At 49.9% G+C, this 115,343-nt stretch carries 95 protein-coding genes and 1 riboswitch (1 of these 96 only partly in view); of the genes, 15 read left to right on the top strand and 80 right to left on the bottom strand.

The window, feature by feature from the left end; all coding sequences use genetic code 11:
• Window positions 1-22: 22 nt before the first annotated feature.
• The 3 genes from NYE26_RS28035 to gmd form a co-directional block, all read right to left on the bottom strand.
• Complete coding sequence (locus NYE26_RS28035) at window positions 23-232, bottom strand: hypothetical protein (protein WP_036721132.1); 210 nt, start codon at window positions 230-232, stop codon at window positions 23-25.
• Window positions 233-270: 38 nt separating this feature from the next.
• The gene (locus NYE26_RS28040) at window positions 271-429 is read right to left on the bottom strand and encodes a hypothetical protein (RefSeq protein WP_155991150.1); all 159 of its coding nucleotides are present in this window, start codon (window positions 427-429) and stop codon (window positions 271-273) included.
• Window positions 430-575: 146 nt separating this feature from the next.
• Complete coding sequence (gene gmd / locus NYE26_RS28045) at window positions 576-1,565, bottom strand: GDP-mannose 4,6-dehydratase (RefSeq protein ID WP_036721134.1); 990 nt, start codon at window positions 1,563-1,565, stop codon at window positions 576-578.
• Window positions 1,566-1,717: 152 nt separating this feature from the next.
• Here gmd and NYE26_RS28050 point away from each other — a divergent pair, with 152 nt between their 5' ends.
• Complete coding sequence (locus NYE26_RS28050) at window positions 1,718-1,957, top strand: DUF3977 family protein (RefSeq protein WP_339251707.1); 240 nt, start codon at window positions 1,718-1,720, stop codon at window positions 1,955-1,957.
• A 446-nt stretch (window positions 1,958-2,403) separates the two neighbouring features.
• On the opposite strand, the gene uvrA is transcribed toward NYE26_RS28050, so the two are convergent.
• Together uvrA and uvrB are read right to left on the bottom strand one after the other, a co-directional pair.
• Window positions 2,404-5,280, bottom strand: coding sequence for an excinuclease ABC subunit UvrA (gene uvrA / locus NYE26_RS28055; RefSeq protein ID WP_339251709.1), 2,877 nt, complete (start codon window positions 5,278-5,280; stop codon window positions 2,404-2,406).
• Window positions 5,281-5,816: 536 nt separating this feature from the next.
• Window positions 5,817-7,808, bottom strand: coding sequence for an excinuclease ABC subunit UvrB (gene uvrB / locus NYE26_RS28060; protein WP_036721141.1), 1,992 nt, complete (start codon window positions 7,806-7,808; stop codon window positions 5,817-5,819).
• Between the two features lie 181 nt (window positions 7,809-7,989).
• On the opposite strand from uvrB, the gene NYE26_RS28065 reads away from it, so the two are divergent.
• Window positions 7,990-8,781, top strand: coding sequence for a flagellar motor protein (locus NYE26_RS28065; protein WP_339251712.1), 792 nt, complete (start codon window positions 7,990-7,992; stop codon window positions 8,779-8,781).
• Window positions 8,778-9,674 (top strand): flagellar motor protein MotB, encoded by an 897-nt coding sequence (locus NYE26_RS28070; RefSeq protein WP_339251714.1) that lies wholly within the window; start codon window positions 8,778-8,780, stop codon window positions 9,672-9,674. The genes NYE26_RS28065 and NYE26_RS28070 overlap by 4 nt, the downstream gene beginning before the upstream one ends.
• A 100-nt stretch (window positions 9,675-9,774) precedes the next feature.
• Here the strand turns inward: NYE26_RS28070 and gcvH are convergent, their stop codons facing one another.
• Window positions 9,775-10,167: a glycine cleavage system protein GcvH gene (gene gcvH, locus NYE26_RS28075; RefSeq protein WP_339251716.1), complete on the bottom strand. Its 393-nt coding sequence runs from the start codon at window positions 10,165-10,167 to the stop codon at window positions 9,775-9,777.
• Window positions 10,168-10,351: 184 nt separating this feature from the next.
• Window positions 10,352-10,449: riboswitch (glycine riboswitch) on the top strand.
• A 185-nt stretch (window positions 10,450-10,634) separates the two neighbouring features.
• On the opposite strand from gcvH, the gene gcvT reads away from it, so the two are divergent.
• The 3 genes from gcvT to gcvPB are packed head-to-tail and all read left to right on the top strand — an operon-like array spanning window position 10,635 to window position 14,565.
• Window positions 10,635-11,759 carry a glycine cleavage system aminomethyltransferase GcvT gene (gene gcvT / locus NYE26_RS28080; protein ID WP_339251718.1) on the top strand — a complete coding sequence of 375 codons (1,125 nt, stop codon included), beginning with the start codon at window positions 10,635-10,637 and terminating at the stop codon, window positions 11,757-11,759.
• Window positions 11,756-13,108, top strand: a complete 1,353-nt coding sequence (gcvPA, locus tag NYE26_RS28085) for an aminomethyl-transferring glycine dehydrogenase subunit GcvPA (RefSeq protein WP_339251720.1) — start codon at window positions 11,756-11,758, stop codon at window positions 13,106-13,108. Before gcvT ends, gcvPA begins: the two co-directional genes overlap by 4 nt.
• Window positions 13,105-14,565: an aminomethyl-transferring glycine dehydrogenase subunit GcvPB gene (gcvPB, locus tag NYE26_RS28090; RefSeq protein ID WP_339251722.1), complete on the top strand. Its 1,461-nt coding sequence runs from the start codon at window positions 13,105-13,107 to the stop codon at window positions 14,563-14,565. Before gcvPA ends, gcvPB begins: the two co-directional genes overlap by 4 nt.
• Before the next feature lie 142 nt (window positions 14,566-14,707).
• On the opposite strand, the gene NYE26_RS28095 is transcribed toward gcvPB, so the two are convergent.
• Complete coding sequence (locus NYE26_RS28095) at window positions 14,708-15,481, bottom strand: LuxR C-terminal-related transcriptional regulator (RefSeq protein WP_339251724.1); 774 nt, start codon at window positions 15,479-15,481, stop codon at window positions 14,708-14,710.
• 210 nt (window positions 15,482-15,691) lie between these two features.
• On the opposite strand from NYE26_RS28095, the gene NYE26_RS28100 reads away from it, so the two are divergent.
• The 4 genes from NYE26_RS28100 (at window position 15,692) to NYE26_RS28115 (ending at window position 18,871) form a co-directional block, all read left to right on the top strand.
• Window positions 15,692-16,042, top strand: coding sequence for a hypothetical protein (locus NYE26_RS28100; RefSeq protein ID WP_339251725.1), 351 nt, complete (start codon window positions 15,692-15,694; stop codon window positions 16,040-16,042).
• Between the two features lie 175 nt (window positions 16,043-16,217).
• Window positions 16,218-17,267 (top strand): ATP-binding cassette domain-containing protein, encoded by a 1,050-nt coding sequence (locus NYE26_RS28105; protein WP_327196421.1) that lies wholly within the window; start codon window positions 16,218-16,220, stop codon window positions 17,265-17,267.
• Window positions 17,242-18,054, top strand: a complete 813-nt coding sequence (locus NYE26_RS28110; RefSeq protein WP_339251727.1) for an ABC-2 family transporter protein — start codon at window positions 17,242-17,244, stop codon at window positions 18,052-18,054. Before NYE26_RS28105 ends, NYE26_RS28110 begins: the two co-directional genes overlap by 26 nt.
• A gap of 19 nt (window positions 18,055-18,073) precedes the next feature.
• Window positions 18,074-18,871, top strand: a complete 798-nt coding sequence (locus NYE26_RS28115) for an ABC-2 family transporter protein (RefSeq protein ID WP_209868346.1) — start codon at window positions 18,074-18,076, stop codon at window positions 18,869-18,871.
• Between the two features lie 478 nt (window positions 18,872-19,349).
• Here the strand turns inward: NYE26_RS28115 and NYE26_RS28120 are convergent, their stop codons facing one another.
• The 6 genes from NYE26_RS28120 to NYE26_RS28145 form a co-directional block, all read right to left on the bottom strand.
• Complete coding sequence (locus NYE26_RS28120; protein ID WP_339251730.1) at window positions 19,350-20,204, bottom strand: hypothetical protein; 855 nt, start codon at window positions 20,202-20,204, stop codon at window positions 19,350-19,352.
• Between the two features lie 93 nt (window positions 20,205-20,297).
• Complete coding sequence (locus NYE26_RS28125; RefSeq protein WP_339251732.1) at window positions 20,298-21,428, bottom strand: cation:proton antiporter; 1,131 nt, start codon at window positions 21,426-21,428, stop codon at window positions 20,298-20,300.
• A gap of 152 nt (window positions 21,429-21,580) precedes the next feature.
• Entirely contained in the window at window positions 21,581-21,904 is a 324-nt protein-coding gene (locus NYE26_RS28130; protein ID WP_339251734.1) for an L-rhamnose mutarotase, read from the bottom strand.
• Window positions 21,905-22,012: 108 nt separating this feature from the next.
• Window positions 22,013-23,173 (bottom strand): ABC transporter permease, encoded by a 1,161-nt coding sequence (locus NYE26_RS28135; RefSeq protein ID WP_339251736.1) that lies wholly within the window; start codon window positions 23,171-23,173, stop codon window positions 22,013-22,015.
• Entirely contained in the window at window positions 23,166-24,332 is a 1,167-nt protein-coding gene (locus tag NYE26_RS28140; RefSeq protein WP_339251738.1) for an ABC transporter permease, read from the bottom strand. The genes NYE26_RS28135 and NYE26_RS28140 overlap by 8 nt, the downstream gene beginning before the upstream one ends.
• Before the next feature lie 15 nt (window positions 24,333-24,347).
• Window positions 24,348-25,283, bottom strand: a complete 936-nt coding sequence (locus tag NYE26_RS28145; protein WP_339251740.1) for an ABC transporter ATP-binding protein — start codon at window positions 25,281-25,283, stop codon at window positions 24,348-24,350.
• A gap of 194 nt (window positions 25,284-25,477) precedes the next feature.
• Between NYE26_RS28145 and NYE26_RS28150 the strand changes: the two genes are divergently transcribed.
• Both NYE26_RS28150 and NYE26_RS28155 read left to right on the top strand, forming a co-directional pair.
• A complete protein-coding gene (locus NYE26_RS28150) occupies window positions 25,478-26,641 on the top strand; it encodes a sensor histidine kinase (RefSeq protein ID WP_339251742.1) in 1,164 nt (387 codons plus the stop codon).
• A 560-nt stretch (window positions 26,642-27,201) separates the two neighbouring features.
• A complete protein-coding gene (locus tag NYE26_RS28155; protein ID WP_339251744.1) occupies window positions 27,202-27,864 on the top strand; it encodes a response regulator transcription factor in 663 nt (220 codons plus the stop codon).
• Between the two features lie 768 nt (window positions 27,865-28,632).
• Here the strand turns inward: NYE26_RS28155 and NYE26_RS28160 are convergent.
• From NYE26_RS28160 to ftsE, 5 genes are all read right to left on the bottom strand, one after another.
• A complete protein-coding gene (locus tag NYE26_RS28160; RefSeq protein WP_339251746.1) occupies window positions 28,633-29,979 on the bottom strand; it encodes a PDZ domain-containing protein in 1,347 nt (448 codons plus the stop codon).
• A 315-nt stretch (window positions 29,980-30,294) separates the two neighbouring features.
• Window positions 30,295-31,761 carry a S41 family peptidase gene (locus tag NYE26_RS28165; RefSeq protein ID WP_036721180.1) on the bottom strand — a complete coding sequence of 489 codons (1,467 nt, stop codon included), beginning with the start codon at window positions 31,759-31,761 and terminating at the stop codon, window positions 30,295-30,297.
• Window positions 31,762-31,904: 143 nt separating this feature from the next.
• The gene (locus NYE26_RS28170; protein ID WP_339251749.1) at window positions 31,905-33,221 is read right to left on the bottom strand and encodes a peptidoglycan DD-metalloendopeptidase family protein; all 1,317 of its coding nucleotides are present in this window, start codon (window positions 33,219-33,221) and stop codon (window positions 31,905-31,907) included.
• 43 nt (window positions 33,222-33,264) lie between these two features.
• Window positions 33,265-34,179 carry a permease-like cell division protein FtsX gene (ftsX, locus tag NYE26_RS28175; protein ID WP_036721183.1) on the bottom strand — a complete coding sequence of 305 codons (915 nt, stop codon included), beginning with the start codon at window positions 34,177-34,179 and terminating at the stop codon, window positions 33,265-33,267.
• Window positions 34,169-34,855: a cell division ATP-binding protein FtsE gene (ftsE, locus tag NYE26_RS28180; RefSeq protein WP_036721184.1), complete on the bottom strand. Its 687-nt coding sequence runs from the start codon at window positions 34,853-34,855 to the stop codon at window positions 34,169-34,171. Before ftsE ends, ftsX begins: the two co-directional genes overlap by 11 nt.
• Window positions 34,856-35,045: 190 nt before the next feature.
• Here ftsE and NYE26_RS28185 point away from each other — a divergent pair, with 190 nt between their 5' ends.
• Window positions 35,046-36,473: a VanW family protein gene (locus tag NYE26_RS28185; RefSeq protein ID WP_339251751.1), complete on the top strand. Its 1,428-nt coding sequence runs from the start codon at window positions 35,046-35,048 to the stop codon at window positions 36,471-36,473.
• Window positions 36,474-36,596: 123 nt separating this feature from the next.
• Here NYE26_RS28185 and NYE26_RS28190 read toward each other — a convergent pair whose 3' ends face one another.
• The 8 genes from NYE26_RS28190 to NYE26_RS28225 all read right to left on the bottom strand — a co-directional run bounded on the left by NYE26_RS28190 (window position 36,597) and on the right by NYE26_RS28225 (window position 45,025).
• Window positions 36,597-37,202 (bottom strand): DL-endopeptidase inhibitor IseA family protein, encoded by a 606-nt coding sequence (locus NYE26_RS28190; protein ID WP_339251753.1) that lies wholly within the window; start codon window positions 37,200-37,202, stop codon window positions 36,597-36,599.
• Between the two features lie 198 nt (window positions 37,203-37,400).
• Window positions 37,401-37,985, bottom strand: a complete 585-nt coding sequence (gspM, locus tag NYE26_RS28195; protein WP_339251755.1) for a type II secretion system protein GspM — start codon at window positions 37,983-37,985, stop codon at window positions 37,401-37,403.
• Window positions 37,969-39,600 (bottom strand): pilus assembly protein PilM, encoded by a 1,632-nt coding sequence (gene pilM / locus NYE26_RS28200; protein ID WP_339251757.1) that lies wholly within the window; start codon window positions 39,598-39,600, stop codon window positions 37,969-37,971. Before pilM ends, gspM begins: the two co-directional genes overlap by 17 nt.
• 15 nt (window positions 39,601-39,615) lie before the next feature.
• Complete coding sequence (locus tag NYE26_RS28205; RefSeq protein ID WP_339251759.1) at window positions 39,616-40,365, bottom strand: prepilin peptidase; 750 nt, start codon at window positions 40,363-40,365, stop codon at window positions 39,616-39,618.
• Between the two features lie 80 nt (window positions 40,366-40,445).
• Window positions 40,446-40,913 (bottom strand): type II secretion system protein, encoded by a 468-nt coding sequence (locus tag NYE26_RS28210; protein WP_339251761.1) that lies wholly within the window; start codon window positions 40,911-40,913, stop codon window positions 40,446-40,448.
• 148 nt (window positions 40,914-41,061) lie between these two features.
• Window positions 41,062-42,267 (bottom strand): type II secretion system F family protein, encoded by a 1,206-nt coding sequence (locus NYE26_RS28215; protein WP_339251763.1) that lies wholly within the window; start codon window positions 42,265-42,267, stop codon window positions 41,062-41,064.
• Window positions 42,267-43,316 (bottom strand): type IV pilus twitching motility protein PilT, encoded by a 1,050-nt coding sequence (locus NYE26_RS28220; protein ID WP_339251765.1) that lies wholly within the window; start codon window positions 43,314-43,316, stop codon window positions 42,267-42,269. The genes NYE26_RS28215 and NYE26_RS28220 overlap by 1 nt, the downstream gene beginning before the upstream one ends.
• A 44-nt stretch (window positions 43,317-43,360) precedes the next feature.
• Window positions 43,361-45,025 carry an ATPase, T2SS/T4P/T4SS family gene (locus tag NYE26_RS28225; protein WP_339251767.1) on the bottom strand — a complete coding sequence of 555 codons (1,665 nt, stop codon included), beginning with the start codon at window positions 45,023-45,025 and terminating at the stop codon, window positions 43,361-43,363.
• A gap of 360 nt (window positions 45,026-45,385) precedes the next feature.
• Here NYE26_RS28225 and NYE26_RS28230 point away from each other — a divergent pair, with 360 nt between their 5' ends.
• On the top strand, window positions 45,386-50,146 hold the full coding sequence (locus tag NYE26_RS28230; RefSeq protein ID WP_339251769.1) for a DUF5057 domain-containing protein: 4,761 nt from the start codon (window positions 45,386-45,388) through the stop codon (window positions 50,144-50,146).
• A gap of 86 nt (window positions 50,147-50,232) precedes the next feature.
• Here NYE26_RS28230 and NYE26_RS28235 read toward each other — a convergent pair whose 3' ends face one another.
• Genes NYE26_RS28235 through NYE26_RS28245 form a run of 3 tightly spaced genes read right to left on the bottom strand, consistent with a single transcriptional unit; the run spans window position 50,233 to window position 53,153 of the window.
• Complete coding sequence (locus NYE26_RS28235) at window positions 50,233-52,029, bottom strand: hypothetical protein (protein WP_339251771.1); 1,797 nt, start codon at window positions 52,027-52,029, stop codon at window positions 50,233-50,235.
• Between the two features lie 13 nt (window positions 52,030-52,042).
• Entirely contained in the window at window positions 52,043-52,591 is a 549-nt protein-coding gene (locus tag NYE26_RS28240; RefSeq protein WP_339251773.1) for a prepilin-type N-terminal cleavage/methylation domain-containing protein, read from the bottom strand.
• Window positions 52,575-53,153: a prepilin-type N-terminal cleavage/methylation domain-containing protein gene (locus NYE26_RS28245; RefSeq protein WP_339251775.1), complete on the bottom strand. Its 579-nt coding sequence runs from the start codon at window positions 53,151-53,153 to the stop codon at window positions 52,575-52,577. The genes NYE26_RS28240 and NYE26_RS28245 overlap by 17 nt, the downstream gene beginning before the upstream one ends.
• Before the next feature lie 218 nt (window positions 53,154-53,371).
• Between NYE26_RS28245 and NYE26_RS28250 the strand changes: the two genes are divergently transcribed.
• Entirely contained in the window at window positions 53,372-54,157 is a 786-nt protein-coding gene (locus NYE26_RS28250; protein ID WP_339251777.1) for an alpha/beta hydrolase family protein, read from the top strand.
• Between the two features lie 107 nt (window positions 54,158-54,264).
• Here the strand turns inward: NYE26_RS28250 and NYE26_RS28255 are convergent, their stop codons facing one another.
• The 51 genes from NYE26_RS28255 to NYE26_RS28505 all read right to left on the bottom strand — a co-directional run.
• Window positions 54,265-56,160: an AraC family transcriptional regulator gene (locus NYE26_RS28255; RefSeq protein ID WP_339251779.1), complete on the bottom strand. Its 1,896-nt coding sequence runs from the start codon at window positions 56,158-56,160 to the stop codon at window positions 54,265-54,267.
• 224 nt (window positions 56,161-56,384) lie between these two features.
• The gene (gene argH / locus NYE26_RS28260; RefSeq protein WP_339251781.1) at window positions 56,385-57,797 is read right to left on the bottom strand and encodes an argininosuccinate lyase; all 1,413 of its coding nucleotides are present in this window, start codon (window positions 57,795-57,797) and stop codon (window positions 56,385-56,387) included.
• A gap of 90 nt (window positions 57,798-57,887) precedes the next feature.
• Window positions 57,888-59,123, bottom strand: a complete 1,236-nt coding sequence (locus tag NYE26_RS28265) for an argininosuccinate synthase (RefSeq protein ID WP_209868392.1) — start codon at window positions 59,121-59,123, stop codon at window positions 57,888-57,890.
• A gap of 674 nt (window positions 59,124-59,797) precedes the next feature.
• A complete protein-coding gene (argF, locus tag NYE26_RS28270; protein WP_339251784.1) occupies window positions 59,798-60,766 on the bottom strand; it encodes an ornithine carbamoyltransferase in 969 nt (322 codons plus the stop codon).
• Entirely contained in the window at window positions 60,766-62,049 is a 1,284-nt protein-coding gene (locus NYE26_RS28275) for an aspartate aminotransferase family protein (RefSeq protein ID WP_339251786.1), read from the bottom strand. The genes argF and NYE26_RS28275 overlap by 1 nt, the downstream gene beginning before the upstream one ends.
• A gap of 69 nt (window positions 62,050-62,118) precedes the next feature.
• Window positions 62,119-62,946, bottom strand: coding sequence for an acetylglutamate kinase (gene argB, locus NYE26_RS28280; RefSeq protein ID WP_339251788.1), 828 nt, complete (start codon window positions 62,944-62,946; stop codon window positions 62,119-62,121).
• Between the two features lie 71 nt (window positions 62,947-63,017).
• A complete protein-coding gene (gene argJ, locus NYE26_RS28285) occupies window positions 63,018-64,250 on the bottom strand; it encodes a bifunctional ornithine acetyltransferase/N-acetylglutamate synthase (protein WP_339251790.1) in 1,233 nt (410 codons plus the stop codon).
• Window positions 64,251-64,272: 22 nt separating this feature from the next.
• Window positions 64,273-65,322 (bottom strand): N-acetyl-gamma-glutamyl-phosphate reductase, encoded by a 1,050-nt coding sequence (argC, locus tag NYE26_RS28290; RefSeq protein WP_339257643.1) that lies wholly within the window; start codon window positions 65,320-65,322, stop codon window positions 64,273-64,275.
• Between the two features lie 202 nt (window positions 65,323-65,524).
• A complete protein-coding gene (locus NYE26_RS28295) occupies window positions 65,525-66,409 on the bottom strand; it encodes a YitT family protein (protein ID WP_339251791.1) in 885 nt (294 codons plus the stop codon).
• Window positions 66,410-66,481: 72 nt separating this feature from the next.
• Window positions 66,482-67,616, bottom strand: a protein-coding gene (gene prfB, locus NYE26_RS28300; RefSeq protein ID WP_155991162.1) for a peptide chain release factor 2 whose coding sequence is annotated in 2 segments (ribosomal slippage) — window positions 66,482-67,522 and window positions 67,524-67,616 — 1,134 coding nt in all. Because the reading frame shifts where the segments join, the coding sequence is not laid out codon by codon here.
• Window positions 67,617-68,115: 499 nt separating this feature from the next.
• Complete coding sequence (gene secA, locus NYE26_RS28305) at window positions 68,116-70,620, bottom strand: preprotein translocase subunit SecA (RefSeq protein ID WP_036721232.1); 2,505 nt, start codon at window positions 70,618-70,620, stop codon at window positions 68,116-68,118.
• Between the two features lie 308 nt (window positions 70,621-70,928).
• Window positions 70,929-71,486, bottom strand: coding sequence for a ribosome-associated translation inhibitor RaiA (raiA, locus tag NYE26_RS28310; protein ID WP_036721235.1), 558 nt, complete (start codon window positions 71,484-71,486; stop codon window positions 70,929-70,931).
• A 228-nt stretch (window positions 71,487-71,714) separates the two neighbouring features.
• Window positions 71,715-73,160, bottom strand: coding sequence for an S-layer homology domain-containing protein (locus NYE26_RS28315; RefSeq protein WP_339251794.1), 1,446 nt, complete (start codon window positions 73,158-73,160; stop codon window positions 71,715-71,717).
• Window positions 73,161-73,648: 488 nt separating this feature from the next.
• Complete coding sequence (locus tag NYE26_RS28320) at window positions 73,649-73,846, bottom strand: cold shock domain-containing protein (RefSeq protein WP_036721237.1); 198 nt, start codon at window positions 73,844-73,846, stop codon at window positions 73,649-73,651.
• A gap of 241 nt (window positions 73,847-74,087) precedes the next feature.
• Window positions 74,088-74,426 (bottom strand): hypothetical protein, encoded by a 339-nt coding sequence (locus NYE26_RS28325; RefSeq protein ID WP_339251796.1) that lies wholly within the window; start codon window positions 74,424-74,426, stop codon window positions 74,088-74,090.
• A complete protein-coding gene (fliS, locus tag NYE26_RS28330; protein WP_339251798.1) occupies window positions 74,419-74,805 on the bottom strand; it encodes a flagellar export chaperone FliS in 387 nt (128 codons plus the stop codon). The genes NYE26_RS28325 and fliS overlap by 8 nt, the downstream gene beginning before the upstream one ends.
• A gap of 22 nt (window positions 74,806-74,827) precedes the next feature.
• Window positions 74,828-76,345 carry a flagellar filament capping protein FliD gene (gene fliD, locus NYE26_RS28335; RefSeq protein ID WP_339251800.1) on the bottom strand — a complete coding sequence of 506 codons (1,518 nt, stop codon included), beginning with the start codon at window positions 76,343-76,345 and terminating at the stop codon, window positions 74,828-74,830.
• A gap of 13 nt (window positions 76,346-76,358) precedes the next feature.
• The gene (locus tag NYE26_RS28340; RefSeq protein WP_339251802.1) at window positions 76,359-76,745 is read right to left on the bottom strand and encodes a flagellar protein FlaG; all 387 of its coding nucleotides are present in this window, start codon (window positions 76,743-76,745) and stop codon (window positions 76,359-76,361) included.
• Between the two features lie 156 nt (window positions 76,746-76,901).
• Window positions 76,902-77,468, bottom strand: a complete 567-nt coding sequence (locus NYE26_RS28345; RefSeq protein WP_339251804.1) for a hypothetical protein — start codon at window positions 77,466-77,468, stop codon at window positions 76,902-76,904.
• Window positions 77,469-77,572: 104 nt separating this feature from the next.
• Window positions 77,573-78,403 carry an NAD(P)-dependent oxidoreductase gene (locus NYE26_RS28350; RefSeq protein WP_339251806.1) on the bottom strand — a complete coding sequence of 277 codons (831 nt, stop codon included), beginning with the start codon at window positions 78,401-78,403 and terminating at the stop codon, window positions 77,573-77,575.
• Complete coding sequence (locus tag NYE26_RS28355) at window positions 78,403-78,891, bottom strand: acyltransferase (protein WP_339251808.1); 489 nt, start codon at window positions 78,889-78,891, stop codon at window positions 78,403-78,405. The genes NYE26_RS28350 and NYE26_RS28355 overlap by 1 nt, the downstream gene beginning before the upstream one ends.
• A gap of 12 nt (window positions 78,892-78,903) precedes the next feature.
• Entirely contained in the window at window positions 78,904-79,434 is a 531-nt protein-coding gene (rfbC, locus tag NYE26_RS28360; RefSeq protein ID WP_339251810.1) for a dTDP-4-dehydrorhamnose 3,5-epimerase, read from the bottom strand.
• Window positions 79,431-80,660: a class I SAM-dependent methyltransferase gene (locus NYE26_RS28365; protein WP_339251812.1), complete on the bottom strand. Its 1,230-nt coding sequence runs from the start codon at window positions 80,658-80,660 to the stop codon at window positions 79,431-79,433. The genes rfbC and NYE26_RS28365 overlap by 4 nt, the downstream gene beginning before the upstream one ends.
• 16 nt (window positions 80,661-80,676) lie before the next feature.
• The gene (gene rfbG / locus NYE26_RS28370) at window positions 80,677-81,744 is read right to left on the bottom strand and encodes a CDP-glucose 4,6-dehydratase (RefSeq protein ID WP_339251814.1); all 1,068 of its coding nucleotides are present in this window, start codon (window positions 81,742-81,744) and stop codon (window positions 80,677-80,679) included.
• Window positions 81,745-81,747: 3 nt separating this feature from the next.
• Window positions 81,748-82,515 (bottom strand): glucose-1-phosphate cytidylyltransferase, encoded by a 768-nt coding sequence (rfbF, locus tag NYE26_RS28375; protein WP_339251816.1) that lies wholly within the window; start codon window positions 82,513-82,515, stop codon window positions 81,748-81,750.
• A gap of 3 nt (window positions 82,516-82,518) precedes the next feature.
• The gene (locus NYE26_RS28380) at window positions 82,519-84,132 is read right to left on the bottom strand and encodes a glycosyltransferase (protein WP_339251818.1); all 1,614 of its coding nucleotides are present in this window, start codon (window positions 84,130-84,132) and stop codon (window positions 82,519-82,521) included.
• A 28-nt stretch (window positions 84,133-84,160) separates the two neighbouring features.
• Window positions 84,161-86,047: a glycosyltransferase gene (locus NYE26_RS28385; protein ID WP_339251820.1), complete on the bottom strand. Its 1,887-nt coding sequence runs from the start codon at window positions 86,045-86,047 to the stop codon at window positions 84,161-84,163.
• Between the two features lie 96 nt (window positions 86,048-86,143).
• Window positions 86,144-87,220, bottom strand: coding sequence for a glycosyltransferase family 2 protein (locus NYE26_RS28390; RefSeq protein WP_339251822.1), 1,077 nt, complete (start codon window positions 87,218-87,220; stop codon window positions 86,144-86,146).
• Window positions 87,221-87,313: 93 nt separating this feature from the next.
• Window positions 87,314-88,126, bottom strand: coding sequence for a flagellin (locus tag NYE26_RS28395; RefSeq protein ID WP_339251824.1), 813 nt, complete (start codon window positions 88,124-88,126; stop codon window positions 87,314-87,316).
• A gap of 70 nt (window positions 88,127-88,196) precedes the next feature.
• Window positions 88,197-89,006, bottom strand: coding sequence for a flagellin (locus tag NYE26_RS28400; protein ID WP_339251826.1), 810 nt, complete (start codon window positions 89,004-89,006; stop codon window positions 88,197-88,199).
• A gap of 230 nt (window positions 89,007-89,236) precedes the next feature.
• Entirely contained in the window at window positions 89,237-89,473 is a 237-nt protein-coding gene (csrA, locus tag NYE26_RS28405; RefSeq protein WP_339251828.1) for a carbon storage regulator CsrA, read from the bottom strand.
• A gap of 1 nt (window position 89,474) precedes the next feature.
• Complete coding sequence (gene fliW / locus NYE26_RS28410; RefSeq protein ID WP_339251830.1) at window positions 89,475-89,921, bottom strand: flagellar assembly protein FliW; 447 nt, start codon at window positions 89,919-89,921, stop codon at window positions 89,475-89,477.
• Between the two features lie 69 nt (window positions 89,922-89,990).
• Window positions 89,991-90,557, bottom strand: coding sequence for a DUF6470 family protein (locus NYE26_RS28415; RefSeq protein ID WP_339251832.1), 567 nt, complete (start codon window positions 90,555-90,557; stop codon window positions 89,991-89,993).
• Between the two features lie 15 nt (window positions 90,558-90,572).
• Window positions 90,573-91,490, bottom strand: a complete 918-nt coding sequence (gene flgL, locus NYE26_RS28420; protein WP_339251834.1) for a flagellar hook-associated protein FlgL — start codon at window positions 91,488-91,490, stop codon at window positions 90,573-90,575.
• A 12-nt stretch (window positions 91,491-91,502) separates the two neighbouring features.
• Window positions 91,503-93,098: a flagellar hook-associated protein FlgK gene (flgK, locus tag NYE26_RS28425; RefSeq protein WP_339251835.1), complete on the bottom strand. Its 1,596-nt coding sequence runs from the start codon at window positions 93,096-93,098 to the stop codon at window positions 91,503-91,505.
• A 57-nt stretch (window positions 93,099-93,155) separates the two neighbouring features.
• Window positions 93,156-93,656: a flagellar protein FlgN gene (locus tag NYE26_RS28430; protein ID WP_339251837.1), complete on the bottom strand. Its 501-nt coding sequence runs from the start codon at window positions 93,654-93,656 to the stop codon at window positions 93,156-93,158.
• A 12-nt stretch (window positions 93,657-93,668) separates the two neighbouring features.
• Window positions 93,669-93,956: a flagellar biosynthesis anti-sigma factor FlgM gene (gene flgM, locus NYE26_RS28435; RefSeq protein ID WP_339251839.1), complete on the bottom strand. Its 288-nt coding sequence runs from the start codon at window positions 93,954-93,956 to the stop codon at window positions 93,669-93,671.
• Window positions 93,957-94,061: 105 nt separating this feature from the next.
• Window positions 94,062-94,469, bottom strand: coding sequence for a TIGR03826 family flagellar region protein (locus NYE26_RS28440; protein WP_036694666.1), 408 nt, complete (start codon window positions 94,467-94,469; stop codon window positions 94,062-94,064).
• A gap of 141 nt (window positions 94,470-94,610) precedes the next feature.
• Complete coding sequence (locus NYE26_RS28445) at window positions 94,611-95,492, bottom strand: ComF family protein (RefSeq protein WP_339251841.1); 882 nt, start codon at window positions 95,490-95,492, stop codon at window positions 94,611-94,613.
• A gap of 114 nt (window positions 95,493-95,606) precedes the next feature.
• On the bottom strand, window positions 95,607-97,862 hold the full coding sequence (locus NYE26_RS28450; RefSeq protein ID WP_339251843.1) for a helicase-related protein: 2,256 nt from the start codon (window positions 97,860-97,862) through the stop codon (window positions 95,607-95,609).
• Window positions 97,863-97,955: 93 nt separating this feature from the next.
• The gene (locus NYE26_RS28455; RefSeq protein WP_339251845.1) at window positions 97,956-98,399 is read right to left on the bottom strand and encodes a hypothetical protein; all 444 of its coding nucleotides are present in this window, start codon (window positions 98,397-98,399) and stop codon (window positions 97,956-97,958) included.
• 251 nt (window positions 98,400-98,650) lie between these two features.
• On the bottom strand, window positions 98,651-99,373 hold the full coding sequence (locus NYE26_RS28460) for a response regulator transcription factor (protein ID WP_036699238.1): 723 nt from the start codon (window positions 99,371-99,373) through the stop codon (window positions 98,651-98,653).
• 4 nt (window positions 99,374-99,377) lie between these two features.
• Entirely contained in the window at window positions 99,378-100,535 is a 1,158-nt protein-coding gene (locus tag NYE26_RS28465) for a sensor histidine kinase (RefSeq protein ID WP_036721752.1), read from the bottom strand.
• A 57-nt stretch (window positions 100,536-100,592) separates the two neighbouring features.
• Window positions 100,593-103,307, bottom strand: a complete 2,715-nt coding sequence (locus NYE26_RS28470; RefSeq protein WP_339257645.1) for a stalk domain-containing protein — start codon at window positions 103,305-103,307, stop codon at window positions 100,593-100,595.
• A gap of 256 nt (window positions 103,308-103,563) precedes the next feature.
• Window positions 103,564-107,601: an Ig-like domain-containing protein gene (locus NYE26_RS28475; protein ID WP_339251847.1), complete on the bottom strand. Its 4,038-nt coding sequence runs from the start codon at window positions 107,599-107,601 to the stop codon at window positions 103,564-103,566.
• A 189-nt stretch (window positions 107,602-107,790) separates the two neighbouring features.
• Window positions 107,791-108,993, bottom strand: coding sequence for a methionine adenosyltransferase (gene metK, locus NYE26_RS28480; protein WP_076084485.1), 1,203 nt, complete (start codon window positions 108,991-108,993; stop codon window positions 107,791-107,793).
• 203 nt (window positions 108,994-109,196) lie between these two features.
• A complete protein-coding gene (locus NYE26_RS28485) occupies window positions 109,197-109,469 on the bottom strand; it encodes an alpha/beta-type small acid-soluble spore protein (RefSeq protein ID WP_209868427.1) in 273 nt (90 codons plus the stop codon).
• A 188-nt stretch (window positions 109,470-109,657) separates the two neighbouring features.
• On the bottom strand, window positions 109,658-110,218 hold the full coding sequence (locus NYE26_RS28490) for a hypothetical protein (RefSeq protein ID WP_339251851.1): 561 nt from the start codon (window positions 110,216-110,218) through the stop codon (window positions 109,658-109,660).
• Between the two features lie 86 nt (window positions 110,219-110,304).
• Window positions 110,305-113,127, bottom strand: a complete 2,823-nt coding sequence (locus NYE26_RS28495; protein WP_339251853.1) for a hypothetical protein — start codon at window positions 113,125-113,127, stop codon at window positions 110,305-110,307.
• Window positions 113,128-113,716: 589 nt separating this feature from the next.
• Entirely contained in the window at window positions 113,717-114,058 is a 342-nt protein-coding gene (locus NYE26_RS28500; RefSeq protein ID WP_036721689.1) for a hypothetical protein, read from the bottom strand.
• Between the two features lie 171 nt (window positions 114,059-114,229).
• Window positions 114,230-115,343: the 3' portion of an S-layer homology domain-containing protein gene (locus tag NYE26_RS28505; protein WP_339251855.1), read on the bottom strand. It continues 2,546 nt past the right edge of the window; only the last 1,114 of its 3,660 coding nucleotides appear in the window; its start codon lies beyond the right edge, outside the window; the stop codon is at window positions 114,230-114,232.

The following is a 115,343-nucleotide window of genomic DNA, read 5'->3' on the forward strand; positions in this document are numbered from 1 at the left end:
CTGAGGTTATGTGTGTCTTACTCTAGCTGAACCAGTTCATAATCATTGCATAATCGGATACCACAAAAACCAGCAGGCTTACCACTGCAAAACCGATGGCAAATTTGTTCTTCTGCGGAGCTCTAAGCAGCCGGACCACACCGATAAGTATCAGGATCGTGAATACAATCATAAACGCATCGAAGGTATGAAATTTAGACGGTTCTTGCGCGGCAGCTTCTGCAAGCAGCATGGCAATCCCTCCCTGAGAGTGTTGTCAAGCAAGTTTCTCTAATCCATATCACCTTCTATGTTATCGTTACCATTTCCGTCACGCAATAGAAATATTTTAAAAACGGTGTATTTGTCACAAAAAATATTCCTCATGGCTAAATCACGCCTCGGATTGGCGATATTCATCATTGACCGCTGTTGTTTTTCAATTTTCAAGGAGCCAATCCACCTCAATCCAGCCTACAGCTGCTGCTATCCATTCAACGTAAAAGCTTCTCATTGAATCTTACGGCGGACATGCTGTAGATATGCCTGTTTGGACTTGGTGGACTGAGTGGACTGGCTGGACCTCAATACTACGATTACAATACTTTATCACCTTTAATTAAATCTTCATTGATAAGCGCTAAATCGCTATCCACCATCATCTTGATCAATTGCTCAAATGTAACCTCCCGTTCCCAGCCTAGCTTTTCTTTAGCCTTGGAGCAATCACCAAGCAGTAGATCCACTTCAGCAGGTCTAACAAACCTCTGATCAACCACAACATAATCTTTCCAATCCAGTCCTACATGGGTAAATGCGATATCTACAAGTTCTTCAATCGTATGCGTCTCCGCAGTAGAGATTACGAAATCATCCGCTTTATCCTGCTGAAGCATCAGCCACATCGCTTTAACATAATCCCCTGCAAAGCCCCAATCTCTTTTTGCATCCAGATTTCCCATCCGAAGTTCCGTTTGCAGACCCAGTTTTATTCTCGCCACAGCATCAGATACTTTGCGGGTTACAAATTCAATGCCACGACGTGGCGATTCATGGTTGAATAAGATCCCAGAGCAAGCAAACATGTTATAGCTTTCTCTATAATTAACTGTAATCCAGTGACCATAAACTTTAGCTACACCATATGGACTTCGTGGATAAAATGGGGTCGTTTCTTTCTGTGGTGTTGCTAATACTTTACCGAACATTTCACTGCTTGAGGCTTGATAAAATCTCGCTGCCGGTTTAGTCAAACGCACCGCCTCGAGCAAATTGGTAACACCCATTCCAGTAGCTTGAGCAGTTGCAACAGGTTGAACCCAGGAAGTTGCTACGAAAGACTGCGCGGCCAGGTTATAGACTTCATCCGGATCTGAGATGCTCACCGCTCTCATCAGTGACCCCAGATCCAGCAAATCTCCTTCAATAAATTCGATTTCATTCTTTAGATGTCCGATGTTATCCATAATTGGTATACTTGTTCTGCGGCGCAAACCAAATACTTTATATCCTTTTGACAACAGAAGCTCTGCCAAATAAGATCCATCTTGTCCTGTAATCCCTGTAATTAATGCACGCTTTGTCATTTAAATCCCCTCATTTTCATAGGTAGTAAGGCTTACTGATACCTATTAACAAAGCCTGCAGAATATGTCTAAGCGCTTTCTTGTCCAGTACAATTATAAAAGTGAAAGCAGCCCAATTGTTAATCATATCTGGAAAGAACGGTGACCCCTTCTTGAAATACATCGAATTTGGAATCGGAAACACATGGCTGGTGCGAACAGAGATTGAACAGCCGGATGGGACAGAGGTCGAAGTACAGGGGATCGTCCGGCCAGTTATCTTCCGTTCCTTCTACATCCGCGTCTGGATCGGAAGAACCGTCTGGATTGTAGACTCACGGGAAGGGTTCAAACGGGGATCTAAAGCTACCCGCCGTTTTAAGATTATCCTGGGCATCCGCAGTGAGTTGTAGCGGGGAGCAGACACTATAAATTACTGATCGGGCAGCATTGCTGTTGCGTGTGTTTTTGCTTACCGCCGTAGTGTGAGGGCGAGGGATATTTAGTGGAATTAGTACATCTAGTTTGGCGCAACCGTTGCATTTATATCAAATAGTTGGAAAAACAACACTTGTTGAACCCGATTTTTGGTGAATATACAGAGTTCTATGGAGAGAAGTGTACTTTTTCCAACTACGTTAGTCCAACACTCCGCTTCGGCAGTATTAAGTGCCATATTTCCAACTACGTCCGCTCTATAGCTTAGAGACTCAATAGAGGGCATTCTGACTCCCCAAAACTTATCAGCACTTGTGAAACCTGCCGCAATATTAAAATACCCCGTGCCCCCTTTGTAAGAAGGGGGCATGGGGTATTCGGGTTAATGAGGTTATTAGGTTTTATACCGCTCTTCCTACAGTTACACCGTCTCCGAAGGCTGCAACTCCATAGCCTGCGTACGTTCCGTATCACGGATCAGGACAGGCTTCAGGTAGCGGCCCGTATAGGATTCCTCCACACTGATCAGCTTCTCGGGCGTCCCGGTCGCAAGGACCGTGCCGCCGCCGCTGCCGCCTTCCGGTCCCATATCAATGATGTAGTCGGCTGTCTTGATGACATCGAGATTATGCTCGATGACCAGAACCGATTCGCCGGAATCGACCAGGCGGTGCAGTACCTCAAGCAGACGCCCGATGTCGTCCACATGCAGACCGGTTGTCGGCTCATCCAGGATATACAGCGTCTTACCGGTGCTGCGGCGGTACAGCTCGGAAGCCAGCTTCACACGCTGGGCCTCACCGCCGGACAGGGTGGTTCCCGGTTGGCCGATGTTGATATAGCCCAGGCCTACATCCAGCAAGGTCTGCATTTTGCGGTGAATTTTCGGAATATTCTTGAAGAACTCCGTTGCATCCTCCACCGTCATCTCCAGCACATCCGAGATATTCTTGCCTTTATATTTCACTTCCAGCGTCTCGCGGTTATACCGTTTGCCTTTGCAGACCTCACAAGGAACGTATACATCCGGCAGGAAGTGCATCTCAATCTTGATAATGCCGTCTCCACGGCACGCCTCACAGCGGCCGCCCTTCACATTGAAGCTGAAGCGCCCCTTCTGGAAGCCACGCACCTTGGCCTCGTTCGTCTTGGAGAACAGATCACGGATATCATCGAACACACCTGTATACGTAGCCGGATTAGAGCGCGGTGTACGCCCGATCGGGGACTGGTCAATTTCGATGACCTTGTCCAGATTCTCCAGGCCGCGGATTTCTTTGTGCAAGCCGGGACGGACCTTGACCGCCTTGTTCAACTGGCGGGCCAGACTTTTGTAGAGAATCTCATTAATGAGCGAAGACTTGCCGGAGCCGGATACGCCGGTTACCGCTGTGAAGACACCGAGCGGAATTTTTACATTCACATTCTTCAGGTTATTCTCCTTCGCTCCACGGATCTCGATCCAGCGTTCATTATCGGTTGGCCGCCGCTTGGAAGTCACCGGGATGAACTTACGTCCGCTCAAGTATTCACCGGTCAGGGAACCCGGGTCCTTCATAATCTCCTCCGGGGTCCCCTGAGCAATGACCTGTCCGCCGTGTTTCCCGGCACCCGGTCCAATGTCGATAATATAGTCAGCCGCCATCATGGTATCCTCATCATGCTCAACGACGATGAGCGTATTACCGAGGTCGCGCATATGGGCAAGCGTGGCAATCAGACGGTCATTGTCCCGCTGATGCAGGCCGATACTTGGCTCATCCAGAATATAGAGGACACCCATCAGACTGGAGCCGATCTGGGTAGCCAGCCTGATGCGCTGGGCTTCCCCGCCGGATAATGAGCCTGCTGCCCGGCTAAGGGTCAGATAGTTCAGCCCCACATTCACCAGGAAGCCGAGCCGGCTGCTGATTTCCTTGAGGATCAGATTGGCAATCGCTGTTTCTTTCTCACTAAGCTTGAGATCTGCGAAGAAGTCCAGGCAATCTCCAATCGAAAGATCCGTCACATCCGCAACATTCTGCTCATTGATGGTCACCGCCAGAATCTCTTTCTTGAGCCGCTTGCCCTTGCAAGAATGGCAGGGTTTGGCGCTCATGAAGCCTTCTATAAATTCACGGATTCCTTCGGAGGCCGTATCCCGGTAACGGCGCTCCAGATTAGGAATAATTCCTTCAAAAGCAACCAAGGCGTCTTTACGCTGGCCGAAGTCGTTCTCATACCGGAAGCGGATCTTCTCGCTGCCCGTTCCGTGCAGCAGCTTGTTCATATGCTCCGGGGAGAGGCTGCCAACCGGTACATTCTGTGGAATCTTGAAATGCTCGCACACCGATTTCAGGAACTGCGGATAGTAGTTCGAGGTACTGCCTGTCCAGGCCAGGAAAGCTCCTTCTTCAATGGACTTCTCCATATCCGGGATCAGCAGATCGGGATCGACTACCATATTCATCCCCAGCCCGTCACACTCAGGGCAGGCTCCGAAGGGGCTGTTGAAGGAGAACATGCGCGGCGCCAGCTCTTCTATGCTGAATCCGCAGACCGGACAAGCAAAGCTTGCACTGAACAGCAGCTCTTCCTGGCCCATCACATCAACGAGAATCTGACCACCCGACAGCTTCAGGGCAGTTTCAAGCGAATCGGTAAGCCGGGTTTCAATATCATCCTTAATTACAATCCGGTCAACAACAACCTCAATCGTATGCTTTTTATTCTTCTCCAGTACAATATCTTCCGTCACTTCGCGCAGCTCACCATCCACACGTACACGGACGAAGCCTTGCTTCGAGATATCTGTGAACAGGCCCTTATGCTCACCCTTACGGCCGGAAATGACCGGGGCCAGAATCTGCAGACGGGTCTTCTCCGGGTATTGCATGATCCGGTCCACCATCTGTTCAACGGTCTGCGAAGTGATCTCTATGCCATGATCCGGACAATGCGGATGGCCGATCCGGGCAAAGAGCAGCCGCAGATAGTCATAGATCTCGGTAACCGTCCCTACCGTGGAACGCGGGTTACGGCTAGTCGTCTTCTGGTCAATTGATATGGCCGGGGAGAGTCCGTCGATGGAATCTACATCCGGCTTCTCCATCTGGCCCAGGAACTGGCGTGCATAGGCAGACAACGACTCGACATACCGGCGTTGACCCTCGGCGTAGATGGTATCGAAGGCCAGGGAGGATTTGCCCGAACCACTCAGTCCCGTCAGCACGACGAAGCGGTCACGCGGAATCGTTACATCGATGTTCTTGAGGTTATGGGCCCTCGCGCCCTTGATTACTATACTTTCATGTGCCAACGGTACCTCTCCTTTAAGGGGAATTTAAAATGGAAAAACATTTTGGGAAAATATTTTCGATCCCTCCCAAACCCTCCCTTCCAAGGGAGGGCCCCAAGGGTTGCACCCTCTGGACACCCGCAAACTTGGCGGAAGGAATTAGGCGGGTGGATGGACGACTACTGGGGCATTAGGCCCGCTAACCCCTACGGGGCCGCTATACTTACAGAGCAGGGTACGGCTCGCTTCCGCTTGCCGCAGACGCTGTCCCTTCGGGATACGCGCTAAGGGCTTAACTGCACACTCTCCTTACGGGATACGTGCTTAGGGCTTGAGTGCACGCTGTCCCTGCGGGATACGCGCTAAGACCCTGAGTGCACGCTGTCCCTTCGGGATTCGCGCTAAGAGCTTAACTGCGGGCTGTTCCTACGGAATGCGCAAAAGACTTCAACAGCGGGCTGTCCCTTTCGGGATACGCAAAGGGCTTTAACCATACTATCTTCAAAAGGAACGGCCTAAATAGCGCCGTTCCTTGAATCATTAACTTCTCGGCCGGGTTACTCTGCCCGCAGCTCAAGCAAGGCATCGCGCAGCTCGGCGGCGCGCTCGAATTGCAGGTTCTTGGCGGCGTCCTTCATCTCGGCCTCCAGACGCTGCATCAGGCTCTGCTTGTCTTTCTTGTTCAGCTTGCCGCCGACACCGGTGAGATAATCGGCCTTGGACTCGGCCACCTTGGTCGCCTCGATGATATCGCGCACCTTCTTGTTGATGGTCGTCGGGGTAATCCCGTGCTTCTCATTATGGGCGATCTGAATCTCACGGCGGCGCTGGGTCTCGCTCATCGCCTTCTCCATGGAGTCCGTAATGCGGTCCCCGTACATAATGACCCGGCCCTCCGAGTTACGGGCGGCACGGCCGATCGTCTGGATCAGCGAACGCTCGGAACGGAGGAAGCCTTCCTTGTCAGCATCCAAAATCGCGACTAGCGACACCTCCGGCAGGTCAAGGCCCTCTCTGAGCAGGTTAATACCGACCAACACATGGAAGGTGCCCAGACGGAGATCACGCAGAATCGCCATACGCTCCAGTGTCTTGATATCGGAGTGCATATAACGTACCTTGATGCCAATCTCCTTGAAGTAGTCCGTCAGGTCCTCAGACATCTTCTTCGTAAGGGTGGTAACGAGAACACGCTCATCGCGTTCTACCCGGTCACGGATTTCATTGATCAGATCATCGATCTGCCCTTCGGTAGGGCGCACTTCAATGATTGGATCAAGCAGACCGGTAGGACGGATGATCTGCTGGACCATCGTATCGCAATGCTCCATCTCATAAGGCCCCGGTGTTGCGGACACGTATACAATCTGGCTCACCTTGTCTTCGAATTCCTCGAATTGCAGCGGACGGTTATCCAGCGCAGACGGCAGGCGGAACCCGTGTTCTACAAGGACTGTCTTACGCGCACGGTCACCGTTATACATCGCCCGGATCTGCGGCAGCGTCACATGAGACTCGTCAATCACAATCAGCATGTCATCCGGGAAATAGTCCATCAGTGTATAAGGAGTCGCTCCCGGCTCCCGGAAGGTAAGCGGACCGGAATAGTTCTCGATCCCCGAACAGAAGCCAACTTCCTTCATCATCTCGATATCATAACGGGTCCGCTGCTCCAGCCGCTGGGCCTCCAGCAGCTTGCCTGCTTCACGGAGCACAGCCAGCCGCTCCTCCAGTTCACGCTCAATATTAACCAGCGCTACACGCATGGTCTCTTCCTGGGTAACGAAGTGAGACGCCGGAAAAATCGCGATATGATCGCGTTCGCCGATCAGCTCGCCTGTCAGAACATCAATCTCCGTAATCCGTTCGATCTCGTCTCCGAACAGCTCTACCCGGATCGCATGCTCGCCCTGGGATGCCGGGAAGATCTCAACGACATCCCCGCGCACACGGAACGTACCGCGCACGAAATTAATATCATTACGCTGATACTGGATATCTACAAGCCGGCTCAGAATCTGATTGCGCGGCTTCTCCATCCCTACACGCAGCGAGAGCAGCAGGCTTCCGTATTCCTGCGGCGAACCGAGACCATAAATACAGGACACACTCGCCACAATAATAACGTCACGGCGTTCGAACAGCGAGCTTGTTGCCGAGTGGCGGAGCTTGTCGATTTCTTCATTTATGCTGGAGTCTTTCTCAATGTAGGTATCGGAGGAAGGGATGTACGCCTCTGGCTGGTAGTAATCGTAGTAACTGACGAAGTAATCCACGGAATTGCTCGGAAAAAATTCTTTGAACTCACTCGCCAGCTGCGCAGCAAGCGTCTTGTTGTGCGCAATAACCAGCGTGGGGCGGTTCAACTTAGAAATCACTTGTGCGATGGTAAAGGTCTTGCCTGTACCTGTCGCTCCCAGCAGCGTCTGGTGCTTCTTGCCCTGCCGGATGCCGTCCAATAACTCCTCTATGGCATGAGGCTGATCGCCCTGGGGTGTATACTCGGACTCCAGTGCAAAAGTCTTCGTACTGACGACAATATCACTCATTTGCCCGTCTCCCCTCTATCGTCTAGAATATATGAATATATTATAATTTTAACCCTAATCATCCTTCATCCATACCAAGCTGAAAAATATGGAAGATAGGAATGCACGTTCCCGTTTATTATACAGCGTTGCCCAGACTGTTGCAAACCATAATATATAGAAATTTAAGGAGCCTGAATTTATGGATTTCATTACAATACTCGGCCTGCTGGCCGGAATTGCCGCCATGATCGGCGGTTTTCTGTGGGAAGGCGGCAGCCTGTCCGGCCTGCTGCAGCCCAATGCTGCCCTGATCGTATTCGGCGGCACCCTTGCGGCTGTACTCATCAGCTTCCCGGCATCCAAGCTCCGCAGCATTCCGGCGGCGCTCCGCCTGGCTTTTGGCCGACAACGGGATACCAGCCGGGAACAAGCCGAAGAGCTGATTGCTATGGCTGCACTAACGCGGCGCGGCGGTGTTCTCGCCCTGGAGAAACGGGCAGAGGAACATCCCGATCCCTTCACCCGTGAAGGCCTGTTTCTGATTGTCGACGGCAATGACCCGGATCAGGTCCGGCAGATTCTGGAGCTTGGTATGGATGCTAAGGAACTGAAATATGAAGGCTATGCCAAAATATTCGAAGCCGCCGGCGGCTATGCACCGACCATGGGCATTATCGGTACCGTTATGGGGCTGATCCGGGTACTCAGCAACTTAACGGACCCTTCGAATCTGGGCGCGTCCATTGCCGTAGCTTTTACAGCAACGCTCTATGGCGTAGCCAGCGCCAATCTAATCTTTTTACCCATTGCCTCCAAAATCAAATCCCGCAGCCAAAGTGAGCTGGGCACCATGGAGATGCTGCTCGTCGGCATTCTGTCCCTGCAGAACGGGGATCACCCGCATCTGGTCCGTCAAAAGCTGGCCCCCTTCCTGGCAGACGCCCCTAAACGCAGCGCCAGCACCAGCACCAATCCGGGAGAACCGCTATGAGACAAAGAAACCGCCGGCAGCGCCGCGCCGCCGCAGGGAAAGAGAGCCGGGACCGCTGGATGATTACCTATGCGGATCTGATCACGCTTCTGCTTATTTTCTTCGTGATTCTGTATGCTATGAGCAGTCTCGATTCGCAGAAATATGCCATTGTCAGCGGCTCCTTATCGGATACCTTCAAGAGCGGAAGTACAGTACTGGAAGGCGGAAGCGGCGTTCTGGAGGGCAAACAGGGAATCACTGGGACTGACGTTTCGAAGGGTCATAATGAAGACGGCAGCACCGCTGACACGCCTTCGGCCACAGACTCTGGGGATACGAACGGACTCAATGGACACGGGGCAGATACACCTGCAGCCGGACAAGAAGGAGATGGAGCTGGACACCAGCCGTCTGCGCGCGAGCTTGCTTTTCGTGAACAGGAGGCGAAGCTGGCTGCGCTTATGGGCGTTATCACCCAATACGTGGAGGAGAATAACCTGGGTGAGCAGATTTTTGTTGCCGATAAGCCGCAGGGCATTGCCATCACGCTCAGTGACCGCTTCCTGTTCGATGCGGGTAAGGCTGAGCTGAAATCGCCTGCACTCCCTGCACTGCGCCAGCTCTCCGGCCTGTTCCGCGGCATCGGCGCCACCATCAGCATCGAAGGCCACACCGACAATGTTCCCGTGACGCCAGGCTCAGTGTACAAAGACAACTGGGAGCTATCGGGCGCCCGGGCGCTGTCCGTCCTGCGCTTTTTTCTGGACAACGAGGGGCTGAGCCCCGATACCTTCCAGTACGCGGGTTATGCCGATACCCGGCCTGCATATGATAATGCGACCACCGAAGGCAGACAGAAGAACCGCCGGGTCGAACTCATTGTTCTGCGCCAGCTGCAGGAGACGGAATAATATACAGACGCAAAAAGACAGACCTCTCACATTAGTAACATCTAATGTAATAAAGAGAGGTCTGCCGTATTAATATCCGCTTCCGCAAAAAAGCTAACTTTTATTCCCCAACCAGTTGCTTGTACGCTGCCGCATCCAGCAGGCCGGTTACTGCCTCTGCGAACTCTGCGTCCAGCTCCAGCTCAAAAATCCAACCGTCTCCGTAAGGCTGATCGTTGATCAGCTCCGGGCTGGCCTCCAGCGCATCGTTGATCTTGGTCACCTTACCGGATACGGGTGAATATAGCTCCGATACCGTCTTCACGGACTCAATACTGCCCACGCTGTCACCAGCGGAGATTGCCGCGCCGACTTCCGGGAATTCTACAAACACGATATCGCCGAGCAGATGCTGCGCATGATCCGTAATCCCTACACGTACTACGCGTCCCTCGCCCTGCTGCGCCCACTCATGCTCTTCGCTGTATAGCAGGTTGTCAAGCACTTCACTCATGTCCAAGCCGCCTCTTTTCCGTAATTGGAGTTCTAAATTTAGTTATAGCCTAAGTTATCGGCTTGCCTAATGTCAATATAACTGACAGTAAAATTAAATTTGTCAACTTTTTGACGTTTTTTGATTGACAGGGCGGAGGGTTACCCGGTTTAATGGAGTCAGTAGAAAAACATATGGTTTGCGAATGATGGCATAGGGAGAGACTGTCTCACAGGAAGACAGCGCCGAAGGAGTAAGCCCGGGATGGGTGAATCTCTCAGGCAAAAGGACCTTTGCCGGACGCATCTCTGGAGAGCATCCGGATGCCTGCGCCGCAGGCTTCACGGATCACCAACGGGGAAACCTGCGCTGCAATGCAGGGTAACTCTCAGGTACCAAGGACAGAGCGAAAGTCCATTTATGCATACGTGCATAATGGCTTTCGCCTGTCCTTTTTCGTATGTAATCAAAGCCAAGGGAGTGACGAGATGGAGTCTTTGAGAAGAACGCCTTTTTATGATCTCTATGCCGCGTATGCGGAGTCCAGGTGTATTGATTTTGGCGGCTGGGAGCTGCCGGTTCAGTTCACAGGGATCGTGAAGGAGCATGAAGCCGTCCGCAATCAGGCCGGACTGTTCGATGTCTCCCACATGGGAGAATTCATGGTTACCGGAGAGGGCGCAGAAGCCTTCCTCCAGAGAATGACCACGAATGATGTCAGCCGCCTGGAAGACGGCGCGGCGCAGTATACCCTGATGCTCTATCCAAGCGGCGGTGTGGTGGACGATCTGCTCGTATACCGGCTGGGCGAGGAGCGTTACATGCTTGTCGTGAATGCGTCGAATATCGACAAGGACTTCCAGTGGCTGCAGGAGCATCTCACCGCCGAGTTCAGCGGGGTTACCCTGAAGAATATTTCGGATGAGACCCTGCTGCTCGCTTTGCAGGGACCGCTGGCCGAGACCATCCTTGCCAAAGTGACGGACGCTCCTCTAACGGAACTCAAGCCTTTTCACTTCATCGAACACACCGAGGTCTGCGGCGTCAGCGTCCTGCTCTCCCGCTCCGGATATACCGGTGAGGATGGCTTCGAGCTGTACGCTCCTGCTGATACGGCGGCTACCCTCTGGAAGGGCCTGCTGGAAGCAGGCGCTCCGCATGGCCTGACTCCTGCCGGACTCGGCGCACGCGACACGCTGCGCTTCGAGGCCAAACTGCCGCTGTACGGCCAGGAGCTGTCGGCGGATATCACTCCACTCGAAGCCGGTGTCCAGTTCTTCGTGAAGCTGGATGCAGGCGACTTCATCGGCCGTGACGCCCTGCTGAAGCAGAAGGAAGCCGGTCTGCCCCGTCGTCTTGTGGGCCTGGAGATGATCGACCGTGGCATTCCCCGCTCCCACTATCCCGTATACGCGGATGGAGTAAAGATCGGTGAAGTAACGACCGGCACCCAGTCCCCGACCCTGAAGCGGAATCTCGGACTCGCCCTGCTGGATACTGCCTATACGGAGATCGGTACAGAGGTGTACGTAGAGATCCGCGGCAAGCAGCTCAAGGCTGCCGTCATCAAAGCCCCATTCTACAAAAGAAGCCAAGGAGTGAAGCCGCAATGAAGCACCGCTATCTGCCTATGACCGGGCAAGACCGCGCAGAAATGATGGAGACCGTAGGCATCCAGTCCATCGATGAGCTGTTCGCCGATATTCCGCAGTCTGTCCGTTACCAGGGAACCCTGCCGATGTCCGGTGCGCTGGATGAGTACGCACTGCTTCGCCACATGAAGGGGCTAGCTAACAAGAATGCTGATTTCGATACCCATGCCAGCTTCCTTGGCGCCGGATTATACGATCACCACGTTCCGGTCGTCATCAACCATGTGATTTCCCGTTCGGAATTCTATACCGCCTATACCCCTTATCAGCCGGAGATCAGTCAGGGTGAGCTACAGGCGATCTTCGAATTCCAGTCCTATATCTGTGAACTGACCGGGATGAAGGTCGCCAATGCAAGTATGTATGACGGTGCAACGGCCCTGTCCGAAGCGGCTGTGCTGGCCGCAGGTGCCACCAAACGCAAGAAGCTGATTGTCTCCCGTACGGTTCACCCGGAAGCGCGTCAGGTACTGCGTACCTCCGCCAATGCCTGGGGCCTGCAAATTGTGGAGATTGATTACGCAGACGGGGTAACGGATCTTGCCAAGCTGGCCGAAGCCATTGACAGTGATACGGCTGCCGTTCTGGTTCAGTCGCCCAACTTTTTCGGCGGCATTGAGGATCTGCGCCAGATTGAGCCGCTGATCCATGCGGCCAAGGGACTGCTCGTGGTCAGCGCGAACCCCATTGCACTTGGCGTATTGGAGTCCCCCGGACGGCTTGGTGCAGACATTGTAGTCGGCGACGCGCAGCCGCTGGGGATCGCCGCGTCATTGGGCGGCCCGACCTGCGGATTCTTCGCGGTGGCTGAGCCGCTCATGCGCCGGATGCCGGGCCGGATCGTCGGCCAGACCGTTGACCGGAATGGCAAGCGCGGCTTCGTGCTGACGCTCCAAGCCCGCGAACAGCATATCCGCCGGGAGAAGGCGACCTCAAATATCTGCTCCAATCAGGCGCTCTTGGCGCTGTGCGCTTCCGTCTACCTGTCCGTGATGGGCAAGGAGGGCATGCGCGAGGTGGGTGAGCTGAACATCCGCAAGAGTCACTATGCCGCTGGGCGGCTGGCTGAAATCACCGGCGCTGAGCGCGTCTTCACTGCCCCGTTCTTCAATGAATTCGTCTTGAAGCTCCCGGAGGGCAGCAGTGTGAGTGCAGTGAACTCCAAGCTGCTGAAGGAAGGCTATCTGGGCGGTTATGACTTAGGCCGGGATTATCCCGAGCTGTCCGGACATATGCTGGTTGCCGTAACGGAGAAACGAAGCAAGACCGAAATTGACGAATTCGCAAGCGCACTGGAGGGCTGTGTATGAAACCGGAACAAAGTCTGATTTTTGAATTAAGCCGTCCCGGCCGCTCGGCCTACTCCCTGCCCCTATGTGATGTGCCGCAGGACGAAGGTATTGACTCCCTCCTTCCCGAAGGGCTGCTGCGCAGTGAGCCGGTCGTACTGCCGGAGGTATCGGAAGTCGATGTCATCCGCCACTATACCGCCCTGTCCCGCCGCAACTTCGGAGTCGATAACGGCTTCTATCCGCTCGGCTCCTGCACGATGAAATACAACCCGAAGATCAACGAGGATGTCGCCCGCTTCCCGGGACTCTCCAAGATCCATCCGTACCAGCCGGAAGAGAGCATCCAGGGTGCGCTTGAACTGATGTACACGCTGCAAAAGGATCTCGCCGCCCTGACCGGCATGGATGCCGTATCCCTGCAGCCCGCTGCCGGTGCCCACGGCGAGTGGACCGGCCTGATGATGATCCGCGCCTACCATGAGAGCCGCGGAGAGGTCCGCTCCAAGGTCATCGTGCCCGATTCCTCGCACGGCACCAATCCGGCAAGTGCCGCCGCAGCGGGACTCGACACCGTGACCATTCCCTCCAACGACAAGGGAATGGTCGATCTCGAAGCGCTGAGGGCAGCTGTCGGCAGCGACACCGCTGCACTGATGCTCACGAACCCGAGTACCCTCGGACTCTTCGAGACGCAGATCGTCGAGATCGCCGCAATTGTCCATGAAGCGGGCGGCCTGCTCTATTATGACGGAGCGAACTCCAACGCGATTATGGGCATCACCCGCCCGGGCGATATGGGCTTCGATGTGGTGCATCTCAACCTGCACAAGACAATGAGTACCCCGCACGGCGGCGGAGGTCCGGGAGCCGGGCCAGTTGGCGTGAAGGCGAAGCTGATCCCGTTCCTGCCGCAGCCTACGGTGGCACAGAACGAAGACGGCAGCTTCACGCTGGACTGCGGCGGGCCGGAATCGATCGGCCGCGTCAAAGCCTTTTACGGCAACTTCGGGATTCTCGTCCGTGCTTATGCGTATATCCGCACCTACGGCCCCGACGGCCTGCGTGAGGTGTCCGAGAACGCTGTGCTGAACGCCAACTATATGATGCACCGGCTGGCTCCTTACTTCGAGATTCCCTTCCCGGGCGTCTGCAAGCATGAATTCGTCATGTCCGGTAAGAACCTTAAGCAATACGGTGTACGTACCCTCGATGTAGCCAAACGGCTGCTCGACTTCGGCTATCATCCGCCAACCGTCTACTTCCCGCTGACGGTAGAGGAATGTATGATGATTGAGCCGACCGAGACCGAGAGCAAGGAGACGCTCGATGGCTTCATTGAGACGATGATCCGAATCGTCAAGGAAGCGGAAGAAACACCGGAGATTGTCATTAACGCGCCACACACGACTGAGATCAGCCGCCTGGATGAAACGCAGGCCGCGCGTAAGCCGGTACTCAACTGCTCCTGCGGTTAACCTTCTGCCTTTCAGCCAGAAATAGAAGGATAATGGATAGCGTAAAACATATAAATTCTATATTTTCAAATAGCCGGGTCAGGGATACATTCGTATCGCTGCCCGGCTATTTGATGTATGTATCTGATGCAGCTTCCTCCGGCTACGGCGTAAGTCGCCTCACGAACTGGAAGCGGTCATTCACCCGCATTTTACTATAGATACTCTTCAGCATATTGCGCACGGTGCCTTCACTGATCCCGAGGTCGCTTCCGATATGCAGCGCACTCTTCTCCATCAGCCACAGCCTCGCTACCTCCTGCTCCCGCGCGGTCAGCTTATACTCCAGCAATGTGGATTCAAGCCGGTACTGCTGCATCTCCGGGTTCTTCTCCATCCACTTCTCCATAATATTCTCAGCAATCTGCTGCACGAATGGAATGGCGAATTCAATCGGCTCTCCTCTATTAAAAGAAATATCAACATACCCGTAAACGCTATCATCATCCTGCAGCGGAGCGCATACACAGTTCCAGTCGCGGAAGGTCTGATCCGTATGCTCCGTTCCTCGCACCACCCCGATGCAGTTCATCTCCATCGCCAGCGATACGGCATTCATTCCCGCCTGCTGCCTGCTTAAGCTGACCCCCGGACGCAGCTCCGCCTGCTCCATCTCGGCTTGCGTCTCCGAAGAAGAATAGACCAGCTCCAGAATGGTCCCCGCCTTGTCCGTCAGGAACACCACATATGGAATCGAGAGCAGCTGGCTTAATTTGTTCATTTCACTGCGGATCGAAGAAATCATAGCTCTATGGTAGATATGCTCCCTGGATTCTTCGGAAGTACCCGCTACGGACATTCCGCTCTGGACATCAACTTGGGGTGCACCCAGAGGCCGGAAGGCTTCAAGTTCGCTTGCTTCTAAATCCCCAGGCATACTCCATGCTCTTGATTGATTAAAGACTCTCACAAACGATCCCTCCATTTTTACCAATTACTATATAATCAATTTTAAAAGAAAGCATTATAACATACAATTACGGAATAATGAACATTCAGTATTGGATCTGTAAATCCCCGCGTTAGCGCTGTAAAATGTAGAAATCTGTTCACTCTTATATTTCTACATCATTCCAGGAGGTTCGACATGCTTCGCATCGGCTATCTATCGGCTGCCCTTAATCTGGCTACCGCCATGGTGTCATTCCTGCGCTTCGGAAGTAATTATGCCCTGCTCATCATGGCCAGCTATTCCCTCTTAACCCTTGCGGGATATCGGCTGCTGCAGAACAAAAGAACATTATATCTGATCCCTCTGCTTACCTTCAGCTGCTCATTCCTCTTATACAACGTGACCTATGTATTGTTGAAGCAGATTAACCTCGTAGACCTGTATGCTGTAGACTGGAGACTTGAGGTTCAGCTGGCGCTTCCCCTGCTGGTAGGGTTCGCCGTCCAGACTATCCTTAAGCGTAGCGGCAAATCCCGGCTGGTGTAGGCTATACGGGGCTGCCGCTTTTTTTTGCAAAATCGACCTAATCTGATAGTTTTCGACATCGGCTCAGTGATATATTTACTCTTACGTCATTCAGAACGCTGAGGATTCAGAATTTTTCTCGCAGCCATCTGCGGTAACGCTTTCAAAGCAATGAACAGGAGGGTTAAGCTTGAGTATGATTGAAGCCAAAGGGCTGAGTAAGTCCTTTATGCAGGCGGTGAAGGAGCCGGGCCTTAAGGGAGCGGTCAAGCATCTGTTCCTGCCCCGGCATATTGAGAAGGTGGCGGTCAAGCCGCTGGATCTGAGGATTGAAGCGGGGGAGACAGTGGCCTACGTGGGACCGAATGGTGCCGGTAAATCGACCACCATCAAGATGCTGACCGGCATTCTGATGCCTTCCTCCGGGAGTATCTCCGTGAACGGGATCAATCCGTACCGCAAAAGAATGGAAAACGCCGCCCAGATCGGCGCAGTCTTCGGGCAGCGCACCCAGCTGTGGTGGGATATTCCGATTGCCGAGTCCTTTTCGCTGCTGAAGGATATCTATCAGATTCCGAATGTCCTCTACAGGAAGAACATGGACTTGTTCACCGAGATGCTCGGGATGAGCGAATTCATCCACCTGTCCGCGCGGAAGCTCTCGCTGGGTCAGCGTATGCGTGCCGATCTGGCCGCAGCCCTGCTGCATAATCCGCCGATTCTGTATCTCGATGAGCCGACGATTGGCCTTGACGTATCCGTGAAGGAGAAGATCCGCGGGTTCATTAAGCAGATCAACCAGGAGCACCAGACTACTGTGATGCTGACGACCCATGATTTGGGCGACATCGAGGACCTGTGCAAGCGGCTGGTCATTATCGATCACGGCGCGATTATTTATGACGGTACGCTGAGCGAGGTCAAGGCCCGTTTTGCCAAAAACCGCGTCATCTTCTTCCAGGTACGCTCCCCCATGCCGGAATTGTACGCGCTGCTGGAGCATAGCCCCGGGCTGAAGCTGGAACAGCAGAGCAGCCAGGAGTTCTCGGTCACTTTTGACCGGTATGAATATACCGCCAGTGAAGTGGTTAGCCGGGTGATGAAGCATGGGGAGGTACTCGATTTCCGCATGGAGGACACCCATATTGAGCAGGTCATTAAGGCTGTCTATGACGGACATCTGGACCTGAACGAGCACCGGGGAGCAAGGGGGCAGGCGCATGATGATGACATCAGCCCGGCTTAACAAATACAGAAGCATTGCCAATCGCTCTCTGCAAAATGTGATGGCCTACCGGAACTCCTATATCATTAATTTACTCGCAAACTCAATTAATCTCGTAGCGATCTTCTTCCTCTGGCAGGGAATCTATGGCGGGCGCGAGGCGGTGGGCGGCTACTCCTGGGATCAGATGAAGACCTATCTGCTGGTGACCTTCCTGGCCAATTCCGTCTTGTCCTGGTATTCCGAGACCGCTATCTCCGGCAAAATCCTGGACGGCAGCGTCGCCATGGACCTGCTGAAGCCGATTGATTTTCAGACGGCCCGATTCGCTGAGACTTTGGGTGCGAGTCTGCTGGAGGGGGCGATGAGTACGGTTCTGCTGATCGTGTTCGCCACCTTCCTTACCGGAGTGACCTTTCCCCACTCGCCGATCGTCTATCTGCTGTTTGCGGTCAGTCTGCTCTGCGCGGTTGTGGTCAAATTCGGCGTGGTCTATCTGGCGGCTCTGTTATGCTTCTGGTCGACGGGTTCACTGGGGATTGTCTGGACGCGGATTGCGCTCACTAACCTGCTGTCGGGCGCGCTGGTGCCATTGGCCTTCTTCCCTAATTGGCTGGAAAAGCTGGCACTGCTGCTGCCCTTCCAGGCCATCATTCATACTCCGACGATGATCTTCCTGCAACAGGCAGATACGTGGGAAAGCCTGCGGCTGATCGGGATTCAGCTCTTTTGGGGGGCAGGGCTCTGGATAGCGGGCAAAGCCATGTGGAACTGGGCAGTCCGCCAGGTGACCATTCATGGGGGCTAAGGCGGAAGGAGGACGCAGAATGAAAATATCGCAAATGCTCTATCTCTATAGAAGGCTGTATGTGCAGCAGCTTAAGGCGATTCTGGAGTATAACAAAGACTTTTATATCCTGATGTGTTCGGCAGCCTTGACGCAGGTACTCGGGTTCGTCTTTCTGTGGGTGATCTATGACCGGATTCCGGATATTCAGGGCTGGCAGTTCTGGGAGGTTACCTTCATGTACGCTATGATCTTCCTGACGGAGGGGGCGGGTTCGCTGTTCTTCGAGGGCAGCTGGCGGCTGGGCAGGCTGGTCAACACAGGGGAGCTGGACCGTTATCTGCTGCGGCCGGTGCCGGTGGTTCTTCAGGTGTTCTGCACGGGGATTGGGATTAACGGACTCGGCAATCTGCTCATCGGCGGGGTGATCATCTGGCAGTCGCTTGTGCACAGCCCTATCCACTGGACAGCGGGCAAGGCCGCTATTCTTATCCTGTTATTCGTCACAGCGGTCATTATCCGGGTATCCATTAACCTCATGGGTAACTCGGCGGCCTTCTGGATTCGCAATGCCGGGAATGCGTTCCCGCTAATGGTGCATAATCTGTCCGATCTGGCCAAATATCCGATTACCCTGTTTCCGCAGGCGATCCGCATCTTCATTTCTACGGTGCTGCCCTATGCGTTCATCAGCTTCTACCCGGCAACCTATATTTTCGGCAAAAGCGGCTGGTCCGGCTGGTGGCTCCTCGCCCCTGTCGCGGCTATCGGAAGCGCGGCAGCGGCTTACGGAGTCTTCCGGTACGGGTTGTCCCGGTATGAGAGTACGGGGAACTGAGGGATGTGGCGAGTGTGGCAATGTGGCGGTATGGCAGTCCGCCGCTCACTTGCGGCGGGAGTGGGGGGAGCTGATGGTTGGCGGGGATAGGGTGAATGAGGTGCAGAAGTGCACCTTATTTGCTGGATTGGCACGCATTTGGGGATTTAAGGGGCACTAGTGCACCACATTTACTCAATTGGCCGGTATCCCGTGAATTCGGGGGCACTAATGCACTTCACTTGCCTGTTTTGGCGTATGTTCGCTGAAATCAGGTGTACTAGTGCACTTCAATACTCTTCTTCAACTAAACTTGGCAACATTCCACTCATCCGCCCACTTCTGCCGCATCTGAGGGATTTATCCCTCTCATCCGTCCCATCCAACGTACTTCCGTCAGCCGCCCTAATCACTCCCCTTTGATTTTCAGTATCTTACTATATTAAAAAACCTCCCTTCTACCCGGAAGCAAAATTCCAGATAGAAGGGAGGTTTTACTCTAACGCGCGATAAACAGCCGCTTCTCCAGATCTAAATCGTATACCCGTGGCTTCAGCTCCGGGTCACCGCCAGCACCCTCAGGCGAGTGCACCACTAACTGTTCGTTCTGGTTGGCCGGGAACGGCGGCAGCTCGGAGTAGACCAGCGTATCGTGTACGATTTCCCCCTGCTTGAAGGATAAGGGAAATACTTCTCCGCTTATCTTATTGACCGCAAAGGCGTAAGCAACCAGTCCATGCCCGGACTTGTATTGGGGAGCAAGCAGATACACTTCTGCATTCTTGAAGCTGACTTGACCGAACTCCAGAACCTGGTCTGTTGGGCGTACGAATAAGAAGGCGGGCAGCTTAAGCAATAACTGATCCTGCTTCTCCGCCCGGTATACGATGGAGTAATCGGCCTGATACGTCTGCTCCCCTTCAAGACCGTAATTGCTGGAAACATTGAGATGCCCCCGCTCCTCCGGGCTGCTTGAGATCATCAGTAGCTCGCCTTGTCCCGCTGAGGTTCTTGCCCGAACTGTCCCTTCGGCATTCACAGAATCGATAATGACCGATCCGGCCAGACCATCCGGCGGGAACTGGCTGGTGAGGCCAGCTGTAGTTATCGGAGTCGCTGAGGATGCAGTTTCTGCGTCTGCTGGTGAAGCACTTGGTGCAGATGAAACAGTCTGTGCAGGGGCAGTAGGAGTTGCCGATGGCGACGCAGAAGCAGATGCTAAGGCAGACGGAGCCGATTCTGCCCCCGGCGTACCGGTGACGGATGTATTTTGGCTGCTGCACCCCAGCAGCAGGCTAAGCGACAGGACCGTGCCTGCTGCCAGTGTTGTAGCTGTAGACCGGATAGGACTCATTCCCCTCTAATCGTTTTTTTTGAGTACAACCCATTATATAAGATTATCACGGTCCACAAATTTAGAGATTGTCTTATTTTCTTTAAAAAATAGTCATCGGAACATGCCCTTGAGCAGCGGCGGCGTGACAAGTGTGGTTACAATTACAGCAATAATCACTCCAGTGAAATACTCCGGCTGCAGCAGCCCGCTCGACAGGCCCGTGGCGGCTATAATCAGGGCGACTTCGCCTCTAGAGATCATGCCTGCCCCAATCACCAGCGAGGAACGTAGGCTGAACCCGGTCAGCCGTGCGCCGATTCCGCCGCCCAGCCATTTCGCCAATATTGCGAACAAGGATAACACCACCACAAATAGAATGTGGCTGCCCAGCCCCTCGAAGCTGACACTAAGCCCGATGCTGACAAAAAAGACCGGCACGAACAGCGAATACGCAATCGGCTCCACCTTGGACGTCACCACATGCTTGAACGAGGTCTGCGCGATAGCAATTCCGGCGGCAAAAGCGCCGATAATCCCGGCCATCCCCATCATCTCGGCGAAATACGCGTACCCGAAGAGAATCACCAGCGCAGCCGTGATGACAGGCTCCGTCACCCGCAGCGGGGCAAGCCAGCGCATCACCCGGGGGACGGCCAGCCAGCCGGCGAGGATGGCAACGGCGAAGAACAGCAGTTTTTTGCCGATCAACAGGGGAATGGAGATGTCACTGCCTGTGCCAAAAAAGCTCATCAGCACCGCCAGCAGAATCACAACAAGGATGTCATCGATCACCGCCGCCCCCAGAATGGTCGAGCCCTCCGGCGAATTCAACCGGTCCATCTCCTTCAGTACCTGAACGGAAATACTGACTGAGGTCGCACTTAGAATCACCCCTAGAAACAGCGCATTGTGGTCCGCGAAGCCAAACCATGCCCCGATGCCATATCCGCCGATAAAAGGCAGCAGAATTCCGCCCACCGCGACTGCCAGAGCCGCCTTCCAGTTCTCTCGCAGCTGCTTCAGGTCTGTCTCCAGTCCCGCGATGAACATCAGCAGCAGCACGCCAATCTCGGACATGTAATGAATGAATCCGCCCGGCTGCACCCAGCCGAGCACGGCTGGTCCGAGAAGGATGCCGACCAGCAGCTTTCCCAGCACCGCAGGCTGCCCGAGCCGCACAGACAAGTCCCCGGCCAGCTTGGTGAATAATAGAATCAGCAGTAAGTACAATATGAATTCCACTTGCTATTCCCACTCCTTTTCTCCTAAAAAAAATCCATAAAACGACAAAGAGAAGCCTTGGTGACAGGCTCCTCCTAATTACACTGACCTATTCAGTTAGCTTCAAACGATTCTCTCCAGTATAGCTCCAATGAACATTGCTGTAAACCGGACTACTTCAGATAAAAGACCTCACGCAGTGGCACCATCGGAACCGCATCGTTGAAATCAAAGGAACCTTCGACCATCTTCGAGGTGATCGCATTCCAGCGGTTGCAGGCTTCACTCCCGGCGATGTAGGCGAATGCGGCTTCTGTATTATCACATTCAAAGCAATAGAAGAACTGGTTGCCGTTCTGAAAAATAGAGTAGTTGCGGATGCCCGCCTTGCTGTGCTCCTCCAGAATCTCCGGCCACGGCTCCAGATGCATCTGTACGTATTCCTCTAAGTATTCCTCTTTCACCTTCCAGGTCCAAGCCAGCTTATTGCTGCCCATCCTCGTATCCCCCTGTCATATCTTCCTTTGATTCGATCATATCACATAATTATATAATTTGAATATGTCCGTTTTAGACATGGAGGGCAGCAAAGATACGCTTCGACCTCAGGTACTGATTCCGGCTTCATTCGGACGAAGAATGGCAGAGCCAATCGCCAGCAGAACGGCAGCCATCAGGCCCAGGATCGCAAACGGCATCCACAGCTCGTTCCAGCCGCCACCGGTCGCGGCAATGTCTACCGCTTGTATCGCCCATTTCTGCGGTGTAAAGTTGGCCAGCTTCTGCATATATTCCGGCATGATGGAGACGGGCCAGAAGCAGCCGCCCAGCATGCAGGTAGGGGTAAGAATCAGCGAATTCAGCATCCCGGCATTGCGCGGATTACGGATCAGCCCAGCAACGGTGCTGGCAATCCCCATGGAGACCAGCATGAAGGCCGCCAGAACCAGGAAGTAGAGAAAGAGCGGCATCTCATAATCGTAGCGGAGCACCCATTTGCCCAGCACCAGCACGACAAGGATCTGAATCATTCCCACAAGAAAGCTGCCCAGGAAGTTGCCAAGCGCAATTTCATAAGAACGGACTGGAGCGCTGAACATGCGCATCATGGTACGCCCTCTGCGGTCATCCGTGATCTGGGAGACGGAGCTGGTCACCAGTGCCATCAGGAACATAAGTGTCATCCCTGTAACCACGCCCAGCGTCTGCCGTGGATAGAGATCATAATCGGTACGGGTGCTACCCACGTTGTGCTGCTCCGACTGCTTCAGCACAGCAGCGAGCTGCGCCTGCATATCGCCTGTTCCTCCACTGGCGGCAGCAACGGTATGTGCTGCTTCGGCAATTTGAGCGGCAGTGGCGGTGATCTTCATCTTCATCATGATTGAGCTTTCGCTTGCCCGAAGCTCATAGATGCTGATCTGCAGCGGGTCCCCCGCCATTAAGGCGGCAGTGTACCCGGCAGGAATGAACACCCCCACCGTTCCCTCCTGCTTAATTGTCGCTTCCTTCAAAGCGGCCTCATCCCTGCGCGGCTCGAACTTATATTCTCCGGCCTGCTCCAGCTCCGCAATCAAATGTCTGCCGGCTGCCCCCGTATCCGAGTTGGCATATAGAACGGTTGCCGGTCCCTCCGCCATCCCTCCGGTAAGGGAGATAATCGCTGCCACCACTATACCGGGAAGCAGAATGAATACCATAAGTCCCCTGAAGGTGCCAATGCTTCGTCTGATCATATTCCAGGCAATAATTAATATTTTATCCACGGTAACCCACCTTCCGGTATGAGACAATCACTGCCGCGAACAAGGCCGCGCTGATGAAGCACATCACCCACAGATTCGGCAAAAGCTGCTCCAGACCGGAATGCAGCATCATCCGGATGACTGCCTGCTGCACCCAATGGTTAAGCGTGAATGCACCTGCACTGTTCACCCAGGAATCGGGAAGCGGCGCCATTCCTCCGCTGACGAAGGTCATCACTATAGTCAGGACACTAATGATGTTCGTAGCCGTCGCCGAGGTCCGGCTGAAGAGGCAGATCAGTACGCCCAGCGTCATCGAGGCGGCAATCATCAGCAGACAGAACAGCAGCAGCAGCCCCGGGCGATTGCCCCAGTAGACGCCGAACAGCCAGTCAGACAGCAGAATAATCGTAAGGCACTGCAGGATGCTGACCAGGCCTACGCCGAGCATTTTGCCGATGAACAGATGACTGTCTTTTACCGGCATGGAATGGATTCTGAACAGCGTATGGTTCTCTTTATCGTTAAAAAGTGAGGCTGTCACAGTAAGTCCGCTATACATCAGGAACATCAGCAGCATGGACGCTGCATAGAACTGGGCCGCCGAATAGGTCTTCCCGCCATTGTTCAGATCCCCCAGCACCACCCCCGGCTTCCCGGCAGGTGCCGTAGTCGCTGTAAGAGCCTGTGGTCCAAGGGTTACGGCTGCCGCCTGCTTATAATTCAGCTCCATCAGCAGATTGTCGAAGGCTGTTCCGGCGACCCGGTTATCGTCATGGCTCCTGCCCAGAATGAACTCCAGGCTCGCTTTCTTACCGCTCTGCACCTCCTGGTCGAAGCCCGGAGGAACAATAACCCCATAGGCATATTTACTGGTACGCAGCCCGCTCTCCGCAGCTTCACGGCTCTCTGTCTTGACAGGAATAATGAGCCCCTTCACCTCAGCCGACTCCAGAAAAGCCGTAAGGATCGCAGATGCCTCTGCCCCTCCGCCTCCGCTATTCACAATAGCTACACGTACAGGCTTGATTTCATCTGCCCCCTGTACCCCGACCACCCCGGAGAGCGAAGCGCCCAAGAGGAAGATCAGCACCAGCGGCAGCAGAAACATATTAAGCAGCAACGTGCGTGAACGGAGCTGTCTGCGCAGCTCAAACCCCATAATGATCCAGATATTCACACCTATCCCCCCTCTCTAATCCCGCAAGGTGCGGCCGGTCAGACTAAGGAACAAGGTCTCCAGATCCGGCTCTTCAATATTCAGGGAGGCAATGACCCCTTCGTGCTTGGAGAAAATAAACAGAATATCCTGGAGCGCACTTTGCGAGGAGGGAAGATACAGCTCTATCGCATCCTGCACCGCTTCTACCCGGTTGATCCGGGGATGCTGCCCCAGCTCGTTCACTAAGGCAGGGGTGATGCCCGCTGCCTTCACAACGATTTTCTCCTCGTGGGCCACCCGTTCGCGCAGCTCGTTCTCCGTACCGCAGGCAATAATATGCCCCTGGTCCATAATGGCCACCCGGTCACAGATCGCAGCGACCTCCTCCATATAATGGCTGGTGTAGATCACCGACGACCCCATCTTATTCAAAGCCTTCACGGATTCCAGAATATGATTGCGTGACTGCGGATCAATGCCGACCGTGGGTTCATCCATAATAATCAGGCGCGGCCGGTGCATGATGGCACAGGCGATATTCAGCCGTCTTTTCATCCCTCCCGAGAAGGTTGACGGTTTATCCCTCGCCCGGTCGCTTAGGCCGGTGAACTCCAGCGCCTCTTGGGTCCGCTCCTTCAGCAGTTGTCCGCGCAGCCCATAGAGTCTGCCGAAAAAGCTTACATTATCGCTTGCCGTCATATTCTCGTATAACGCCAGCTCCTGGGGCACAAGCCCGATGCGCTTCTTCACCTCAAGCGGCCGCTCCCGTACGGACAGCCCGTCGATAATAATATTGCCGCTGTCGGCTTGAAGCAGCCCGCAGATCATGCTGATGGTCGTGCTTTTCCCGGCACCATTCGGGCCCAGCAGGCCGAAGATTTCACCCTCCTGTATATTGAAATTGACGTGATCCACAATCAGCTTACCGTCATATCTCTTCACAACATCGCTCAGTACTGCTAGTGCCATTGCCGATGCCCCCTGTTCCTTCATTCTCGTATTCTTATTGTACAGTAGGGCGGACACAGCCGAAGGTACTAAAGGTCATGATCCAGAGGTGACGAAAGTCATCTCCTGAAGGGCAGCACTCTTATGCTAAGATGGTTATACCTGAGAAGAATGTTGACCGATTAGGGATATTTGATCTAAAAGGATGAGCTTACTTGACCAGAGAACTGATACTGCTGCGCTACAGCCTGCTTATAATCCCGGCGATCCTCTCAATTCAAGTCTATGAATTCGCGGACTATGACTGGTTCACTCTGCATTTCATGCTGCTGATGCTGCTGGTCACACTGGGTGCAAGGCAATCCGGGCCTCTCTACACTCTGACCGGAGGCATGGAGCTGATCCTCACCGCCTGGCTTTGTTACGAATACGGGCCTCTGATGGTTTTTCCGGCCTTGTCTGCGGTGATCTCCTATACCCGGCGGCAGCCCAAGAATACGGCCCTCACCTTCTTCTGTATTCATCTGGCCCTGCTGAATGCCGCCCTGCTTCATGGTGCTCCGGCAGTGCTTGTGTTCACGAACCTTACCTTCCTGCTCTGTGCCGGCTTGAATCTGCTGCTGCTCCGCACAGGGCGCGGGCGTGCCGATACCTTATTCCTCTATGATGAGCTGCGCAAAAAGCATTTCGAGCTGGAAGAGGCCCGCGCAAGGCTCCTCCAGTTCACCTCGCAAATAGAGGTGGCTGCGCAGGCAGAAGAACGTGTGCGGATCGCCCGCCAGCTGCATGATGACATCGGCCACCGGCTGATCCGGGTCAAGATGATGACCGAAGCGGCCATCCACACCCTCCCTGCCGCACCGGAAACGGGACTCCAGATGATGATCCAGATCCGGGATCAGCTCTCGGGCAGTATGGACGATATGCGTGCGGCGCTGAAGCGGATTAACCCTGCTCCGCAGCTTGAAGGAGCCTATGCGCTGGACCGGCTGCTGGAAGAAGTGGGCCGCGATACAGGTATTGCCACCTCCTATACGGTGCAAGGGATTCCTTATCCGCTCTATCCGAGCCTTCAGGTTGTGCTGTACACCAATGCCCGGGAGGCCATCACCAATGCGCTGCGGCACGGGCAGGCCAGCTCCGTATGGGTGGAGGTCACCTATACGGAGCATGAGGTGCGGATGGAGACCGGCAATAACGGGAAGCTGCCCGAGGAGGAGGCTCTGCACAAGCTGCACCATACTGGCGGAATGGGCCTGAAAGGCATGCACGAACGCAGCGCCCTGATTGGCGGAACGCTGGAGCTGCGGCTGCAGCCGCAGTTCACGGTCATCACCCGGCTGCCCGTGTATCGGCAGCCGGAGGGAGTGCTGCGCTGAATAGGGAGTGGCGTGAGAGTGGGGCAAGGATGAGAGTGAGGCTGTGGGAAGCTGGCTATAGCCATAGCGTACATATAACTGACGGGGAACTGATGGGAAGGCGGATCGAGATACAGGTGTTATATGCTAACAACTTGTGGATCTGGGGGGAACTGCTCCCTCTCTGGCAGAAGCAAGTGGAAAAACGTATCTTAATTTCACAGTTTCTGATGTTTCCAGGGTATTAGTTGGAAAAACAGCATCTACTGTCGATGATTTTACTGCTGCGGAGCAGATTGGGAACAATTAAGTGTTGTTTATCCAACTGTTGTCCCCAGAGAGGCCACTCGTTGATCAGCAAGTGCTCATAATCCAACTATATTCCCCATCATAACATCGGCAGACGAGTCAGTTCTCCAACTATCCTTGTGCCATAAGCCGAAGCATCGGCCAGACTAACAGCTGTCCAACTGTAACCCACACCACAGCTTCCCCATATGCCACATCCCCCAACCACACACTCATCAACTTAGCCGGGGACGGGCAGCGGGAGTATATTCACAGATAAGAGGTGCTGATTCATGATTAGAGTATTAATTGTTGACGACGATTCATTCATCCGCGAGAGCCTGAAGGTATTGATCGGGCTGGATGCCGGTATCGAGGTGGCCGGAACCGCAGGGGATGGCCGGGAGGCCCTCTCCTTGCTGGGGGAACTGCCCGGCGGAGCGGATGTTGTACTCATGGATATCCGGATGCCGGGCTGCGACGGGGTGGAAGGCACACGGATGATCAAAGAAGCCTATCCGGCCGTAGCCGTCCTGATGCTGACCACCTTCGATGATGACGAGTATATCATTGAGGCTCTGCGCGCCGGAGCCAGCGGATATCTGCTCAAGAACATCCCGCCGGACCGGATCATTCAAGGCATCAAGACCGTACATGAGGGCAATATGCTCATTCATCCCGAGATTGCCCGCAAGCTGGCGGGCTTCCTTCAGCCATCCGCGCGTCAGGAAGCTCCCGAGGCTCAGCCGCTTGCTTCCTATGGCCTGACCAAGTCCGAGCAGGCCGTAGTCACCTCCATCGCAGAGGGACTCACCAACAAGGAAATCGCCGCCAAGCTGTTCCTGAGCGAAGGCACCGTCAAAAACTATATCACCGACATCCTCAGCAAGCTCGGCGTACGTGACCGGACACAGATTGCGATTCTGTATCTGAAGAGTACGCAGGGGAACCATTGAGCCACAGACAAGCATATCCAGGATAAGGCACTGAATCCTAACAGGTGATAGACGCTTGTGCCTTATCGCTTTCTGTTAACAAACATCCAGCCCATATGCCTTTTTGGCCACACCCTGTAGCCGGTTTTCGTATACGTTCTGAAGTGCCTCTTCCTTTCATGGTGGCGCTCCGCCTATCTCTCGCCAATTCTAAGAGTTTCCTCTCACGGATCGCTTGTATGAATCGCATTGTTGCACATTTTGCAGGATTCTTCTAAAAATGTTACGGGCTACGGTACATTGTTGCATCATTTGCAGGAATTCCAGTGCTTAGCGCAACTTATCGCTGGATTTGTTGCATTTGATGCAGAATTTCAGCATAGGTCGCTTCTATTGGGCAGTATTCCTGCATTTCTTGCAGGATTTCTCTAAAATGTTACGGGCTGCGGAGCATGGGGCCCCCTCTTCGCAGCAGCACCGATTGTGTTCGGTTTAATACGAAAATAAAAGTCGGGATGCGACTGATGCACCCGACTTATTTTCATTCCTGGGGGTGACAAGGCCTCTGTCTTGTCATGCCTGTTTTTCGCAACCATGAGGTCCACAAGCCCCCATGGTTACGCATTGCGATTGTATTCGGTTTGTCGCATACATTCCAGGTGCCTCACATCACTTCCTTATCAAATATAAAAGGCCCATTCCCCCTGAACTTAGTTCAGAAAGAACGGGCCTCTTTAAGCTTCCGTACCAGCAGCCGCTGGGGGAACCAATTACGTTGATAATCATCCGTCAGACGCCGGCAGATTCCTGTTTGGCCTCTGCCGGCGGCGTCTGTTTGGCCTCCGCAGGCGGCGTCTTCTTCGCCCGGCCCAGCCGGTCGCCCTGCACTCCCCTCTGCCGGATGCCTGTCCGCATCCCGATGATGCTGAAGATACTGGACGGCTTGGTCTCTGCGGTGATGCCCCCGTCCGGGTCCGGCACCAGAATGATGCCGAGCTGATGATGGTCCCCCGCATAGATCGCGCGCTGCAGATACTTGCTTTCGCCTTCGCGGTTCTGCACCTCCAGCTTGCAGAACGCGGGGTTCATGCGCAGCGCCTCATGCAGCTGCGCCGCGCTGGTCAACAGGACCCCGTTGACCTTCAGCAAGATCTCGCCGGGCAGGATGCCCAGCTCCTGCGCGGGGCTGCCCTGTAGCACGGCCAGCACCTTGCGGCCGGCCGGGGGATGCACGAAGATGGGGCTAAGGCTGCGCTCCTCCAGAGCGCTGTACCAGCTTAACCCTTCGTGCAGCAGAATGGCCGCGAGCGCCGCGACAACCGTCAGCGGGCTCCATAGGTCCGCAAGCAGGCTGAGACCGAGCAGGACGGCGCTGTAAATCAGCAGCCGTCCGAACGTCCGGGCCGCCTTGCGTCCGGGCAGCATGCCCTGGGTCATCTCGCTGAAGCCGATGATGACCGGCAGCGAGACCAGGCCGAGGCCCCCGCCCAGCAGCGGATGCCACGGCAGCTCACCGATTCCCGTGCCTGCGGGAATCAGCACGAACAGCGGCAGCGGCCAGAAGGCCTGCAGCTGGTAGCCGCCCACCACCTTGCCGCGCTTGCCGGCAAGGAACAACGGCGTCGCCAGCCGTGGCCCCTGCCAGCGCGCCAGCAGCGCCTCGGCCACGTGAAGCAGCGCGGCCAGCACCAGCAGCGCCGGGATGTCCATCTCCCGCACGGCACCGGCAACCGTTCCGGCGGCTCCGCTCTGCAGCGTCCCCGGGAAGAACGACAGTACAAACTGCACGATTCCCAGCACGCCTATGGCATACGCAAAGCATAAGTAACGCACCCGAAAGAGCATTAAGATAAGGCTGACTACCCAGATACAGGCAACAGCCATATAGGTCACTGATACTCCCAGTGCAACGGCGGCAAGGGAGACCACCAGTCCCATGAGTCCACCAGTCCACACGGTCCGCCAGGTTTCCGGTCCCCAGCTATGCAGCTTCACATGAATAAGCTTCCGCTCCAGGGCTACCTGTCTGCGGTAATATAGGGCAATAAATAGAATAGCGATATAGTAATAGGGCTGAATCAGCAGATGAAGGACTGCTGTGCCCCAGCTGGTCAGCAGCTCCGGGAGTACATTCAACGGTTCGCACACTCCTTTTCATAGCCTATAGCAAATAGGGATTATCTGCACGCCAGCACAATGTATGCTGTTTTTCACATACATTTGGCCCATACGCCTGCACGTCAGCACAATGTATGCTGTTTTTCACATACATTTGGCCCATGCGCCTGCACGTCAGCACAATATATGCTGTTTTTCACATACATCTGGCCCATACGCCTGCAAGCCAGCATAATGTATGCTGTTTTTCACATACATTCGGGCCACAATTAAAAACAGAATTAAATGATAATATCCCATTCAAAGAAAAAAAGAAGGCTGAAATCAGCCCTCTTACTTGTTCGACGCCGCAGCCTTGATTTCCTTCTGAATTTCTTCGATCCCCTTATTCCGCTGATTGTCATTCACCGGATCCTGGATGACCTTGATCAGCGCCAGCTCCAGCGCTTCCGCGGTCTTGGCATCAATCGAGCCTGTCGATTTCAGCTTGGCTGCGCTCTGGAATTTCTTGACCGCTTCTTTGGTCCCGGCATCGAAATAGCCGTCCTTACGGCCCGGCTTGTAGCCTAGCCCATCCAGCATCGTCTGTGCACTTTTGACATCTGCATTGTTCATATTATATTGCAGCGTAACGCTCTTGTTAATCGGCGCCACCGAGAAGTAATCCGGCTGGGCTACGGCTATATCCGGCTTAATGCCCTTGCCGTGAATCCAGGTGCCGTCTGGCGTCAGCCACTTGGCAATCGTAATCTTCAGCAGGCTTCCGTCACCGAGCTGCTCCTCGAAGCTGGTCTGCACGGTGCCTTTACCGAACGAATTCTCCCCGATCAGCTTGGCTCCGGCAGATTGCTGCAGGGCTCCGGCCATGATCTCCGAAGCGCTCGCGCTGCCCTTGTTCATCAGCACGACTACCGGATACTTCTTGCTTGATCCCTTCGAGGTGCTGATCTCGCGCCGCTTGTTCTTATCCTCCACCTGTACGATGGCTTTGCCGGAAGGAACGAACTGCTCAACCATCTCAATGACGACCGGCAGCACACCGCCCGGGTCATTGCGGACATCAATAACGAGTCCCTTCATGCCCTGCTTTTCCAGCTTCGTCAGCTCTTCCTTGAACCGCTCCGAGGTGTTCTGTGAGAACTGCGTAACCTCGATCACACCGACATGCTCCTTCTCCATCTTCGCATAGACCGTCTCCAGTCTGACATCATCACGGGTGATGACGAATTGCAGCGGCTCTGCTGTTCCGGTCCGCTGGACCTTCAGGGTCGCCTTGCTGCCCTTGGGACCGCGTATTTTGGCTACAGCCGCATTCAGCTCCAGCCCTTCCAGCGATTCACCATTAACGGAGAGGATCACATCCTTGGCTTGAATACCGGCCTTCTCTGCCGGTGAGCCCTTGATAGGGGAGACTACAACGACCTTACCGTTGTCGGAGGAGACTTCAGCGCCAATCCCCGAGAAGGAGCCTTCAATGCTCTCCTCGAACCGCTGTGCCGTCTCCTTGCCCATGTAGTTCGAATACGGGTCGCCCAGTGCTTCCATCATTCCGTTGACCGCACCGTCAATCAGCTTCTCCCGGTCGACCTTCTCATAATAATTGCTCTCGATCAGGCTAAGAGCGGTACCCAGCTTCTTCGATTCCTTCTCCTGTAGTCCGGCAGTCTGCAAGACCGTTGCCAGCCCTTCACCTGCGGCTTGTCCGAATACCTGTACATAACCGGTCACGCCCAGGGTCAGCAGACTGCCGCACAGCAGTGCCGCGACAATCATAAAGGCCGCAGTGCTTTTCTTTAACATGATGTTCCCACCGTCCCTTCTTGTCCATCTTAACACCAGCATGGGTCCGTTCCATGAGAAACGGCATCTCTTCCAGTATATGCCGCAGCATGAAAATATATTTATCAGTTCAACCAAACTTATAATTCATCCGCTCAGTCCACTTACAGATAAGGCATAGGATTCACCGGTTTCCCGTTGATCCGCACTTCAAAATGCAGATGCGGGCCGGTGGAACGTCCCGTTGAACCGGATTCGGCGATCGTCTGTCCGCGCTCCACCCGTTGTCCCTGGCTCACCTTGATACCGCCCTCGCGGATGTGTCCGTACAGCGTCCATACCCCGCCGCCATGATCAATAATGACACAGTATCCGTAACCGCTATACCACTGCGCTAACACAACTGTACCGGAATCCGCCGCATGGATACTCGTACCCTGCGGCACGGCAAAGTCTATACCGGTATGCAGCTTGCCGACTTCATGCGTCACCGGATGGGTCCGGTAGCCAAAAGGAGAAGAGATCCGCGCGTAACCCACCGGCCGCAGGTAAGGACCGTCTCCGCCCGAATAATCTTCTGCGCTCGCAACGGAGGAGCTGTCGCCGCCGGAAGACTTGGAGGCCTTCGCCTTCTCCGCCGCCTTGGCTGCGGCTAATGCCGCCCGGCGCTGCGCCTCAGCCTTCGCGGCTGCCGCTCTGCGCGCTGCTTCCTCCGCCTTAATCTTGTCCTTCTGCGCTTCCAGCGCAGAGCGGCTGCTGGCCAGCTCTACCAGCTTGGCATCCTGCTCAGCAGAGATGACCTCCGAATTCTCAATCTCCTCATCATAATAAGCGATGAGCTCCTGCTTCTCCGCTTCCTTCTCCTTCAGCATACTGCGCTGGGCTTCCAGATCGGTATACAGCTGCTTCGCTGTTGCATATTGCCCTTCCAGCTCCTGCTTCTTGGCAATCACCGTCTGCTTGTCCAGCTTGTGCTGCACCAGCAGATCCTGATCCTGATCCACGATCATCTTCAGGGAATCGGCCCGGTCCAGGAAGTCAGAGAAGCTGGTCGAGGACAGCAGTACATCCAGATAGGAGACTGCGCCATCCGTGTACATAAGACGGACACGGGATTCCAGCAGCTTTTCGCGGGAGGCCACGCGCGCCTCAGCATCATCCAGCTCCGTTGCTGTCACGGTAAGCGACTTCTCCGTGCTGGCAATTTTGCCGGATATCGTGGTCATCTCACCCTTCACCTGTGCAATCTGCCCCAGGACATAGTCCAGATTCAGCGTGGTCTTATTCTTATAGTGCTTAGCCTCCTGATTACGGGAATCCGCCTTCTCCTGCGCCGCCTTGGCCGCCTGGACCTCCTGCTGCAGCTGCTTCAGCTGCTTATCAATCTCGGCAACGCTTGTTTTCTTCGCATACCCGTCAGAGGGCCCGAACATTGTGACAGCCAGCAATATTACGGCCATTCCGGCAGCAATTCTTTTCAACTTGCACTCTCCGTCCTTTGTTCAATAATGTGAATAATACAGGCTATACCTTCAAGAACTTGCGGATCGACACCGTGCTGCCCCATACGCCAATCAGTACACCGAGGCCCACCAGCAGCCCGCATAACAGCAACCAGATATCCTCGAACGGAATCAGCTGCAGTCCCAGCATCGGATCTCCCTTCACGGAAGCCACCAAACTGCTGTAACCGGCGTAGAGCGCACCCGAGGTTACCACTGAACCGATCAATCCGATCAGAGCGCCTTCGATGAAGAAGGGCCAGCGGATGAAATAATTCGTCGCGCCTACGAGCTTCATAATACCGATTTCCTTGCGGCGGGCCAGAATCGTTACCCGGATGGTATTCGAGATCAGGAACATCGACATCAGCGCCAGTCCTGCTACAAAAATAAACCCGATATTCCGCACCGCCTTGGTCACCTTGAATAAAGTCTCCACAGAGCCTTTACCGTAGTTCACCTTGTAGATCGGCTGCTCTTCATGTGTCTTGTTCAGTGCTTCTATCTTCTCCGCTACAAACGGAACCGTGGTCGGCTCAATCACTTCAACGAGCAGCTTGTCCGGCAGCGGATTATTGTCTTCATCGAAGCCTTCCAGGAGCTCGGCGGCATCCGGCCCCATATCTTCACGGAATTCCTTCAAGCCCTGTTCTTTGGAGACGAACTCCACCTTGCTGACTTCCGGCATATTGCCGATTTCGTTTTCCAGCTTCTCCCGCATCTTCTGGTCCGTATTCAGCGTCAGATGCACATTGATCTGCACCTGGCTGTCTGCTTTGTCCGCAATTTGATTGACGTTGAGCACCAGCAGGATGAACACTCCGAGTACGAAGAGAGAGACAACGATGGAAGTGATGGACGCCACCGACATCCAGCCGTTGCGGAATACGTTTTTGAAGCCTTCCCGCAAATGCCGCAAGAAGGTTTTAAAACTCATAACCGTATTCCCCTCTCAATTGGTCTCTGACGATCGTTCCATTCTCAATCGCTAGCACCCGTTTGCGCATTTTGTTCACAATATCCCGGTTGTGGGTCGCCATAACGATCGTGGTACCGCGAAAATTAATCTCATCCAGCAGCTGCATAATGCCCCACGAGGTCTCCGGGTCCAGATTGCCGGTAGGCTCGTCCGCAATAATAACGGAAGGATTGTTGACGATGGCTCTGGCAATCGCGATACGCTGCTGCTCCCCCCCTGAGAGCTGTGAGGGCTCACGCCCTGCCTTGCTGCGCAGTCCCACCAGATCGAGCACTTCATTCACACGCTTCTTGATAATCTTCTTCGGCGCCTCAATAACATCCATCGCAAAAGCCACATTCTCATACGCCGTCATCTTCGGCAGCAGCCGGAAATCCTGAAAGACCACACCGATATTGCGGCGCACATAAGGGATCTTACGGGGCTTCAGCTTGCCGATATTGAACCCGCCTACAGAGATTTGTCCTTTGGTCGGCGTTTCTTCTCTATAAATTAATTTCATGAACGTTGATTTCCCTGCGCCGGACGGTCCGACAATGTAGACGAACTCATTGCGGTCGATTTTGACCGATATTCCCTGCAATGCATGGGTCCCGTTAGCATAGGTCTTCCATACATCCTGCATCTCAATCATTTTCTCACTTCCCGATTCTGACATCTTCCGCCGGGCCACCGGGCCGGGGGAGCTTCCATAAACTGCATGATTATCGCAGGCGTATCTATTGTAACAAATCCATAACCCCTTGAGTACCCGAAAGTTTTACCGAATCCTTACATATACATAAAAACATCAGGTTTCGCCCCCATAGAAGGAGAGATTATTTATGAAAAAAATACACGCCGCTCTCATCGCGGGTTTCGGTCTGATGCTGGCCGGTTCGCTGGCTGCCGGAGGACTTCATCTATACGGGACCCAACCTACCCTACCTGCAAACACCGTTATCGCTGGCTGGGAGGTTGGCGGAATGAACATCGCTGACGTAGCGGCCGGAATGGATGCAAGACTTCAGGCGCTGGAAGCCACTCCACTCATGCTGAAGGCAAAAAATAATGCCGGACGCAAGGTTACCCTTAAGCAGGCAGGTGTGACCTATGAGGCCGGGGACTTCCTCCAGGCGCTGAAGACGCTGACAGACGGCACGCTGATGGAGCGGGTACAAGCCCGGCGCAGCTGGTCCGGCAGCTGGAATATGGAGATTCAGCTGCAGACTGCGCAGCTCAGAAGTCTTTTGAATCCCGAATGGGAAAAAGCCTCCTTCGGCGTTCCGGTCGATGCGGTCCGGCGGATCACCGGAGATGACCGGGTCGTATATACGCCGGGCACCTCCTCCTACGAGGTGGACTGGCAGGCGCTGGAGCTTGCGATGCAGGCGGCGGTGCCTACCCGGTTGGCCGCTGACGGCACACTTCAGGATCAGCAGATTCAGCTGGAAGTTCCCCTTGCCGTCAAGCAGCCGAAGATCACACTACAGGCGCTCAAGGATCAGGGCATCGATCGCAAAATCGTCCAGTTCAGCACCTCCCTCGGGGCCAGCGGCCCCGGGCGCAGCTTCAATGTGGAGGCGGCCGCCAAAGCTGTAAACGGCACGGTGCTGCCGCCGAATGCGGTTTTTGATTACGGAAAAGCGATCCAGAAGGCCCAGACCGAATACGGCTTCCGCGAAGCCCCGGTCATCGTGAACGGCAAGCTCCAGCCCGGCACCGGCGGGGGGATCTGTCAGGTCTCCAGCACCCTGTATAATGCCGCGCTGCGCTCCGGGCTGGAGATCGTAGAACGGCGCAACCACTCGCTTCCGGTCAGCTATCTGCCCAAGGGGCAGGACGCCACTTTTGCCGAGGGGTATATTAATTTCCGCTTCCGCAACAACACCGGCAAATATCTGATCATCAAATCCGAAGTCCAGGGGCGCACGCTGACCATCAAGCTGTTCGGCACGTTCCCGAAGAACGTCACCTATTCCGTTGAATCCAGAACCGTCGAGGTGCTGCCCCCTACAGATAAATATGTGAGTGATGCGTCGCTCCCCAAGGGCGGAACCCGGGTACTGCTTGCCGGCAAAACCGGCTATGTAGTTGAAACTTACATTACCCGCCACGTAGATGGTAAAGCCGTAGAAAGAAATCTGCTCTCCCGCGATACCTATTACGCCCAGAAACGTGTTATCGCCATCAACCGCGGCGGGATGAGCAAATCCGATCAGCCCGAATCCCCGCGCAGACAGCTCGTCGAGGACGGCGTGAAGGTGCGTTAACTTCCGGTTCGCCGAAGCATCTGAAGTGTGTATGGCAACCAGAAACGGCTGTGCCCTCCTTGTGACAAGGTCGGCACAGCCGTTATTTATGAAGCGCTGGATGGAGCCTGAAGCCTCTGCTGCTTAGAAAAGGGTATCCGGCGACATATCAATTCTCCAGTAACCGTTAACCTTCTTCAGCTTCACTGTTACTACCTCGGACGACCCGTTCGCTCCTTCAGCAGGTACAGTCAGCTCGAACACTGCCGCCTGTGCAGTCTTGGAGACCATCCGTGCAGTCGCTCTGGTGAAATCCAGCGAGTTGCCCAGATCGGAATTGACCTGCGCCATTCGGCCCTCATGCTCCAGGAACTGTGTCTGTGCGTAGAAGGCGGCCGCATTATGCGTAAATCCCTTCTTGATGTAACTCATCAGCTGCTGCTTCGAGCCCAGATCACTGGACAGATAGCGGTACTCCTGTGCTTTATAAGTGAACCGCTCCGGGCTGAATACATTGCCTCCCCGGCTGGCATACGTATATAGCTTCTTGGCATGAACCACCAGCGGAACAACGCTCCGTTCAGTGAGATTGTTAATGGTCGCTGGCCCTTCCTTGCCCGGCGCAGACGCCGCAACCGTTCTTACGCCCTCAATGCTTGCCACCGGTGAAGCCGCAAGCGCTCCGCCCCCTGCAGAGACAAGACCCAGTGATAATGCCAGTGACCCGATCATCCATTTTTTGTTCTTCATCTTGAACGCCTCCTCGTATTCCTGTGTGGTAGCCTGAAGCGTACTTCAGACTAAGCTGCTGCGATAAGTACTGTATAACATTACAATAGCCCGTAAGCTGTAATACCCAAACCACCTGGGGGTATAAACGGGTAATGGGGGAAATGCGTAAAAAAACTCTGCCCTCCATGTAAATGGGGGGCAGAGTTGGGGGGAGGATTAGTCAGCGGTATCCTTTGACTTCTCATAGTATGCTGTGAAAGTAATATTGGCTGAAATCATATTTTTGGCATTACTAGAGTGCTGGAAGCTGAATGAATCCACATTTATAATACGCGGCAGAAGCTGTAATGCATTCATCCAGCTCAGGACATTGTTATAAGTCCCTTCTACCAGTGCATCCATCTTCACTGTCTTTACTGCCGGAAATGCAGCTTCGGAAGAACCCGTCATAACCTGAGCTGGATTGTTATCCTCCACCGCAAAGCCGATATCCTTCAATCTGGCATTGGTCATTGTTCCAATAGTTTGTAAGTCAATAATTAACTGCTCACTATTGTCTCCTCGTGGAAGCTTGGCTAGAAGCTCATCCTGCGCACCATTATCAGCCGTTGAACTATTAAACTCTTGTATTTTGTTCTCCATGAGTCGGTTCTGTTGTTCCAACTGCGATATCTCTGATTCCTGCTCTGCAATCTTACTAGTTGTAGGTTGAAATCCTAGCAAGAAGAAAGCGAACAATAGCAGAAACAAAACAAGAACGCCAAGCACAATTGGTGAACGATATTTATTGATTTGTTCCATGCTCATCCGCCTCCCCCGGGTTTGTAGAAGCAGCAGATTCTTGCAGCCGATCTTTGACCAAGTTAACATGGTAATTCGCTGTATAGTAGCTTTTTAGAGTAGTAGGTGATGGTAGATTGCCAGATAAATCTCCTTCAGACAACTTTTGAACAAGGACGTCTACAGCGAAGGACATTTCTCGCAATTCAGCCAGATATTTGGCCGCATCTTCCATTTTGGACAGCTTCACTGTTAGGTCAATAGAATTTTGGAACGTGTAGCCAATGCTATTAAACGACGCCCCTTGCGGCAGACCGGATGCGAGCTCGTTTAATATAGGAACGATATTCTGTTTATACTTTAGAATCTCTTCAACGGCAGTCTTACGGTCCAGCTTACCTGAACCTCCATTATTAGCCTTGGCGAGCTCCAGCTGAAGTAGTTCACCCCGGTCCTTCAGACCCTGAATCTGCTCAGACTGATTACTAATCTGCCCCTTATTGGCTGTATAAAAGATCCCGTTCCCCACCATGCCCAGCAGCCAAATGCCAACGAGTGCAATGACCAAATAAGGAAACAGCATGGCTTCACGGTCTTCTCGCGGCAAAAGATTAATATGCTTTCGGCCATAGCCTAATGCAGCTCCGGTAGCTATCCGGTAGCTGTTCAACTGCTGATCCTCGCTTCTCGCCGCGCTGGACTCAAGCTGATCCAGGCTTAAAGGAATAATCTCCTGCTCCGCTAAGGACTGGCTCAACTCCTCATGCAGTTGACCGCGTATACCAGGTGTTCCTGTAATCAGAATATTGCTGATTCTTGTACTTCCGTCATGAAGACTATATTGATAGAAATTCAGCATCCGTGAGATTTCCGCCGTAATCTCCAGCATCTGCTCAGGCGACAAACGCTCCTCTGCACTTTCATAAGCAGCAGCTACCTCTGACCTGTAGGAGATCTCTTCTCGCCCAGGAACAGCCATCGGTTCTGTCCTGCCTGCTTGAAGATCCGCAACATTAATGGTTCGGATGAAGACAGGATTCCCCTCACGGAACATATAAATATCCAGCAGTGAACGCTCCAAATGGATCAGCATCGTCTCTGCAAAGGTTTGACCTTGATTCAGCATGATACTTCGGGCTAACGCTGTTGCGGATATTTCGATACTATTTACCCGCAAGCCCGCAGCTTCCAAGATATCGATATAATCCTGAATCGGCTTACGCGGTGCTGCAAATACCAGCAGGTGGCTCTGGTCTTCATCAACACTAGTAGTTACATAGTCGTATACCGGATTTTCAAAAGGCAGATGCAGCCCCGTCTCCACCTCAAGCTTCACAAGCTGCTCCAATTGCTTCTCATTTGTGCTGGGAATACTCATTTTACGGATTATGATTTGAGCAGGCGGGATGGCTAAGGATACCTTAGCTCCGCGAAGGCCTTGCTTCTTAACCCAGGGCTTAAGAATATCCAGCAGCGACTCCCCATCCGCAATCTGATTCTCTACAATTATACCGGGATGTAATGGAAGCACCTTTTTCTTGCGGACTTCCCATGTTTTATTCTTCTTCAAGCTGACGCAGCGGATAGCGGATTCCTCTATGGAAATCCCGACTGCTTGTTGACCTAATCCCATCATCCGATGATGTTCCCCCTAACCGATAAACGAAAGATATGCGCTGATGATGTCTGGGCCGAACAGAAACGACAGCAGTGCGCCGAGCGCCAGGAATGGCCCGAACGGAACAGGCTGTTTGCGCTGAATGACCCCGGACCACTGCAATATACCGCCCACTCCGGCCCCCAAGGCGCATGCTATAAGAAAGGCCAAAATAACATTAGGCCATCCGATAATCCAGCCCAGCAATGCAAACAGCTTAACGTCACCAACTCCCATGCCCCCGAAGAGAGCCAACAGCAGCAGAATGCCCCCTCCGCATAAAGCGCCAAGCAAATGAGCCCCCAGCGAAACCTTTGCCAAACAAGGAACTAGCACCAGGAAGAGCGGCGTGAAGAATAGCAGAACCTTGTCAGGAATCAGCATATATCTCAGATCAGAGACCGTAATAATAACCGCCAGGCACACCAGCAGTATTCCGGTAACGCCCTCAAGGGTCAGCCCCAATCTCAGATACATCACCAAAAACAGGAATCCTGTCGCCGCTTCACCAAGCGGGTACACAGGGGATATCGGAGTTCCGCAATGCCGGCACTTCCCCCGCGAGAACAGATAGCTGACCACCGGGATCAAATCCATTCCCGTAAGCCTGGTCCTGCACTTAGGACATTGCGATGGCGGATGCACCAGAGACTCTCCTGCCGGTATCCGCAAACCTACTACGTTGAAGAAAGAGCCAAGCGTCAGACCTAGCAGCGTTATATAGATTGCGATAAATGTAGTCATAGTTGATGGTTGTCCCTTTCGGGGATTTTAAAAAAGGAACCGGAATGAGTCCGATTCCTTAAAATATACAATAGTAAAAATCACTCTTTTTCTGTTGAAAGAATTTCGGTCTCTTTGTATTTCTTCATTGTTGAATCTGTATTTAGAGTAGATGTTCTAAGATCTACAGCCACAAGATTAACTAAAGTACCATCTGCGTCAAAATACACATTACCGCCTGAAAGAGGTTCCTTGGTGCTTGGTAGGACTATCCCATTATCTAAATACTTCTTCAATTTCAACTCTGCTACGGTTACAGTCATTCCACTAGTGCTTGTGAATACGCCCTGTTTTTCTGCTGTTACGTATAGTCTTGCAGATTCGTACACTTGGCGAGCAGTAGCTAGATCAGCATCTACTTTGGTTTTATTTATAATTCCACTAATCATTGGAACTGCAATCACCGCAATAATCCCCAAAATAACAATAACCGCCAGTAACTCAATCAGCGTGAACCCCTTTTGGTTCTCTTTCTTACTAAGTCTTCTTTTAATCGCCTGCGCTAACATTTCGTGTCCCCCTTGAATTTAGTAGTGTGTGCTCTTGGTACAGAAGCAGTTCTCTCCAACGTCCAGCACAGCGGAAGCGGCTTAGCTTCAGCCTCCGCGCCGTTTTCCCGGCGTCACCCCTTTCAATAGCTGCAAGGAACCGCAAGGTTCACATATTGCCGTACAGACTGAACATCGGCAGCATAATGGCGGCAACAATCACTCCCACTATCCCTGCCAAAAAAGCAATCAAAAGCGGTTCTAACAGCGACTTCAGCCGGTCCACCGTATTCTCCACATCCATCTCATAGAAATCGGCAACCTTCGATAACATCGTATCCAGTGCCCCTGTCTCTTCACCGATGGCGATCATCTGTGTCACCAGCGGCGGAAATACCCATGCCTTCTTAAGCGGATCAGAAAGCGGATTTCCCTGTCTCAGCGAATCACTTGCACTGCGGATATAACGACCAATCACCTTATTTCCTGCCACCTCTTCAACAATGGCAAGGGATTGCAGAATCGGTACAGAGCTTGCATAGAGTGATGAGAAGGTCCGGGTAAACTGCGCGATCGAGCCCTTCTGATTGAGCTTACCGAAAACGGGTACCTTCAGCTTGGCATAATCAAGCGCGTATGCACCTTTCTCGGTACGTTTCGTTATTTGATAAGCAACCACCAAGAGGAGTACTCCCAATATCCAGAAATACCATTGGCCCTGAATACTCTTACTGAGCGCCAGCACCATCTTAGTAATTGCTGGAAGCTCTGCATTCATTGATTCGAACATGGTGACAAACTGCGGCACAATCGCCCACAGCAGGTAAATAACTGCCCCGACAGCCATGACGCCAACGGTGATGGGGTAAGTCAGCGCAGATTTTATCTTTTCAGTCGTTGTATGCTGTTTCTCAAAAAATACCGCCAGCCGCTCCAGCGTCCCTTCCATATTTCCCGATTCCTCACCTGCACGGATCATGCTGACAAACAGCGGCGGGAAGATCCGCTTGTGATCCTGCACGGCTTGGGAGAACGGAATCCCCCGCAGCAGGCTGGAACCTACATCCTGAAGTGCTTTGCGTAGCGGCTTGCTGTCCGTCTGCTCTGCCAGAATCCGCGTGGCGTCTACGATAGATACTCCAGCCCTCATTAGCGTAGCGAATTGGCGGCAGTAAATAATAAAGTGAACCGTCTTAACAGGATTTCCTATGTAAATATCCATCTGCAGAAGGGAGGTTTTACGTTCGACCAGTGAGAATACGGTAAGACCACGCTTACGGAGCTCGTCCATGGCAGCTGGTTTATCCGTAGCGGTAAGCTTCCCCTTGATTGGTCTGCCTGCCGGTGTCTTAACCTGGTACTCAAATAATGCCATTAGCCGTTCACCTCGCTCATATAGGCTTTGGCTGCCGCAGGAGTTATAAGACCACCCGCAAGGTGTTCACGGATGTTCATCTCCAGTGTGTGCATCCCCAGCGCCCTGCTGGTCTGCATGACGTTCTTTAGTTGATGTGTCTTCTCCGTGCGGATCAGATTGGCCACAGCCGGTGTATTCACCAGAATCTCCGTTGCACATACCCGCCCCCGGCCTGTGGCTCTTAGGAATAGACGCTGGCTGACTACGGCTAGCATCACTGAAGCCAGCTGCGAACGAATCTGATTCTGCTGATGGCCTGGAAAAGCATCGATAATCCGGTCTATCGTCTGTGGTGCATCCGTTGTATGTAGAGTTGCCAGTACCAGGTGCCCTGTCTCAGCCGCAGTAACGGCTGCCGAGATCGTCTCCAGATCACGCATTTCACCGACCAGGATAACATCCGGATCCTGCCGCAATGCCGCCCGCAGACCGCTGGCGAAGCTGTGGGTGTCACTCCCGACTTCACGTTGATCCACTAAGCACTTACCATGGCTGTGCAAGAACTCAATGGGATCCTCCAGCGTTACGATATGTTTGCTCTCCGATTGATTGATTGAATGAATCATTGCTGCCAGTGTGGAGGACTTGCCGCTGCCCGTAGGGCCTGTCACCAGGATCAGACCTTGCGGCTTCTTGGCCAAGCTCTCCAGAATGAGCGGCATGGATAGTTGCTGTAGTGACGGGATCTCCGCAGGAATAGAACGGGCTGCAATGCTTACCCCGCTCCGCTGCCGATACACATTGACCCTGTAACGTACTCCGTTATCTAGCGGATAAGAGAAGTCAATTTCTCCAGCAGTATTGAAAATACCGCTATTCCCTTCCCCCATAAGCACCCCTGCCATTGCCTGTGATTCCGCAGCCGTGACCCGATCTCCTTCAACAGGGTGCAGGACTCCATCAATTCTGATTACAGGTGCAGACCCTACGGAGATATGCAAATCCGATGCTTTGGAGGTATAGGCCATATGGAGCAGTTCTATGATGTTCCTCGTGAAAGTAGTCATTGGCTATCCTCCTCAACGCATGATTTAGAACCATCAATTCTTGTTTATTGCGATACAGTCTCTCTCAGGACCTCTTGGAGTGTTGTAGTTCCCTGTGTAACCTTAAGAAAGCCATCCTCCATTAGTTGTACAAGCCCGCGTTGCCGGGCAGCAGCCTTCAATTCATCAACAGATGCCAGATCGGTAATTAATTGCCGCATGTGGTCGTCTATCGTCAGGACTTCATGAATGGCCATTCGCCCACGGTATCCTGTAGTGCTGCAACTCCCGCAGCCCCGTCCACGGTGTAAATAGTCTGTAGGCAGGCCGTATTTCCGCAGCATGATCGCTTCCTGCTCCGACGGCTTGTACTTTTCTTTGCAGTCCGGGCAGATTTTACGCACAAGCCGCTGGGCAACTACTCCTATAAGGGACGAGGCAATCAAATAAGGCTCAACTCCCATATCCCTAAGGCGCGAAATGGTACTGATAGCATCATTGGTGTGTAATGTAGATAGAACAAGATGTCCGGTTAACGATGCTCTGACAGCTATCTCTGCTGTTTCAGTATCACGTATTTCCCCGACCATAACGATATTGGGATCCTGCCGCAGAATCGATCGCAATCCAGCCGCAAAGGTGAGACCGACCGCAGCATTCACATGCACTTGATTGACCCCTTCAAGCTGATACTCTACCGGGTCCTCGACGGTTATAATGTTCGTACTCTCCACATTTAGTTGGTTCAAGGCAGAGTATAAGGTCGTTGTTTTCCCGCTTCCCGTTGGCCCTGTAATCAACAAAATTCCGTACGGTCTGGCAATCATTTCTCTAAATACAGCAGCATTCGACTCACTGAAGCCGAGACTGTCTACGGATTTGACGCCAGTGCTGAGATCCAGCAGCCGGAGCACGATCTTCTCTCCATGCATAGTCGGCAGGGACGACACACGGATATCAACCATCTTGTAATCAAATTGCATCTTGATGCGTCCGTCCTGGGGAAGCCTGCGCTCGGCTATGTTAAGCTTCGCCATAATCTTCAATCTCGCGGTGATAAAGCCCTGCATCTGTTTGGGAATTACACGTTCTGTCCGCAGTGTTCCATCGATCCGGTATCGGATGGAGAGGTTGTTCTCTCCCGGATCTACATGAATATCGGATGCGCGCAAGGCTACTGCCTGCTGAATCATCTGATTGACCAGCCGGACTATTGGTGAATCCTCATCCGTAATCTCGGTCTCTTCAATCTCTTCCTGAGTGGGCAACTCTACCATCATTTGGCTCATAGAATCACGCATACCATAATGACGGGCAATCGCCCGCTGCAGCTCATCCCTGGTAGAGATTGCAGGTTCAATTCTGAATCCTGTACTCATCCGCAAATCTTCAATAGCAAAATAGTCCAGCGGATCAGCCATAGCGACCATCAGCTTGCCGCCTTCCTTCATGAAGGGAAGCACTTGATAGCGTTTGGCCATGCTCTCCGGAATAATTTGTGTGATAGCCGGATCAATCTGATATTTGAACAAACTAACGTGTGGTATACCAAGCTGAAATTCCAATACTTCGATTAATTGTTGTTCTGAAATGTAGCCCTGCGAGATCAGCAGGTCCCCAAGCTTTCGTTTGGTTTTGCGTTGTTCCGCCAGTGCTTCAGTCAGCTGCTCCTGCGAGATAATGCTGTTGTCTACCAACAAATCTCCAAGTCTTTTTTTTATGATTGGCACAGTAGCTCATCTCCAGCTCTCACTTAAATTCCTCAATATTCGAACCTCATAACATTTAGCAGAAGTGGAAAGTCAATTTCCATTTTTCCGAAAAAAACCGAAATCTATCTTGCCCAGGACTTTGCGTGTTACAGAAGTGTTTTTCTGATAATTCATTGAATTTATAGTTCTAATTGCTTAAATTTAAGGTATCTTTTACATATGTTATTATTGCCTATGAAGGTAAATTGTCCTAGAATGATATATAGCACATAACTGTTTTTTTTACAATTATGATTTCCAATTGTTAGACAATTTTAGCGAAAATTTTCGATAAATCTACCAACCAATTATTCCACTTCTTATCGGGGGAGATGCTGAATGAAATTATTCCGGCGGAGAACATGGTTTTATTTCTCAGGGGGGATATTCGTTGCGCTGCTAATCGCTTTAAGCATTCATTTTTTTGTTTTATCCGTTAATGCAGTTGATAATACATACACGATCCGTATTCTGGAGATCACAGATCCCACCAGTACTGCAAGCTTAGAACTGGATGCCAATGACAAGTACCCCTTGAGTGAACTCGATAGTCTTCAAGGGGTAGAAAGCATCGAGATTGATACAATGACTATGAAGCGCTTCGTATCTCTGCGTGATAATTGGGACGGCAAATATGATGCCATTTACATCGGCAAGGGGGCTTTTAGCAAAAATCTCGTAAACAGTAACAGCAATTCTACCCAAGACGAACGCAAGTCGGCACATAAGACTATCAATGTTGAGAATGATATTACACGCCTTAAGGCCCAAGAGATCACCGATTACTATATTAACAAAGGCTTGAATGTTATCCTTCGTGAAGAGACCTTCATTGAGCAGAAAGCAAAAGGTACTGAAGGTGTTCTATACGAAACGTTCAACCCTTACCGCACTTCGACCCGCCCCAATGTAGTTTTTCTGAAGAACAAGAATGAACTCGATACTTTTACAACCGGGATTAAGAACGAAAGCTGGCCGCAAATGTCGGCACTTAAACAACGGCCGAGACTAACCATTACTCACAAGCCGGACAGTTACAGCAAAGGCTCTACAACCTTATATCAAGCCGGAGATATCCTTGAATTTCCTATTAAACTCAACAATATCCCTGACTTAAGAACTAATACTGTACGCATCAAGCTTTATATAAATGTGGATTCCTCCCTGCCGATGACAGAGGAGACTGCGGTTGCCACCAAAGAAGTAACCTCAAGTACCGATACCTTAAGCTACACTTTACCTTCCACCTTCTCCGGGCCTCTGTATTGGAGAATGGAAGTAAGTACATTAAGTGGACTGAAGGATTTCGACACCGGCAATTTTCTCTACAAAGGCGTTAAGCGTGAGATTAAGGTGCTACAGATAATGCCTGCCGGCAAGACCGATAGTAACTTACTCAATACTAAAAACATGAAAGCAGCTTATCTGAAAAATCCTGATTACTACGAACTAATCATTACACCTCATGACATGACCTGGTTCAATAACTACATTGCGGAGCATACCAGTGCTGATGACAGAACCTCAGGACTTAACGGGAACTTTGACATGGTCGTATTTGGCTTCCTGGACATGTATGACCGGGCCACGACACCGATGCTATCCGAAGCGGCTGCCCGGGCAGTCAAGGCCTTCGCTGAGGAAACAAAGCAAAGTCTGATGCTGACGCACGATACCATTTTCCGTGAAAAGGATGCGCCTTACAAAGAAAGCGCCAATAACCTGAATTACTGGAGTTACTATTTCCATGACATGGTTGGACAAGCTCTGCCACGGACTTATCTGGGCGGTAATGCGATTTACCCGTCCACTAAAGTAGTGCCTGTCAACCAGGGGCTAATGACGCAATACCCATTCAACCTAGACAAGAGTGGAAGCAACTCCAGCCGTTATACCGTTGCTACGACACATGACCAGTTCTTCCCGCTTAACCTGGAACGGGCGGATGTCATCCCGTGGTACAACATCTCAGGTTCAGAACGGGATACGGATGATAGCTATAATCACTTTTATACCTATTCTGTCGGCAATATTACCTTCTCGGGAACGGGACACACTAGCACAGGCTTTCCGGACTGGGAGCAGATGTTATTCGTCAACACCATGTACCGTGCTTTCATCGGCGCCAACCACGCTCCGAAGATCACTGTGCATACACCGCAGAATATGAGCACCAAGCCTTCTTATCATGACAAGTTAACGGTCAGCTATTCAGCTACCGACCTGGATCTCAAGGATAATGAACTGATTACCGATATTACCGTCAGGAAATGGGTTGGCGACAAACAGACAGGTAACTATGTACAGGTTGATGCTATGAACAAGAAGACAATTCTATCCGGTGAGACTGTCACCCATACCTTTGATAATCCATTGCATGAGAACGGCGTACTTCAGATTGAAATTACGGCCAGGGACAAACAGGGTGCGCTAGATTCCAAGATCATTACAGTCAACGTGGAGAAGGTACAAGCGAATCTGTCTATTAGCAGGTCGTTATCCAAGGATAAGGTGGAGCGGGGAGAAACGTTTACGATCACGTATAAAATCATTCCAAAACCTATTCCAGCGCTTAGCTTAGATCTTGGCTCCAAGGAGCCGGTGATCTCCGATGTCCAATATTCCGAGGTTTTTCCGCCAAGCCTTAGGTTCAGTGATTTGGCCGCAGGAGCATTCACCCAGAGCGGTAATGAAGGCTCCGGTTACACGCTCACTAAGGAACTTGGAAAATTTAACTATCACCTGTCGCCGGACGGATTGACGTATGTGCCGGATGCTACTGATGGGATCAGCTTCGAGATTAAGGCCACCGCGACCGCCAAACAGGATTATACGCTGGATAATTCTAAGTTAAGTTACGTGGATCTGCATGCTGAGCAGGAAGAGCTGGCGACTGCAACACCAGGGATTACGGCTACTGCAACGGAAACTGCCCCCCCGGTTCCCGCAGCCAGCCAGACTCCGGCTCCGCCACAGGTGGTTAGAGTCCCTCCGCTTGGGGTAGCTAAGGATTTCAGCCTGTTCATCCGGGGGAACATTAACCGGACAGGCGGGATCGAAGGAACCATTGCTGCCGGAGGCAATGTGACTACCAGCGGCAGCGGCATTGCCAGCGCCTTCACAGGTGACCCGCGTACGCTTGACGCAATGGTTGTCGGGGGCAATCTCACTTTCAGTAACGACTCCGTCAACGGGAACGTAATTGTAGGGGGAACTGCATCAATTGCAAACAATGTGCACATCAAAGGGGAATTGAAGCAGGGGAACCCGATCGATTTTGCCGCAGAATTCAATTATCTGCAGCAGCAATCTGATGCGCTTGCCAACCTTCCTGACAATGGCCAGTCCAAACGCTATGATTGGGGCGAAACCTTGCTCAAGGGAACGCAAGCTACTAATATCTTCACAATTAACGGCCAGACCATCACCAATACCGTAGCAATTGATGTTCCCAAAGGATCGACCGTCATTCTGAATGTTACAGGTGCTAATGCCACCTTACAGAACACGTCCTTTGTATTCTGCTCCAGTAGCAAAACGATTGAGGATTACAAGTATAGTATGGATAGCTGCAAAGGTGCTGACAAATATTCCGGCAGTGAATTGGAGCATCAGCGCTCCAAGGTCATCTATAACTTTTACAATAAAACGAATGGTACCATCGATGCTGCAACCAGACTTAATATCAGCTCGATCGACATCGAAGGAACCGTTCTTGCCCCCCGGGCCGCCATTGAATTCAATAACGGAAGAGTCTATGGCAACATCATCGGTGCTTCGCTGAATGGCGGAGGGACTCCAATGAATGTCAGGTTCAGCGGAGAGACGGGGCTGCCGCAGCCTACCACACCTGCCGCCACACCAACTCTAGTACCAACATCAACACCTGTACCAACCGTTACTCCAACACCAAGCCCGACACCAGCACCGGTTCTGGAGAGAACAACGCTAGAATTTGCAGAATTAACCTTTACCGCATACGTCAAGATGACTGGTTTATCACTAGAGGGAGCGACAATCCGGATTAACACCGACCTGAACATGGACTTGCTGAAAAAAATCGTGCCTAATGATGCAAACACTCCAGCACTCAAATGGGAGTCTCTGAATCCCGGGATTGCTACCATCTCTGATACAGGTGTGGTGTGGGGAGCTGCACCTGGGGTAGCCACCATAAGACTTACGGCTGTTGATGCAGCAGATCGAACCTTCACAGCTAGTGCAGATGTTACCGTCAAAGCCCCAAAACTGAATATCAGCGGCCCGGCTTCTTCCTACGTAGGTACTCTTACAGACTACTTGGCCAGCTATGATACAGTAGACGATATCGTCCAACAATATGAGTGGGCCATTAAAGAGGGTAGCAACACCGCAGGGGCAATACTTACCGTTGACTCGGCCTTTCCTGTAAGGGATCATGCGTCACTCCTGGCACAGAAGTCCGGAAAAGTGACCCTGGTCGCCATCGCTAAGACCAAGGCATTTGAAGGAGGTACACCTCCACAGGAGGTGACGGTCGCCTTTACCAATCCAGTTCAGAAAATTGGCATAACTGGGCCAAATACAGTCAAAGTTAACGATAAAATCACTTTAAAAGTTGTTGTGCTTGATCCGTTGGAAGCAGACCCGGCCAAATATATTTGGACCATAGAGGGTGACGGCCGCAACTATGCAACAATTATTGATCTCCCAGATACCAGTACTATAGAGCTGGCAGGCGTGAAAATTACGGAACAAGACAAGCCGGTAATTTTGAAGGCCGCCCTGAAAGAAGCGCCTGCTGATAAGCCCGTTGAAGCTACTTACAAAGTAACTGTAGGGACCCGTCTGGAGGGTCTGCGTTTGACAGATCCTATAAACATCAGAGTAGGCACCGAGCTTAATTTATTTACTAAAGATCTTGATGTAGACCCTGCGTCCATGAAGCCTGAGATTAAGCTAGCATGGAGCAGTAGTAATACTGCTGTGGTCAGAATCACCCAAGAGGGAGTAATAATAGGCCTGCTTAAGGGCACCTCCCGAATTACAGCAACTTCTATAGAAAACCCCCAGATCCAAGTGACCGCTTTGGTGAATGTCATCAATGAAGACCGTTATTAAATAAACTTCAAAAGAAAACGGATGTCTCCCCTTTCGGAGATGACATCCGTTTTCTTTTTACTTCCTAGTATCCTAGGCATATTAAACTATTCTAACCTCAAATCTCCCACCCGAATATTAACAGCTTTGACGCGGGGAAGCCCCGCCTGCTGATCCGTAAATATCTGATCGTTGTAGATAGCCTTGAATCGGATTAAGCTATTATTGCCTTGTATGTTAATATCCGAGTCTCCACGGAGTGCTGTGCCGCGAACTGCATTAATCGTTAAATCCCCCTTGGCAAAGAACCCGCCTATAAGAGAAAACATAGACCCTACCCCGTACAACTGGGCATTAGAATCGGTATAAAAGAACGCAGCCAATGGAGCCGGTTCTGTATTATCAAAAGCTGCGAGCCGGTTAATTAAAATCTGCCCCTGAGACATCAAGACTAATTCTTTCCCATTCAGTCCTTCAATAAAAGCATCCTCTACAACTGTAGTGAAATCTTCTCCGCCGCTGGGGGCATTTGATTCCTTCAGAGCAAAAATAGTGGAGTCAAACCGTACTTTCCCTCTGATCTGAACTTTACCCGTAACCAAAATATTGGCACGTATGTCAATGGGAGTTAGACCACCATAATTATCAATAGTTAAATTACCGTCAATAATGTACCAGTAATGCTTGGCATCGGGATAAGCTGAGCTTGTCTTCTGCGTATAGTTGATCCCTGTCAGTTCCGTTCCATCTATGGTTAAGTCACCTGCATAAACAAGTGATTTCTTAGGATTAGTAAGAATATTAACCGCCTTATCATATTCCTCTCGGGACTGTATCCCTTCCTCTGTGGTATCTTCCGGATCTGGTTTAGGAGGCAGCACAGTATGATCAAATATAGCTTCATAATTGCTAGTAAGATAGGCCGCTAAACTGTGATTATTTATGTTATTGAGAATAGATTGTCTACTGGCACTGGTACCTACAGCCTCCTGAACCTTATCAATGAAAGAGGATTTAACATTCACCTCTACAAAGCTGCGGTGGCTTTTGATTTTTACTTTTTCTGCTGAAATAATACCTGCTTCTGTAACCTCATTTCCCGTCAATTCCCCCATCCTGTCATGCGCCTTATAAACGAGCTTGTTAAGGGATTGCACATGCGCCTCACCGACTAACTCGAAGGGTCTGGATACAAATGAGCCAGGATTCGAATATGTATAATTAGCAGTATCGCTGATTTCCAGCCTATTCCCTGCATAGATGTTCCCTTTAATATAAGGCGATCCATTGATTATCAGATTGTTCTCTGAGCCCAGAGTATACTTCAGAAAATCAGGATAGGTATCAACTACCACATTTTGTTTTAATTTGCGTACCACTCCATTAACCTCCGCTTGAGCTGTAAGAGTCACGGTGTAGCTAACGGACTGCCCCTGCTCAGTGGTGATAGGATCAGTAATATCTACTATGGTACCAATTGCTTTCCCCCCGTCGGACTGATGAAGGTCGGTGCTGGCAAATAGTGCACTAGGATTGCCAGTCTCCTCTGGGTTATTCATACTCTTGAGGTTACTCAAGAAGCCCTTAATTGCAGCATCCACCTCTGTTTGGCTCATATCTACACTCGCTGCTACTCTTTTATTCAAACTTGATGTAATGTAGGCCACTGCCTCGTCTAGTGTCTTCTCCGCCAGATGCAGGCTCTGGACATCGTTCTTACGCGTCTCTGTTCGCTGGGCGCCCCCAACAGCTGCTGAAAGTACACTTAGCCCCAAAATCGTTAGAAGCAGCACAATAAACATCACTAGCACCAGTGCTGATCCACGTTCTTCCCGGATGCGTCCGGCGAATCCCTTCCATTTCCCCGTGCTCTCATGATGCAGTGATGGTCCAGCTCCAGGCATGGGCAGCATCCTCCTAAAATCCAAATTTACTTTTCATTTCCATGGTGTAATCCCTGCCATCATACTTCTGAGCCAATTCGAGCGTAATCTCAATTAGTCCGCTATCACAAGGAGATGTACCAGTGCAAGATCTTCCGTCAGGTGTCGCCGAAGAAATGAGTGAACCTGTCAGGTCTGATTTCACTGCTGTCCGGGAGTCATTAGAAGGCGCATCCGTTTCAGCACCGATGACCAATTTCCCCTGAGTGAAAGCAATCTTAATCACTTCAAGCGTAGAGTCGGTATCGCTTTTTTTCTTTTTTAGCAAAATTCCGTCATTATCGATTGTTCTCTCTACCCGCTCAGGAGCAAATATGTATAACTCATTTATAATCGAAGACATAATGATGTCTGCTTCATCTCTAAGTGAATTCTCAATAGTTATCTTATGATAGCTGCGGAATCCAAACATAGTCACCATGGAGATCATGCCTACAACCATTGAAAATATAGTTATGGCGGCGATCAGCTCAATCAGTGTGAAGCCCTGCTGTGATTTTAGGCATTCAACGTATTTTCTCATCAGTAATATAACCCTCCACTACCGTGCTGGCTGTATTCGCATTCGGGCCGCCCGGGCCGGTGACCTCTATCTGTACAGGGATCAGATAAGGAGCCATTTCCTGTTTGCGGTTGTCTCCCCCTGTCAGCATGTCCCGATGCAAATCTGCCTGGTATGTTATGTTCACCTGATAGGGAATATTATTAATTACCGGATTCAGCACTTCAGGCAAAACCGATGAATTGATGAAATCTTCATTACTATACATACAAGAAGTACTTGTACACTGCTTAGCTTCAATACTAGGGTGTGCAGCGTTGGGATTTGTATCATTTACATTAAAATATTTGCTCATCGCCTCAAAATCCTGCTTCTCCATATAAAACAAAGCATTACGCGCCAGATTGACCATGATCGTCTTGTTCTGATTCGACTTGGAATAGGTCATGGCGTTGGTGAAATAGGAGGTCAGCACCAGGGACACTATCGACAAAATGACGATGGCGGCCAGCACCTCGATTAAGGTGAAGCCCGCTTCCTTGCTCCGCTCGCGGCTGCGGTTCCATGGGTCTTTCCAGGACATTATGTTCGCTCCCTATACTCTATTGAAATTCAAATTATGGGTTTATCCATGTCTTCAGTCCTGTGTCCTTGCATGTTTATATGAACCTTTCTACCTACTTCCATTATATTCTTTCTCCTCCGGCAGCAGCAATGCTTGCGGACAATAAATCTGGAGAAATCTACAGTTTATATCAGGTAGGGGCTGTGCTATCATGTGGGCAGAAAGGGGATACGCAAATGGCTTTGATTGAATGTAAATTTTATTCGGAGGTGCTAGGGCTCAGTACTTCGATGACTGTCATTCTGCCGCAGCAGACCACTACGCAGATCGGAATGAGTAATGTCTCCAAAGGGACCTTACACCCCACCCTGTACCTGCTGCACGGCTTGTCTGACGATGATTCGATCTGGCTGCGCCGGACCTCGATTGAGCGTTATGTAGCAGAGCTGGGCATCGCTGTTGTTATGCCGCAGGTCCACCGCAGCTTCTACACGGATATGGAGGCGGGCGGGAAGTACTGGACATTCATTAGTGAGGAGTTACCGGCACTTGCCCGTTCCTTCTTCCCTTTGTCGGCCAAGCGCGAGGATAACTTCGTGGCGGGATTGTCGATGGGCGGTTATGGGGCAATGAAGCTGGGACTGCGCAAGCCGCAGGACTGGGCCGCAGCAGCGAGTCTGTCCGGGGCACTCGATATGGCACACAATTTCTTGAACTTTGAAGATCCATCGCAGAGAACCAAGGATTATTTGCAGATTTTTGGGGACAAAGACATTGCTGGTTCTCCGGAAGATCTGCTATGGCTGCTAGAGGAAGTGAACCGCTCCAAAGGGCCGAAGCCGCTGCTCTATCAGTGCTGTGGAACCGAGGATTTCCTGTATGAGGATAATCAGGTCTTCCGTAAGGCCTGCTCCAAGACCAAGCTGTCTCTGACCTACGAGGAAGGGCCGGGCGAGCATGAGTGGGGATACTGGGATACCAAGATCCGCGATGTGCTGAAGTGGCTGCCGCTGGGGAAGTAGAGATTGTGATATTGTAAGCGGTATCGAATGAACCCTGGGCATTATATTTTCAAAAAAAGGGATCTGGACAATTCATCCAGCGCCCTTTTTTATGGTCACCCGCGTAATTACGTACTGCTCCCTGCCAGCAGGTTAACGATGATGTCCATTTGTTGTTCTACCGAAATCGGATCACTGAACAGGAATTGATTGAAGTCAATATTGTAGATTTTGCCCGCTTTCCCTGCCGGTGAATTCTGAATGAGCTTATCCACTTTCTTCAGCTCTGCCTCCGCCCCTTCATTCACTGCGAGAATTAGCCGGTCACCGATGAAGTCAGGAATGACCTCGCTGGAGATCTCCCAGGTCTCTCCGTGAATGACCTCTTTCTCCACCTTTTCGGTCGGCTTCAGGCCCAGATATTTATACACGATGTTGCCGCCCAGATTGGTATCCCCGTAAATGAAGACGGCACCGGAACGCACATTTAGAATGGAGAAGGTTTCGTCCGGTTCGATGTAGGGAGCGATTTTTTCTTTGGACTCTTTTATTTTTGCTGCAAAATCCTTGTTCCACTGCTTCGCTTCCGTCTGCTTGCCCAGAATATCCCCGAACATTTCGACATCCTTGACCGGATCATTATACTGCTCCACTACAAGGGTTGGTGCAATCTGGCTCAGCGCCTCGTATCCTCCTTCGACCACCTCCGCGAACGGGGCTGTTGTAATAATCAGATCAGGCGCAAGCGACAGGATCTTCTCCGCATCAGGCGTAGAACCTACATCTTCAATATCCGACACATCGCTTAACAGCGGATTGTTCAGAATGAAGGTTGTTGCTCCCACCGGCTTCACTCCAAGCGCCATCAATTCCCCCAGATGAAAAAGACTGACGACCCGCTGAGGCTTCACGGGAATCTCGGTCTCCCCCTTCAAATGCTTGTAAATACGTGTATTTGCGGCCTCGCTGTCTACAGCCGTACTGGTGGGAATAGGCTCAGAGGCTGCCTTTCCAGTGTTGTTGCCTGTCTGACATGCACTTAGAAATATGGCTGAACATAACAGCAGCGCAGCCCCTAAGGCCGGTCTTGAAAATCTGAACATCGATGTGTCCCCTTCCTCATTTAACTGATAATAATTCTCATTATCATTATGAGAAACAGGCTTACCAGATACAATAGACGATTTCAGCAGATGTAATGGATTATTCTGAACGGTATGCTTGTTATTCTCCCGGAATCGCTGCGGCGAGCAGCCGGTATGCTTTTTGAACAAACGGCTGAAATAATAGACATCGGCATAACCCACACTGCCTGCGATTTCCTGAATTCGGGCATTGGATTGCAGCAGCAGCTGCTTGGATCTGCGGATTCGTACATGGATCAGATAATCGATAGGACCGAACCCAAGCTGACTCTTGAACATGCGGAACAAGTAGCTCGTACTGCAGCTGCACATTCCGGCCAATACCTCTGCGGTAATCGGCTCACTGTAATGCTCATGAATATAGTGAATGGCTTCAGTGACTACACCCGGTCTGCTGGTCCCCTGAGCCGAGGAGTGAATTTGCCGCATAACCTCATATACAAATTGATGAAAAACCGTCTGTGCCTCCAGCTTCTCCAGCGGGGCGGTATGCTGCCACAGACGATCCATTGCCTGGCACTTCTCCTGCAAGGGCAGCAGTGTATAGGGAGTGAAGGCATACGGCATATTGAAGCTCTCCTGGTCCTCTGGAAATAGACTGTCGGCTTGATAGCGAATGAAATAACAGACAAACTCGTTGTCCAGCGGCATCAGCCCGAGCTCCGTTTCCTTGCCGCCATGCAGAAGAGGCGCAGACCGGGTGGAATAGACCGTCCCCGATAGACTTACAGTCGCCTCGCCCTGCACGCTCAGCAGGAAAAAACCCGTAGCCGCCACATCATGCTCAGGCACCGTTCCTGCTTGCGCAGCGAATAATTGAACCTCCAGCAGCCTGACCGTAGTACGGCTCCAGCATTCAATATGGGCTTCCCAATCCATACCTTCCCCCCTGCTCTGTATTGCAAGTGGAAACGGCTTCGCCGTCCTTTTAAAGGATGGTACCGTTTCAGCGAGAAATATAAAAATAATTTATCACGTGAAACATATAAATTCTATGTTTTAAAAAAGACTGCCCTTCTGCAGCTTGCGCTGCAAATGACAGTCTCTAATGCCTTCAGCAATCCTCTGCCTCTAGCGGGCAGTGCAGACGACCTGCATATAGGTTAGACGGCTCCACCATGCTGCTTCACCCATTCACCCGCAGCTGTCAGGTCCGCTTCGGCCCGCCCGATGGCGGCCTGCACCTGAACCGTGGCGGTACCGCCGTAGACATTACGGGCGTTCACCACGGCCTCCGGCTGGAGCACCGCATAGATCTGATCGTCGAACAGCGGCGAGAACTGCTTGAATTCGTCCAGCGTCAGATCCAGCAGGAACTTGCCCTCGTTGATGCAATACAGGACGGTCTTGCCGATCACCTCATGCGCCTGACGGAACGGCAGGCCTTTGCCCACCAGGAAGTCGGCGATATCGGTCGCGTTGGAGAAGTCCGTGTTCACCGCTTCACGCATCCGCTCCTTGTTCACCTTCATGGTGGAGATCATCGGTGCGAACAGCTGCAAGGCCCCTGTAAGGGTAGCTACAGTATCGAACATGCCTTCTTTATCTTCCTGCATGTCCTTGTTATAGGCCAGCGGCAGCGACTTCAGCACGGTCAGCAGTCCGATCAGGTTGCCGTAGACACGGCCTGTCTTACCGCGTACCAGCTCCGGCACATCCGGGTTCTTCTTCTGCGGCATGATGCTGCTGCCGGTGCAGAAGGCATCATCCAGCTCCACGAAGCTGAATTCGGTGCTGCTCCACAGCACCAGCTCTTCGCTGAGCCTGGACAGGTGAGTCATAACGAGCGATGCATTCGCCAGGAACTCCACGATGAAGTCGCGGTCACTGACCGCATCCAGACTGTTCTCATAGACCCCGTCAAAACCAAGCTGCTCGGCCACAAAGTGGCGGTCAATCGGGAACGTCGTTCCCGCCAGCGCCCCGGCACCCAGCGGCAGTACGTTAATCCGCTTGTAGCTGTCGGTCAGGCGCTCCGCATCGCGGCGGAACATCGACACGTAGGCGAGCAGATGATGCGCGAACAGAATCGGCTGTGCCCGCTGCAGGTGTGTGTATCCTGGAACGATGGTCTCCAGGTTATCCTTGGCCTGCCCGATCAGTGCGCCCTGCAGCTCATGCAGCAGCGCGACTAGCTCCACCACGCGGTTACGCAGGTAGAGGTGCATATCTGTCGCCACCTGATCGTTGCGGCTGCGGCCGGTGTGCAGCTTGCCGCCGACCGGGCCGATCTCTTCGATCAGGTTCTTTTCAATATTCATGTGGATGTCTTCATCGGCAACCGAGAATACAATCTCCCCCGCACGCACCTTGTCCAGCACCTTATTCAGCCCGGCCTTGATCGTCTCCACATCTTCCTGCGGCAGAATTCCGCATTTGCCCAGCATCGTGACATGGGCCAGACTGCCCTGCACATCCTCTTCCGCCAGCACTTTATCGAACTCGATAGAAGCCGTATATTCCTCTACCAGCTTGTTCGTTCCTTTGGTAAAACGTCCGCCCCACAGCTTGCTCACCTGTTGTTCCTCCTCGATAGACGTTAGAAGGGCCGCCCCTGTCCGGTTGGGAGGAACGGCCTTCTTGTGTCCGCTTTTATATGCTGCTACTTATTTATTGGATTCTGCTACGCCCGCCGATACCTTCAGACGCAGGGCATTCAGACGGATGAAGCCGGTCGCATCGCCCTGGTCGTAGGCCTGGGTAGGATCTGCCTCCATAGTGGCGATATCCGGGTTGTACAGGCTGACCGGACTTTTCACTCCGGCGCCGATGATGTTGCCCTTGTAGAGCTTCACGCGTACCGTACCGGTCACATTCTTCTGGCTCTCCTTCACCAGGGCCTGCATTGCAATCCGCTCCGGTGCGAACCAGAAGCCGTTATACACCAGCGTGCTGTAACGGGTGATCAAGCTGTCACGCAGGTTCATCACTTCACGGTCCATGGTGATCGATTCCATTTTGCGGTGAGCGGTGAACAAAATCGTTCCGCCCGGAGTCTCATACACGCCGCGGCTCTTCATGCCGACAAAACGGTTCTCGACCATATCCACGCGTCCAATCCCATGCTTGCCGCCCAGCTCATTGAGTTTCTCCATGACTTGCAGCGGGGACAACGCCTCACCGTTCAGCGCTACGCAGTCGCCCTTGAGGAAGTCCAGTTCCAGGTACTCGGCTTCATCCGGAGCATCCTCTGGAGCATTCGAGAGCAGGAACATCTCCTTGTTCTCCGGTGCGCTTGGATCGAACCACGGATCTTCCAGCACGCCACTCTCATAGCTGATATGCAGCAGATTGCGGTCCATCGAGTACGGCTTAGCCGCTGAGGCTTGTACCGGAATACCGTTGGCTTCGGCGTAAGCGATCATCTCCGCACGGCCCGGGAACTGGTTGCGGAACTCTTCCAGACGCCAAGGCGCAATTACCTTAATGCTCGGTGACAATGCAGCGGCATTAAGTTCAAAACGCACCTGGTCATTCCCTTTACCTGTAGCTCCATGGGCAATGGCTGTAGCGCCTTCGGCGATAGCGATATCCACCATGCGCTTGGCGATCAGTGGACGGGCAATGCTGGTGCCCAGCAGATATTGTCCCTCATAGAGTGCGCCCGCCTGGAACATCGGGTAGATGAAGTCATTCGCGAACTCGTCGCGCAGATCATCGATGTAGACTTTGGACGCGCCGGTGGCGAGGGCTTTCTCCTCCAGGCCGTCCAGTTCTTCTTTTTGACCGATATCGGCTGTAAAAGCAATAATCTCCGCATCATACGTTTCTTTCAGCCATTTCAGAATGACTGAGGTATCCAGCCCGCCGGAATAGGCGAGTACAATTTTTTCTTTTGGCATGGGGGTTTAGCTTCCTTTCGGTGTGGAGGGTGATTATAAGATCAACTTCAAGCTTTGCGTATAGACATCCGGTGCTTGGACGCAGCTGCATGAAATGTTTGGACTTCCGGCCGCTGTTGTCTACAGATTTCTTGAATTTATACCGCTGTACGCAGTTGAAATCCGTAGACTGCTGATGCTTCCGAAGCGAGCTTTCCTGCGGAAAGCTTTCAGGCGGACGCTGACGCTCCTACAGTTCCAAACTTTCACTTCGCTGCTATGCACCGGAAATCCAACGCTCCGTACCTAAGTTTATCTTATATATGTGTTGTGTATATATAATTAAATTACTTCAACCCAACTCTTGCTGAGGGTTGGCTGTGCCCGATTAAGGTGCCCTGGGTGGACTTAATTGCAATCTGTACAACTAAATTGGCTGATATAACACCGAATGTGCGTTTAGATGTAGTTCGTGCAATTAAAATGCCTCTATACCTGAATTCTCGCCCATTCGGGCAGATTTTGTTGTACAGACTACAGTTAGAAGAGAAAACTCTTACTTTTCACTGTTTTTAATTGCACATAATACACTTATCTCTGAAAGTCCGCTTCGAACGTCAACTTCATACATTAGCGCATTTGTGGAATGAACTCATATCTGGCCTCCTGATGGCTCTGCTAGGCTACATCTGCATCTAGCCCATCAAAGCCGCCATAAGCGCCTTCTGCGCATGCAGGCGGTTCTCCGCCTGATCGAAGATCACGGAGTTCGGGCCGTCGATGACGCCGGTGCTTACCTCTTCCTCACGGTGGGCGGGCAGGCAGTGCAGGAACAGATAATCGCTCTTCGCGCCTTTCACCAGCTCCTCGTTGACCTGATAGTCCTTGAACGCCGCTTCACGCGCCAGCTGCTCGGCCTCGAAGCCCATGCTTGCCCAGACATCCGTATAGATCACGTCCGCGTCCTGTACCGCCTCCTGCGGGCTGCGGGTCACAGTGATGACCGAGCCTGTCTCCTTGGCGATCTCACGCGCCTCGGCCACGACAGCCTCATCCGGCTCGTAGCCTTCCGGTCCGGCAACCGCGACATGCACACCCAGCTTCGCGCCGCCGATCAGCAGTGAATGAGCCATATTATTGCCGTCGCCGATATACGCCAGCTTCAGTCCCTTCAGCTTGCCCTTGTGCTCGTATACAGTCTGGTAGTCTGCCAGCACCTGGCAGGGATGCGCAAGATCGCTGAGGCCGTTGATTACAGGCACTGAGGCATACCGCGCCAAATCTTCCACTTTATCATGGCCGAACGTACGGATCATGATACCGTCCAGATAACGCGACATGACCTGGGCGGTATCACCAACCGTCTCGCCGCGGCCCAGCTGAATATCATTTTTGCTTAGGAACAGTGCATGTCCGCCCAGCTGATACATCCCCACTTCGAACGACACCCGTGTGCGGGTAGAGGATTTCTCGAATATAAGGCCGATCGTCTTCCCCAGCAACGGCTGGTAGACCTCACCGTTCTTCTGCTTGCGCTTCAGCTCAATCGCGAGGTCAATCAAATACGTGATTTCCTCCGGGCTGTAATCATTCAGCTCCAGCAAATCACGGCCTTTGAGCTGTGCGGCAATCGTCTCTGTTACGCCTGGTGTACCGTGACTCATCAATTTGCCTCCCCGTTTACTTTGTTAGCATAAGTATGAATTAGTTCCGATAGGATGTCCACCGCCCGATCAATTTCATCGGTGCTGACATACAGATTAGGCAGCAGCCGGATCACATCCGGACCAGCCTGAACGAACAGCAGTCCGCGCTTCTGTCCGGCGAGAACGATCTCGGCTACCGGCTCCTGGCACTCGATGCCGATCAGCAGGCCTTTGCCGCGAATCTCCTTCACAAAAGAAGTGTCCGCCAGCTTCGCTCTAAGCTGTCCGCTTAAGTATTCGCCCATCTCCGCCGCCCGCTCGGGCAGCTTATCTTCGAGCATGGTCTCAATGGTTGCTTCCATCACCGCTGCCGCCAGCGGGGTGCCGCCGAAGGTACTGGCGTGGCTGCCCGGGCTGAAGGCCTCGCGCAGATAGCCTTTACCGAGCATCACACCGGCCGGGAAGCCGCTCGCCACACCTTTGGCCAAGGTGAAGATGTCCGGCTCAATGCCGTAATGCTGATGAGCGAACAACTTGCCTGTACGGCCCATGCCGGTCTGCACTTCATCCACAATCAGCAGTAATCCGTGCTCCTTGCACAGTGCTACAACAGCATCCAAGAACTCCTGCTGTACCTCAAGCACACCGCCCTCGGCAAGCACCATCTCCAGCATAATCGCTGCCGTATGCTCCGTAATGGCGGCTTTCAGCGCCTCCAGATCGTGCAGTGGCACTGTCTTGAAGCCCGCCGGAAGCGGCAGGAAGCCTTCCTTGACCTTTGCCTGCCCAGTGGCTGTCAGAGTAGCCAGTGTACGGCCATGGAACGATTGCTCGAAGGTAATCACTTCATAGCGGTCCGTCCCCTTCACTTTCTGGTGATACCGGCGCGCCAGCTTGATGGCCGCTTCATTCGCTTCCGCTCCGCTGTTGCAGAAGAAAACCTGATCCGCACAGCTATTCTCTGTCAGCAGCGCAGCTACCCGGTCCTGGCCTGGAATGTGGAACAGGTTCGAGACATGCCACAGCGTATCAATCTGCTCCTTGAGCTTCGCACCGACCTTCTCCGGCGCATGGCCCAGACTCGTTACCGCAAGTCCGCACATGAAGTCCAGATACTTGTTACCCTGCTCATCCCATACCCAGCTGCCCTTGCCTTTGACCAGACTGAGGTCATATCTGGCGTAAGACGGGAATACCGCACTCAGCTTGGCAGGAGCGGCCCCCTGCCCGTCCGTTCCCGCTGAACGTTCCTGCAGCGCCCCTGTCAAAGAATTCTTGTCCGTTTGCGTAAGCTCACTCATTCTTAGTCACTCTCCCACCATGCTGCTGCCGGCTCCCCGTCAGCGCGTCTTATTATTCTTCCAGCCTATCTATGCTCTTACAATCCGCGTGCCCAGCGCTTCGCCCTTCAGCACCCGGCTGAGTACACGCGGCTCTTTGCCGTCTACAATAATAACCTCGGACACCTGGCCCTGGATGCAGTCCATCGCGGCACACACCTTGGGAATCATTCCGCCGTAGATTTCGCCGTTCTCAATCAGTGCTTCGATCTGTGCCACCGTTACGGACGGAAGCACCACCTTCTCCCCGTCCACCGTCCGCATAATGCCCGGCACATCCGTAACCACGATCATACTCGGTGACCCTATATAAGAAGCCACCGCTCCGGCAGCGGTATCCGCATTGATGTTATACCGCTGTCCTTCGCCGTCTACACCGACAGGTGCGATCACCGGAATATAGCCCATCGCGAGGATACCCGTCACAATCTCCGCTCGAACACCGGTCACTTCACCCACCAGACCCACTTCATCGTGATTGGCCACCGGGTGCGCCATGATCAGGTTGCCGTCAACGCCCGACAACCCGAGTGCCTGCCCCCCGCTGGCCTGAATTCGGCGGACAATCGCCTTGTTGATGCTGCCGGCCAGGGTCATCTCAACCACATCCAGCACCTCTTCTGTCGTTACCCGCAGGCCGTTCACGAAGCGGCTCTCAATACCGAGCTTCTCCAGATTGCCGGAGATCGCCGGGCCGCCGCCATGCACGATTACAGGCTGAATCCCGCTGACCTGAAGCTCCCGCAGATCCTCGAAGAATGAATCCGGCAGCGCCGCCAGCGTACTCCCTCCGCATTTCATTACGAACAGCCCGGCGGCCCCCGCCTGCGCCTGAGGCTCTATCGGTTCTATTGTCATCTCCTTGCCCCCTGTACGTAAAAGCTTAGTCGGCTTTCGGCCGCTGTTGTAATCCGGTGAAACTATCTGCACTACGTACGGTAGGCCGCGTTAATCCGCACATAGTCATAAGTCAGGTCACAGCCCCAGGCTGTAGCCTGACCGCTGCCGTCCGACAAGGTTACCGTGATCAGCACGGTATCGCTTTTTTGCAGATAATGCAGTGCCTGCTCCTCATCAAAAGCCACCGGACGTGATCCGCGCAGCACCTCGATCTCACCCAGCTTAATATCTACCCGCTCCGGCGATACCGGAACGCCCGCGCGCCCTACAGCCGCGATAATCCGCCCCCAGTTGGCATCCGCGCCGAAGATCGCCGACTTCACCAGGCTTGAGCCGACCACGGTCTTGGCAATTGCCGCCGCAGCCTCATCATGCACCGCCCCGTTCACCTGCACCTCAATCAGCTTCGTGGCCCCTTCGCCGTCACGGGCAATCGCCATGGCCAGACTCTGGCACACATGGGTGAACGCCGCTGCAAAAGCCTCCCAGTCCGCATGCAGACGCGTCAGCTTCTCATTACCGGCAAGACCGCTGGCCATAGTGACCAGCATATCGTTCGTACTGGTGTCACCATCAACGGTAATCATATTAAAAGTAGTGTTCGTCGCGCTTCGCAGCAGACTAAGCAGATCCTCGCCGTCAATGAGCACATCGGTGGTCATGAAGCCCAGCATCGTCGCCATATTCGGGTGAATCATCCCGGAACCCTTCGCCGCTCCGGCAATCGTAACCTCAGTACCGCCTACCGTTACTTTTACGCAGCTTTCTTTTTTGACCAGATCGGTGGTCAGAATCGCCTGGCTGAATTCCTCCGCACCGGCAGCGCCCGCGTCCAGCTTCTCCGGCAGTCCGGCAATCCCGCTGCGCACACAGTCCATCTTCAGCAGTTCCCCGATTACTCCCGTGGAAGCGACAGCAACATCCAGCTCATTCACGCCCAAATAACGGGCAGCAGCCGCACGCATCTCATATGCATCCGCCTCGCCCTGGTCCCCTGTACAGGCATTGGCATTGCCGCTGTTCACGATCACCGCCTGCAGCGTTCCGTCCGCCAGACTCTCCCGCGTAACCTTCAGCGGAGCCGCCTGAAACACATTGGTCGTATACACCGCAGCCGCCGTAGCAGGCACCTCACAGAGAATTACGCCGAGGTCATTACGCTCAGTTTTTTTGAGACCGCAGTGCAGGCCACCGGAGGTGAAGCCCTTAGGTGCAGTAATACTTCCGCCTTCTACGACGGTATATAGTGGTTGCTCACTCATGATATTGTTTGACCGCTTGCGCTTATGGATACACTGGTGTGTAACCAAGCCCGCGGGTTTCCTCCCATCCCATCATCAAATTGAGGTTCTGAATCGCTTGCCCTGCGGCGCCCTTAACGATATTGTCGATGACCGACACAATGGTAACCCGTCCGGTACGCGCATCTGTGGCGAAGCCGATATCGCAGTAATTCGATCCGCTGACTTCCTTCGTCGCCGGAACCACGCCGGGCTCACGCACCCGCACATACGGTCTGCCTGCATAATATTTACGATATAAATCTACGAGTTCCTGTTCACTATGTTCACCATTCAGTCCGGCATACATCGTAGTCATAATCCCCCGGGTCATCGGCACCAGATGGGTAGTGAAGGTTACTGTAACTTTCTCCCCGGCAATATCGGTAAGCACCTGTTCAATTTCCGGGATATGCTGATGTTTGTTGATTTTGTAAGCTTTGAAGTTCTCATTCATCTCGGCAAAATGCACCATCAGGCTAGTTCCCCGCCCTGCCCCGGACACCCCGGATTTCGCATCAATAATGATGCTGTCCGGCTTGATCCAGCCTGCCTCCAGCGCCGGAATCAGCCCCAGCAGCGTAGCTGTCGGGTAACATCCCGGATTCGAGATGAAATCCACTCCAGCCGCACGTTCGCCGTACACCTCGCATAACCCGTATACCGCCTGCTCCAGATACGCTGCCGGAGGAGCCGGATGCTTATACCACTGCTCATACTCCGCGCCATCCTTCAACCGGAAGTCCCCCGACAGATCGACAACCTTGAGTCCTGCTTCAAGCAGCCCGGGCACCAGCTTCGCACTCACTCCGGAAGGGGTAGCAGTGAATACAACATCCGCTCTGCTTGCAATCTCTGCTGCATCTACACCATCCAGCTTACGCTGCACCACTCCCGTGAGATGCGGAAAACCCTCCTCAATCGGCGCACCCGCACTCGAAGAGGAAATCACTGAAGTAATCTCTATATCAGGGTGTCCCTGCAGCAGCCTGATCAGCTCCACGCCCCCATAACCCGTTGATCCGACAATCGCCGCTCTCAGCTTGTCTGTCACTGTCATCCCCGCTTCCCGTTTCTCATTTCTATCATTATCGCTCATGCATAACCGTCCTGCAAATATGTATTATTATACGACCGAATTAATATAAATACAACACGTTGCGTTAACTTTATTCAGCTGGCGCACAAGAAGAAACGCAGGGTTATCCTATTCGCTACAGTATATCAAAAGAAGCGCAGAGCCCCCTTAAGGGAGTCTACGCTTCTCTTTTGAACCCTTCGCCCAGCACCTCATGAGCCTCGGTAATAATCACAAATGCAGCCGGGTCCACCGAGCGGACGATCGCCTTGAGCCTGGTAATTTCATTCTGGCCTACCACGACCATCAGCACCGTACGATTGTCACCGGTATAGCCGCCTTGCGCATTCAGCTTGGTAAGCCCGCGGTCCAGATCATTCAGAATCGCCTGCGAGATGTCCTCTGTGTGATCCGAGATGATATACGCCACCTTCGTGGTGCTGAAGCCCACCTCCAGCGCGTTGATCACCCGGCCGGTGACGAACAGCCCGATCAGTGCATACATCGCCTGCTCCATTCCCAGCACAAAAGCCGCCAAGGTAATCACCGTACCATCCAGCAGCACGACAGACAGCGAGAAGCTGAAGCCGGTTAGCTTTTGAATAATCTGTGCCGCAATGGTCAGTCCGCCCGTAGAGCCGCGCCCCCGGAAGACGAGGCCCAGACCGAGACCCACACCAATTCCTCCATAGATAGAGGCCAGGAGCGGATTCGTGGTCGGCACAGGCCCGTCCTTCGTCAGGAAGATAAACAGCGGCAGCACAAAGCTGCCCAGCAGAGAGCGGATGCCATACTGTTTGCCGAGAAAGATCACGCCGAGAATGAAGAGCGGAATATTAAGCGCCCACTGGGTAAAAGCAGGCTCTGCCCCAAACCAGGCCTCAGCCAGCACCGACAGCCCCGACACCCCGCCGGATGCAATCCGGTTCGGGAGGAAGAACAGGTTGAACGCCAGCCCGGTGATCAGCGAGCCGATCAGAATAAGCGCAATGTCCACCGTATGACGCAGCGGTCCGTTCAAGGGAATGAGCGGAGGTTTGTTGCGTGAATTGATTTTTTGCATGGTTGGCCGGACTCCTTTATGTTCAGACAAAAATTCCTACACCTCCGAAGACGCGTAGGAATTTGATTACTTTTATTCAGCTTCCGTCTTGATCTGGCTCCGCAGATACCCGTCAATGAACCCGTCCAGATCGCCGTCCATTACCGCTCCAACATTGCCTGTCTCTACAGAGGTGCGGTGATCCTTCACCATGCTGTAAGGATGGAATACGTAGGAACGAATCTGGCTGCCCCAGGCAATCTCGGATTGTTCCCCGCGGATCTCGTCCAGATGTGCCTGCTGCTCCTGAATTTTGCGCTCATAGAGCTTGGAACGCAGCATCTTCATTGCCTGCTCCCGGTTCTTGATCTGTGAACGCTCATTCTGACAGGTGACCACCACGCCGGTTGGCATATGCGTAATCCGCACCGCTGAGTCGGTAGTATTGATGTGCTGACCGCCCGCTCCGCTGGCCCGGTACGTATCAATCTTCAGGTCTTCCGTACGGATATCCACCTCGACGTCGTCAGCAATCTCCGGTACCACATCGCAGGATACGAAGGAGGTATGCCGTCTGCCTGAGGAGTCAAAAGGCGAAATGCGCACCAGCCGGTGAACGCCCTTCTCTGCCTTAAGGTACCCATATACATTGTGGCCCTTAATTAACAAAGTTACACTCTTGATTCCCGCTTCATCGCCCGGAAGATAATCCAGCACATCTACCTTGAAGCCCCGCTTCTCCGCCCAGCGTGTGTACATGCGCAGCAGCATTTGGCCCCAGTCCTGAGACTCGGTACCGCCTGCCCCCGGATGGAGCTCCAGAATGGCATTCAGCTTATCGTAAGGCTGATTGAGCAGCAGCTGCAGCTCGAACTCATCCACTCGGGCACTTATACTGCGGATCGTTCCAGCTATCTCTTCAGCCAGTGCGTCGTCGCCTTCGTCATCGGCCAGCTCCGCCATCATGGCAGCATCGTCATAATCCTGCTGGAGCTTCTCAAATTGATCAACCACCGACTTCACGGCATTCATCTCGCCAATCACGCTCTGTGCCTGATCGGGATCATCCCAGAACCCGGGAGCCGCCATCTTCTCTTCGAAGTTCGCTATCATCTCCAGCTTCAGGTCTAAGTCAAAGTGACCCCCTAAGGTTGGTTAATTTCTTGCCCATTTCACGCAGGTCCTGCTTCACATTAGGATCGATCAATTGGATCACATCACCTTTCATAATTGAATATTTCGCCGGGCTGCCGGTTTAGATGTTTGGCGGATAGGCGACGCAGCTTCTGATCGCTGCTTCATCGCTCTTAAGAAATGCCTGTCGGTGTACACCGTAACTGCGGGAAATGTTTGGACTTCCGGCCGCTGTTAGGATTGAATTTCCTTATTCAAACTGCTCATCGCAGTAGAAATTCAATCCTAAAGGCGGACGCTGACGCTCCTCCAGTTCCAAACTTCCCCTCCGTCACTTCCACCTCAATTGCAGTTCTAAAGAACAGTTCCATCCGCTTCCTTTGAAGCGGCGGCGCTCTTCCTGCAAACATCCAAAAAAGCAGCCGGGCCGCAAACGGGGAGTCCCCCGGGCCCAGCCGCTTTTTATTGTCATTATAACTCAAGTGCAAGTGCACAAAACAGGAAGTACGATCGGGTGAAAGGTACTCGCAGCTTAACGCCTGCTCATTATTTCACCAGACAGTAAATCTTACTAGCATTAGCTCTACTATATCTTATGCCTGACCGTGGCAGTTCTTATACTTCTTGCCGCTGCCGCATGGGCATGGATCGTTACGGCCAACTGTAGATTCCACATGCACCGGACGCTTCTCAGCAGGCTCTGCGTTGGTGGAGATCTTGTCTTCCTCCACTACCGATTGGCGCTCCTGGTTCGTCTCGATGTGTGCCTTCATAATGTAGGTCGCTACTTCTTCCTGAATGTTCGCTGTCATAGCGTTGAACATCTCGAAGCCCTCGAATTGGTATTCGCGCAGCGGATCGGTACCGCCGTAAGCACGGAGGTGAATCCCCTGACGAAGCTGATCCATGGCGTCGATATGATCCATCCATTTGCTGTCTACGGAGCGAAGCACAATAACCTTCTCAAATTCACGTACCAGCTCAGAGCCAAGACGCTCTTCACGTGCAGAATACTTCTCAAGTACACGGGCGAAGATGAATTCGATCATTTCATCTACTTCTTTGCCCCACAGATCATCACGGGTCAGCTCATTTTCTTCCAAAAGCTTGCTGTTCACATAATCCGCAACCTCTTGCAGCTCCCAGTTCTCCGGGATATCGTCACTGCAGTGGGCATTTACAATACGGTCGATAACCGGCTTGATCATTTCCACTACGATGTCTTTGATATTGTCCGACTCCAGAATTTCGCGGCGCTGCTTGTAGATAATCTCACGCTGCTGGTTCATGACGTCATCGTATTGCAATACGACTTTGCGGATGTCGAAGTTATTGCCTTCTACCCGCTTCTGGGCAGATTCAACAGCCTTGGTAATCATACGGCTCTCAATCGGCTGATCTTCCTCGAATCCAAGACGGTCCATCATGTTCAGCACATTGTCCGCACCGAAGCGCTTCATCAGCTCATCACCTAGGGACAGATAGAACTGTGTCGAACCCGGGTCGCCCTGGCGTCCGGCACGGCCGCGAAGCTGGTTATCAATCCGGCGTGATTCATGGCGTTCTGTACCAATAATATGCAGGCCGCCAACATCGGTTACCCCTTCGCCCAGTACGATATCCGTACCGCGTCCAGCCATGTTCGTGGCAATCGTTACGGTTCCCGGCTGACCGGCATAAGAGATAATTTCGGCTTCAGCAGCATGATGCTTCGCATTCAGCACCTGGTGTCTTACACCCTTACGCTTCAGCATTTCAGATACGCGTTCAGAGTTCTCAATCGATACCGTACCTACCAGCACCGGCTGATTCTTCTTGTGGCGTTCCACAATTTCAGCGACAACAGCGTTGAACTTGCCGTTTTCACTTTTGTAGACCACATCCGGCATATCAATACGCTGATTGGGCTTATTCGTAGGAACCTGAAGAACCTCAAGACCATAGATCTTCTTGAATTCCTCTTCTTCCGTCTTCGCAGTACCCGTCATGCCGCCTAGCTTGCGGTACATCCGGAAGTAGTTCTGGAAGGTGATGGTAGCCAGCGTCATACTCTCATTCTGGACTTCAATCTCTTCCTTCGCTTCAATCGCCTGGTGCAGCCCGTCGCTGTAACGGCGTCCCTGCATCAGACGGCCGGTGAACTCATCGACGATCATAACCTCGTCTTCATTCACCACATAATCGACATCCCGGCGCATAATAGCGTTCGCCTTCAAGGCCTGTACAATATGATGGTTCAAGGTAACATGGCTATGGTCATACAGATTCTCTATCCCAAAAGCACGCTCAGCCGTAGCCACGCCCTTCTCAGTGAGCGCTACAGACTTCACCTTGATATCCACGGTGTAATCCTCTTCGGCAGTGAGCTTCTTCACGAAACGGTCTGCTGCATAATACAGCTCCGTCGATTTCTCAGCCTGGCCAGAGATGATCAGAGGGGTCCGCGCTTCATCAATAAGGATGGAATCGACTTCGTCAATAATACAGAAGTAGAGCGGGCGCTGTACCATCTGTTCCTTATAGAGCACCATGTTGTCGCGCAGATAGTCGAACCCGAATTCATTATTCGTGCCGTACGTAATATCGCAGGCATATGCCGCTTGCTTATCATTATGGTCCATGCCGTTCAGGTTCACCCCAACGCTCATGCCCAGAAAGTTATAGATTTGTCCCATTTGCGCACTGTCGCGCTGAGCCAGATAATCATTTACGGTGACGACATGCACGCCTTTACCCAGCAGCGCATTCAAATACACCGGCAGCGTTCCAACCAGTGTCTTGCCTTCCCCGGTCTTCATCTCGGAGATCCGGCCTTCATGCAGCGCCATACCCCCAACCAGCTGAACGTCAAAATGCCGCATGCCCAGCGTCCGTTTGGAAGCTTCGCGTACGGTAGCAAAGGCCTCAGGAAGAATCTCTTCCAGGGTCTCACCTTTCTCAATACGGGCGCGGAATTCCGCTGTCTTCGCCTGCAGCTCTTCATCCGTAAGCGATACGAAATCCGGCTCCAGCCCATTAATTACTTCGACCGTCTTCATGAGACGTTTGACATCCCGTTCATTAGTGTCGCCAAATATTTTCTTAACAAGTCCTAGCATGGTTAACCCCTTTCATGCAACACAGATGGTGGAACCGAGCCCATCCTCATAGATTGAAAGGGCCATATATGATTTCGATTCCGCTGCTTCATAAATTGTAACAGTTTGTAAGAGAAGCCGCAATACAAGCCGCCCTAACCTTATTCTGTATAATCCCCTTACAAGAGGACAGAAGATGGCATTTTAATGAAACTTCTATATATACGCACAAGAGCCCTATTCGCTTCAGGCGAATAGGGACTCGTCTAATTGTCCACGTTAGGCTGAACCGAAGCCCTTGCTTATTCCAACAATTCCCGGTCCAGAGGTTAGTTCTGCTCGATCAGACCGTACTTGCCGTCATCGCGTTTGTAAACTACGCTCACTTCGGAAGTGTCAATGTTGGAGAACACGAAGAACGTATGTCCAATCATGTTCATTTGCAGAATCGCTTCTTCCACATCCATAGGCTTCAAGGTGAACCGTTTGTTCCGCACAACCTCAAGATCATCATAATCCTGTTCCTGCTCTTCAACAGCAACGGCGCTGCCCGAACCTTCAACGAACAAGGTCTTCAGGCTGCCTTCCTGACGGAACTTGCGATTAAGCTTAGTCTTGTGCTTGCGGATCTGACGTTCCAGCTTGTCCACTACGGCATCGATGGATGCATACATATCATCGCTGCGGTCTTCCGCACGAAGCGTCACACCAGCTAGAGGAATTGTCACTTCCACCGTATGAAGGCCGCGAACGACGCCAAGCGTCACATATCCTTCAGAGGTAGGGGGTGCTTCGAAATACTTCTCAAGTCTGCTGAGCTTCTTATCAACATAGTCTCTCAAAGCGTCGGTCACTTCAATTTGTTGACCTCGAATGCTGAATTTCATAAGGCACTCCTCCTTTGTTTACTTTTCCATTATAGCAAATTGTCAGGGCTAAGTAAAAAACAAATCATGACAGACTTTACATTCACCTAACAATAGATGTAACAGACCTGCCGTAACAACAAACGGCCCGGCTCGAGCATAAAGCCGCCCTCGCCGGACCGAATACTGATTGCTGTATTATTTCACGCTGAAGCCTGGATTATGAATGATTCCATTCATCAAGATTACTTATTTCGTGTGAATACGCAGAAGCTCTACAGGTGACAAGGTGCCATTAGAATCAGTGATAAAGAAGACTTTATACGCTGTATTGGCAGTGAGTCCAGTCAGGTTAATGCTGTGTTTCACAACTGGATTACCTGTAAGAGTACCAGCCCAAGGCGCTGTTAATGTAGCACCCGCACTGTTCTGTGCGTTAGCAATCTGCATTGCCGTTGGATCAGCATCTGTTGCCTTAACCACCACATATTTCAGAGGGGTTACCGGTGTACCCGTCTGCCCGTAAGCAGCATATACATCCGCAGACACTGTTGTTACATTGGTGATCCCTACCTGAGCGACCGACCATGTGCTGCCTGGTGCTGTTTTCACTTGAAGCGGCGTTACGCCGGACCAGTTACCAGAAGCGTCAGCCAGGGCAACGTAAACGGTATAATCCGTATTTGCAGTCAGACCATACACCGAGAAAGCAACGGATGTGCCGCCTGTAGCCGCAACTTGGCCGAAATGAACGCCTGCTGTTGTAGCATTAATCAGTCCGTCTTTCACTTGTGCTGCAGTTGGTGCGGTTACGTTCATGCTGTATGGAGCAACTACATAATACACGGCTCCTGTAACAGAAGGCGTAACATATACATCAGCGGTAACAGAACCTACATGGCCGTAAGTCACGTTGCTTACAGACGGCAAGGTAACGCTACCGCCTCCACCGCCGCCTCCGCCAGTGCCGCCACCACTACCGCCGCCAGGAGCTGGAGTAGCTGTTGGGCTGGTGCTTGGCACAGGTGTTGCAGATGGAGCCGGTGTTGCTGTCGGTGCTGGTGTAGGCGTTACTCCGCCTGTAGCCGGCTTATGCACAACTGAGTTGCTTATAATTCCCACCGCTTCGGCACGGGTAAGGGATTTCTTCGGACCGAAGGTTCCGTCAGGATAACCGTTAATGATCTTCTTCTCAGCCGCTGAGGCTACGGCCACCTTGGCCCAAGCTGCGATCTGAGCATTATCCTTGAACTTAAGCGGAGTAGAGCTTGTACTCAGCTTAAGCAGCTTGGCAGCAATAACTGCTGCTTCCTGCCGGGTGAGCGGGTTGTTGGCCCGGAAGGTATTATTCTCATACCCGCCAATATAACCGGCCTTCACAGCTTTAGCCACTTCACTGTAGACCCAATTGGATTTCTTCACATCCGTGAAGTTAAGAGTAGCTGCTTCGGTGAACCCGAACAGACGATTAATCAGTGCCACATATTCACCACGGGTAATTGCCTTATTCGGCTTAACCGTTCCGTCAGGATAACCACCCAGGTATCCTTTATCCAGCCAGCTCTGCAGTTGCTTCTGCGCCCAGTGTCCTTGAATATCCTTAGGTGCAGGCGCTGCGGACACACTTCCCAGTGATCCAAGCAGCATTGAAATACCAAGTACTCCGGCCGTAAGGCCACGCCACAATTTCTTCATTCTTTTGTTCATCCTCCTGTGAGTTTGATGGGCATAGGCTTCACTGCATGACTTCTTACCAAAAGATCTTTCGGAAGCATACGCCTAAGCAATAATGAGAGTGCAGACTAGGCAACAAAAAAGCCCAACGGTTTCTATTACCCATATTTTGGAGGATGTTAACATTTTTCCGTAACTAATTTTTACAAAGTGTCCAATTTAGGACTCTTTTCATCTCGAAATGTAGGCCATTTACTCGAAATTGAGAATATTTATAAGAAGAATGTAAGAACAGAGTCATACGGTCCCTCCTTACAAAGAACACCTCTCGAACTCTTATCCCCAGCTTTATGCACAGTTTATCCACAACAGACAAAGTCACATCATTAGACAAAAGCAACTTCATTCACTGCATAAAAAAGACCCAAGGGAGATCCCCTGGGTCTAACGCTAGCGTTGTCTCAATTGCTAACCATCTACCATATATGTAGGTCGGCTTCGCCGGATGATTATAATTTGATGACGTTAGCTGCTTGTGGTCCGCGTGCGCCTTCAACGATATCGAACTCTACGGATTGGCCTTCATCCAAAGTCTTGAAACCGTCAGTTTGAATCGCGGAAAAGTGTACGAATACGTCGCCACCATCGGAAGTTTCGATAAAACCATAACCTTTTTCTGCGTTAAACCATTTAACTTTACCTTCCATTGACTAAACATTCCCTTCGTCATCAGATGAACGTGAGTCTTGCTCACAATTCGACTATACCACCGCAGCTTCTCTATTGTCAATTGGAATAGTAAATGATTACTTTCAATAATTTACCAGGGTACAATCGGCATCAGAAATGGATAGAATTCGGTAATATAAGTTACAAAAAAAGGAGCAGACGCTTGTAAATACCCGTCTGCTCCCCTATTGAAACAGGAGAAAATCTATTATTCTATCTTTATTTTTTACGGTCCATCAGGAAGCTGTCCGGGGTGTAGGCGGTCTCGTAGGCGCTGCGTTGGATTTTAGCTAATTCTCTATGTTGAAGCCAATTGGCAGCCTCGCCTTTGAGTTGCTGCATTCTTTCAATTATTTCAGGATCTCGTCTTAGGACTGCCTTCAGATGACTCTCTTCCTCAATAGAGAGAGCAGACTGTCCACTAAATTTTTCTCGAATGGAGTCAATCAAAACCTGACGTTTCTCAACAAATTCCTCTAATTCCTCGAAAGAGCAAGTATTTAATCGATTAGTGATATTCAATGTAATATCAACCAATATAGCGACTTGTTTATCCATACGTGTTGTTATTTACCGGCATCTTAGAGGCTTCCATCCAAGTTAAGCGAAACTCAGTTAAATACCCCAAGGCCTCTTCTGCATGCGATTTCTCCTTCTTTACATTCGCTTGGATAAGCAAGTAATTAATATATTCATAAAGAGAGAGCAAACTGTTGGATATCTCGTAAGAAGGATTCAAAGTCGACATCAATTCACTGATAATCAGTTGAGCTTTGCCTAGATTCAAGTTTGCCTTCTGATGATTCACCGAATCAATCCCCTCGATACCAGCCCTGACAAATCGGATTGCTCCATCAAACAACATTATAAGCAACTGCGCTGGGGTCGATGTGTTAACCGATGATTGACGGTATTTTTCATAAGGAGAATTTATCATTTATGTCACCTTTCAGTTCAAATTAATTAGAGAATAAACTACTTAAACTTGAAGACTGAGAATTATATTTATTCATCGCAGTTTCCATAGCTGTAAACTGTTTATAATATCTAGTTTCTAAATCGCTAAGACGATCCTGCAATGAATTAATACGTGAGTTATAATCCTTTAGCATCCGTCCCATAACACTTTCCGTTTTGTAGGCAAAATTAAGGTCAGTTGAGAATTTTGATGTACCCGCTTTTAACACGATTTTATCTAAAGCTTTGTCTGCTGCAGTAGATAGTCCCCCAAAGATTCCTCCGTTCACCTCAAGCGCAGAACCACGGAATGTATCGCTTACTTTTTGTGGATTATCCAGGATAGCCTGTTTAAGTTTATCCTCATTCAGATAAAGCTTCCCATTTTCATAATATTGCCCAGTAGTAATTCCCATCTCACTAAGAGCACCAAGTTTACTAGTTATTGCTGTACGCATATCTGAAATTGCAGTTTGAAGAATAACATCTCCTTTGAGCAAACCACTTTTCGCTTTCTTCTCCCACAATTCTATTTCCTTCTCGCTCATTGCTTCCTTTTGTTCATCCGTCAGAGGAGTGAAACTTCTGTACTTTTCTTCCCCTATAGTTGTAGCCATTGTGTTGATAAGTTCATTATACGTTTCTACAAAAGCTTTAATTGTCTCAACAGATTTATCAGCATCAGCCTGAGTCTTAATCGTGGTAACTCCGCCCGTAGTGTCGCTTTTAGCAAGAAAAGTAAGCGTAACACCATTGACAGTTAGAGAATTTGAAGTACTGGTATAAACCTCAGCAGTAGCAGACTTACTGCTTGTAATTTCGACCTTTGCTTCTTGGGCCTTAAAAAACGATGCGCTTGTATCACTATAATCCATCTTTAACAGAGTAAGGAGTGAACCACTGACCTTTTGACTTTCAATCAAGTTATCTGTTCCAAACTTATTGGATGTAATCGATAACTTACCACTCACTTCATCAAAGGTGGCTTTGATAACTCCTGAGCCACTATTTATTCTAGCCATAGCTGTTGAAATAGTATCATCCTCAGTAAAAGTAATACTTTCTCCACCATCTACAACAAATGATAGTGGTGATGTCGCTCCACTCAGATTAATCAACTTGGTGTTGAGTGTAACTTTACTTTCATCGGGACTCTTCGAGGTATCAATAGTAAGTTTTGTGGCCGATTCTAATGAGGATTTAGTTGCAAGCTGTGTCACCTTAACCGACATATCCACCCCATTAGATGCCGAGCTAGCCTCTGCCCGAACAGCAGTCGTATTGCCTCCTAGAACTGCTTTTTGAGTGTTCATTTGGGTTGAAGTATTCCACTTAATAAGTTTATTCATTTTTAGATCGACTAATTTAGCATTAAATTCTCTGTAACTGTCCCGCTGCCATTCCATTAATGTCTTTTGTTGATTCAGCTTATCCAGTGGTACGCGCTTAGCTGCCATCATTTTTTTAACTACACTGTCGATATCTAATCCTGAAGAGAATCCGCTAACTCTCATCACCATTCATAATTCCTCCTTACACTTTTTCATCAATAAGAATGCCCGCTATTTCCATCATCTTTGCGACAAGATCCAGCGTTTTTTCTGGTGGAACCTCTCTTATTAACTCGCCTGTTTCTTTATTCATTACCTTTACCATCAGAGCATGAGTTTTCTCATGTATGCTTATCTCTAAAGAGGTGGTTGGCCCTTCTAGCGCTTTTACTGCACGAGCAATAGTTCGGATCAGCTGCTCTTCTCCTACGGGCACCTTGATTCCCTGCTTTTCCATAGCAGTCAGCTCCAAAGCACTCGTAGCTTGCGCTATCCTATTACTAACGTCTTTGTTTGAGGTTGATTCATTTCTCACATTACTAATGCTCCGCTCTACCGATTTTGCGGATAGAGAAAATTGAACGTCCATTCCCATAACCTCCACGGAAACTTGTATTTAGTTTATATATCGGTATAAGATTGAGGTTATTTAGCTTTTTCAACCTATCTCTCTATTTTTTACAGTACAAGGTGTCGATGCTGTTAATCTCTTCATCCCTTTTTACGCTTCTAAGCAAGGATACATCTATATTTCATTTATAAAGAACTGTTGGGCCCAGCATTTCTGTTTAGCTTTATACTCTATTGCCCCATCCTCATCTTTAAAGACAATCATTCCATTCTCAACATTCCGTTTATAAACCGAGGCGCCAATCCCTACTGATACCCGGTCGCCAATGGTACACTCCCCTACAATGGAGGAGTACGGAAGCAAGGAAACACCTTTTCCCAGTTTGGGATAAATACCGTTTTGCGCTCCAACTGTACTGCCCTGCGATGCTATCAAATAATCGCTGTATTGAGCTTTGCCTAATACCGTACCTACGGTATGAAATAGCAGGAAAATATCAGGCAACTTTGTATCATACATGCAGCTAAAGCCATGAAGTGATTTGTTAAGATAAAATATTTTATTGGCTAAGGCAGCATCCCCATTCTCATTCCATACACTATTTGACAAGAACCACAGAAAAACTGCGTACTGATCTGAGTGAAGATGATTTAAAAAGGCAGAGCCGTTCTTGTTATATGACTCAAGAGCTATGTTTGTGAAACAGTAATCAGTCCGCTCCAATGCAATATCAACTGCCACTTTCTCAATCCCGGATTGAAAATCAATAGTTTGATTGTCCGGAAAGAAATGATTAAGTTGGGCAGATATATACTTTTTAAAATCATATATTGAAAGAGAGAGTTTTATAGGATTCGCCTCTTTTCATTAGCGTAATCTCTTATCAATTCTTCCAGCAAATCCAAAGGATTTTGCGGCTTATAATTAAATTCTGTCCGTACACGTTTATTATCAATTTCCAAAAATTTTATAGTTTGAGGATTATCAACAACCTCAACCCTGCATCCCGTAAAAGAAGAAATACGATCTACCCATTGTTTATTTGTAAGGTTAAATCCGCTTGCAACGTTATACATACGATGAACTCCGTTATGAGCAATTTGAATAAGTAAATCAACGACATCGTTTATAGAAATATAATCCTTCTCTGACTCTAACGAAGTTCTTAATAATATTTTACCTTCAACTATCGAATCTTTAATAATAGAATATAAAAAGTTGTTAGAATTAAAATCTGGTCCGCACACATTTGATACACGCGAGACCCTTACATTAGGTTTGTTAATAGTGAGACAAATTGATTCTCCTGTGAGCTTAGATAAATTAAACAAATCTTCTTCACGGAATGGATTAACAAAGATTTCGCTTTCTTCCCCAGCCGTCTCTCCTGGAGGTTGATTTATATAGAGCCTTGTAGATGATACGTATAGAAAGGACTCGTACTTAGCCTTCTCTAGTAAGTCTGCAAGAAAGCTGACGTGTGCCTTTATAGTATCAAATGGGCGATCCCGAAAGTCAGAAGTGACACCTGCACAATAAATAACATGTCCCAGGTGATTATTGAATAGGTTTTGCTCTTTACGACTAGGACCATAAGCTTCCATTTGAAGCTGGCTAAGTTTATTCATAATATGTCTGCCAATAAAACCTTCTGCACCGATAACGGTTGTTTTCATTAACTCCTAATACCTACTTTCCTGGTTGGACTCCCTAAATTGACGGTGTAAGCTTCTATTTCCCCCGCTACCAAGGAGTTAGCTCCAATAACACAGCCTTTACGCAAAATAGCCCCGTCCAAAACAACACAATTAGCGCCAATCCATACATCGTCTTCTATTATAATTCCTCCTCTGCTTTCCATAAATCGTTGTTCTTTTATTGTCATATGGCGAGAACGATATTCATGATTTGTAGGTGCCAGGGTACAGTTTGCCGCTATCAGGACATCTTTTCCAATGCTAATACCATTGCCTGAATAAAGAACACAGCCTGAATTTATGTAGCTGTTCTCTCCGATTAATATATCGCCAGAACCACCAGATGGTTTAATTTTAACAAAAGAGTCAATCATTACTCCTTTTTCGATTACAATTCGTGTACCACGTGAGGATGGCTCAATATCTGCTAAATTTGAAACCTGGGCATGTTCAGATATGATCAGCATATATAATCCCTCCTATAACGTCCAATTAGGATAATTATTATCCCTATCATTGATAATCGGGGTATCTATAGGCCATTTAATTGTAAAGGCAGCATCGTCCCACCGCACTCCGGCACTATATTCAGAACGATAGGTTTCAGACATTTGATAATACACTTCTGACTTATCCTCTAATGTTTGGAATCCATGTGCAAAACCTTCAGGCACATAAAGCATCCGACCATTGGCTTCGTCTAATTCAACAGCAAACCATTTGAGATATGTAGAAGAATTCTTACGTAAATCGATAATAACATCGTATACTGCACCTCTAGTACACCTAATTAATTTAGTCTCCCCGAATGGTTCTAATTGAAAGTGCATTCCTCTCAGTGTACCACGGTGAATATTAAAGGAGGTATTACACTGTACAAAATCATTCGCTAAACCATGAAGTGAAAATTCTGCTTTACAAAAGACCCTGGCGAAATGACCTCTTTCGTCATAGTGAGGCTCCATATTAATTACATACGCCCCTATTAGAGGAGTCTCAGTAAATTTCACGATATCACCGTCATTTCGGGTACTGGAATTATCCATTTACCTCCCCATTCACGTATAAACGTCGTTTGTTCCATGATCTCTTCTTTCAAATTCCACGGAAGGATTAGCACATATTCCGGTTTTGTCCGTTTTAACACATCAGGTGAATATACCGGGATTCTAGACCCTGGAAGGAAAGTACCTTGCTTATAGGAGCTGCGGTCAACTGTATAATCCAAATAATCCCGATCAATACCGCAATAGTTAATTAAGGTGTTACCTTTAGCAGGTGCCCCGTACCCTACAATTGTATTTCCATTGTTTTTAAGATCTATTAGAAGGCCCATAATTCTCCTCTTTACTTCAACTATCTTATCGGAGAAATTTTTGTATGTGTCTATTTCCCTCATACCTAATGAAGCTTCTTGTTCCAGCAATGCTTGAACAGCTTGGCTTATAGAAAGCTCTCTGTTTTCTGAATGCTTTGCATATATCCGAATGGAGCCACCATGTGTCTCCAACTTTTCAACATCATAAATAGAGAGTTTGTGCTGTGCAAATAAATTACACACTGTTGTAAACGAGAAGTATGAAAAATGTTCATGATAAATCGTATCAAATTGATTATGCTCCATAAGCTGGAGAAGATGAGGAAATTCCATAGTAATAGTCCCATGAGAGTTAAGTAGCACCTTCATCCCCTTAACAAAGTCATTGAGGTCAGGTACATGGGCAAGTACATTGTTGCCTAGCAGGAGATCTGCTGTCTTCCCCTTTTCCTTCAAGGCATTTGCTAATTGGGTTCCAAAAAAATCAACTACAGTATCAATCCCTTTTTCTATAGCAGATTTCGCAACATTGGCTGCTGGTTCGATCCCTAATACAGAAATGCCCTTCTCCTTAAAGTACTGCAATAAGTAGCCATCATTACTGGCGATTTCCACCACATTCGTGTCACTAGAATATTGGAATTTATCTATCATATGTTCAACATAATTACGGCAATGGTTTAACCAACTATCCGAATAACTGCTAAAATAAGCATACTCACTAAAAATATGCTCTGGAGTTTCGAAATCTTCTACTTGAACCAGGAAACAATGCTCACAGACATAAGTTCTTAAGGGATACATAATCTCCTTCTGGCTTACAGATTCCACATAGGAGTTAGCTAAAGGCGAAATCCCTAGATCTACAAATATGGTGCTTAGTTCCTCACCGCAAAAACGACAGCTTCCCTTAGACATTCATTGTATCTCCTTATCATAAGGTATGTTTTTCACTTTTTATCTTTTCGTAATCGCGAATTTGTTTTAACGTCAAGTCTTGAATACCCTTACTCATATAATTTAAGTACCAGTCCATTGTCCATTCAATAGAATGGTTTATCGGCAGTTCAATTCTCCAGTTCAGCATACGTGAAGCCTTCTCACTATTTAACACAAGAGTTGAAGCTTCATAGGGCTGAGTAAGGGAAGGATAAAGGACATCTACAGGATAATCCAGATGCTTATTACATTCTTCAATAAGCTGGGCAACAGATATATTTGAAGCTTCGCCAGGACCAAAATTCCAGGAGCCGACATACTTTTCTCCGGATTCTCCCATATTTTGAGCCAGCAGCAAATATCCATTAAGACAATCCAACACATGCTGCCAAGGCCGTATGGCACTAGGATATCTGATATTTAATTTTTGTTTATGGAGTATAGAGCGGATGATATCGGGAATAATCCGATCTGCAGCCCAATCTCCCCCGCCTATAACATTGCCTGCTCTGGCAGAAGACAATAGTTTTCTGCCATTCGAGTAAAATGACCGTTTGTAGGCAGAAGTAATGATCTCCGAACATGCCTTACTTGCACTGTAAGGATCTGTTCCTCCAACGGGATCACTCTCAATAAATCCCTGTAATGAATTGTTATTCTCATAACATTTATCTGTAGTAACATTAATAACAACCCGTACAGATTCTGTATGCCTGGCTACCTCTAACAAATGAGCAGTTCCCATGACATTAATCGAGAAGGTTTCAATAGGTTTACGATATGATTCCCGCACTAGAGGTTGGGCTGCCAAATGAAATATAAACTCCGGTTGAACCTTATGAATAAAGGATTGCAGTTGTTCATAATCCAACATATCACCATAAACAGAATCCATATTTTCCGCCACGCTTGCTAGCTTGTACAGATTTGGGTCACTTACTGAAGGGGTATTGCTGTATCCATAAACATCAGCCCCAAGATATTGCAGCCATAATGCTAGCCAACTTCCCTTAAACCCTGTATGACCTGTGACTAACACCTTCTTGTTTTCCCAAAAGTTCATTCCTTACCACACCTTCCAGGGAGCAAAGCCTGTATCCCACAACTCTTCCAACTTGTTCTTATCCCTTAATGTATCCATCGGTTGCCAGAATCCATCATGCATAAAGGCTGCCAGTTCTCCTGATTTCGCTAATTTTTTCATTGGTTCTTCTTCCCAAATAGTATCGTCACCACTTATTAAGTCAAATATCTGTGGCTCCAAAACAAAAAATCCGCCATTAATCCAGTTACCATCTCCCATAGGTTTCTCCTGAAATCCAATGATTTCATTATCATGAAACTCAAATGCACCGAACCTGCCCGGTGGACGAACTGCAGTCACAGTCGCCAATTTCCCTCTCCGCTGATGAAAATCTATAAGCTCAGTTATATTAATATCAGATAACCCATCTCCATATGTGAAACAGAAAGGGCTATTCCCAATATATTGTTGTACCCGCTTTAATCTTCCTCCAGTTAATGTGTGTTCTCCTGTGTCTACTAAGGTCACCTTCCAAGACTCTGATTTATTTTTATGAATTTCCATCTCATTTGATCTGAAATCAAACGTAACATCCGAAGTATGCAGATAGTAATTGGCAAAAAACTCCTTGATCAAATAACCTTTGTATCCTAAACATACTATAAATTCATTAATTCCGTAGCTAGAATATACCTTCATGATATGCCAGAGCATTGGAGCTCCACCGATTTCAACCATGGGTTTTGGCTTCACTACTGTCTCTTCGCTTAATCTGGTTCCCAATCCACCAGCCAATATTACTGCTTTCATCTGCTATATATCCTTTCTAACGATAATATCAAAATCTACAGCAGAATCTTTTTTCTTTAAGACATTGCTATACGTAAGGGATAACCCCCGATTTGTAAATGCGCTAATTATCTTATTACAATCCAATTCATTAAATTCAGGAAAGCTTAGGCTCATTCCCAATTGACCGCCTAGATTGAGCATACCTGTAATTGTTTTGAATATATGATAATTGCTTTTCAACTTGGTAGCATCGTATTCGAATAGAATATAATCAAAGCTCTTTCCAATCAGATGAGTACTTATTTCATCTAAATTTCCTTCAAAGTAATAATCGGAAACCGTCTTTATATCCTCTAAATATTTATCTTCTAGGCAATAGTTGGTAATTTCTATATTTTGGATCCCTTTGTAATTTAGCATGTTTTTTAATTGTAGAGGATTACCTCCACACTTAGGATTTATCCCCAAAATTGCAGGATTCAACATGGACAATTTAACCGAAAACTCATTGAGAAGCAGAGGATTCATTATCGCATCCGACCACGAATCTAAATTATATTTTCGAATAAATATGTCTCTACTAACATTTAATGAGTTATTATTAATCTGATCTTCTCGAACCGTAACAGAACCAAAGTGATATGTGAATGTATCCTTGCAATATACCAACTTGTATCCCGCTCTTCGAATTCGGAAGCTGATATCATCATCAGCAAATTCTCCATAGTAAAATAACGGATCGTAGTAACCTATTTGTTTAAGTAATTCTGTTCTTACCATTAATACACAAGGAAGAAGTCTTACACGTTCCTCCCATTTTCGGGGATCCGAGTGGTTATATTGATCTGCAAATTGAATCATCTCTTCAATATTATTGTAATCACCATTAATCTGCTGCATATTGCTGATCATGCTCGCACCAGGAGATACATAACCTATTTTGTCATCAGATTCTATACACACCAATAGGTTATCCAACCAACGCGGTGTAAGAATAAAATCATTACATACCCCGGCAGTATATTTACCTGCTGCCACTTTCAATCCTTCATTAAATCCATTAGTGGGTCCTACATTTTTAATTAAATGAAGCGGCTTAACTTGGGGCATAGAATTAAGATATTCTTTAGTTCCATCTGATGAACCATTATTAACCACGATTAATTCATAATTAATATTTTGTGTATATTGCAATATACTCTTTATACACAATTTGGTATATTCTAATTTATTATATGCTAATACTACTATACTAACGAGTGGCTGTTCAGTTAATGAACAGAGCCTTTTATTATCATCGACCAGTTGTTCTATCACATTTACTAATTCAACGTCTTGTGTCACCTCTTTTGCTTTAGCAAAAAAGTAGTTGGATTGAATTAGATTATTGCTTAATTTATAAACGTATCCAAGGTTAAAAAGAACATCTACGAACTCCGAATCAATAAGCAGTCCTTTCCACAATTCATTTTCCGCCTCTTTTAAATTGTCCTCAGCTACGGCTATCGCTGCTCTCATAGTACAAATTTCAACTTTTGTAACTACTGATTCATCAGATTTTATTTCAGATATTATACATTTTGCCTCTTCAAGGTTACCGCTTTGAATAAGTTCTTCAATTTTCTCCTTGATCATGCAAGTCTCCTCGATTCTCTGTTGAATGTTAGGTTGCAGCCATCCATGTTACTATTGGAAATTTCCGTTTGATATCATCTCTAATATCGTTCATACCTTTAACATTATTTTGCTTCTTATAACATTGGTAACAACGCTCATAAGTGCTATAGACAGGATTTAAGTCCATGAGTTGGGAATAGAATAAATGAGCATCTTCGAGATAGTTATTTTGAAAACAAAGATCACCAAGTAAAGTAATAACCTTCATATTATTCGGTTGTTCGTCATATAGCTTGATCAAAAGATCAATTGCTACCTCTGCAAAACTATAATCCGCGAGTAAAAGACATATGTTGTACTTCGTTTCTACGCTTCCCTTCAAAAGGAGCCCTAACACACTTTCAAAGATTTCAAATTCCTGCAGTATGATAAGATGACGGCAAACTTCAATAATCAATTTTTCTAAACCTGTAGTTAATCGAACATTGGAACTATCTTGTCTGTTGACTAAACTCATTAGCACGTCACTCTCTCTGTTGCTTAAATTCAAAAGTGTACGCGCTTTTCGAAAGAGGGCAGGATCCTTAAGAATAACAGAAAGCAAAAGCAGATCTTCTCCCACTTCAACTGGATATTCGGTAATATCAGACCATTGTTCATGTGCCTGCTCATATTTTTTATCATATTGTAAAGACACCGCGATGATATGAGGCGGTGGTTCGATATTAAATTTCCCCACATATTTAATAAGCAACGGGTGCCTCAAGACGTATAGGGTATCCAGCAACAGCCTTAGGTCATTAATATTCTGAACATTGTATATGAACTCTATATTGTGATAGACCTCCTCAACAGGGAGATTTGCTTTCGTTACGATTTCAAAATACTTTTTTAAAGCCGGAGAGTACGTTTTCTTTTCTCGTAGGACCTGAACGGTCTCTTCATAGCTTTGAGTTATTTTTCTTTGTTTGTCATATATTTCAGCCAGCATAAACCGGGCTTTATAACCTCCTGAACCTTCAGTTATCATCGTTCCCTCTGTTTGGTCCCCAAGGAGGAGACACTTCTTGAACGATAATATCGCTTCTTCCTTATAATCTGCCTCCAGGAGCATTTGTCCTTGTACATAACGCATTTCAGAGTCTGAAGGAAATAGCTGAAGGGCATCCCCTATGATTCTTAAACCATCTTCATGCTTATTCAACTTCCCAAGATTCGAAGCAAGAAAGGACAACAAATCCGGAAAAAATGCTTTATTTTTACTCAAAGGGTAGGCTTGTTGAAACAGTTTAACAGCTTTCTCTGTTTCACCAAGTGCTACATAAGTTCTCCCCATATTAAATAAATTGTATCCATTAGGATTCTCATTAACTGCCTTAATCATGATAGGAAGATTTCTTTGCAGCTTATCCTTATCTGCAATCGTCTCTTTGTTGTAACCCGTATGGTGAAGAAGCAGATCCGCATCTCCTCCAACGAAAGAATAACGTTTATCCAATACATTAATATGTTCATGAAGATGATTCTCAAAATAAAGCTTATCATTATTCTTAAATAACCTTACGACTTTATGTGTAAAGGTTTGTGCATAGGATATATAATTTTTAATTTTTAGTAAGTAATAATCCGCATCTGATACAATTTCCTTATAAATATCAGATTTCTCATCCAGATATTCATCCGCATCCATGATAATAATATAATCACAGGTAGCTTGTTGAATACTATAGTTTCTTGCCTCGGAAAAGCTGCCAGTCCATTCAAAGTGGTGAATGTTTGAAGTAAACCTAGTTGCAATCTCTATAGACGCATCTTCTGACCCAGTATCTACAATAATAATTTCGTCCACCTTGCCGGTAACACTTTCCAAGCAACGTGCAAGTGTGTTCTCTTCATTCTTTACAATCATGCATAGTGATACTTTTTTGTTCATCGAGGTATCCTCTCATCATTTCAGAAATTAATAATTATACTCTAGTTATCGGTCTTTTCTCATAACATAATAAGATGCACAATGATTAAAAATTGATTAATTTTCATCATTTTTTTTATTTAGAATATCGAGACGATTTTGGGCCAATTTGTAATTGTATTCAGCTGAAATTTGATAATATGTTTTTGCTTTGACCAAATCACCTGTAGTTTCATAGAATACAGCAAGGTTATAGGCTGCCAGGAAACTTCCTGTTCCTTTAACACTTTCGTAATTTGTAGTATCTCCTACGGACAGACATTTCAAATATGACTCTTCTATTAAGGGGAAATATTTAAAATACTTATCTGTATCACTAAACACCAGTTCCATAAAAAACACTCCACTAGCGAAAAGGAAATCCGGGTAATCAATTAAGTAATGTTTCTCCTTTTCAATTAGAGTAAGCCCTTGTTCAAAATCTTTCAGCTCCAAGAATGTATGCAAATACTCAATTACTACTTGAGGTTTATAAACATCATTATTAGTGATTGACTTATAACATCTTGTTAGGTAAACATTAGCTTTAGCATATTCTTTTATTATCCGGTACTCTTTACCCAGTTGAAATATTGTATATGAGTCATCAGGATTCTGCTCTAACTCGACTTCTAGCATCTTAATATTACGTTTATACTTCTCAGACTTAAAATATCCGTCATGATATACTTCAATAGGCACGTTTTTTCTTGGAAGATCAGAAACAATCTGCTCATGTATTTTACCGGTGTAGAAGGATCCTTTGGGAAACAACCGGGTCACATAAGCCTGCGATTCTCTTAGCTCTCCATTATAATTAAAAATGTTAGTAATTTGGATTCGACCTACGGCATCATGCTTAAGTATGAAGTCGTCTATTTCTTTTCGTGAAGCATGTGTAATCTGGTCATCTGCATCCAGCACTAGTATCCACTCACCACTGCAATGCTCTAAAGCATAGTTTCTTGCACTCGAGAAATCATTATCCCAAATATAATCAAAGATCCGCGCTCCAAAGGTGCTTGCAATCTGCTTAGTATGATCTGTTGAACCCGTATCGACGATTACGATCTCATCAACGATAGATTTTACACTCTGCAAACACCTTCCGATTTTTTCCGATTCATTCTTTACAATCATAGCTAATGATAACATCGCCGTCACCTCACTTAGTTTCTACCCTACATGCGCGGGTTCAAAAAAAAAAAGACCTTAGATAAACTAAGGTCTCTATTCAGACGGTAAAGATTAACGAAGCAATTGAAGAACGCCTTGTGGCTGTTGGTTCGCTTGAGCAAGCATCGCTTGAGCTGCTTGAGCAAGAATATTGTTCTTCGTTTGCGCCATCATTTCTTTCGCCATATCTACGTCACGAACACGGGATTCTGCTGCAGTCAGGTTCTCAGAGGAAGTATTCAGGTTGTTGATTGTGTGTTCCAAACGGTTCTGAACAGCCCCGAGCTTCGAACGTTCTGTAGATACTTTTGCAATGCCCGCATCAACAGCTGTCAGAGCTGTTTGCGAATTAGCCTTAGTCTTCAAATCACCTACAGTAGTCATTAATGCCGCAGCATCCATATCAGCGAAGGTATAAGAAATCTTTTGGTTTGTATTAGCACCCACTTGGAAATCCACAGCAGTTGTAGCGCCATTCCAAAGCTTCTGTGTATTGAATTCGGTATCATCTGAAATACGAGTAATCTCAGTTGCCAATGCCTGATACTCTTGGTCAATAGCTTCCCGGTCAGCCGTCACGTTCGTATCATTAGACGATTGAACAGCAAGCTCTCTCATTCGTTGCAGGATGGAGTGAGTTTCATTCAATGCACCTTCAGCTGTTTGGATCATGGAGATGCCATCTTGAGCATTACGGGATGCTTGATCCAAACCACGAATTTGTCCGCGCATTTTCTCAGAGATTGCCAGACCTGCAGCATCATCTCCTGCACGGTTAATCCGAAGACCGGATGACAGCTTCTCGATATTCTTGCTTGTATTGCTGGTGTTAACTGCCAATTGACGGTGAGTATTCAGCGCCGTAACATTGTGGTTAATAATCATTTTGATTTCCTCCTTGAATGTAACTTCCACATCCTTGTGGAAGTTTTATAGATTAGACTCGAACTTTAGATTAACGAAGCAGTTGAAGAACGCCTTGCGGCTGTTGATTCGCTTGAGCAAGCATTGCTTGAGCTGCTTGAGCAAGAATGTTGTTCTTCGTCTGACTCATCATTTCTTTAGCCATATCCACATCACGAACGCGAGATTCTGCTGCAGTCAGGTTCTCAGAAGATGTATTCAGGTTGTTGATCGTATGTTCCAGACGATTCTGAACCGCCCCCAACTTCGAACGTTCTGTGGATACTTTACCGATAGCCACATCAACAGCTGCCAGAGCTGTAGATGCGTTGGCTTTTGTCGTCAAATCACCAACAGCGGTCAAAGTAGTTGCATCCATAGAAGCGAATGTATACGAAATTTTTTGTCCAGTATTAGCACCAACTTGGAAATCAACCGCTGTGGTAGAACCGTCCCACAGCTTCTGCGTATTAAATTCCGTATCTTTAGAAATACGTGTAATCTCAGTTGACAACGCTTGATACTCTTGATCAATAGCAGCGCGGTCAGCCGTAACGTTCGTATCATTGGATGATTGAACAGCAAGCTCTCTCATCCGTTGCAGGATGGAGTGAGTCTCATTCAATGCACCTTCAGCGGTTTGAATCATGGAGATACCGTCTTGAGCATTGCGGGATGCTTGGTCCAGACCACGAATCTGCCCGCGCATTTTTTCGGAAATAGCCAAGCCAGCAGCATCGTCCCCTGCACGGTTAATCCGGAGACCGGATGACAGCTTCTCGATATTCTTGCTTGTATTGCTAGTGTTAACTGCCAGTTGGCGGTGAGTGTTCAGCGCCGTAACGTTGTGATTGATAATCATGATAATTTTCCTCCCTGAAATATACTGGTTCCACATCCTTGTGGTAACAAGGATCCGTTAAGGTCGGCCGCCCCGCGGGATCTTCGTCTAAATTATATATCGTCTTTAAACCCTCATGAGTTTAGAGTAATCCGGCAAATTTCCATATATTTATTTTGGATTATTTTGATGTCATAAAGAAATACCGGAGATAGCCCTGAGCTACCACCGGTTAAAGTCTTATATCCATATTAATTTTTCGCCTCGCGTATTCGGTCAATAAGTGTGTGAATCTCTGAGGGAGCAGGTGCTGCCGATTCCTGATTGGATTCCTTAATGGATAGATATATTTCTTTACGAAATATATCTATATCACTGGGAGCCTTTATACCAACTTTGACTGTATCCCCCTCTACACTTAAAATTGTAACTTCAACCTGGTCCGTTATGATGATACTCTCGCCTTTTTTTCGAGAGAGAACGAGCATATTAAGCACCATCCTTTCCATAAATACTTGGAGACAACGCTAATAAGCTGTGTTTAGTATGATAGGGTGTGTTGTGCAGTACAATCTGCTTGCCTACTCGTTCTTCTGGGTTAAGCACAAGGGGAGCAAGCAAATTAATCGTAGACTCCTCCACCTTATTCTTCAGGGTTATTACACAACGTACGATTAGTTGGTTATCAATCTTTAGTTCCTTTGCTTCAGCATCAGGAAGATCAAACTCATACGACGGATAGAAGACAAAAGGGTCACTAAGCAGAAAGGACAAGGCCTTATCTTTCGTCGACTGTAAATACCAAAAAGAATGATCAAGGGTAGAAATTAATGCAAAATCAGTTTCCTCTTCAAATCCGGGAATCCCCTTTGAAAAATGAAATACATGTTCCTCATCCACTTCCATTTCCCCCCAAGACAGTGTATCAATAATCATCTGTTTCCACTCCTTCGTACAATATTAAACAAGAAAAGCCGTAGAAGCGCTATCCGGCACATCTACAGCTCACCATTGCAAATTCACTTCAGGCGGAATGAACTGAATAGATGTATACTGCCTCATATATATATCCAGTTTACCTCTTTTATATTCAATATCAGGCCGACGAACAACTACATCTATCTTTATCGCTCCCCTCAAAAACTCAATCCGGGGGCTTCTCGTTTCAAAATGAATATCCACATTATCATACGAAGCGGGGCCACGAATTTCCGGAAATGAAAAAGAATTCCAGTCCCCCCCGTACAATTCTGCAATAGAGTTTCCAGGTTTGAAGAATTCAGCCATTCGATTCCCCTGCTCCACTCGACGTGCAATGCCTTGGAGGTAAATTTGCTCAATACCGGAATATATGCGCCTATTTACCTCAATAAGACTCCCGCCATTATAGGCAGCCAATGCTTTGGATTGATCCACAGACATTTCAGGTTTAAACTGCTGGATATCCCACTGTCCTCTTTCGGATGTAATGTTTAGCTCTGCTTGGTGTTGAATAATTGAGAACTCCCCCATGTCAGAATCAATACCTATCAAACCAGGTGTCTGACGTATTTGAACTACTGACAGTACCAACAGAGAGCACCTCCATTATCTTATGAAATCAACGAGAGTTGTAGATATAATCTTAGCTCCAACAGATAGTGAGGCATTGTAGATGTTCTCTTGAATCTTGGACTTCATAATAAGTTCTTCGTAGTCCGCATCCTCAGTCTTAGCTTGAAGGTCTGTCAAGTTTAAATTCAAATCGCTCAAACGATCCTGCATCAACTCTACGCGATTAGTCTTAGCACCTATTTCAGAGCGGGCTGACAAGATGGTCTCTACGCGAGTGTCAATTATATCAAGTTGTCTGGAAACCGCTGTAATGTTACCAGTTTTCAATCCTTCTGAAATACTGTTTATTATAGAAAACAGATTATCTGTTTCTCCTGTATATCCAAAAATATCGTTTCCTGTCATATTAATAGGTAATTCCACACCCTCACCTACAATATATTGAATTTGTCCTGGGTCTGTTGTAATTACCTTAGTAGTATCGTAGGTGCCATCAGCCCGCTTGGCAAAATCATAAGGTTTGGTAGCATACTGTTCACCATTGAATATATACTTTCCGTTCAGCTTGCTGTTCGCTATATCCACTAGTTGTTCTTTAAGTTGCATCACTTCTTCATTAATACTATCCAAAGCTGACTGTGGATTACTGCCGGTAGAAGCCTGAACAGTAAGCTCCCGCAAACGTTGAACAACATCCCCCGCCTGTCCCAACACCGTATCGTTATAATTCAGCCAGGACAGCGCGCTATCCACGTTCTTCGTGTACTGCTCATTAGAGGACAGCTCGGCGCGGTAGCGGAGGGAATAGGTGATGCCTACCGGGTCGTCGGAGGGCTTGTTGATTTTGCGGCCGCTGGCCAGCTGGAGCTGGGTCTCGTTCATGGTTCGTGCATTGCGGTTCAAGTTAAGCAGCAGCTGTGAGCTCATCATATTGGAGGTGACTCTGATCATGGTATGGCCTCCTTATCTTCCGACTGTGCCGGTAGAATTAATCAATTTATCAAGCAGTTCATCATAGGTGGTCATGAAACGCGCAGCAGCACTGTAGGCATGCTGGAACACGAGCATATTGGACATCTCTTCATCCAGGGACACACCGCTTACAGACTGGCGGCGGGAACTCACCTGATCCACCAAGTAATCCGAGTTGCTGGCCTGGCGTGTAGCCTCTTGAGATTGGATACCCAATTGTCCAACCATGGAGCTGAGATAGGACCCGACTGTACCGGTCTTAGTACCATCCGCTGTAGCGAAAGTATTGTTATCCTTCATATTGCTGAACAGCAGCGCCAGTGTGTTATTTCCTTTTACTACGGATACATTGCCTGAGGTGTCTGTAGTAGTACGCAAGGAAGTAGCAAACAGCGTGGGATCAGCAGCGATTTCCGGATTCAGCTTGAGATTGGCAGCAGTGATCGCTTCCCCCGCTACCGCAGAGGTGAAGAACGGCCGGCCTGACGTCCCGTTGAGCGCATACCCCAGCTGATGAAGTCCATTCAAACCCTTGACTGTTGTTCTCAGATCACCCGGCAACGGGATAGGTACCGCGCTTCCTGCTGTTAGAGTCGTTTTGGTACCATCTGCATTTATAATCTCTGAATCCTTGAGCACAGTCGTTCCTGCGGGCAGGTTAGAGCCTGATGGTATGGTCACCTGCACTTCACCATTGGCAATGGTATTGGCCATCGCGTCGAGCTGCTTCCTGTAATCTGCTACATAGGTGTTTTTGGAGAAAAGCATCCCATAAGCTTCACCGGCCTTCAAATCGCCGGAGGCGAAGGCGGTATTAAGAAACGTACTGTCTACAGCCGCAGTCACGGTTGCTCCTTGAACTAACGGCTGTGTGCCCAGTGAGATGTTATATCCGGCATCTGTATCCAGAATAGTGATATTGGCAATCTTGGACAGCTTGTCCGTCAGCAGGTCGCGCTGGTCGCGCAGATCATTAGCTTTGTCGCCCATGCCTTCTATCTTGGAGATGGATTGATTGAGGTCAGCGATGGAGCTGAGGTAGCTCTGTATCTCTTTGCCTTTGACGTCAATGTTGGTGCTGAGATCGCGGTCCAGATTGCTGAGCTGTGTACTCATATAGTTCATGGCATCGGTAAGGGCCTGGGCTGTCTGCACGACGATCTTGCGGGCGGTGGGATCTTCCGGGTTCTTACTGAGGTCCGACCAGGATTTCCAGAAGTTATCCAGTACGATACGGACACCGGTATCTGAAGGCTCATTCACGATCGCTTCCAGCTTATCTAAGGTATCCGACTGAATGCTCCAGTTCCCGCTTGCCGAGTTCTCCCCGCGGAACTGATCGTCCAGGAACATCTCCCGAATCCGCTCGATGGAACTGAATTCAACCCCGGTTCCCAGCTGCCCTGGCATCGTCGAGTTATTCATACCATAGGCTTCAATCGGGATGGCCGCCTTCATATTCACACGCTGGCGGGTGTATCCCTCCGTGTTGGCGTTGGCAATGTTGTGGCCGGTGGTATTGAGCGCCGCTGTCTGGGTAAACAGGCTTCGTCTTGCGGTCTCGATGGAGTGGAATGTGGATGTCATGCTACTTGTTCCTCCCTTGTGATTGCTGCGGTGAGCGCAGCTCAGCGGATAACCTGATTATCCACGGGCATCAAAAATACCCGGCCGAGTCACACTGCTGCCCTTGTCGGACGGATGATGGTATGTCATTTCCTGATTTGGTCTTCCGACCAGCAAATCCAGGGAATAATCTATAAAGGTAAGCGACTGCTCAATCAGCTTCTGGTTCAGCTCATTGGCCTTTTTTAATTGCTGCAATGTGCCGGAAAGCTTCTGCTGAATCTGCAGCAGGCGTGATTTGTCATCGGGATCAAAGACAAGGCGGGACAGCTCGGTAAGATTCAGATTCAGATTGGAACGGATTCCAACCCCCTGCAAAAACTCGAAGGCCGCTTCTGCACGCCGTTCTTCCAGCTGTCCGATCACCTTCATCAGCTTGGACTCGCGGTTCAGGATATCAATGAGACCCTCTACCTTGTTGTCCATAATGGTCTGTTTCTTCACTGCGGCCAGATCCAGCATCTGCACATGCGCCTCGTCCAGCCGCTCAAGCAATTCTAATAATGTTGTAAGTGCCATGGGTGTGTTCACCTAATTCTCGGAGGATTGCTTAAAGTAGGGGGCGAGTGTCTCAGCGAGCTTGGCTGAGTCAACCTGGTAGGTACCTGCGGATACTTGCTGTTTCAGGCTCTCGATCTTATTCGCACGTTCCGTGTCAATCTTGCCGCTCTTCTGTGCCTGGAGCAGCTTAATGGCCTCATCCGAAATCGATACCTCATCCTTGCGTGTACTCTTCTTCATCTGTTCCTGCCTTTGCGATTCCGCACTTCGTTGGTATGGATTAATCGCATTGATTCGTCCGGCATCGTTAATTTTCATAACTTCACCTTCCTTCTGTAATAAAAAAGCCGATAATCTTTACTAAGTTTATCGGCCCCTGTTGAAACATTCTTTATAGCTGCAAGCGTTTTTTTGCAGAATTGTTTAGTTGCGGAACTTGTCTACCGCGCGGTAAGCGCCATCTGGAGCCTTCTTGGAAGCGCTCGAGTCTGCACTTTCCTTGGCTGCATTGGCAAGGTCCTTGGTCAGACGGCTGCGGCAGCTGTCGCACATATGCCCGTCCCGGATCAGGGTTCCGCATACCTCGCAAGGGTACATCATATTGGGTGCATTGGCTATGGAAATCCGGCCCTCCCGGATAAAACGCGTGATTTCCTTGATGGAAATATCGGTGGCATCGGACAGTTCCTGTATGTTGGTGCCTCTATTTTTACGCAAATATTCTACACAGATTTCATACTCATGCTCTAACTCTTTGATGCAGGGCTGGCACAGGTTCATCAGGTTCTTGACATATAACCGGCCGCATCTCGGACAATTGTCTACATTCATATCTACCGCGGCTCCCTTCTATCATTCTGCACAACTCATGAATCGCTTATGCTACTAAGATTACATGATCGCCGAAGATCCGTCTATGTTTAGTATCGGTCAGGGAAGCGGTTTTATTGAATTCCAGAGCGGCGGAAGCTGCTAGGAACGGGCCCAGGTCAGAGAGTATATCTCGGCGGTGCAATTCAGGCTGCGGCAGAGCTGCTGAAGCGCTTCGGCGCAGGCACGAATCGTACTTCCGGTAGTGTAGATATCATCGACAATGATGATTTGCAGGGGGCGCTGCTCAAGCTGATGCGTCGCACGGGAATGATGATATTCATTCAGACTTTGCAGAACCGCCGAATCTGTATTACCGGCAAAAGCATGCTTCATATCGGCCAGCCGCTCCCTTCTGCTTTTGAAGCTCTGCTTGGCAGTGTGATGGGTGCGAACCAGCAGCGGGAGCTGAGGGATTCCTCTGCGCAGGGATACTACTTCCGCCAGCCGCTCCGCCTGATTGAAGCCCCGTTCCGACAAACGGACAGCGCTCACAGGCACAGGGACCAGCAAATCGGCTTGCCATAGGTTAGAACGCATACGAAGCTTTGAATGCCATATCGGGAATGGTTTACTAAAAAAGTTGCTTTGTAGCGCTTCATTCAGTTGTTGTACACTCTGTTCTTGTTGCAGCAGCGCGTATGCCCTGTCCAGCATCAGACCGAGCAGGGGTGCGAGCCGCTCATTCCCTCTGTATTTATACTGGCCTAATATTTCACGCATTTCACTGGTGTAGGCTACTGCACTCCGGTTGCACCGGATCGGTATAGGTCCATGGCTGCGGCTGCAATCGGGACAACCCACATGTCTTCCGCAAGTCTGGCACCGGGGAACGCGAATCCATGGAATGCTGCTCTGGCAGTGCAGGCAGATCTCAGGCCATTCAGGGGAAGGGCGGCCTCTGCGGCCGCAAAACAGACATTCCGGCTGCGAAGGCGCGATTAGGGAGCGGGCTTGCTTCATCCATGATGACAGGGAGCGCATGGTAATCCTCCTTGTAAAATAGGGTGTGTGGAGATCAAAGTTCAGCATGTATAGCATTCAAAATGAGGGGAGCCGGGCATTCACAGCTATTTCCAAGGAATCCTCACAAAATCATTAAGACTTGAGATATCCTTGTCTGCGGGCGATAGCATTCATACTGCGGATCTGTGATATGGCGGCGCGCTGCGAGCGGCTCCACTCTGTTGAAGCGAAAATGACGTTGCCCGCCGGATCATCCTTGGAGCGTCCCGCCCGGCCCGCCATCTGCACTAAGGCTGCCTCATCGAATAGTCCGCTGTCCGCATCCAGAATAAATACATCACTATGCGGTACCGTGACCCCACGCTCCAAAATCGTGGTCGTTACCAGCAGGGAAATGGTGCCATCCCGGAACTTAAGCACCTTCTCTGCCCTGCCCGGATCTTGAGAGGAGGTTCCCTCTATAGAAATTTCGGGAAACATCCGCCGCAGAAGCTGCAGCAGTCCCTCAATATGGACAATCCGGGAGACGAAGAGGAAAATCTGCGCCTTACGGTCAAGGGACCGCTGCAGTGCTGAACGCAGTCCTGCCGGGATTCTGCCCTGCTTCAGGCAGCGATAAAGCGGCGGCATCCGGATATGACGCGGAACCGGCAAGGGGTGGCCGTGAAAACGGACCGGGACCCTCGCATGCGGCAATCTGCCGGAGCGGGCAAGACGCTGAAGCTCCGCAGGCGGTGTGGCGGAGAGTAGGATGAATCGTCCGCCGGGCTTGCACACCTGCCTTGCGGCATAATCCAGCATGGGATCGTTGTGATAGGGAAACGCATCGATCTCATCGATGATGACCAGATCGAAGGCCTGGTGAAACCGCAGCAGCTGGTGCGTGGTCGCCAGCGTGATCCGGCTGCGGCGCAAGCGGTCCTCGCTGCCTCCGTACAGCACGGCAGGGACATCCGCCGGGAAGGCTCTGGCCAGGCGCGGCGCAAGCTCCAGCACGACGTCGCGCCGCGGCGTGGCGATCAGCGCCCGGCCCCCGGCCGCGAGCGCCGCCTCCAGGAGCGGGAAGACCATCTCCGTCTTCCCCGCGCCCGTCACTGCCCAGAGCAGGAATCGCTCTGGGCCTCTTGCGGCGGAGCGCCTGCGCGGCTCCGCCAGGAACCCCAGCGCAGCGGCGGCGGCAGCCGCCTGCGCTGCGCTAAGCCCCCACCGGCGTGCTGCTACGGTGGGGGACACGCCGGCCGTGCAGCGCACGGCCGGCAGCGGTGCGCTGCGCAGCAGCAGCGCGCAAGCCCGGCTGCGCCCCAGTGCGAGGCAGGCCTCGCAATAGGCGCAGCCGGCAAGGCCGCACGCGGCGCAGGCCGTGCGGCCCGTGGGTACGCTGCCGCAGCGCAGGCAGCGCGGCACTTCGCGACGGCGCAGGCCTAGCCGCGCGGCGCCAGTGCCCTGGACGGCGGCTTCCAGCCGCAGCCGTCCCTGGAGATAGGCGAGCTGCGCCGTAGCCCGCCAATTCTCCGCCAGCTCCGGGAGCTGCTCGGCCACCAGCGCCTCTGCTTCACCCTGAAGCAGCGAACGCCCATCCAACGCCGTAACCAGGCGGTTTGCTCCCGCTGCAAGCACCTCCAGCTCATGCCCCCGTAAGTTCACCTGTTCGTTCCCTCGCCAGCTCTCCCTCCTACTTCCCCGCTCGATAACCCGTTCATTCTCCCACTCCTTCTCCCCGCCGCTGTCCCTCCCACTCTCCCACTCGCTCCCCGGCTCATCCCCCCATTCAAATCCCTCTCTATCCCTCCACTCACTGACCCCTGCCTTACGCCCCCCGTTCCATCCTCCAACCACTCTCCCCTCATCCTCGCTCCATCCCCTGTCCTCCGGCAGCTTATACACCTGAATCTCCTCGAAAGGCCAGCCCGCTTCCCGTCCACCTCCGGCAGCCTGCTCCGCCCGGATCTCTGCCTTCAAGAGAGCAGCGGCGTACTTCCTCCAGGCTGACTCATCCCAGCGCTGCATCTGGTCCGTGAACTTGCAGGCTGCTGCCAGCTTCACCGCCCAGCCCAGCGGCAGTGACCGGGAGAGCACCACAACCCGGTCTGCCGGTTGGCTTCTCTGGTCTACCCGCTGACCTTTCCGGTCCGCCGCTTGGCTTTCCCGAGCTACCCGCTGACCTTTCCGGTCCGCCGTTTGACTTCTCTGGTCTGCCCGCTGACCTTTTCGTTCCGCCGCTTGGCTTTCCCCGTTTGCCACTTGACCTCCCCCTACTACCCAGCGCCCTCCCCACCCTCCCAGCCCCTCCGCCTCACCCGCCCACCATAATTCATCCACCGCCAGATTCAATGAAATCCGGGCCTGCCACTGTCCGCCCTGCGCCACCACATACACCGCCACCTTCAACCCCAACGCCTCCTTATCTTTTAGAGCACGCCAAAAAGCACACCGCCCCATTCCTGGAGAGTGTGCTTCACCCGTAACTTACATATTTAGCTGTCATTCGCCGGGCTTGGATGGGGATTTCCCGCTTCCCGGCAACCGCATCATCCGCAGCGGCAGCAGCGGCTCCTGCACCCGCAGGTCTACCGTAACCCCCTGACGGAGTTCTGCCCTGTCCGCGAGGCCGAAGAACGGCACCGCAGGTGCAAATTCAATAGAAGAGTTATGATAAGCCATCCGTGAGGCTACCGCCATGGTCCTGTCTTCTGAACCGTCATCCACCAAGGTGACCTGCAGGGGCCTGCCGATCCAGCAAGCATACACTGCAAAAACCCTGAGATACCACTCCACCACGGCCTCATGATTACGGGTAATCAGAATATAGTGAAGCCGCTTACCAGTCCGTGCTGCTGCCCGGGTCTCTTCCCGATGATGCAGGAGTTGAACAAGGGCTGCTGCGGATGCATAAATAGAGATAATCCAGATTAACTGGGCGATCATGAAGATGCACCTCCCTCTTATACCCACACTATATGCCGGTGATAAAAGGACGGTGACAGCCCATTAGCGCGGGAGCCCACCCGCCAGTTCAACTTAGGGTACATATTTAAGTTAGCATTTTGCAAAATTCGAATAGAGTGCGGACTGAAACAATACTATGGCTGCAGCTCTCGGCTGCATACAAGTTATGTACCGTTTATAAGGATCATTAGGATTCTCCAAAACGCTCAGTTAAAAGTTTATGAGGGAAGCTATAAAGTTACCCAGCCGTATTTGATAGAATTAATTACAGCCTGCGTACGGTCGTCCACTTCCATCTTTTGCAGAATACTGCTGACATGGTTTTTGACCGTCTTCTCACTGATAAACAGGTACTCCCCAATCATCTTGTTACTCTTGCCCTCCGCCATCAACCGCAATACCTCTGCCTCGCGGCGGGTCAGCGGATTGTTATCGCCTGCAACGAATTTGACACCGGCTTCCTTCACGGCCGTCTCGGCCATAGCGCCAGTCTCGTTAAGGTACGTCATGCGCCGCAGCTGATTAATCAGCTTGCCGGTCACCTTCGGATGGATAAAAGCATGTCCCTCGCATACAGAGCGGATCGCATTAATCAGCGACTCGGCCTCCATATCCTTCAGCAGATACCCGTTCGCCCCCTTGCGCAGCGTCTCAAACACATAGCTTTCATCATCATGAATCGAGAGGATAATCACTTTGACATCCGGGAACATTTCACGGAGCTTTTGCGTAGCCTCCACGCCGTTCTCAATCGGCATATTGATATCCATCAGCACGATATCCGGCTTATTGCCGTTGCAGAATTCAAGCACCTGGATGCCGTCCCCGCATTCGCCAATGACCTCGATGTCATCCTCCATATTCAAAATACGTTTAAGCCCTTCACGAAACAATTGATGATCATCGGCCAAAAGAACTTTAATGGGCGCTTTGCCAGAGTTTTGGTTCTCCATCACATTACTCCTTTCCCTTTTCCACATTCGTCGGAATGTGAATTACGATTGTTGTGCCCTGGTTCTCGGCTGATTGTATTTCCATTCTTCCCTCCAGCAATTCCACGCGTTCGCGCATACCCACCAGACCGAAGCTTTCCCGGTTGGCTTGTTCACTGATTTTTTTCACATTGAAGCCTAAGCCATTGTCTTTCACAACAATCTTGATCAATTGAGCCTGATAAGTAATCTCTACCAGTACGTAGCTCGGATAAGCATGCTTCGCCGCATTGGACAGAGCCTCCTGCACCAGCCGGTATACCGCCGCTTCCATCGCCGAGGACAAACGGTGCTCCTTCCCCCTGGTTTCAAAAGAGGTGCGGATCTTCGTCTTCTCCTCATAATCATGCACATACTTCCGCAGAGTCGGAATCAGTCCCAAATCATCAAGCGCCATCGGACGCAGGTTGAAAATCACCTTGCGCATTTCTTCCAGGCTGTATCTTACCTGACCCTTTAAGTCTATTACTTCGGCTTGTACCAGCCCAAATTCCTGCTTTACCAGCATTCTTTCTACAATTTCCGTCCTTAGGACTAGATTCGCCAGCATTTGAGCAGGACCGTCATGAATTTCCCGGGCAATTCTTTTCCGTTCCTCTTCCTGAGCCAGGATTATTTTGAGTCCAATCATCTGGCGGTTCTTCGCAGATTCGACAATTCGCGTCACTTGACCTAGTTCTCCGGACAGATATTCCAGGACAACGCTCATTTGCGAACCAATCGATTCGGCACGTTCTACAGAATTTTCGACACTGCGAACCCGCATTTGCAGTTCATCGCGTCTGCTCCGCAGATAAGCCTCCCTCTCCCTGGTCATCATCAGCTCCAGCTGCAGCTCTGTCGCCTTCTCATAGGCAATCCGGATATCCTTCTCCGTGTAGCGGACAAAATCCCGGCTGACCTCTGTCAGCCGGATCCGGGAGCGGTGGTACTGCTGCTCCAGCTTGTCTACCTTTTGCAATGTTTCATCCGTTTCTTCCATGACCCGCTGCAGTTCTTTGTTGAGTGCAGCAAGCTCATCCCGTGCCACCTGCAATATTTCGAATATCTGATACTTGCTGCTCTCCATCACGTCGATGGTGTTTTTAATCACCCGATCTATCGCATCGGCTTGAAATTCCACGGATGCTTGCCCCATTTCTATCGAATCGTATTAAAGGCTTTCCTTTATACTAACATATCACGATTCGATAGTTACGGTCTTAGTGTTCTGTTCCCATTTTACAGTGAGTCCGAGCTGTTCTGTCACGAGTCGAAGCGGTACTAAAGTCCTGGCATTCAGAATCATCGGTGCTACTTCAGCACTCTGCCGCTTCCCGTTCAGTACGAACTCCTTCTTATTCACGGTCAGATCCAGCGCCTTAGAGCCCCGAAGGACCATAATCTTCTTAGTCTTCGCATCCCAGACCGCATTGCCGCCGAACGCGTCCAGAACATATTTTATCGGCACATACGTACTGCCGTCCTTCACGATCGGCGCAACATCAATCGGCCGCTTGGTGCCGTTAACCGTCATCGCCTTGCCGCCAATGCTCATCGCCGCCGTCCCTTTGGGCAGTCCCGCCTCACTGGAGAGAGATGGCATCACGAAGGAAATATTATCAAAGGCCACTGTCCCTGTCTTGGCCCGTTCATCCTGGCCTTCTTCTACATTTACCACGTAAAGTCTCTTAAGGGAAGCTGGGAATTTAATCCCTGAGCCGGACAGATCGATATTAAGCGTCTTCCAGCCGTTCCAGTCAATAACTTTCGCCAAATCAATATAGGCCGTCTTTCCGCTGGCATCTGTCAGCTCGGCACGCATCCAGTTCAGGCTCATGTCTCCCATCACATCGACTGACATGGAGGTTGCCGCCGCCGGAATATCCTTGCCCTTTGTACCGTTGAACTGGGCGTATGCGTACATTTTGCCGGTGCCTGCACTCATATCGTAGCTAAGCGATAAGACCTTCGAGCCTGCACGCTCTGCGCTGCCCGCAACTACTGCTGCTGTTCCAGTGACGCCTGCCGCATTGGTTGTGAACGCGAACGGATAATTGGCATTCTCGAAATCCTCCCACGCCGTAGCAGCTGCAGTAGACAAGACAACCGCCGTGCTGAAGCCGTCATAGCGGGCAATCGCATATCCGGTAGTTACGCCGGGATCGACTGCCTCCACTTTAAGCTTGCCGTCCCCCACACTTCCTTTGAAGCCGATAAACTCCCACTTCAGTGCGGTTGCCGGAACAGCTAGCGTTGCCCCGCTCTTCGACACCGCGCTAACCGGAACCGATACAGTGGCTCCTGCTTGCAGCGGTGCAGTTGCTGTACCTGCAATCAGGCTGGACAGGTCTTCTCCGCCCAGAACGGTGACCTCGGTCTCCGCACTCGCTGTTCCGCTGGTCGCCTTCAGCTTGACGGTTCCCGGCTTGACGGCCGTGGCTTCGCCCGCATTCACAGTCACACTGCCGCCGCTTGCGGTCCAGGCCGGATTAGCTGCCGCTACATCCACCGGATTGTAGTACGTATCATACCCCTTTAGGGAGTATGTGGCCTTTTGTCCGATTAACAGTACCGAGTTGCCGCTGATCTTGATTCCCTTCACTTCACCTTGCGGAGCAGAAGTATATACCCCTACGCCGTTAACGATTGTGCGCTGCTCCTTGCCGTATTCGGTATTGAAGGTAAGTGTAGTCGAGGTTTCAGCCAGCGGGCGGTCTACCATCGTTGTAGAGCCCCCTCCGTCCAGATTAATCCCTTTCCACACCCCGATATTCGTCATGAAGGATTGCAGCTCTGTCAGCGACAGACCCACACTATTGCTGTTCTTCTCAGCTGCAATGACATATACGTACCTGCCATCCTGGGAATAGCCCAGCGCTGTACGCGCCCGGTACCCGCCAATGCTGCTTGTAGAACGGGAGAACGACGACGCCTTGCCGTTATTGACCAGAATCGTATGCCCCCCGATCATCATCTGCAGCGTTGAAGGATCGAGCTCCTGCTGGGTGGTTTTGGAACGGAGCAGATAGGTACTGTTTATCTTTTGTCCTACAACCAGATGTGCCTTGACGAACTCGGCAGCCAGCCCGTGCGTCCGCAGAATATAAGCGCCTTTGGGTACGGTCACCGGCAGAGCCGAATCCAGCGAGATCTGGGTAATCGTATCATTCTCTACCAGCACCTCTGTCGGTGTAGTAGAACTGCCCTTAGGCCGCTCCAGCGCTGTCCACGCATCCGTGTAGATATAAGCTGCATTAGCATGACTGTAAGTCGAGCTGCCGCCTTCGGGATTGTAGGCCCCTTTGTTGATGCCGGACAGCGGGAACTGGGAGCCATCCTCTGCGGTCAGCATCCCTTCAAACGTATATTCATCAATGATAGGTTTACGGTCCTTGGTTACTGCAAAAGCATACATTCCGTTTAGCTGTGAAGGAGTGGACACGAGCACACCGCCCGACACCTGGCCGCCAATCGGTGCACCTTCTCCGCCGGTATTGAAGTAATCCCCGTTCACCGCCGCGACCGCGCCTGTCTCCGCCGCCATGCCCCCTGTGCTCTGCCGTGTCGTCAGATTCCCGCCTTTGCCGGTCATGACATCCAGAGAGACATAAGGATTATTCAGATCGACACGAATGACGCTGGCCAGTCCTGTGGCACTCTTACCTGAACGCACCGTGGTAAACTTATATTTCATCATCATCGCACCGGAAGTGATAACCTCTTCACTCAGTTTCGTCGCCGAGAAGGACGCTGCTGCTTGTGCTACCGGCGCAGTGCTTGCGCCCAGCCATCCTGCACCTTCACTCCCGACAACCGGCATGATCCAGATTACACCCGCCAGGGATGCAGCAATCCATTTTTTAGCAGGCGACCATTGATTTCCCCGTGTTGACTCAGTACTCTTTTTCCCCATGAAAAGCTCATTCATTTCAGTGTAACTCTCCCATCTATTTGTACTCTTCTACCTCGCTATCAAGACCTGGATATCAGTTCATAGTAATAGACTATACCTTTAATAGACTGAATTCAGCTCGAAAAGTTGCGAAAATTGGAGAGAACTAGCAGGTTTTACCGGATGAGCGGAGTCACGCTGGAGCTGTCCAGGTATGCCAAAAAAGCACCCGGCCCATAGACCGGATGCTCTGCTTAACTATACAATTCCCTTGCTCTTACAAATAGCCTGCTGTCTTCAGCATCCGCTGCAGCATGACCGCAGCCTGCCCTCGGGTAGCATTACCCTGCGGCTGGAATTGCGTGGTGCTGACTCCCTGAATAATCCCCGCCTTGACTGCCTTGGCTACAAATTCGATACTCTGGCTTAGAATCCTCGCCCGGTCCTTGAACGGGCTAAGCGTATCCATTACAGATGCACTTAGCGTTACAGGCTGCCCCGTATACTCAAGCGCCCTCACCATCATAATCGCCATCTGCTCACGGGTAATTTTATCCTCCGCACGGTAGGTCCCGTCCGTATTGCCATTGATGATGCCGGCTTTGGCTGCGGCGCCGATATAATTGCCCGTTTGACTGGATGACTGCACATCTGAGAAGCGCTGCGCTGTCACGCTATCCCCTAGCAGACCTAGCCCTCTGCTTAGCATTACTGCAAACTCACCCCGGGTGATGGCTTGATCCGGCTTGTATTGGCTGCCATAGCTGTTGTCGATGATATTCTTGGCTGCCAGTTCAGCAACAGCCGTGTTACTCCAGTGAGTAGCCATGTCTGCAAAAGAGCGCGTGGAGGAAAATGCTCCAACGATCTGATTTCCGCTGGTCAATGCACGCATTACTTTGTAAGTCCCTTTAGTAATACTAGTTGTAGGCAGATAAGCTGCATCGTAATAGGATTGATCTAGTCGTGCTACAGAAGTCTGCTCACTGCTATTTGAACTTGTTGTCCGGATCATGTACTTCCCTGGTAAGCTAAGCGCAGTCTCATTAGCGTAATTACCTGTCACAGATGCAGCCAGCCGAAGATCAGCCAAAGGGGTTATACTGGTTAGCCCCTGTGTCTGAAGTCTTTGGACGAATGGAGCAAACGCCTCAGAAGGCATTTTCTCTATGCGATAGATAAGAGAAATATTACTGCCGGTTGTATTTAGACTGGCTACGATTCCGTTGAGGTCTATTTTACCGAGATCAACACTATAGATCTGATCCCCATAACGAATACCAAATGACGAAGCCTTGTTGCGGTTGAACGCATCCACGAGTGGCTGTAGAGGTACAGTAACATAGGCTGCCAATTCGGTGGAAGGCACCTCAAACACTAGTGAAGCCGTGCCCTGTGCGTTTAAATACATATAACTGGCTGCCAGCTTATCTGCATTAAGACTGTATCTTTTCACATCCTGACTGTAAATTGAGCGGTCTGCTGCGATTACGGCGGAATCACTCTTCAGTAGCGGGAGCGCGTCTCCAAACTCGCTTGCCTCCAAGGTCCCCAGATAAGCTGGACGGTTCGCATCTGTTGGTACAGCAGCCGCCACACCTCCAGTAAGGTTCTTCACCGGAAGCTGCGAGAACGAAGCGAGTGCATTTCCGTTAAGATCCTTAATGAAGGATGTCCCCGTAGTATAGGATAAGTCAACTGTCTGCCCGCTACCCGCATAATCAGCCAGCATTAGTTTGAGGACGTTGCCTGTTAGGGTATAACTCTGAACCAGGGTAGTGGTACTATTCAATCTGACTGCAAACTGCGAAGTGCTCAGTGCAGAAGAAGTCAGCATACTTTGGACAAAAGTTACCGTCAGCTCATTACCGTTCACTGTTGCGCTGCTGATCTCCGATACGGTGATATCGCTCAGATCAACCGGCTTCAAGTCCACATAAACAGCCCGGTTGCCGTTAAGATCAGTTAAGCCTTTTACACCGGGTACATAGGAGACTGTTACAGTCTGACCTGCTACCATGTTATTTTGAAGTGTTAATGTCACACTGCTTCCACGTACTGCAACATTTGTGACGTAATTCGGGCTACCTCCCACCAGGACCGAGAACTGGCTGTTCATCGGAAGGTTACTGTCAGATAATCCCTCATTGTAATTCATTGTAATTTTCTTTCCTCCGCCCGTCGCATTCTGGAACACCGGCGGCACATTATCCTTACTATTGCGGATGTTAAACTCAGCGAAGTTTGCAATATTCTGCCCCAGAGAGCTAACCAGCGGATACGAACCGGCGTAGTAGGATACCCGGACCGACTCCGAATTGCCCACCTCGGAACCCACTGTTAAATAAAGGGTGTTGCCGCTGGAGCTGATTGAATTCACCCCAAGCGAATATCCATCAGTTGTTACCACAAACTGATCATACGCATAAGGAGAGACCGTTTTGAGCGTATCATTGAAGGTCAGTGTCACTGTTCTGCCAGTAATTCTGCCTTCTTTGGGCGTAGGGAGCGCCGATTCTATAGTATTAGTGATCTGCTGTCCAGAAAAGGTAGGCGCAGCATTCCCGCTCGTATCCTGAATCGTCCGCACGCCGCCGGTATAGCTGATTTTTACATTCTGGCCTACAGCGATACCTGTGCTAATCACTACAAATACACTGTCTCCTTGAATATAGGCACTTTCAATATTCCGGCTTTCCTCATTGACGGTTACCCCGAAGCTGGAAGCCAGCAGAGCCACTGAAGCATTAAGCGTCTCATTATACCTCAGGCGGATCGTCCGGTTGTTCTCTAGCACTGCGCTCGTCAGCGATGGCGGAGTCTTATCTATGGCTACAGTGCGGAAGCTCCAAGACTTGGTACCGCTTAATCCCTCATACTGCACACTGGGGTCTGCGGCATCTGTGAAAGCTCCTTTGGCGATGTCGATATAATAGATCGTATCTGATTCCAGCGCTGCGGACGGCTTAATGATGAATTCTTTAGCAGAGGAGCCTTGCTGAACTGCCGCATTCACTTTAGATCCATTGCTTTTGTACAGAACAACTCCGTTCGCGACTGTGCTATTGTAGACAACTTCCTGGTTGAAATTAACCGCTATTGTTTTGGAGATATCTACCGACTCACTGCGGTCTGCTGGTGATAACGCGGCTACAGACAGACTTGTCAGTGATGCCGTCGTGAACGTCCAGGAGTACGGTCCTGAAGCCGGAAAGATATGACCATCCTGATCATAAAAAGCTCCCTGCGGTATAGTCACTGTATATAGTGTACCGCTCAATAGCGGTGAAGCTGCGGAGGCTGGCAACAGAGTTATTGTCGAGCTTCCCCCACCGGTAACATTCGTTGAATTGACATTCAGCCATCTTGTTCTAGGGTCCCCTGCACCTGGAGAGACCGAGATTACTCCAGAGGCCGGACTCATCGGGCGGTCGAAGTATAGCTTAAGGGCTCCACTAACCGATGCGCCAAAAGATGCATTGGCTGGAGCCGTAGATGCAGAGATAGTACCCGTGCCGACCGTGGAGAAGCTCCAGCCGCTGCCGCTTGCTATCCCCTGATAGGTTGTATTATTAGCATCCTTGAATGCATAAGCGTCGATAAGGACATAATAATTCCCGCCGGATGGAAGCTTATTAGCCAGTGTCAACGTCACCGTTGTCGAGGAATCTGCACTCTGGAATGCTACCCCAGGTTCTCCATCTCTGATCGCAAACTCTTGTATAACCGCGTTATCCGCTGACGAGAGCAGCCTGACGCTGCCTCCTCCGGCTGTAAGGACTCCAGATAAGCGAATACTCAGCTCCGTTAAGCTACCTGCCTCTACTCTGGAATTGATGGCAGGAGACATGCTGCTTGCTGTAATCGCCGGATTTACCTCCGGGGCTGTCGTGAACTTCCAGCTTGTTGCGGCAGATTCATTGCCTGCACTATCCTTAAACAGCCCCTTAGGCACACTTACGCTATAGGTTTTGTAGGGAGCAAATTTAAGGCTGGCGCCTAGCTTGATCTCGTAGCTTGACGAGTTTCCGATTAGTCCTGCACTCCCGACTGCAATTTCCGTAAATACCGTTTCGGCATTTACATCTGTAATGGTGATTTTCCCGGCTTGCGGGATCACCTGGCGGTCAAAGCCAAGCCCCAGCGAAGCCCCGACATTTACAAAAGCAGACCCGTTCGCAGGAGAAATGCTGATTCCGAATTCCGAAGCGGCGTATACCGCTGATGTATGTATACCGATAGCCGGACTGCCCAGACCAAGCAGCAGATTGCCTGCAATGATAATTGCCGTTCCTATTCTTAATTTCTTTCTCATTCTTAAAAAACCCCTTTCAGCCCTTCCAGCACTTCTTGTATTTGTATACTGTTATATTTCGGCTAAAGGGCTTCCAAAGTTTAGAAGATGACGGCTGAGGGCACATCGGCTTGCTCTTTTCACAAAAAAATGCCCACACATCACCCTCTTCATGAGGGCTTCTGTATGGGCATATTTATTCTTAATTTCTTAGATTCCAGACTGGGCCTTTAACAAATCCGCCTTATCCACGCGTTCCCACGGAAGGTCCACATCGGTACGGCCAAAATGTCCATAAGCTGCTGTCTGTCTATAGATAGGCTTACGCAGATCCAGCATCGAGATGATTCCTGCCGGACGAAGATCAAAGTTATCGCTGATCAGTTGAACCAGCTTCTCCTCACTGATCTTGCCCGTTCCATATGTATCCACATTGATCGATACAGGGGTAGCAACACCTATAGCATACGCCAATTGAATCTCGCACTTGTCAGCAAGGCCGGCAGCGACCAGATTCTTCGCTACATAACGAGCCGCATAGGCTGCAGAACGGTCCACTTTGGTCGGATCTTTACCGGAGAAGGCTCCGCCGCCGTGACGGGCATAACCGCCATATGTATCCACAATGATCTTACGACCAGTCAGACCGGCATCTCCTTGAGGACCACCAATAACGAAACGGCCAGTAGGATTTATGAAATATTTAGTGGCTTCATCCAATAGTTCAGCCGGAACAACCGGAAGAATGACATGCTCTTTGATGTCTGCCTGAATTTGCTCAAGGGTAATTTCTTCTGCATGCTGGGTAGATACAACGATAGTATCCACACGCACCGGCTTGTCGCCCTGGTACTCAATCGTAACCTGGGTTTTGCCATCCGGGCGCAGATATTTCAAAGTTCCATCTTTACGGACTTCCGCCAGACGCCGGGCAATCCGGTGAGACAGGGCAATCGGAAGCGGCATAAGCTCAGGTGTCTCATTCGTAGCGAACCCGAACATCAGACCTTGGTCCCCGGCACCAATGTTAGCAGTCTCTTCAGCTAATGACGCAGGGTCCCGATGCTCAAGAGCAGCATTTACACCCTGGGCAATGTCTGCCGATTGCTCGTTCAAGGAGCTAAGGACAGCACAAGTATTATAATCAAAGCCAAACTTCGCGCGGGTATAGCCAATTTCCTTAATAGTATTACGTACGATTGCCGGAATATCCACATATTCAGATTTAGTGCTAATTTCCCCGATGACAAGCACAAGACCTGTTGCTACAGCTACCTCACAAGCTACACGGGCATTAGGATCGTTAGCAAGAAATGCATCTAGTACCGCGTCGGATATCTGATCACAGATTTTATCGGGGTGTCCCTCCGTTACGGACTCAGAAGTAAACAGATGACGCCCTTTGATCGACATATACAACAACCTCCCATATTGTTGATCTGACACTGTATTCAAGGGGGCTCCCTAGTAGATAACAGGCCAAATATAAGTAGTAGAATAATAATGGCCAATGCCTGTTTTATTCAAAAAATGAACCTTTTCCGGATGGAAAAGGTCTACGGCCTTCCTCAAAGGTCATATTATCTTATTTACCGGTGGCTGTCAATTGAAGCCAGTTATGCGAAAAGAGACTGCTCCGCCTGTTTGATCAACCTCTTTGTGATTTCCCCACCAACAGATCCATTATCTCTGGAGCTTAGATGTCCCAGATATGGAGTACCTCCAGAAACACTTGCTCCGCCAATCGTCCCCAGCTCAGAAGCAAATTCCGTATCCATTCCTCCGCCGTACGAAGCTCCATATAATCCGAATTCAGAAGCAATTTCATATTGCATTTGTTTCAGCATTGCCCGGCTCTCTGGTACCACAGTGCGATTTGTACGTGCCATGTTACAGCACCTCCTGCGAATTTTTTTTAAGATTACAGGTGGTATTGTGTACGAATCCCAAAGGCCTGAGTCGGCTTAATGTTTGTCAACTGTGGGAATGAGTTCCGGTGTATATGGAGGTCCAAAATAGGGCAATCTTTATATAGAAAGAAAATGTAAATTGTAGTGTAACTTAAATGGGTTGCAGCTTATTTCAGAGTATATGCTCCACGGACCATAACAACGATTTTCATCGTTTGACCGTCCTGTACAGCAATTCCACGGCCATCCCGGGGGAAAGATAACAGATGATTCGTAGGCGCAGCTACACCATTCGCCAAATCGACACCATCCGTCAAGTCAGCTACTCCATTAGCATCTTGGGAATAAATAACCGCTTTGCCGGCGCGAACAATAAATTCTGCACCCGCCCCGGCAATCAGGGTTTGTCCAGGTTTCACATCAACGATTTCGCTGGCAGTGCCTGTATCACCTGGACCCGTTGCCGGAGCTTTCGTTGGTGATGTGGTTGCAGCCGGTGCATTAGTCGCAGTAGCAGCCGGAGTCTGAGTAGGTGGACTAATTGTTCCACCTTGCAAAGCCTTCTGAATCTGTTGGTCCACATAGCTCTTAGTAACCACCGGGTCCTCTGCCGTGCCTGGCTGTGAACCGACACCGGCACCTTCAGCCGTTAAGTTAAGCATGGAGCCTGCCCACAGGCCACCCGCCAGCAACACTGCTGACATCGTAACTTTCCAAGCGGTCTTCAAAGTTGATTCCTCCTTATGGTGGGATAAATGGCTATAAAAAAAGAATAGCCTCCGAAGAGGCTATTCTTTGCTTCGTTAATCGGAGATTACTTAGCGGAAATTTCAGTGCTATCAGTGAGGATGTTACCATCACCATCTCTAGCAGTTGTTGTTCCAGCAACCTTAACGATGATTCTGTTAACTTCGTTGGAGTTCAGATCCAGCTGAGTATCTACAGCTGCACTTGAATCAACAATTTTCTTGGAGAAAGTAACAGACCATTTGCCTTTGTCAGATCCGTTAACAATCTTAGTTACTGTGTAGTAATCTTGATTGATAACGTTGGCAGCAGCAACATCATTATTGATATAGAATTGCAGATCTTGTTTGTTCAGAACTGTAACTTCTTTAGAGAATCCAAGGATCAGCTCATAAGAGTTGCCGCTGGACACTACTGCCGAAGTAAGGAGCGGACTAGTTCTGCTAGTCAATTTACCAGGTTTGCTAGCTGCTACAATCGGGTTACCAGAAGTATCAGTAACACCATTAACGATGAACTTGTAGTCAGTTTTTGTTTCAGTGATAGAAGAACTTGGGATATGAATTGTTGCACGAGCAAATTTCGGACTGGAAGAGCTGCTTGTCACAACCCCACCTTCTGTGAGAGTCTGAATAGTTACATAGCTACCTGAAGGAAGAGCCTTGTCATCCAGAGTATAGCTGTTAACATCCATCACAGAAGCAACATTCAAGCCGCTTGCATCTTTGATGTCGACAGTGATAGTAGCATCACCATAAACATTGCTTGTTGCGGATACTTTTTGACTGTCATTGAATTGAATTCCGTTATTAAACAATACTGGAGATTCGCTATCAGTAGCAGCAGAACCAATAGTCACTGTAAGCACAGTTGCCGCAAGTTTATTAGCAGAGAAGGATTTATCCTTGAAGAGTCCTTCTGGCAGGCGTACAGTGTATTCACCAGCTTCTACATTAACACCAGTCAAGATAAACGTTTTGCCGCTACCGCTTGTAGTGTTAGCAATCGAAGTAGATTGACCAGTTTTGTTATTGATCAGCACTACAGAACCAACGCCACTATTCACAACATCTTCTGAGAATGTCAATCTAATACCTTTAACAGAGCCAGAAGTAGTATAAGTGATACCAGTAACAGTTGGAGCAACAGTATCCTTAGTGAATGTGATTGCTTGACTCGAAGCAGTTCCCAGAGTATTACCCAATGTATCCTTAACTGTCGCTCCAAACACTACGCTACCAGTGAAAGTACCGGTGGATGGGAAGCTAGTCAATGGGCTCTGCAGAGTGAACTTTTTGCCATTTTCAGTGGTAATTACGCTGAAGGTACCTTGGCTTTCACCAACGGCATTCAGGAGACGTACATTACCAACCAAAGACGCACGGTCAACATTCTTATCAAACTCAACTTCAACGAACTTATCACTTACAGGAGTTACGCTCTTGATCACAGGAGCAGCAACATCGGAAACGACAGTTACAGTTGTTTTAATTGGGTTTGGAGTAGCAACATTACCTGCAAAGTCAGTTACATTAAGCAGGGATACGTCATAAGATTTACCACTTTCCAATGTTACTCCGCTCAGTTTGAATTCAGTGTAAGTATCATTCTGAACAGTAGTGGAAGCAGCAGAACCATTTACGTAAGCTACGATACCAGTAGTTTTAACCGGTTCGCTGAAGGTTACATAAACATCTTTAGTAGTCTGTTTAGCGGAAGAAGTAATTGAAGCTACAGTTGGTGCAACTGTATCAGCTACAGGCAGCAAACTTGTGAATGCTGGGATAGCTTCACCAGCTGTAGTTTTAACAGCATCGCTTACTACAACTGTGTAGTTACCTTTAAGTGCTTTAACACCAGGAAGAGTAATAGTAGCTTCTGTGTTATCAGCGCTCAAAGTTACATATGCATTAGCAACTTCATCAGTTTCGCTTCCAACCTTAGTAACCTTTACAACACCATCGATAACTTTGCTGGATTCAGCCAGTGTATCAATATCGATAGCACGGTTGAATTTAATCACAACTTGCTTAGCGTTTGGTGCTGTAGCAGAAACTACCTTAGGAGCCTGCAGAGTTACTTTTGCAGTGTAGTCCTTTTCAAGGTGTTTGAAGTTGATTGTTGTTTCAACGCCTGCTACCAGAGCAGTTGTCAATTCAACGTTTGCAGTTGTCTTGTCAGAGAAAGTTACAACTACTTTGGTTGGGCTTAATGCTTCAGCAGTAGTTACAGTCAATGTAGGAACTTTACCGATTTGGTCAGCATAGTAAGCTGTTTCAACTACCAAAGAACGAAGAGCGTTAGCTTTGAAGTTGGCAGTTTTCTCTACCAGACCAGCGTTGATAACTGCTTGCGCATAGCCCTTAGCCCATACAGATGCACTGTTATCAGTTGTAGTTGGTTGTTCCAGCTTAAGAGCGATAGCCAATACTTTAGCTACTTCTTCAACTGTTACTTTACCGTTGTAGTTGAAGATACCTTTAACAGTATCTTGACCCTGCATCAATCCTGCTGCAGTAACTGCTTCGATGTAAGGAACAGCCCAGTTTTTAGCGTTGTAACCTTTATCGTTGTAAGACAACTTGCCAGTTACTTCAGTAAGACCGAACAATTTAGTAACGATCTTAGCGAATTCTCCGCGAGTCAAATCTTTATCAAGATGAGCCTTACCATCAGGGAACCCATTAACAACACCCTTTGCTGCTAAAGCATCAAATGCTTGTTGTGGAGTTACCTTTGCTGTTTCACCAAATGCTACAGAGGCAAACATCGAGAATGCCATTGCTGTAGATAATGCTACGGATAAAATTTTCTTCATAACCTTTTTTTCTCCTCCTTGGACATTCATAAACTGGGATTTTTCTTTAGTTGTGTAGCTCATATCACTCATTTGTCGAGCACCCCCTTTCCCGAGTTGAGCAGATTAAGTATAAATAATGTCTGTGACGGGTATCACAGAAACTTGTAAACAGCTTCAAGGCATAGTAATACTAGATTCCTAATTCTACCTAAGTATTATACAATGTGCCTCTAGTCACGTAAAGCTAATTTTTCCATTTAGCAATGAACAGTGCCTTGAGGGCATTCCGCAATTGCCTTGTGCAAGTGACTCTACACCTTAAACGCAATAGTTTCAAAAAAGTTGCGCTTTGGTTAAAAAAACTTTTTCTGCCCTGCTGTATCCCTGCCCCGATACTCTAGAAGATACAATATGTATGTTCTACTAACTATTGTTAATGTTGGGTGGCTACGGGAATCAGTATAGCATAGAGGCATTCCAAACGTCATTAAACAATATTTGCTAAGTTCATAAACAAATATTGTATACTAAATGTGATTTTTTTGTTGACCAACATTCGAGCTAATAAGTATATACCCACATTGCAGCAGGGTTAACACGTTCCCGGATAATGATTGACATAAAGAAAGGCTACTGAGATCAACTCAGCAGCCTTACCTTCAACTCAGTATATCCAGGGCTATCGAATCTTCATCGATAGCTGTATTAACTCCTGGCGCTTCTCAGGGCTTGCATTTACATTCTCATACATGGCATCAATCGCTGCGCGGTTCTCACGGTAGGTCTTCTCATGCTTGATGGTGCTATGGGACCAATCGATCAAAGCATTCTCAGCAATAACAAGTTCATTATAAGCATCATGGAAGCCAGTTGCTTGAACAAGCTCTTCCATTACTTCCTGAGTGATCTCCTGCAGTGCCCGCTTCGCTGCAATTTCCTTTTCCATAACCTTTGCTCTATTCTCAAACATATTCTTTGCTTTCGTGTAATCCAATTGTGCTTTTGATAAAATCGGTTTCATCGATAGCTTTCTCCTTCTTGCATTAAATGTTTGTGCTTACAGCTTCTTAGGTCATTGTAACGCAAAGTAACACACAATTCAAAGATTTGTATATGGAAATTGTAAAAGATAAGCCTCTTTCCCGTAAACAGGGAGTCAGAGGCTTATTTTTACTTCATATATATATTTTTTTTACAACCTCTTCATCTTAGCCATAATACGCTGTGCCATTACTGCTGCATCCGCCCTCGTAAAGTTGGCTTGCGGATCGAAACGGAATGTTGCCTTCTTTTGTCCAGCCACCAGCTTGTTTTCAATTCCAGAAATTACACCGGCTTTGTAGGCTGCAAGGATAGAAGGAGCTGAGTATACCGACACAATTGATCCCGTATCCGTAAACAGCTTCTGCAGGGCCGCCAGATCGGTGGCATTGTTTCCAAGCTTCAAGCTCATTGCACGAGCGATCATCACCGCTGCATCCTCTCTGGATAAGGTGCGGTTAGGAGAGAAAATTCTCGGTGCTGTTCCGCGGATAATCCCTTTGCGGACCGCTGTTTCTATATAACGATAATCCCAGTGATAATCACTGTATTTAACCACATCTGAGAAAGTCAGATTGTTTGGCTCGTAATCAAGCTGAATACCCATAATCTTAACGAGCATGGTAGCAAATTCCCCACGCGTAACATTCTCATACACGCCAAACTCATTAGCATCCTTCGCATTCATAATCCCTCTGGATAAAATAGTCTCCAGCTCGCTGCGCGCATAGGTGTGGGAGACAATATCATCATAACTGTAGCGTAAGCTCATTACAGTGTAATAACCAAAGCCGTCGAAGGTGGCCGTAATCGTCTTGCTCCCTGTGTTGACCACACCGCCCATGTTATACCAGGTGCCGTCAACATTCTTCCAAACAGAGATATTAGAGGTTGCGGCATTAACGATTGTCGGATCATATTTCAGTGTAATCTTCCCTTGCTGTGTAGGCTCCATCCATCTGCCCATATGTCCGAGGAAGGATTCGTTCCCCTTCTTATATGGATGAGAAGCAACTACAGTTGAATAATCATTAATGGACGTCGCGGAAACAAAGTATCCCGGGTCAATCCAATACAAGTTCGAAGCATATCCGTAATGAAGTTTTGGGGTCATATAAGCAGTAGCCAAGCCGCTGGCAGGAACCTCAACCAGCTTGCCGTCCTGATAACTCGTTCCATCATATTCACCTACCGGATTATACTGCTTCACGGTACGTCCATCTTGCTTATCAGCAATACCAAGCAGGATATATTGTTCATTGAAC

It is taken from the genome of Paenibacillus sp. FSL P2-0136 (genome assembly GCF_037975325.1).
GTDB classification, from domain to species: domain Bacteria; phylum Bacillota; class Bacilli; order Paenibacillales; family Paenibacillaceae; genus Paenibacillus_AQ; species Paenibacillus_AQ silagei.

What these genes read in the sequence shown, in the direction of transcription:
- NYE26_RS28035 (WP_036721132.1), bottom strand. Translation starts at nt 232, where the DNA reads ATGCTGCTTGCAGAAGCTGCCGCGCAAGAACCGTCTAAATTTCATACC.
- gmd (WP_036721134.1), bottom strand. Translation starts at nt 1,565, where the DNA reads ATGACAAAGCGTGCATTAATTACAGGGATTACAGGACAAGATGGATCT.
- uvrB (WP_036721141.1), bottom strand. Translation starts at nt 7,808, where the DNA reads ATGAGTGATATTGTCGTCAGTACGAAGACTTTTGCACTGGAGTCCGAG.
- NYE26_RS28065 (WP_339251712.1), top strand. Translation starts at nt 7,990, where the DNA reads ATGGATTTCATTACAATACTCGGCCTGCTGGCCGGAATTGCCGCCATG.
- NYE26_RS28070 (WP_339251714.1), top strand. Translation starts at nt 8,778, where the DNA reads ATGAGACAAAGAAACCGCCGGCAGCGCCGCGCCGCCGCAGGGAAAGAG.
- gcvH (WP_339251716.1), bottom strand. Translation starts at nt 10,167, where the DNA reads ATGAGTGAAGTGCTTGACAACCTGCTATACAGCGAAGAGCATGAGTGG.
- gcvT (WP_339251718.1), top strand. Translation starts at nt 10,635, where the DNA reads ATGGAGTCTTTGAGAAGAACGCCTTTTTATGATCTCTATGCCGCGTAT.
- gcvPA (WP_339251720.1), top strand. Translation starts at nt 11,756, where the DNA reads ATGAAGCACCGCTATCTGCCTATGACCGGGCAAGACCGCGCAGAAATG.
- gcvPB (WP_339251722.1), top strand. Translation starts at nt 13,105, where the DNA reads ATGAAACCGGAACAAAGTCTGATTTTTGAATTAAGCCGTCCCGGCCGC.
- NYE26_RS28095 (WP_339251724.1), bottom strand. Translation starts at nt 15,481, where the DNA reads ATGCCTGGGGATTTAGAAGCAAGCGAACTTGAAGCCTTCCGGCCTCTG.
- NYE26_RS28100 (WP_339251725.1), top strand. Translation starts at nt 15,692, where the DNA reads ATGCTTCGCATCGGCTATCTATCGGCTGCCCTTAATCTGGCTACCGCC.
- NYE26_RS28105 (WP_327196421.1), top strand. Translation starts at nt 16,218, where the DNA reads ATGATTGAAGCCAAAGGGCTGAGTAAGTCCTTTATGCAGGCGGTGAAG.
- NYE26_RS28110 (WP_339251727.1), top strand. Translation starts at nt 17,242, where the DNA reads ATGATGATGACATCAGCCCGGCTTAACAAATACAGAAGCATTGCCAAT.
- NYE26_RS28115 (WP_209868346.1), top strand. Translation starts at nt 18,074, where the DNA reads ATGAAAATATCGCAAATGCTCTATCTCTATAGAAGGCTGTATGTGCAG.
- NYE26_RS28120 (WP_339251730.1), bottom strand. Translation starts at nt 20,204, where the DNA reads ATGAGTCCTATCCGGTCTACAGCTACAACACTGGCAGCAGGCACGGTC.
- NYE26_RS28130 (WP_339251734.1), bottom strand. Translation starts at nt 21,904, where the DNA reads ATGGGCAGCAATAAGCTGGCTTGGACCTGGAAGGTGAAAGAGGAATAC.
- NYE26_RS28145 (WP_339251740.1), bottom strand. Translation starts at nt 25,283, where the DNA reads ATGGCACTAGCAGTACTGAGCGATGTTGTGAAGAGATATGACGGTAAG.
- NYE26_RS28155 (WP_339251744.1), top strand. Translation starts at nt 27,202, where the DNA reads ATGATTAGAGTATTAATTGTTGACGACGATTCATTCATCCGCGAGAGC.
- NYE26_RS28165 (WP_036721180.1), bottom strand. Translation starts at nt 31,761, where the DNA reads ATGTTAAAGAAAAGCACTGCGGCCTTTATGATTGTCGCGGCACTGCTG.
- ftsX (WP_036721183.1), bottom strand. Translation starts at nt 34,179, where the DNA reads ATGAGTTTTAAAACCTTCTTGCGGCATTTGCGGGAAGGCTTCAAAAAC.
- ftsE (WP_036721184.1), bottom strand. Translation starts at nt 34,855, where the DNA reads ATGATTGAGATGCAGGATGTATGGAAGACCTATGCTAACGGGACCCAT.
- NYE26_RS28185 (WP_339251751.1), top strand. Translation starts at nt 35,046, where the DNA reads ATGAAAAAAATACACGCCGCTCTCATCGCGGGTTTCGGTCTGATGCTG.
- NYE26_RS28190 (WP_339251753.1), bottom strand. Translation starts at nt 37,202, where the DNA reads ATGAAGAACAAAAAATGGATGATCGGGTCACTGGCATTATCACTGGGT.
- gspM (WP_339251755.1), bottom strand. Translation starts at nt 37,985, where the DNA reads ATGGAACAAATCAATAAATATCGTTCACCAATTGTGCTTGGCGTTCTT.
- pilM (WP_339251757.1), bottom strand. Translation starts at nt 39,600, where the DNA reads ATGATGGGATTAGGTCAACAAGCAGTCGGGATTTCCATAGAGGAATCC.
- NYE26_RS28205 (WP_339251759.1), bottom strand. Translation starts at nt 40,365, where the DNA reads ATGACTACATTTATCGCAATCTATATAACGCTGCTAGGTCTGACGCTT.
- NYE26_RS28210 (WP_339251761.1), bottom strand. Translation starts at nt 40,913, where the DNA reads ATGTTAGCGCAGGCGATTAAAAGAAGACTTAGTAAGAAAGAGAACCAA.
- NYE26_RS28215 (WP_339251763.1), bottom strand. Translation starts at nt 42,267, where the DNA reads ATGGCATTATTTGAGTACCAGGTTAAGACACCGGCAGGCAGACCAATC.
- NYE26_RS28220 (WP_339251765.1), bottom strand. Translation starts at nt 43,316, where the DNA reads ATGACTACTTTCACGAGGAACATCATAGAACTGCTCCATATGGCCTAT.
- NYE26_RS28230 (WP_339251769.1), top strand. Translation starts at nt 45,386, where the DNA reads ATGAAATTATTCCGGCGGAGAACATGGTTTTATTTCTCAGGGGGGATA.
- NYE26_RS28235 (WP_339251771.1), bottom strand. Translation starts at nt 52,029, where the DNA reads ATGCCTGGAGCTGGACCATCACTGCATCATGAGAGCACGGGGAAATGG.
- NYE26_RS28240 (WP_339251773.1), bottom strand. Translation starts at nt 52,591, where the DNA reads ATGAGAAAATACGTTGAATGCCTAAAATCACAGCAGGGCTTCACACTG.
- NYE26_RS28245 (WP_339251775.1), bottom strand. Translation starts at nt 53,153, where the DNA reads ATGTCCTGGAAAGACCCATGGAACCGCAGCCGCGAGCGGAGCAAGGAA.
- NYE26_RS28250 (WP_339251777.1), top strand. Translation starts at nt 53,372, where the DNA reads ATGGCTTTGATTGAATGTAAATTTTATTCGGAGGTGCTAGGGCTCAGT.
- NYE26_RS28255 (WP_339251779.1), bottom strand. Translation starts at nt 56,160, where the DNA reads ATGGATTGGGAAGCCCATATTGAATGCTGGAGCCGTACTACGGTCAGG.
- NYE26_RS28265 (WP_209868392.1), bottom strand. Translation starts at nt 59,123, where the DNA reads ATGCCAAAAGAAAAAATTGTACTCGCCTATTCCGGCGGGCTGGATACC.
- argF (WP_339251784.1), bottom strand. Translation starts at nt 60,766, where the DNA reads ATGAGTCACGGTACACCAGGCGTAACAGAGACGATTGCCGCACAGCTC.
- NYE26_RS28275 (WP_339251786.1), bottom strand. Translation starts at nt 62,049, where the DNA reads ATGAGTGAGCTTACGCAAACGGACAAGAATTCTTTGACAGGGGCGCTG.
- argB (WP_339251788.1), bottom strand. Translation starts at nt 62,946, where the DNA reads ATGACAATAGAACCGATAGAGCCTCAGGCGCAGGCGGGGGCCGCCGGG.
- argJ (WP_339251790.1), bottom strand. Translation starts at nt 64,250, where the DNA reads ATGAGTGAGCAACCACTATATACCGTCGTAGAAGGCGGAAGTATTACT.
- NYE26_RS28295 (WP_339251791.1), bottom strand. Translation starts at nt 66,409, where the DNA reads ATGCAAAAAATCAATTCACGCAACAAACCTCCGCTCATTCCCTTGAAC.
- secA (WP_036721232.1), bottom strand. Translation starts at nt 70,620, where the DNA reads ATGCTAGGACTTGTTAAGAAAATATTTGGCGACACTAATGAACGGGAT.
- raiA (WP_036721235.1), bottom strand. Translation starts at nt 71,486, where the DNA reads ATGAAATTCAGCATTCGAGGTCAACAAATTGAAGTGACCGACGCTTTG.
- NYE26_RS28315 (WP_339251794.1), bottom strand. Translation starts at nt 73,160, where the DNA reads ATGAAGAAATTGTGGCGTGGCCTTACGGCCGGAGTACTTGGTATTTCA.
- NYE26_RS28320 (WP_036721237.1), bottom strand. Translation starts at nt 73,846, where the DNA reads ATGGAAGGTAAAGTTAAATGGTTTAACGCAGAAAAAGGTTATGGTTTT.
- NYE26_RS28325 (WP_339251796.1), bottom strand. Translation starts at nt 74,426, where the DNA reads ATGGATAAACAAGTCGCTATATTGGTTGATATTACATTGAATATCACT.
- fliS (WP_339251798.1), bottom strand. Translation starts at nt 74,805, where the DNA reads ATGATAAATTCTCCTTATGAAAAATACCGTCAATCATCGGTTAACACA.
- fliD (WP_339251800.1), bottom strand. Translation starts at nt 76,345, where the DNA reads ATGGTGATGAGAGTTAGCGGATTCTCTTCAGGATTAGATATCGACAGT.
- NYE26_RS28340 (WP_339251802.1), bottom strand. Translation starts at nt 76,745, where the DNA reads ATGGACGTTCAATTTTCTCTATCCGCAAAATCGGTAGAGCGGAGCATT.
- NYE26_RS28350 (WP_339251806.1), bottom strand. Translation starts at nt 78,403, where the DNA reads ATGAAAACAACCGTTATCGGTGCAGAAGGTTTTATTGGCAGACATATT.
- NYE26_RS28355 (WP_339251808.1), bottom strand. Translation starts at nt 78,891, where the DNA reads ATGCTGATCATATCTGAACATGCCCAGGTTTCAAATTTAGCAGATATT.
- NYE26_RS28365 (WP_339251812.1), bottom strand. Translation starts at nt 80,660, where the DNA reads ATGTCTAAGGGAAGCTGTCGTTTTTGCGGTGAGGAACTAAGCACCATA.
- rfbG (WP_339251814.1), bottom strand. Translation starts at nt 81,744, where the DNA reads ATGAACTTTTGGGAAAACAAGAAGGTGTTAGTCACAGGTCATACAGGG.
- rfbF (WP_339251816.1), bottom strand. Translation starts at nt 82,515, where the DNA reads ATGAAAGCAGTAATATTGGCTGGTGGATTGGGAACCAGATTAAGCGAA.
- NYE26_RS28380 (WP_339251818.1), bottom strand. Translation starts at nt 84,132, where the DNA reads ATGATCAAGGAGAAAATTGAAGAACTTATTCAAAGCGGTAACCTTGAA.
- NYE26_RS28385 (WP_339251820.1), bottom strand. Translation starts at nt 86,047, where the DNA reads ATGAACAAAAAAGTATCACTATGCATGATTGTAAAGAATGAAGAGAAC.
- NYE26_RS28390 (WP_339251822.1), bottom strand. Translation starts at nt 87,220, where the DNA reads ATGTTATCATTAGCTATGATTGTAAAGAATGAATCGGAAAAAATCGGA.
- NYE26_RS28395 (WP_339251824.1), bottom strand. Translation starts at nt 88,126, where the DNA reads ATGATTATTAACCACAATGTTACGGCGCTGAATACTCACCGTCAATTG.
- NYE26_RS28400 (WP_339251826.1), bottom strand. Translation starts at nt 89,006, where the DNA reads ATGATTATCAATCACAACGTTACGGCGCTGAACACTCACCGCCAACTG.
- csrA (WP_339251828.1), bottom strand. Translation starts at nt 89,473, where the DNA reads ATGCTCGTTCTCTCTCGAAAAAAAGGCGAGAGTATCATCATAACGGAC.
- fliW (WP_339251830.1), bottom strand. Translation starts at nt 89,921, where the DNA reads ATGATTATTGATACACTGTCTTGGGGGGAAATGGAAGTGGATGAGGAA.
- flgL (WP_339251834.1), bottom strand. Translation starts at nt 91,490, where the DNA reads ATGATCAGAGTCACCTCCAATATGATGAGCTCACAGCTGCTGCTTAAC.
- flgK (WP_339251835.1), bottom strand. Translation starts at nt 93,098, where the DNA reads ATGACATCCACATTCCACTCCATCGAGACCGCAAGACGAAGCCTGTTT.
- NYE26_RS28430 (WP_339251837.1), bottom strand. Translation starts at nt 93,656, where the DNA reads ATGGCACTTACAACATTATTAGAATTGCTTGAGCGGCTGGACGAGGCG.
- flgM (WP_339251839.1), bottom strand. Translation starts at nt 93,956, where the DNA reads ATGAAAATTAACGATGCCGGACGAATCAATGCGATTAATCCATACCAA.
- NYE26_RS28440 (WP_036694666.1), bottom strand. Translation starts at nt 94,469, where the DNA reads ATGAATGTAGACAATTGTCCGAGATGCGGCCGGTTATATGTCAAGAAC.
- NYE26_RS28445 (WP_339251841.1), bottom strand. Translation starts at nt 95,492, where the DNA reads ATGCGCTCCCTGTCATCATGGATGAAGCAAGCCCGCTCCCTAATCGCG.
- NYE26_RS28455 (WP_339251845.1), bottom strand. Translation starts at nt 98,399, where the DNA reads ATGATCGCCCAGTTAATCTGGATTATCTCTATTTATGCATCCGCAGCA.
- NYE26_RS28460 (WP_036699238.1), bottom strand. Translation starts at nt 99,373, where the DNA reads ATGGAGAACCAAAACTCTGGCAAAGCGCCCATTAAAGTTCTTTTGGCC.
- NYE26_RS28470 (WP_339257645.1), bottom strand. Translation starts at nt 103,307, where the DNA reads ATGGGGAAAAAGAGTACTGAGTCAACACGGGGAAATCAATGGTCGCCT.
- NYE26_RS28475 (WP_339251847.1), bottom strand. Translation starts at nt 107,601, where the DNA reads ATGAGAAAGAAATTAAGAATAGGAACGGCAATTATCATTGCAGGCAAT.
- metK (WP_076084485.1), bottom strand. Translation starts at nt 108,993, where the DNA reads ATGTCGATCAAAGGGCGTCATCTGTTTACTTCTGAGTCCGTAACGGAG.
- NYE26_RS28485 (WP_209868427.1), bottom strand. Translation starts at nt 109,469, where the DNA reads ATGGCACGTACAAATCGCACTGTGGTACCAGAGAGCCGGGCAATGCTG.
- NYE26_RS28495 (WP_339251853.1), bottom strand. Translation starts at nt 113,127, where the DNA reads ATGAGTGATATGAGCTACACAACTAAAGAAAAATCCCAGTTTATGAAT.
- NYE26_RS28500 (WP_036721689.1), bottom strand. Translation starts at nt 114,058, where the DNA reads ATGAAACCGATTTTATCAAAAGCACAATTGGATTACACGAAAGCAAAG.